General features: G+C 60.9%; 104 protein-coding genes and 1 tRNA gene (1 of these 105 running past the window's edge). 79 read left to right on the forward strand and 26 right to left on the reverse strand.

From position 1 onward, the window contains the following. Nucleotides 1-157: 157 nt before the first annotated feature. Nucleotides 158-1,081 carry a tRNA (adenosine(37)-N6)-dimethylallyltransferase MiaA gene (miaA, locus tag JFN90_RS14435; protein WP_215906810.1) on the reverse strand — a complete coding sequence of 308 codons (924 nt, stop codon included), beginning with the start codon at nt 1,079-1,081 and terminating at the stop codon, nt 158-160. Further along, the gene (locus tag JFN90_RS14440; protein ID WP_328755749.1) at nt 1,078-2,472 is read right to left on the reverse strand and encodes a S41 family peptidase; all 1,395 of its coding nucleotides are present in this window, start codon (nt 2,470-2,472) and stop codon (nt 1,078-1,080) included. The genes miaA and JFN90_RS14440 overlap by 4 nt, the downstream gene beginning before the upstream one ends. Nucleotides 2,473-2,669: 197 nt before the next feature. On the opposite strand from JFN90_RS14440, the gene JFN90_RS14445 reads away from it, so the two are divergent. Both JFN90_RS14445 and JFN90_RS14450 read left to right on the forward strand, forming a co-directional pair. Next, a complete protein-coding gene (locus JFN90_RS14445; RefSeq protein WP_199395830.1) occupies nt 2,670-3,260 on the forward strand; it encodes a DUF502 domain-containing protein in 591 nt (196 codons plus the stop codon). A gap of 10 nt (nt 3,261-3,270) precedes the next feature. Then, entirely contained in the window at nt 3,271-4,233 is a 963-nt protein-coding gene (locus JFN90_RS14450) for a D-2-hydroxyacid dehydrogenase (RefSeq protein ID WP_199395831.1), read from the forward strand. Nucleotides 4,234-4,374: 141 nt separating this feature from the next. Here the strand turns inward: JFN90_RS14450 and pnpS are convergent, their stop codons facing one another. Both pnpS and JFN90_RS14460 read right to left on the reverse strand, forming a co-directional pair. Further along, nucleotides 4,375-6,132, reverse strand: a complete 1,758-nt coding sequence (gene pnpS / locus JFN90_RS14455) for a two-component system histidine kinase PnpS (protein ID WP_199395832.1) — start codon at nt 6,130-6,132, stop codon at nt 4,375-4,377. Beyond that, nucleotides 6,129-6,809 carry a response regulator gene (locus JFN90_RS14460; RefSeq protein ID WP_199395833.1) on the reverse strand — a complete coding sequence of 227 codons (681 nt, stop codon included), beginning with the start codon at nt 6,807-6,809 and terminating at the stop codon, nt 6,129-6,131. The genes pnpS and JFN90_RS14460 overlap by 4 nt, the downstream gene beginning before the upstream one ends. 488 nt (nt 6,810-7,297) lie before the next feature. Here JFN90_RS14460 and JFN90_RS14465 point away from each other — a divergent pair, with 488 nt between their 5' ends. From JFN90_RS14465 to JFN90_RS14475, 3 genes are all read left to right on the forward strand, one after another. Beyond that, entirely contained in the window at nt 7,298-8,947 is a 1,650-nt protein-coding gene (locus JFN90_RS14465; RefSeq protein WP_199395834.1) for an AMP-binding protein, read from the forward strand. 121 nt (nt 8,948-9,068) lie between these two features. Next, nucleotides 9,069-10,259, forward strand: a complete 1,191-nt coding sequence (locus tag JFN90_RS14470) for a M24 family metallopeptidase (RefSeq protein ID WP_199395835.1) — start codon at nt 9,069-9,071, stop codon at nt 10,257-10,259. Between the two features lie 218 nt (nt 10,260-10,477). Then, on the forward strand, nt 10,478-11,803 hold the full coding sequence (locus JFN90_RS14475; protein ID WP_199395836.1) for a citrate (Si)-synthase: 1,326 nt from the start codon (nt 10,478-10,480) through the stop codon (nt 11,801-11,803). Nucleotides 11,804-12,098: 295 nt separating this feature from the next. Here JFN90_RS14475 and amrA read toward each other — a convergent pair whose 3' ends face one another. Then, nucleotides 12,099-12,650 carry an AmmeMemoRadiSam system protein A gene (gene amrA, locus JFN90_RS14480; RefSeq protein WP_199395837.1) on the reverse strand — a complete coding sequence of 184 codons (552 nt, stop codon included), beginning with the start codon at nt 12,648-12,650 and terminating at the stop codon, nt 12,099-12,101. A gap of 483 nt (nt 12,651-13,133) precedes the next feature. Between amrA and JFN90_RS14485 the strand changes: the two genes are divergently transcribed. The 15 genes from JFN90_RS14485 to coaBC all read left to right on the forward strand — a co-directional run bounded on the left by JFN90_RS14485 (nt 13,134) and on the right by coaBC (nt 26,882). Then, nucleotides 13,134-13,334 carry a hypothetical protein gene (locus JFN90_RS14485; RefSeq protein WP_183346630.1) on the forward strand — a complete coding sequence of 67 codons (201 nt, stop codon included), beginning with the start codon at nt 13,134-13,136 and terminating at the stop codon, nt 13,332-13,334. A gap of 145 nt (nt 13,335-13,479) precedes the next feature. Then, nucleotides 13,480-13,893, forward strand: a complete 414-nt coding sequence (gene ndk, locus JFN90_RS14490) for a nucleoside-diphosphate kinase (RefSeq protein WP_199395838.1) — start codon at nt 13,480-13,482, stop codon at nt 13,891-13,893. Nucleotides 13,894-13,957: 64 nt separating this feature from the next. Further along, entirely contained in the window at nt 13,958-14,992 is a 1,035-nt protein-coding gene (gene rlmN / locus JFN90_RS14495) for a 23S rRNA (adenine(2503)-C(2))-methyltransferase RlmN (protein ID WP_199395839.1), read from the forward strand. A 162-nt stretch (nt 14,993-15,154) separates the two neighbouring features. Next, nucleotides 15,155-16,018 (forward strand): S-methyl-5'-thioadenosine phosphorylase, encoded by an 864-nt coding sequence (mtnP, locus tag JFN90_RS14500; protein WP_199395840.1) that lies wholly within the window; start codon nt 15,155-15,157, stop codon nt 16,016-16,018. A 90-nt stretch (nt 16,019-16,108) separates the two neighbouring features. After that, a complete protein-coding gene (locus tag JFN90_RS14505; RefSeq protein ID WP_199395841.1) occupies nt 16,109-17,026 on the forward strand; it encodes a PfkB family carbohydrate kinase in 918 nt (305 codons plus the stop codon). 101 nt (nt 17,027-17,127) lie between these two features. Beyond that, nucleotides 17,128-17,880, forward strand: a complete 753-nt coding sequence (locus tag JFN90_RS14510; RefSeq protein ID WP_199395842.1) for a tetratricopeptide repeat protein — start codon at nt 17,128-17,130, stop codon at nt 17,878-17,880. A 1-nt stretch (nt 17,881) separates the two neighbouring features. Then, on the forward strand, nt 17,882-18,745 hold the full coding sequence (locus JFN90_RS14515; RefSeq protein ID WP_199395843.1) for a helix-turn-helix domain-containing protein: 864 nt from the start codon (nt 17,882-17,884) through the stop codon (nt 18,743-18,745). Nucleotides 18,746-18,988: 243 nt separating this feature from the next. Beyond that, entirely contained in the window at nt 18,989-19,369 is a 381-nt protein-coding gene (locus tag JFN90_RS14520; RefSeq protein ID WP_015719816.1) for a response regulator, read from the forward strand. A 57-nt stretch (nt 19,370-19,426) separates the two neighbouring features. Next, nucleotides 19,427-19,870, forward strand: a complete 444-nt coding sequence (locus tag JFN90_RS14525) for a universal stress protein (protein WP_199395844.1) — start codon at nt 19,427-19,429, stop codon at nt 19,868-19,870. A gap of 88 nt (nt 19,871-19,958) precedes the next feature. Further along, entirely contained in the window at nt 19,959-21,149 is a 1,191-nt protein-coding gene (locus JFN90_RS14530; RefSeq protein ID WP_199395845.1) for a hybrid sensor histidine kinase/response regulator, read from the forward strand. Nucleotides 21,150-21,221: 72 nt separating this feature from the next. Beyond that, nucleotides 21,222-21,629, forward strand: a complete 408-nt coding sequence (locus JFN90_RS14535; protein WP_199395846.1) for a response regulator — start codon at nt 21,222-21,224, stop codon at nt 21,627-21,629. Between the two features lie 10 nt (nt 21,630-21,639). Beyond that, nucleotides 21,640-23,211: an NAD(P)/FAD-dependent oxidoreductase gene (locus JFN90_RS14540; RefSeq protein ID WP_199395847.1), complete on the forward strand. Its 1,572-nt coding sequence runs from the start codon at nt 21,640-21,642 to the stop codon at nt 23,209-23,211. Nucleotides 23,212-23,780: 569 nt separating this feature from the next. Next, complete coding sequence (locus JFN90_RS14545) at nt 23,781-24,953, forward strand: 3'-5' exoribonuclease YhaM family protein (RefSeq protein ID WP_199395848.1); 1,173 nt, start codon at nt 23,781-23,783, stop codon at nt 24,951-24,953. A gap of 69 nt (nt 24,954-25,022) precedes the next feature. Continuing rightward, entirely contained in the window at nt 25,023-25,652 is a 630-nt protein-coding gene (locus JFN90_RS14550) for an MBL fold metallo-hydrolase (RefSeq protein WP_199395849.1), read from the forward strand. Between the two features lie 9 nt (nt 25,653-25,661). After that, complete coding sequence (gene coaBC, locus JFN90_RS14555) at nt 25,662-26,882, forward strand: bifunctional phosphopantothenoylcysteine decarboxylase/phosphopantothenate--cysteine ligase CoaBC (protein WP_199395850.1); 1,221 nt, start codon at nt 25,662-25,664, stop codon at nt 26,880-26,882. 89 nt (nt 26,883-26,971) lie between these two features. On the opposite strand, the gene JFN90_RS14560 is transcribed toward coaBC, so the two are convergent. Continuing rightward, nucleotides 26,972-27,892 (reverse strand): zinc dependent phospholipase C family protein, encoded by a 921-nt coding sequence (locus JFN90_RS14560; RefSeq protein WP_199395851.1) that lies wholly within the window; start codon nt 27,890-27,892, stop codon nt 26,972-26,974. 34 nt (nt 27,893-27,926) lie between these two features. Here JFN90_RS14560 and JFN90_RS14565 point away from each other — a divergent pair, with 34 nt between their 5' ends. After that, complete coding sequence (locus JFN90_RS14565; protein ID WP_199395852.1) at nt 27,927-28,625, forward strand: uracil-DNA glycosylase family protein; 699 nt, start codon at nt 27,927-27,929, stop codon at nt 28,623-28,625. Here the strand turns inward: JFN90_RS14565 and JFN90_RS14570 are convergent. After that, nucleotides 28,622-29,038, reverse strand: coding sequence for a hypothetical protein (locus tag JFN90_RS14570; protein ID WP_199395853.1), 417 nt, complete (start codon nt 29,036-29,038; stop codon nt 28,622-28,624). The genes JFN90_RS14565 and JFN90_RS14570 overlap by 4 nt on opposite strands. Nucleotides 29,039-29,205: 167 nt before the next feature. Between JFN90_RS14570 and JFN90_RS14575 the strand changes: the two genes are divergently transcribed. Then, on the forward strand, nt 29,206-29,526 hold the full coding sequence (locus JFN90_RS14575; protein ID WP_199395854.1) for a BON domain-containing protein: 321 nt from the start codon (nt 29,206-29,208) through the stop codon (nt 29,524-29,526). Nucleotides 29,527-29,570: 44 nt separating this feature from the next. Here JFN90_RS14575 and JFN90_RS14580 read toward each other — a convergent pair whose 3' ends face one another. The 4 genes from JFN90_RS14580 to treZ all read right to left on the reverse strand — a co-directional run bounded on the left by JFN90_RS14580 (nt 29,571) and on the right by treZ (nt 34,916). Next, nucleotides 29,571-29,870, reverse strand: coding sequence for a DUF2795 domain-containing protein (locus JFN90_RS14580; protein WP_199395855.1), 300 nt, complete (start codon nt 29,868-29,870; stop codon nt 29,571-29,573). A gap of 109 nt (nt 29,871-29,979) precedes the next feature. Next, on the reverse strand, nt 29,980-30,996 hold the full coding sequence (locus JFN90_RS14585; RefSeq protein WP_199395856.1) for a cation:proton antiporter domain-containing protein: 1,017 nt from the start codon (nt 30,994-30,996) through the stop codon (nt 29,980-29,982). A gap of 6 nt (nt 30,997-31,002) precedes the next feature. After that, a complete protein-coding gene (locus tag JFN90_RS14590) occupies nt 31,003-33,042 on the reverse strand; it encodes an amylo-alpha-1,6-glucosidase (RefSeq protein WP_199395857.1) in 2,040 nt (679 codons plus the stop codon). Continuing rightward, nucleotides 33,039-34,916 (reverse strand): malto-oligosyltrehalose trehalohydrolase, encoded by a 1,878-nt coding sequence (gene treZ, locus JFN90_RS14595; RefSeq protein WP_199395858.1) that lies wholly within the window; start codon nt 34,914-34,916, stop codon nt 33,039-33,041. The genes JFN90_RS14590 and treZ overlap by 4 nt, the downstream gene beginning before the upstream one ends. Before the next feature lie 334 nt (nt 34,917-35,250). Here treZ and JFN90_RS14600 point away from each other — a divergent pair, with 334 nt between their 5' ends. The 17 genes from JFN90_RS14600 to JFN90_RS14680 all read left to right on the forward strand — a co-directional run bounded on the left by JFN90_RS14600 (nt 35,251) and on the right by JFN90_RS14680 (nt 53,337). Beyond that, nucleotides 35,251-36,372: an NAD-dependent epimerase/dehydratase family protein gene (locus JFN90_RS14600; RefSeq protein ID WP_199395859.1), complete on the forward strand. Its 1,122-nt coding sequence runs from the start codon at nt 35,251-35,253 to the stop codon at nt 36,370-36,372. Beyond that, nucleotides 36,369-38,426, forward strand: coding sequence for an NAD-dependent epimerase/dehydratase family protein (locus tag JFN90_RS14605; protein WP_199395860.1), 2,058 nt, complete (start codon nt 36,369-36,371; stop codon nt 38,424-38,426). The genes JFN90_RS14600 and JFN90_RS14605 overlap by 4 nt, the downstream gene beginning before the upstream one ends. Beyond that, nucleotides 38,426-39,397 (forward strand): MDR/zinc-dependent alcohol dehydrogenase-like family protein, encoded by a 972-nt coding sequence (locus JFN90_RS14610; protein WP_199395861.1) that lies wholly within the window; start codon nt 38,426-38,428, stop codon nt 39,395-39,397. The genes JFN90_RS14605 and JFN90_RS14610 overlap by 1 nt, the downstream gene beginning before the upstream one ends. A gap of 13 nt (nt 39,398-39,410) precedes the next feature. Next, nucleotides 39,411-40,412, forward strand: a complete 1,002-nt coding sequence (locus JFN90_RS14615) for a Gfo/Idh/MocA family protein (protein WP_199395862.1) — start codon at nt 39,411-39,413, stop codon at nt 40,410-40,412. A gap of 214 nt (nt 40,413-40,626) precedes the next feature. Further along, entirely contained in the window at nt 40,627-41,772 is a 1,146-nt protein-coding gene (locus JFN90_RS14620; RefSeq protein WP_199395863.1) for a glycosyltransferase family 4 protein, read from the forward strand. Nucleotides 41,773-41,775: 3 nt separating this feature from the next. After that, on the forward strand, nt 41,776-42,870 hold the full coding sequence (locus JFN90_RS14625; protein WP_199395864.1) for a CgeB family protein: 1,095 nt from the start codon (nt 41,776-41,778) through the stop codon (nt 42,868-42,870). 158 nt (nt 42,871-43,028) lie between these two features. After that, nucleotides 43,029-44,138, forward strand: a complete 1,110-nt coding sequence (locus tag JFN90_RS14630) for a CgeB family protein (protein WP_199395865.1) — start codon at nt 43,029-43,031, stop codon at nt 44,136-44,138. Continuing rightward, nucleotides 44,135-45,190, forward strand: coding sequence for a CgeB family protein (locus JFN90_RS14635; protein WP_199395866.1), 1,056 nt, complete (start codon nt 44,135-44,137; stop codon nt 45,188-45,190). The genes JFN90_RS14630 and JFN90_RS14635 overlap by 4 nt, the downstream gene beginning before the upstream one ends. Before the next feature lie 14 nt (nt 45,191-45,204). Then, nucleotides 45,205-45,984, forward strand: coding sequence for a TIGR04290 family methyltransferase (locus tag JFN90_RS14640; RefSeq protein ID WP_199395867.1), 780 nt, complete (start codon nt 45,205-45,207; stop codon nt 45,982-45,984). Nucleotides 45,985-46,237: 253 nt separating this feature from the next. Then, entirely contained in the window at nt 46,238-47,050 is an 813-nt protein-coding gene (locus JFN90_RS14645; protein WP_199395868.1) for a TOBE domain-containing protein, read from the forward strand. Between the two features lie 109 nt (nt 47,051-47,159). After that, nucleotides 47,160-48,026 (forward strand): substrate-binding domain-containing protein, encoded by an 867-nt coding sequence (locus JFN90_RS14650; protein WP_199395869.1) that lies wholly within the window; start codon nt 47,160-47,162, stop codon nt 48,024-48,026. After that, entirely contained in the window at nt 48,027-48,725 is a 699-nt protein-coding gene (locus JFN90_RS14655; protein ID WP_199395870.1) for an ABC transporter permease, read from the forward strand. Beyond that, nucleotides 48,722-49,822, forward strand: coding sequence for an ABC transporter ATP-binding protein (locus JFN90_RS14660; RefSeq protein ID WP_199395871.1), 1,101 nt, complete (start codon nt 48,722-48,724; stop codon nt 49,820-49,822). Before JFN90_RS14655 ends, JFN90_RS14660 begins: the two co-directional genes overlap by 4 nt. Nucleotides 49,823-49,899: 77 nt before the next feature. Further along, nucleotides 49,900-50,238 carry a DUF2845 domain-containing protein gene (locus JFN90_RS14665; RefSeq protein ID WP_199395872.1) on the forward strand — a complete coding sequence of 113 codons (339 nt, stop codon included), beginning with the start codon at nt 49,900-49,902 and terminating at the stop codon, nt 50,236-50,238. A gap of 190 nt (nt 50,239-50,428) precedes the next feature. Continuing rightward, a complete protein-coding gene (locus tag JFN90_RS14670) occupies nt 50,429-50,992 on the forward strand; it encodes a manganese efflux pump MntP (RefSeq protein ID WP_199395873.1) in 564 nt (187 codons plus the stop codon). A 174-nt stretch (nt 50,993-51,166) separates the two neighbouring features. Further along, a complete protein-coding gene (locus JFN90_RS14675) occupies nt 51,167-52,879 on the forward strand; it encodes a PAS domain-containing hybrid sensor histidine kinase/response regulator (protein ID WP_199395874.1) in 1,713 nt (570 codons plus the stop codon). Nucleotides 52,880-52,896: 17 nt separating this feature from the next. Further along, complete coding sequence (locus tag JFN90_RS14680) at nt 52,897-53,337, forward strand: EamA family transporter (RefSeq protein ID WP_199395875.1); 441 nt, start codon at nt 52,897-52,899, stop codon at nt 53,335-53,337. Between the two features lie 10 nt (nt 53,338-53,347). On the opposite strand, the gene JFN90_RS14685 is transcribed toward JFN90_RS14680, so the two are convergent. Continuing rightward, a complete protein-coding gene (locus tag JFN90_RS14685) occupies nt 53,348-53,623 on the reverse strand; it encodes a DUF2917 domain-containing protein (RefSeq protein WP_199395876.1) in 276 nt (91 codons plus the stop codon). 340 nt (nt 53,624-53,963) lie between these two features. After that, nucleotides 53,964-54,941 (reverse strand): GlxA family transcriptional regulator, encoded by a 978-nt coding sequence (locus JFN90_RS14690; RefSeq protein ID WP_199395877.1) that lies wholly within the window; start codon nt 54,939-54,941, stop codon nt 53,964-53,966. Nucleotides 54,942-55,176: 235 nt separating this feature from the next. On the opposite strand from JFN90_RS14690, the gene JFN90_RS14695 reads away from it, so the two are divergent. Both JFN90_RS14695 and JFN90_RS14700 read left to right on the forward strand, forming a co-directional pair. After that, nucleotides 55,177-55,371, forward strand: coding sequence for a type II toxin-antitoxin system HicA family toxin (locus tag JFN90_RS14695; RefSeq protein WP_236019021.1), 195 nt, complete (start codon nt 55,177-55,179; stop codon nt 55,369-55,371). Continuing rightward, nucleotides 55,368-55,694, forward strand: a complete 327-nt coding sequence (locus JFN90_RS14700) for a type II toxin-antitoxin system HicB family antitoxin (RefSeq protein WP_199395879.1) — start codon at nt 55,368-55,370, stop codon at nt 55,692-55,694. The genes JFN90_RS14695 and JFN90_RS14700 overlap by 4 nt, the downstream gene beginning before the upstream one ends. A 73-nt stretch (nt 55,695-55,767) precedes the next feature. On the opposite strand, the gene JFN90_RS14705 is transcribed toward JFN90_RS14700, so the two are convergent. Continuing rightward, nucleotides 55,768-56,271, reverse strand: coding sequence for a ferritin-like domain-containing protein (locus JFN90_RS14705; protein WP_199395880.1), 504 nt, complete (start codon nt 56,269-56,271; stop codon nt 55,768-55,770). Between the two features lie 226 nt (nt 56,272-56,497). On the opposite strand from JFN90_RS14705, the gene JFN90_RS14710 reads away from it, so the two are divergent. Next, nucleotides 56,498-58,117, forward strand: coding sequence for an NADP-dependent glyceraldehyde-3-phosphate dehydrogenase (locus JFN90_RS14710; protein ID WP_199395881.1), 1,620 nt, complete (start codon nt 56,498-56,500; stop codon nt 58,115-58,117). 7 nt (nt 58,118-58,124) lie between these two features. Here JFN90_RS14710 and JFN90_RS14715 read toward each other — a convergent pair whose 3' ends face one another. Then, entirely contained in the window at nt 58,125-60,737 is a 2,613-nt protein-coding gene (locus tag JFN90_RS14715; protein WP_199395882.1) for a GGDEF/EAL domain-containing response regulator, read from the reverse strand. A 626-nt stretch (nt 60,738-61,363) separates the two neighbouring features. Here JFN90_RS14715 and JFN90_RS14720 point away from each other — a divergent pair. The 3 genes from JFN90_RS14720 to JFN90_RS14730 are packed head-to-tail and all read left to right on the forward strand — an operon-like array spanning nt 61,364 to nt 63,695. Continuing rightward, on the forward strand, nt 61,364-62,128 hold the full coding sequence (locus tag JFN90_RS14720; RefSeq protein WP_199395883.1) for a methionine ABC transporter ATP-binding protein: 765 nt from the start codon (nt 61,364-61,366) through the stop codon (nt 62,126-62,128). 16 nt (nt 62,129-62,144) lie between these two features. Beyond that, nucleotides 62,145-62,813: a methionine ABC transporter permease gene (locus JFN90_RS14725; RefSeq protein WP_199395884.1), complete on the forward strand. Its 669-nt coding sequence runs from the start codon at nt 62,145-62,147 to the stop codon at nt 62,811-62,813. Nucleotides 62,814-62,843: 30 nt separating this feature from the next. Further along, a complete protein-coding gene (locus tag JFN90_RS14730) occupies nt 62,844-63,695 on the forward strand; it encodes a MetQ/NlpA family ABC transporter substrate-binding protein (protein ID WP_199395885.1) in 852 nt (283 codons plus the stop codon). A gap of 211 nt (nt 63,696-63,906) precedes the next feature. On the opposite strand, the gene JFN90_RS14735 is transcribed toward JFN90_RS14730, so the two are convergent. Both JFN90_RS14735 and JFN90_RS14740 read right to left on the reverse strand, forming a co-directional pair. Next, nucleotides 63,907-63,983: transfer RNA gene (locus tag JFN90_RS14735), tRNA-Arg, on the reverse strand. 80 nt (nt 63,984-64,063) lie between these two features. Further along, the gene (locus JFN90_RS14740) at nt 64,064-64,762 is read right to left on the reverse strand and encodes a DUF1573 domain-containing protein (protein ID WP_199395886.1); all 699 of its coding nucleotides are present in this window, start codon (nt 64,760-64,762) and stop codon (nt 64,064-64,066) included. A gap of 156 nt (nt 64,763-64,918) precedes the next feature. Between JFN90_RS14740 and JFN90_RS14745 the strand changes: the two genes are divergently transcribed. Then, complete coding sequence (locus tag JFN90_RS14745; RefSeq protein ID WP_199395887.1) at nt 64,919-66,979, forward strand: DUF3426 domain-containing protein; 2,061 nt, start codon at nt 64,919-64,921, stop codon at nt 66,977-66,979. Nucleotides 66,980-67,186: 207 nt separating this feature from the next. Here the strand turns inward: JFN90_RS14745 and JFN90_RS14750 are convergent, their stop codons facing one another. Together JFN90_RS14750 and mutS are read right to left on the reverse strand one after the other, a co-directional pair. Beyond that, nucleotides 67,187-68,452: an N-acetylmuramoyl-L-alanine amidase gene (locus JFN90_RS14750; protein WP_199395888.1), complete on the reverse strand. Its 1,266-nt coding sequence runs from the start codon at nt 68,450-68,452 to the stop codon at nt 67,187-67,189. Between the two features lie 24 nt (nt 68,453-68,476). Then, nucleotides 68,477-71,086 carry a DNA mismatch repair protein MutS gene (mutS, locus tag JFN90_RS14755; protein WP_199395889.1) on the reverse strand — a complete coding sequence of 870 codons (2,610 nt, stop codon included), beginning with the start codon at nt 71,084-71,086 and terminating at the stop codon, nt 68,477-68,479. Between the two features lie 316 nt (nt 71,087-71,402). Between mutS and JFN90_RS14760 the strand changes: the two genes are divergently transcribed. From JFN90_RS14760 to JFN90_RS14770, 3 genes are read left to right on the forward strand one after another with little or no spacing between them, the layout of a single operon-like run. Further along, the gene (locus JFN90_RS14760; protein ID WP_199395890.1) at nt 71,403-72,689 is read left to right on the forward strand and encodes a nucleotide sugar dehydrogenase; all 1,287 of its coding nucleotides are present in this window, start codon (nt 71,403-71,405) and stop codon (nt 72,687-72,689) included. Nucleotides 72,690-72,705: 16 nt separating this feature from the next. Beyond that, nucleotides 72,706-74,043 carry a putative sensor domain DACNV-containing protein gene (locus JFN90_RS14765; RefSeq protein WP_199395891.1) on the forward strand — a complete coding sequence of 446 codons (1,338 nt, stop codon included), beginning with the start codon at nt 72,706-72,708 and terminating at the stop codon, nt 74,041-74,043. Between the two features lie 20 nt (nt 74,044-74,063). Then, on the forward strand, nt 74,064-75,233 hold the full coding sequence (locus JFN90_RS14770) for a glycosyltransferase family 4 protein (protein ID WP_199395892.1): 1,170 nt from the start codon (nt 74,064-74,066) through the stop codon (nt 75,231-75,233). Nucleotides 75,234-75,306: 73 nt separating this feature from the next. On the opposite strand, the gene dinB is transcribed toward JFN90_RS14770, so the two are convergent. The 3 genes from dinB to lexA are packed head-to-tail and all read right to left on the reverse strand — an operon-like array spanning nt 75,307 to nt 77,395. After that, nucleotides 75,307-76,536, reverse strand: coding sequence for a DNA polymerase IV (gene dinB, locus JFN90_RS14775; protein ID WP_199395893.1), 1,230 nt, complete (start codon nt 76,534-76,536; stop codon nt 75,307-75,309). Between the two features lie 3 nt (nt 76,537-76,539). Next, nucleotides 76,540-76,785: a hypothetical protein gene (locus JFN90_RS14780; RefSeq protein WP_199395894.1), complete on the reverse strand. Its 246-nt coding sequence runs from the start codon at nt 76,783-76,785 to the stop codon at nt 76,540-76,542. Nucleotides 76,786-76,789: 4 nt separating this feature from the next. Beyond that, nucleotides 76,790-77,395: a transcriptional repressor LexA gene (gene lexA, locus JFN90_RS14785; protein WP_199395895.1), complete on the reverse strand. Its 606-nt coding sequence runs from the start codon at nt 77,393-77,395 to the stop codon at nt 76,790-76,792. A gap of 167 nt (nt 77,396-77,562) precedes the next feature. On the opposite strand from lexA, the gene JFN90_RS14790 reads away from it, so the two are divergent. After that, nucleotides 77,563-78,933, forward strand: coding sequence for a porin (locus JFN90_RS14790; RefSeq protein ID WP_199395896.1), 1,371 nt, complete (start codon nt 77,563-77,565; stop codon nt 78,931-78,933). 48 nt (nt 78,934-78,981) lie between these two features. Here JFN90_RS14790 and JFN90_RS14795 read toward each other — a convergent pair whose 3' ends face one another. Continuing rightward, nucleotides 78,982-79,845, reverse strand: a complete 864-nt coding sequence (locus JFN90_RS14795) for a ChaN family lipoprotein (protein WP_236019017.1) — start codon at nt 79,843-79,845, stop codon at nt 78,982-78,984. Nucleotides 79,846-79,977: 132 nt separating this feature from the next. On the opposite strand from JFN90_RS14795, the gene JFN90_RS14800 reads away from it, so the two are divergent. From JFN90_RS14800 to JFN90_RS22640, 4 genes are all read left to right on the forward strand, one after another. Continuing rightward, the gene (locus tag JFN90_RS14800; RefSeq protein WP_199395897.1) at nt 79,978-82,026 is read left to right on the forward strand and encodes a M1 family metallopeptidase; all 2,049 of its coding nucleotides are present in this window, start codon (nt 79,978-79,980) and stop codon (nt 82,024-82,026) included. A 265-nt stretch (nt 82,027-82,291) separates the two neighbouring features. Continuing rightward, the gene (locus tag JFN90_RS14805) at nt 82,292-83,110 is read left to right on the forward strand and encodes a flagellin N-terminal helical domain-containing protein (RefSeq protein WP_199395898.1); all 819 of its coding nucleotides are present in this window, start codon (nt 82,292-82,294) and stop codon (nt 83,108-83,110) included. A gap of 56 nt (nt 83,111-83,166) precedes the next feature. Continuing rightward, the gene (locus JFN90_RS14810) at nt 83,167-83,418 is read left to right on the forward strand and encodes a hypothetical protein (protein WP_199395899.1); all 252 of its coding nucleotides are present in this window, start codon (nt 83,167-83,169) and stop codon (nt 83,416-83,418) included. 130 nt (nt 83,419-83,548) lie between these two features. Beyond that, the gene (locus JFN90_RS22640; protein WP_407931930.1) at nt 83,549-83,755 is read left to right on the forward strand and encodes a GSU3473 family protein; all 207 of its coding nucleotides are present in this window, start codon (nt 83,549-83,551) and stop codon (nt 83,753-83,755) included. 414 nt (nt 83,756-84,169) lie between these two features. On the opposite strand, the gene JFN90_RS14815 is transcribed toward JFN90_RS22640, so the two are convergent. Next, nucleotides 84,170-84,859 carry a choice-of-anchor N protein gene (locus tag JFN90_RS14815; RefSeq protein ID WP_199395900.1) on the reverse strand — a complete coding sequence of 230 codons (690 nt, stop codon included), beginning with the start codon at nt 84,857-84,859 and terminating at the stop codon, nt 84,170-84,172. Nucleotides 84,860-85,011: 152 nt separating this feature from the next. Further along, complete coding sequence (locus JFN90_RS14820; protein ID WP_199395901.1) at nt 85,012-85,728, reverse strand: CAAX prenyl protease-related protein; 717 nt, start codon at nt 85,726-85,728, stop codon at nt 85,012-85,014. 285 nt (nt 85,729-86,013) lie between these two features. On the opposite strand from JFN90_RS14820, the gene JFN90_RS14825 reads away from it, so the two are divergent. The 4 genes from JFN90_RS14825 to JFN90_RS14840 all read left to right on the forward strand — a co-directional run bounded on the left by JFN90_RS14825 (nt 86,014) and on the right by JFN90_RS14840 (nt 90,007). After that, nucleotides 86,014-87,096, forward strand: coding sequence for a GNAT family N-acetyltransferase (locus JFN90_RS14825; RefSeq protein ID WP_199395902.1), 1,083 nt, complete (start codon nt 86,014-86,016; stop codon nt 87,094-87,096). Nucleotides 87,097-87,125: 29 nt separating this feature from the next. Beyond that, entirely contained in the window at nt 87,126-87,647 is a 522-nt protein-coding gene (locus JFN90_RS14830) for a hypothetical protein (RefSeq protein WP_199395903.1), read from the forward strand. Between the two features lie 11 nt (nt 87,648-87,658). Further along, entirely contained in the window at nt 87,659-88,816 is a 1,158-nt protein-coding gene (locus JFN90_RS14835) for a GNAT family N-acetyltransferase (protein ID WP_199395904.1), read from the forward strand. 96 nt (nt 88,817-88,912) lie between these two features. After that, on the forward strand, nt 88,913-90,007 hold the full coding sequence (locus tag JFN90_RS14840) for a polysaccharide deacetylase family protein (RefSeq protein ID WP_199395905.1): 1,095 nt from the start codon (nt 88,913-88,915) through the stop codon (nt 90,005-90,007). Nucleotides 90,008-90,120: 113 nt separating this feature from the next. On the opposite strand, the gene JFN90_RS14845 is transcribed toward JFN90_RS14840, so the two are convergent. After that, the gene (locus JFN90_RS14845; protein ID WP_236019018.1) at nt 90,121-90,882 is read right to left on the reverse strand and encodes a DUF4114 domain-containing protein; all 762 of its coding nucleotides are present in this window, start codon (nt 90,880-90,882) and stop codon (nt 90,121-90,123) included. Between the two features lie 465 nt (nt 90,883-91,347). Here JFN90_RS14845 and prsT point away from each other — a divergent pair, with 465 nt between their 5' ends. The 21 genes from prsT to JFN90_RS14950 all read left to right on the forward strand — a co-directional run. Then, nucleotides 91,348-93,990, forward strand: a complete 2,643-nt coding sequence (gene prsT / locus JFN90_RS14850) for an XrtA/PEP-CTERM system TPR-repeat protein PrsT (RefSeq protein WP_199395906.1) — start codon at nt 91,348-91,350, stop codon at nt 93,988-93,990. 71 nt (nt 93,991-94,061) lie between these two features. Then, nucleotides 94,062-95,432 (forward strand): TIGR03013 family XrtA/PEP-CTERM system glycosyltransferase, encoded by a 1,371-nt coding sequence (locus JFN90_RS14855; RefSeq protein ID WP_328755735.1) that lies wholly within the window; start codon nt 94,062-94,064, stop codon nt 95,430-95,432. A gap of 45 nt (nt 95,433-95,477) precedes the next feature. Next, complete coding sequence (locus tag JFN90_RS14860) at nt 95,478-96,281, forward strand: polysaccharide biosynthesis/export family protein (protein ID WP_199395908.1); 804 nt, start codon at nt 95,478-95,480, stop codon at nt 96,279-96,281. A gap of 20 nt (nt 96,282-96,301) precedes the next feature. After that, nucleotides 96,302-97,792 (forward strand): XrtA system polysaccharide chain length determinant, encoded by a 1,491-nt coding sequence (locus JFN90_RS14865; RefSeq protein ID WP_328755737.1) that lies wholly within the window; start codon nt 96,302-96,304, stop codon nt 97,790-97,792. Between the two features lie 39 nt (nt 97,793-97,831). Next, on the forward strand, nt 97,832-98,704 hold the full coding sequence (locus JFN90_RS14870) for an XrtA-associated tyrosine autokinase (RefSeq protein ID WP_199395909.1): 873 nt from the start codon (nt 97,832-97,834) through the stop codon (nt 98,702-98,704). Nucleotides 98,705-98,728: 24 nt separating this feature from the next. Further along, a complete protein-coding gene (locus JFN90_RS14875; RefSeq protein ID WP_199395910.1) occupies nt 98,729-99,886 on the forward strand; it encodes an XrtA/PEP-CTERM system-associated ATPase in 1,158 nt (385 codons plus the stop codon). After that, a complete protein-coding gene (locus tag JFN90_RS14880; RefSeq protein ID WP_199395911.1) occupies nt 99,883-101,130 on the forward strand; it encodes a TIGR03016 family PEP-CTERM system-associated outer membrane protein in 1,248 nt (415 codons plus the stop codon). Before JFN90_RS14875 ends, JFN90_RS14880 begins: the two co-directional genes overlap by 4 nt. A 2-nt stretch (nt 101,131-101,132) precedes the next feature. Beyond that, complete coding sequence (locus JFN90_RS14885; protein ID WP_199395995.1) at nt 101,133-102,020, forward strand: XrtA system polysaccharide deacetylase; 888 nt, start codon at nt 101,133-101,135, stop codon at nt 102,018-102,020. Continuing rightward, nucleotides 102,017-103,051: a FemAB family XrtA/PEP-CTERM system-associated protein gene (locus tag JFN90_RS14890; RefSeq protein ID WP_199395912.1), complete on the forward strand. Its 1,035-nt coding sequence runs from the start codon at nt 102,017-102,019 to the stop codon at nt 103,049-103,051. Before JFN90_RS14885 ends, JFN90_RS14890 begins: the two co-directional genes overlap by 4 nt. Before the next feature lie 16 nt (nt 103,052-103,067). Beyond that, nucleotides 103,068-104,261 (forward strand): DegT/DnrJ/EryC1/StrS family aminotransferase, encoded by a 1,194-nt coding sequence (locus JFN90_RS14895; RefSeq protein WP_199395913.1) that lies wholly within the window; start codon nt 103,068-103,070, stop codon nt 104,259-104,261. Nucleotides 104,262-104,303: 42 nt separating this feature from the next. Then, entirely contained in the window at nt 104,304-105,395 is a 1,092-nt protein-coding gene (locus tag JFN90_RS14900; protein ID WP_199395914.1) for an acyltransferase family protein, read from the forward strand. A gap of 27 nt (nt 105,396-105,422) precedes the next feature. After that, a complete protein-coding gene (gene xrtA, locus JFN90_RS14905) occupies nt 105,423-106,253 on the forward strand; it encodes an exosortase A (protein ID WP_199395915.1) in 831 nt (276 codons plus the stop codon). Next, nucleotides 106,253-106,900 (forward strand): exosortase C-terminal domain/associated protein EpsI, encoded by a 648-nt coding sequence (locus tag JFN90_RS14910; protein WP_199395916.1) that lies wholly within the window; start codon nt 106,253-106,255, stop codon nt 106,898-106,900. The genes xrtA and JFN90_RS14910 overlap by 1 nt, the downstream gene beginning before the upstream one ends. 25 nt (nt 106,901-106,925) lie before the next feature. Further along, the gene (locus JFN90_RS14915; RefSeq protein ID WP_199395917.1) at nt 106,926-108,746 is read left to right on the forward strand and encodes an ABC transporter ATP-binding protein; all 1,821 of its coding nucleotides are present in this window, start codon (nt 106,926-106,928) and stop codon (nt 108,744-108,746) included. Nucleotides 108,747-108,774: 28 nt separating this feature from the next. Further along, nucleotides 108,775-109,377, forward strand: coding sequence for an arsenate reductase/protein-tyrosine-phosphatase family protein (locus JFN90_RS14920; protein WP_199395918.1), 603 nt, complete (start codon nt 108,775-108,777; stop codon nt 109,375-109,377). Beyond that, on the forward strand, nt 109,370-110,659 hold the full coding sequence (locus tag JFN90_RS14925) for an O-antigen ligase family protein (RefSeq protein WP_199395919.1): 1,290 nt from the start codon (nt 109,370-109,372) through the stop codon (nt 110,657-110,659). Before JFN90_RS14920 ends, JFN90_RS14925 begins: the two co-directional genes overlap by 8 nt. A gap of 86 nt (nt 110,660-110,745) precedes the next feature. Further along, a complete protein-coding gene (locus tag JFN90_RS14930; protein WP_199395920.1) occupies nt 110,746-111,816 on the forward strand; it encodes a glycosyltransferase family 4 protein in 1,071 nt (356 codons plus the stop codon). Next, nucleotides 111,797-112,831, forward strand: coding sequence for a polysaccharide deacetylase family protein (locus JFN90_RS14935; protein ID WP_199395921.1), 1,035 nt, complete (start codon nt 111,797-111,799; stop codon nt 112,829-112,831). Before JFN90_RS14930 ends, JFN90_RS14935 begins: the two co-directional genes overlap by 20 nt. Continuing rightward, nucleotides 112,832-114,022 (forward strand): carboxylate--amine ligase, encoded by a 1,191-nt coding sequence (locus tag JFN90_RS14940; RefSeq protein ID WP_199395922.1) that lies wholly within the window; start codon nt 112,832-112,834, stop codon nt 114,020-114,022. A gap of 4 nt (nt 114,023-114,026) precedes the next feature. Continuing rightward, entirely contained in the window at nt 114,027-115,142 is a 1,116-nt protein-coding gene (locus JFN90_RS14945) for a glycosyltransferase (RefSeq protein WP_199395923.1), read from the forward strand. A gap of 12 nt (nt 115,143-115,154) precedes the next feature. Beyond that, nucleotides 115,155-115,343: the 5' portion of a phenylacetate--CoA ligase family protein gene (locus JFN90_RS14950; RefSeq protein WP_199395924.1), read on the forward strand. It continues 1,197 nt past the right edge of the window; 189 of the gene's 1,386 nt are visible here — the first part of the coding sequence; its start codon is at nt 115,155-115,157; its stop codon lies off the right edge, out of view.

Below are 115,343 nucleotides of genomic sequence, written 5' to 3' on the forward strand. Positions count from 1 at the left end.
ATTTAACAGGGATACAAGGGATAAAAGGGATAAACCCTAAATCAAAAGATCTTGGGTTGAACCAAACGTGTTGTCAGATGTGTCTGACTTTGCGCCTTTGCGTCTTTGCGTGAGCAAAGCTTTTAAGCCTTTATCCCTTTCATCCCTTTTATCCCTGTTACAGTAGGTTTTGCATCAGTTCCAGCGACTCCGAAAGCGGGTCTCCCGCCCCCTCGACCCAGTGGATCACCGTGCCGTGGCTTTGCATCCGCTTGAACCAGTTTTCCTGTTTCTTGGCGAAGTCGTGGATGGCGGCGTTGAGCTTCTGGAACATGTCGTTTTTGGACAGCTCCCCCTTGAGGTAGCGCGCCACATAGCGGTACTCCAGGCCGTAAAACTCGAACTTGTCCCAGCCGGTGCCGGCATCATGCAGCCGCTGCACCTCCTCGATCATCCCCGCTTCCAGGCGCTCCTTCAATCTCTTGGTGATCCTCTCCCTGAGCTGTGCACGCTCCCACCGGATCCCGATGGTGAAGGGGGTGATCTCCGGCCAGGGCTCATCGTCCCCACCCTGGTATTCGGCGATCTCTATGGCGCGCTCCAGGCGGCTTCGCTCGGTGAGGTCGGTGCTGTTGTGCAGTCTGGGATTGGCGCGGGCAAGCCGCTCGGCAAGTTCCGTCATCGATAACGGTGCGAGCTCCCGCCTGAGCGCGGGATGCTCGGGGACCTCGACCAGCCGGTAGCCGCGCAGGACGCAGTCTAGGTACATGCCGCTGCCGCCGACCAGCACTGCCAGCCGGCCACGCCCGGAGATGTCAGAGAAGGAATCGAGGAAAAGACGCTGGAACTGGAACAGGTTGAACTCGTGGCCGGGAGGTGCCACGTCGATCAGGTGGTAGGGGATCTCCTGGTACTCGTGCAGGTCCTTGCCGGTGCCGATGTCCATGCCGCGGTAGACCTGGCGCGAGTCGGCCGAGATGATCTCGCCGTGGAACCGCCTGGCAAGTTCCACCCCGAGCCGGGTCTTGCCGGAAGCGGTCGCCCCGAGTATCACCAACAGATTCGGGGTGCCGGGCGCAGCGCTGCCGCCCACCCGGCTCAATGCGGCAGGCCCTTTTGCAGGACGTTGACGCCCTTGAGCAGCTCCAAGGCGCGGGCGAGCTGGTTATCCTTTTGCAAAAGTTCCTGTTCGCTCAGCTCCTTGCCGGGCGCTTTGACCGGGGGCAGCACGGGGTGACCCCCCGGCACTGCGGGGGCTGTTTTGGGCGCGGGTGCCGGTGCGGGAGCGGGCTTCTTGCCGGCCTCCGGGACCTCCTGCATGTGCCCGTCGAGATCCTGCTCGCGGAGGTCAGGCTCCTGCTCCTTCTTCACTGCTGCCGGGGCCTTGGCGAACTCGACCGAGATATCGGGTGTAATCCCCTTGGCCTGGATGGAGCGGCCGCTTGGCGTGTAGTAACGGGCGGTGGTCAGTTTGAGGCCGTCGCCGTTGTCCAGCGTCATGATGGACTGAACGCTCCCCTTGCCGAAGCTCTGGGTGCCCATGATCACGGCGCGCTTGTGGTCCTGCAGTGCACCGGCGACGATCTCGGAGGCGGAGGCGGAACCGCCGTTGATCAGCACCACCATGGGGTATTTCGGCTCCTTCTGCCCGATGGTCGCGGTCAGGGTGTGCACGGAAGCCGCATCGCGCCCCTTGGTGGTGACGATGTCGCCGTTACTCAGTCCTTCACCGATGAACCGGTCGGCGACGCGGTAAGCCTGGTCGACCAGCCCGCCCGGGTTGTAGCGCAGGTCCAGCACCAGGCCGGACAGGGGCGCGCCGTTGTCGGCGGCGAGGGTTCTCAGGGCCTTCTCGAAGTCCTCCCCGGTGCGCTCCTGGAATTCGGCGATGCGGATATAGCCGTACCCCTGCTCCAGGAGCCTCGCCTTCAGGCTCTTGGTCTTTATGATGGCGCGGGTCAGCTGGAAGCTGAGCGGCTTGGCCGCCCCCTCTCGTACGATGGCGAGGGTCACCTTCGTGCCGGGCGTGCCGCGCATGCGGCTTACGCACTCGGCGATGGGCAGGTCCTTGGTCGGTTTGCCGTCGATCTGCAGGATGTGGTCGCCCGCCAGGATGCCGGCCCGGAAGGCGGGGGTGTCCTCGATGGGGGCGTTCACCATCAGCTTGCCGTTACGCATGTCCAGTTCGATGCCCACGCCGCCGAAGGCGCCTGCCATGTGCACCTTCATCTCCGAGTATTCGGTGACGGGGAGGTAGGTGCTGTGCGGGTCGAGCGCGGCCAGCATGCCGTTGATGGCGCCGGTCATGAGCTTCTTGTCGTCGACCTTGTCGACGTAGCTCGTCTTGACGATGTCGACCACTTCTTTGAACATCGAGACGTATTCCGCCTCGCTCCTGCGTGCCCGTTCTTCCTTGTCCATAAGCGGCAACATAAAGAAGATTCCGGCCAGCAGGAGGGCGACGGCTGATATGGCTAATGCTTTTTTCAAGATCGGTGCCTTTGACGTGTCTTTAGGGGATCGGGAACAACGTGTTAATGTAGTTTTTGCGCGTGTAGTTGTCAACTGCAAGTTAAACCCCGTACGCCGCTGTCGGCGGGCGCCGCGCCTTGGTTGCCGGCACCCAAAACCGTTGACACTGCACCGCTTTTGTTGCATAAACCAAGCGGAACCATCCAACTGGAGGCGTAATGGAAAGATTGGTCAAGCATTTTAAGGGGAAGTTCATCACCGGCTTGTTCGTGGTGGTACCCCTGGGCATCACGATATTCATCCTGAAATTCCTCTTCAACTTCGCCGACGGCATCCTCGGCAGCTACCTCGACTCCCTCTTGGCGGCGCTCATCAACGACCATTCTTATATACCGGGCCTCGGCATGCTCACCGGCGTCATCGTCATCTACGTCTCGGGAATTTTGGCGACCAACGTGATGGGCACCAGGATACTCAGGTGGTGGGACGAGCTGTTGTCGCGCATCCCGCTGGTGAAGTCGATCTACAACTCGAGCAAGCAGCTGACCCAGGTTTTCAAGGAGGGGAAGGCTTCCTACCGCAGGGCGGTTTTCGTCGAGTGGCCGCGTACTGGCGTGCGCGCCGTGGGGTTCGTCACCGCGGAGGTGGAGCGCGACGGCGAGAAACTGGTGGTGGTGTACGTTCCCACCATGCCCAATCCCACCTCCGGGTTCGCACTCTTCTTCAAGGAGCACGAGGTATACGACTGCGGCCTCTCCGTGGAGGATGCGGTGAAGTTCGTGGTTTCCGGCGGCGCGGTGGTGCACTAGGGAGGTTCTCGTGAAGATCGTGGTGCTGGACGGCTACACACTGAACCCGGGCGACAACCCATGGGACGAGGTGGCCTTTTTCGGGGAGCTGGCGGTGTACGACCGCACCCCGAATGAACTGGTGCTGGAGCGCTGCCGCGGCGCGCAGATCCTTCTCACCAACAAGACCAGGCTCGGCGGTGAGATCATAGCGCAGCTTCCCGAACTCAGGCTGATCGGTGTATTGGCGACCGGCTACAACGTGGTCGATCTGGAAGGGGCGGCGCGGCTCGGTATCCCCGTGGTGAACGTCCCGGAATACGGCAGCGACTCGGTGGCCCAGCATACCATCGCCCTGCTCCTGGAGCTGACCAACGGAGTGGCGCGCTACCACGAAGCCGTGCAGAGGGGGGAATGGTCGCATTCGCCCGATTTCACCCTGGTGGCGCAGCCTTTGACCGAACTGCACGGCAGGTCCATCGGGATCGTGGGACTCGGGAGCATCGGTGCGCGGGTCGCCGCCGTGGCGCAGGCGCTGGGGATGGAGATCCTCGCCTACAACCCGCGCCACCGGGTGGCGCCAGAAGGGCTGGCAGTGCGCTGGCTGGAGCTCGACGAACTGTTCGCCCAGGCGGACGTGGTGAGCCTGCACTGCCCGCTCACCACCCAAAACGAGGAGATGGTGAACGCGACCCGGCTCGCCCTGATGCAACCCCATGCCCTCCTCATCAACACCGCCCGGGGCGGGCTGGTCAGCGAGCCGGACCTGGCGGATGCGCTAAACCGCGGCGTGATAGCCGGCGCTGCCGTGGACGTCGCGGCCCGCGAGCCGATCCCCGCGGACAGTCCCTTGCTGTCGGCAAGAAACTGCATCGTCACCCCGCACGTCGCCTGGGCCACCCTGGCGGCCCGGCGCCGGCTCATGGCCATCACCGCCGGCAACATCGCCGCCTTCCTGGCGGGGACGCCGCGCAACGTGGTGAACGTGGTCTAGGCGGCAATGGGCAACGCTCCCGCTGCCAAGCGTTGGTGTGGCGGATGCGCCGACCACCCGGCGCTGGACGGACGCAAAAAAGCCGGGGGAGGGGGGCTCCGCCCGGCTTTTTTGTTGTTTCTGCAGAAAAAGTTCCGCTCGCTAGGCCTCGGCCGCGGGAAGGGTGAAGGAGAATACGGAGCCTTTCCCGAGGGTGCTTTCGACGAAGACGCCGCCCCCGTGCGCCTGGACGATGTGCTTCACGATGGAGAGCCCCAAACCGGTGCCTCCCCGCTCGCGGCTGCGCGCCTCGTCGACCCGGTAGAACCGCTCGAACAGACGGCCAAGATCCTTCTCGGGGATGCCGATCCCCTCGTCCCGCACGGAAACCCGCACCATCTCCCCCTGGCGAGTCGCATCTACCCTGATCTTCGCGCCGGTGCCGCTGTACTTGATGGCGTTGTCCAGGAGGTTTATCAGCACCTGGTCCAGGCGGCCCCGGTCCGCCAGAACGCTCTCCGCAACGTCGGTCCCGACCCACTCCATGGCGATACCCTTGGCCTCGGCGCGCTCGGAGACCAGGAGAAAGGCCTGCCGGACCGCGTCCTCGATCAGCACGCTCTGCGGCTGCATGGCGAGTTCGCCCGACTCCAATTCGGAAAGGGCAAGCAGGTCGCGCACCAAGGTGGTGAGCCGCTCGGCGTGGTTCTGGATGATGCCCAGAAAGCGGTCCCTGCGTGCCGGATCATCGGCCAAATCGCCGGAAAGAAGGGTCTCGGCGTACCCCTTGATCACGGTGATCGGCGTCCTCAGCTCGTGGGAGACGTTGGCCACGAAATCGCGGCGGATGCGGTCCGCCTTCTTCAGGGCGCTGATGTCGTGGAATACCGCCACCACGCCGTGCAGCTTTTCCCCATCCTGCAGGGGAACCCAGTGCACCAGGGCAGCCCTGCCGTCGGGAAGTGTCAGTTCCTGGTGCTCCTCATCCCTGCTGGAGAGCACCTGCCGACAGAAGGCGTGCAGGTCCGGGTGCCGGGTGATCTCCAGCAGTTGCTTGCCGACAACCTGGTCCGTGGCGCCGAACATGCTGCAGAATGCGGGGTTCACCAAGGTGACCACGGCGGCCGCGTCGGTGACCATCACCCCCTCTCCCATGCCACCGAGGATGGCGTCCAGGCGGTTCTTCTCGGTGGAGATGCGCTCCATCTGCTGTTCGATCCGGTCCGCCATGTCGTTCATCACCTGCGCCAGCTCTCCCATCTCGTCGGAGCTGCGCACGGTGATCCTGGTGCCGAACTCGCCGTTCCCGATGCGGGAGGCGCCGGCGCTGAGGGTCCTCAGGTGGCGCGAGTTGACGTTGGTGAGGATGTACGAGAGCACGATCGACGCCGCTACCGCCACCGCCAGCGCTGCCGCCAAAGTCCGCTGTAGCTGCAACTTGGCCTGCTCGAGGCCGGAGAGCGGCAGGGCCAGCCTGATCACTGCCCCTTTCCCGAATGAGGAGGCGACGTACATCATGTCGGTATGCAGCGTCGCCGAGTATCGAACGGCGCTGCCGGTCCCGTTGCGCAGCGCCTGGCGCACCTCGGGGCGGTCGCCATGGTTTTCCAGCCTCCCCAGTTGCAAGGGGGGGACCTCCGAATCGGCCATGACCTCGCCGTCTCCTGCGATCACGCTCACCCTGGCCCTGATGGCCTGGGACAGCGAGCCGGTGAGATCGGGCGCGTCCCGGCGCAGGTCGCGGATCTCCTTGGAGGCCATCAGGGAGGCGACGCGCGCTTCATCCTCGAGGTGGCGCCTGGTACCTGAGGTGATGCTGTCCTCGAGGTTGAGGGCGAGGTAGGAGTAGAGGCCGGCACCGAGGAGGAGCACCAGGATGAGGTAGGAGGCCATCAGCTTGGAGCGGAAGGTGCTGGTCATGGCTTCTCCAATTTGTAGCCGAAGCCGCGCACGGTCTTGATCAGGTCACCGGCGGGGCCCAGCTTGGTGCGCAGCCTGGTCAGGTGGGTATCGACGGTGCGGGTGTCGCCCAGGTAGTTGTATCCCCAGACGTTTTGCAGCAGAAGCTCCCTGCTTTGCACCCGGTCGGTACGCTCGGCCAGGTTCATCAACAGCTTGTACTCCGTCGAGGTGAGGGTGACCTCCTGGCCGCTGACGCTGACAAGGTGACGCTCGGTGTCGATAATCAGCTCGCCGATGATCAGGGTTGCCCCCTTATGCCCCTGCTCGCTGGTTCTTCTCAGCACGGCCCGCACCCGCAGCATCAGTTCCCGCGTCGAGAACGGTTTCACCACGTAGTCGTCCGCGCCCACCTCGAAACCGACCACCCGGTCGATCTCCTCCCCTTTCGCGGTCAGCATGATGATGGGAATGGACGCGGTGTGCTCCCCGCTTTTTAGGACCCGGCACAGTTCCGTCCCCATCATCCCCGGAAGCATCAGGTCCAGCAGGATAAGATCGGGCTGGGCGTTTCGGGCCTCCTGCAACCCCGCGTTACCGTCATTGGCGATGAGGGCGCGAAAACCTTCCTTCTTCAGGTGAAAGGCTATCAGTTCGGCGAGGTCGGTTTCATCCTCGACTATCAGCACCGTTTGCATCGATTCTCCCTCCCGGTGGGGATGCAGTTAAACTTCCCCACGTGTAATGGTGCGGAATGTATACATAAAAGCCGCAGCTCCACACCTGCTGTGGAAAGCATTGTGGATAAAGTGTGGAACCGGGGCAAAAGCGCTTTCACATTGCGGGGATCAGCGTTTTGCCTAAGTTTTAGGCAGTGCACGGACCTGATGTTGGTGGTGCAACATGAATGATTCCAGTAGCTTGCTGTAAGTGTCGGAACGGCTGAGCGAATATCTGTCAAGCCTTTTTTTAAGGAGAAGGTCGCCGATTCCGACTCCCGACCCGCCCGACTATATATATGTGCATCGCAAAGGCAATACAAGAGCTTTCAGCACGGTTCGCTCGGCAACCAACGGCACCATAAACCTTGTTGACATGCCGCAGACGCTGTGATAGATCGAAAGCTCTTTATTTTAATGACTTAATGGGCGTAACAAAAGTTTCGTGCAAAGAAACAGGGGGACTCATGTCACAACAGATCGAACTCACGGTCGGGGCATTGCTTGACGATATAGCGGCGAGGTTCCCGGATAACGACGCGCTGGTCTACGTGGAGCGCGGCCTGCGTTACAGCTATCGCGAGTTCAACGAGAGGTGCCGCCTGGTGGCCAAAGGCCTTTTGCGCATGGGGGTCAAGAAGGGCGACCACCTCGCCATCTGGGCCTACAACGTGCCCGAGTGGGTGACGCTGCAGTTTGCCACGGCCAAGATCGGCGCGGTGCTGGTAACCGTCAATACGAGCTACAAATCGGCCGAACTGGAGTACCTGCTGAAGCAGTCCGACGCCAGCGTGCTGTTCCTGGTACAGGGCTTCAAGGACACCAACTATATAGAGACCCTCGGCACCGTCGTGCCCGAGCTTGCCGGCAGCACGCCGGGGCAGCTCACCAGCGCTACGCTCCCCTGTCTGAAGCACGTGGTCTTCATAGGAGACGGTGCCCCCGACGGGATGATCAACTTCGAGCAGATTGTCGAGCTCGGGAAAGAGGTTTCCGACGCCGAGCTGGCCGCGGTGGAGGCGACCCTCTCCATCCACGACGTGATCAACATGCAGTACACCTCCGGCACCACCGGGTTCCCCAAAGGGGTGATGCTGACCCACCACAACGTGGTCAATAACGGCTTCAACATCGGCGAGTGCATGCGCTTCACCGAGAAGGACCGCCTCTGCATCCCGGTTCCCTTCTTCCACTGCTTCGGCTGCGTGCTGGGCGTCATGGCCTGCGTCACCCACGGCACCACCATGGTCCCGGTGGAGATCTTCGATCCGCTCAAGGTGCTGCAGGCCATTGAGCAGGAGCGCTGCACCGCGGTGCACGGCGTGCCGACCATGTTCATCGCGGAACTGGAGCACCCCCGTTTCGCCGAGTTCGATCTCACTTCGCTTCGGACCGGCATCATGGCCGGCTCCAACTGCCCCATCGAGGTGATGCGCCGCGTCATCCGCGACATGCATGCCAGCGAAATCACCATCGCCTACGGCCAGACCGAGTCCTCTCCGGTGATCACCCAGACCCGCACCGACGACCCCATCGAGCTGAAGGTCGCCACCGTGGGACGCGTGCTCCCCAACGTCGAGTTGAAGATCGTCGACATCGAGACCGGTGCCGAACTCCCCCCGGGGAAGCAGGGGGAACTCTGCACCCGCGGCTACCTGGTGATGAAGGGGTACTACCAGATGCCGGACGAAACCGCCAAAGCGATTGACGCCGACGGCTGGCTCCACACCGGCGACCTGGCCGTCATGGACGAGAACGGCTACTGCAAGATCACCGGCCGGATCAAGAACATGATCATCCGCGGCGGTGAGAACATCTATCCGCGCGAGATCGAGGAGTTCCTCTACACCCACCCGAAGATCTCCGACATCCAGGTCTACGGGGTTCCCGACCGCAAGTACGGTGAGCAGGTGATGGCGGCTGTGGTCCTGAAGCAGGGGAGCGAGATGACCGAGGAGGAAGTGAAGGAGTTCTGCCGCGGCAGGATCGCCAACTACAAGATCCCCAAGTACGTCCGTTTTGTCGATTCCTACCCGATGACCGCCAGCGGGAAAATCCAGAAGTTCAAACTGCGCGAGATGGCGATCCGCGAACTGCAGCTGGAAGAAAATGTCTGATTTGCTGTGCAGCTTTTCTAATAACCCCTTGATCTGATTGATCCGTTGACGCGGTTTCGATTGTGAGTTATCTTTCCTTCTCCTCCTCATGAGCCTGCCTCATGGGGAGAGAGGAGGGGATATGCGGCTTACGCCGAAGAACGAACTGGAACACCGCTACCGGAAACTGCAGGTGGAGATGGCGGCCGCTGGCATGGACGCGGTCCTCATGGTCCAAAACGCCGACCTTTTCTATTTCACCGGAACCGTGCAGACCGGTGTGCTCTACGTCCCCGCCTCCGGGCGTCCGCTGTACCTCGTGCGCCGCGACTTCATGCGAGCGCGCATGGAGAGCGGCCTGGCCGACGTGGTCCCGCTCCCCTCCCTGAACGCACTGACCGGGCTGATCGCCGAACACGGCCACCCGCTGCCGCAACGGCTCGGGCTCGAACTCGACGTCCTGCCGGTCAACCTCTACCAGAAGTACCTTGCTCTCTTTCCCAACGCACAGGCGCTGGACGCCTCCCCCGCCATCAGGCGGGTGCGCATGATCAAGACCCACTACGAGATCCACATTCTCCAGGATGCCGGCACCCAGGCCGACAAGGTTTACCGTCGCGCCACCGAGGTGATCCGCGAGGGGATGAGCGAGGTGGACCTTGCCGCCGAGCTGGAGCACCTGTCCCGCCAGGAAGGGCACCAGGGCTACGTCCGGATGCGCGCCTTCAACGGCGAGCTCTCCGGCGTCCAGGTCCTTTCCGGCGCGGACGGCGCCGCTCCCGCCTGCACCAACACCGCCCTGGGCGGCATGGGGCTTACCCCCGCCTTCGGTCACGGCGCCAGCTACAACAGGATCAGGCGCGACGAACCGATCATTGTGGACCTCGCCAGTTGCTATGACGGCTACCTGGCGGACCAGACCCGCGTCTTCGCCATCGGCTCAGTCTCCGAGCGCATCCGGCGCGGCTATGACGACATGCTGCGCGTAGAGGAACTGATGGTGGAGCGCGCCGTAGAGGGCGCCACCTGGGGGGGGATCTACGACGCCTGCCTGGAAATGGCGCGGCGGATGGGGTACGCGGAGCACTTCATGGGGACTCCCGGCAGCCAGATCTCTTTCATAGGACACGGCCTCGGCATTGAAATAGACGAATTCCCCTTCATAGCGGAAGGGTTTGGCGACGAGACTCTGCAAGTGGGCATGGCCTTCGCGTTCGAGCCGAAACTCGTGTTTCCCGGGGAGGGGGCCGTCGGCATCGAAAATTCATTTTATCTCTCCGAACAAGGACTTAAGCGTCTCACCTTCTCAAGCCAGGATCTGGTACTGCTTTAGCGTGAATTAAAATGTATGCAAAATACTAGAACACAATTTTTTTGTGTTGAAATTGGATCTGCGCAATGGTATACATTTGAAAAATCTTTGTATACAGTATACCTACCTCACGCAACCGGCCGAGTGACATCATCGACCGGCACGGTGTCAGCGGGCGATTCGAATTTGTTAATTCCAACGTATGTACCTCAACCCCAACAGCAAAGGAGATCTGGCACATGACGCAATTAAAAGAGAAGTTGTTTGAGAAGATCCAGGCCCACCGTCCCCGCATCACCCGACTGACCAAGGAGTTCGGCTCCGTGGTTATCGACAAGGTGGACATCGGTCAGTGCATCGGCGGCGCCCGCGACATCAGGTCGCTCGTCACCGACATCTCCTATCTTGATCCGCAGGAAGGCATCCGTTTCCGCGGCAAGACCATTCCCGAGACCTTTGAGGCGCTGCCGAAAGCTGCCGGCTCCGAGTACCCGACCGTCGAGTCCTTCTGGTACTTCCTTTTGACCGGCGAGGTCCCGACTCTGGATCAGGTCGCCGCTGTCGAGGCTGAGTTCAAGACCCGCCAGGTCGTTCCGGAGTACGTTTACACCGCCGTGCGCGCTCTCCCGAGGGACAGCCACCCGATGGTCATGCTCTCCGTGGGCATCATGGCCATGCAGAAAGACTCCAAGTTCGCTGCCTTCTACTCCGGCGGCAAGTTCAACAAGATGGATGCTTGGGAGTACGTGTACGAGGATGCCAGCGACATCGTCGCCCGTATCCCGGTTCTCGCGGCTTTCATCTACAACCTGAAGTACCGCGGTGACAAGCAGATCGCCATCGATCCGAAGCTCGACATGGGTGCCAACTTCGCTCACATGATCGGCCAGAGCGAGCAGTACAAGGACGTGGCAAGGATGTACTTCATCCTGCACTCCGACCACGAGTCCGGCAACGTTTCGGCCCACACCACCCACCTGGTGCACTCGGCCCTCTCCGACCCGTACTACGCGTACGCCGCAGGCCTGAACGGCCTCGCCGGCCCGCTGCACGGCCTTGCCAACCAGGAAGTTCTCGGCTGGATCATGGAGTTCCAGAAGAAGCTCAACGGCGCTGAGCCGACCAAAGAGAACGTCACCAAGGCTCTCTGGGATACCCTCAACGCAGGCCAGGTTGTTCCGGGCTACGGCCACGCCGTTCTCAGGAAGACCGACCCGCGCTACACCGCACAGCGCGAGTTCTGCCTCAAGACCCCGGGCCTCAAGGACGATCAGCTGTTCAAGCTGGTCGCCATGATCTTCGAGACCGCCCCGGGCGTCCTCACCGAGCACGGCAAGACCAAGAACCCCTGGCCGAACGTCGACGCACAGTCCGGCGTCATCCAGTGGTACTACGGCCTCAAAGAGTGGGACTTCTACACCGTTCTCTTCGGTGTGGGCCGCGCTCTGGGCTGCATGGCCAACATCACTTGGGACCGTGGTCTGGGTTACGCCATCGAGCGTCCGAAGTCCGTCACCACCGACATGCTCGAGAAGTGGGCTGCCGAGGGCGGCAGGAAGATGTAATTCGGCTTTCGCCGGGCAACCGTAATATGAGAAGAGGGGACACTCCGGTGTCCCCTTTTTTTTAACTGCTTTACCGCTTAAAGCAGTTACGCAAAGAACGCGAAGCAGGCGCGAAGGTCGCCAGGAAGGCTTTTAGTAATCACAAGGCCTTCTTCGTGTTCTTCGCGGATTCTCTGCGTTCTTTGCGCTACTGCTTTGACACGTGGCTCGTAAGGAAAGATGATCAGGTGCAGGGAGGGGGGGAAGGGGAAGGCAAGCCGCCCGGGGGATGGGCGGCTCATGACTCTGCTTACTGTTACCGCTGTTCGCCGAATACCTCGGCGCTGAAGACGTAAAGATCCGCCCCCTCCTTCCAGTCGTCCTTTTTGAGGCCGGCCTTCAGGGCGGTCTGGTTCAGGAAGGTCTCCCGGTCCCAGTTGTGTTCCACGGCAACCTGCGGCAGCAGGACCCCGCGGGAGAAGTTCTTCTCCAGGTATAGGCCGTGTTTGCCGACTTCCACCTCTTCGGGGGAGGAGATCTTGCTCAAGGGAGACAGTACGGAGATCTCCAGCTCGAAGTCGACGAGATCCGCCTCCTTCATGGGGTAGAAACGCGGGTCGCGCGTGGCGGCGGAGGCGGCCATTTCCTGCACCAGTTGGTAGAGCGGCTTGTCGGAGTTGAAATTGCCGATGCACCCCCGCAGGGTCCCCTGTTTCTTTATGGTGACGAAGCACCCTTGCAGTGCGGACAGCTTGTCTTCGGTCACTTGCTGCATCTTCAACTTCCCGGTCTGTACCGTGGCGTTGATTGCCTCCCGGGCCAGGTCCAAAAGAAGTTTCTTGTCTGCGGAATTGAGCGTATCGTTCACGGGTTCCCCCTCGGTGGCGTTGCTCCGTGGTCGCCGGAGATTAATGGGCCCAAAATAATATATTTGGGCACCGTTTACAAGAAAGAAGCGCAGTGCACCGGCCAATTTTCTTCCGTTTTTCACCGCTTCCCGGGAAGGGGAGCCGAGGGTTGCCTGCCCCGGCGAGCAAACGAGGAGGGCGTGAGACGGGGCGGATCCGGTGGTGGCGCGCGTTGCGCGGGTTTCTGACGCAGAAACGGGAGTTTGCGCGGCGGGTGGCTCCTGCATCGCCGGCGTCAGCCCGAGACATTTTCTTTTCCGCATGTTTGGCGGGATCATACAACCGTTCCGGAACGAGCGTTAATATTTTTTTGCGATTTGCAGCTTTAAAAATTGTTGACTTTTCCAGGAATGCTAGTATATTCGCCCTTTGTTGTCGCACAAAAAAACCATGCGCCTTGCGCAGTAATGGTAAATCTAAAAAGAAAAGAGGTGATATCGTCAATGAAAAAACTGATCTCCTTGGCACTTTGCCTGGCTCTGGCCCTGTCCTTTGCTGCTGGCTGCAAGAAGAAAGAAGAGGCTCCGGCTGCTCCGGCTGCTGAGCAGGCTGCTCCGGCCGCTCCGGCTCAGGCTCCGATGTCCTCCGCTAAAGCTCCGGAAGCTGCTCCCGCTGCTCCGGCCGCTCCGGCTGAAAAGAAGTAATCTGAAACAGGGTCTCCCTGTTTCACGAAGCCCACAGTCACCTGTGGGCTTTTTTTGTCTCTCTATCCGGCCATTTGCCTTGACAACGGGCGGGCCGGAATGCTAATTAAAAGGGTCGTCAACTACAATGAGTTCGGAGGAAACAATGGAAAGAACATTTGCCATCATAAAGCCTGATGCAGTCGAGAGAAACGTCACCGGCAAGGTGCTCGCCATGATCGAGGCGGCTGGCTTCAAGGTCGTCGGCATGAAGAAGATCCTGCTCTCCAGGGCACAGGTGGAAGGCTTCTACTACGTGCACAAAGAGCGTCCGTTCTTCGGCGACCTCTGCACCTTCATGTCCCGCGGTCCGGTCATCGCGCTGGTACTGGAGAAAGAAAACGCCATCGCCGACTGGCGCGGCCTGATGGGCGCTACCAACCCGGCCAACGCCGACGCGGGCACCATCCGCAAGGAGCTGGGCGTGAGCATCGAGGAGAACACCGTACACGGCTCGGATTCCCCGGAGTCCGCTTCCTACGAGATCCCCTATTTCTTCAATCAGCTGGAACTGGTTTAATCCGAGCAGGTTCAGGCAGATCAAGAGCCCTTCGCGAGAAGGGCTTTTTTAGTATCCGGAAAGTATGGAAAAAACAGACATAAAGAATTTGACCCTCTCCGGCCTCGAGGCCTATATCTCCGGCCTCGGCAAGGAGCGTTTCCGCGCCAAGCAGATCTTCAAGTGGCTCTACCAGATGGACGCCATGGACTTCGACGAGATGACCAACGTCTCCAAGGAGTTCCGGTCCGTGCTCAAGGAGCGGGCCGAGATCAGCAACCTGATCCCCGAGGCGGTCGAGGCCTCCGGTGACGGCACCAGGAAGTACCTGTTCCGGTTGAGTGACGGCGCCGCCGTGGAGAGCGTGCTGATCCCCGACGAGGGGAGAAACACGCTCTGCATCTCCAGCCAGGTCGGCTGCGCCATGAAGTGCGCCTTCTGCCTGACCGGCACCTTCGGCCTGTCACGCAACCTGACCACGGCGGAGATCGTGAACCAGGTCTGCGCGGTGAAGCGTGAGCACCCGGTGAACAACATCGTCTTCATGGGGATGGGGGAGCCCTTGGCAAACCTCGCCGCCGTGATCCCGGCGGTGAACATCCTCACCGACCCGGACGGCTTCCAGTTCTCCACCCGCAAGGTCACCGTCTCCACTTCGGGGCTCGTGCCCGAGATGGCGGAACTTGGGCGCGGCTGCACCGTCAACCTGGCGGTCTCCCTGAACGCCACCACCGACGAGGTGAGGAACCAGATCATGCCGGTGAACCGCGCCTACCCCCTGAAGGAGCTTCTGGCCGCCTGCAAGGCCTTCCCGCTTCCTTCGCGGCGCTGGATTACTATCGAGTACGTCATGATCCGCGATCTGAACGATACCCTGGACGACGCCAAGCGCCTGGTGCGCCTGATCAGCAACATCCCGTCCAAGGTGAACCTGATCCCGTTCAACGAACACGACGGTTGCGGCTTCAAGAGCCCGACCCAGGAGACCATCGACCGTTTCCACAAGTATCTTTTGGACAAGAACGTCACCGTGATCACCCGCTCCAGTCGCGGAGGGGACATCTCGGCCGCCTGCGGGCAGTTGAAGGGGAAGCTGGACCAGGCGCAGCAGCAAGATTAGACCCCTCTCCCTCCGGGAGAGGGTGCCCGAAGGGCAGGTGAGGGATGTGTTGCGTCGTTTCCCCTCACCCTGACCCTCTCCCGGAGGGAGAGGGGATGTGGACGTGCGTTGCGGCAGGTGGGTGATCCGTAAATTTATATTTCAATGACGCTGGAGGGAGCTATGGCTAACGAGGTAATCGGTGTAATCGGCGGCAGCGGCCTGTACGAGATGGAAGGGATGACCGGGGTGACCCAGGTGACCGTCGATACCCCCTTCGGCCGCCCCAGCGACGAGTACGTGATCGGGACGCTGGACGGCGTGCAGATGGTCTTCTTGCCGCGCCACGGCAAGGGGCACCGCTTCACCCCGAGCGAGGTGAACTACCGCGCCAACATCTACGGCATGAAGAAGCTCGGCGTCACCAGAATCATCTCGGTTTCGGCGGTGGGAAGCCTCAGGGAGGAGATCGTCCCGGGGCACATCGTGGTGCCGGACCAGTTCATCGACCGCACCCGCGGCTTCAGGAAAGACACCTTCTTCGGCAACGGCATCGTAGGCCACGTCCAGTTCGCCGACCCCGTCTGCGGTGAGCTCTCCGAGATCCTGTACCGCTCGGCGGGCGAGGTGGGCGCCACCGTGCACAAGGGTGGCTGCTACATCTGCATGGAGGGGCCGGCCTTCTCCACCCGCGCCGAGAGCCATATGTACCGCTCCTTCGGCGCCTCCATCATCGGCATGACCAACCTCACCGAGGCGAAGCTGGCCCGCGAGGCGGAGATCTGCTACGGGGTCATCGCCCTCTCCACCGACTACGACTGCTGGCACGAGTCCCACGACGACGTCTCGGTCGAGGCGATCATCGAAATCATCAAGAACAACGTCGCCACCGCCAAGAAGATCATCCGCAAGGCCGTGGCCCAGGTCGCCGCCGGCCGCGGCTGTGCCTGCGGCGAGGCGCTGAAGTATGCAGTTATCTCCGACACCTCGGTGATCCCGGTGGAGACCCGCGAGAACCTCGACCTGATCCTTGGGAAATACCTGTAAGCGGCGAGGGCCGTTTCCTGCCGCGGCCTGAGGCTCGGCAGTATCTCTGAAAACAACAGCAATACGATCCCGCACCACACCGGAGGCTTTATGAGCATACTCGTCGTTGGATCCGTCGCGCTTGATTCTGTTGAAACCCCCTTCGGGCAAAGGGAGCGAGTTCTTGGCGGCTCGGCTACCTACTTCTCCACCTCGGCAAGCTTCTTTACCGACGTCAATCTCGTCGCCGTCGTTGGGGAGGACTTCCCCGAGGAGCACACCCGTTTCCTCGCTTCCCGAAACATCGACCTTACCGGGCTCTCCCGTGTCCCTGGCGAGACCTTCCACTGGAAAGGGCGCTACGGCTACGACCTGAACGAGGCACAGACCCTGGAGACCCACCTGAACGTCTTCGAGACCTTCAAACCGGTGATCCCGGAGGCTTACGCCGACGCGCAGTACCTGATCCTCGCCAATATCGACCCCGAACTGCAGATGGAGGTGTTGAACCAGGTGAAGAACCCGCGCGTGGTTGCCTGCGACACCATGAATTTCTGGATCTCCTCCAAGATCGAGGCGCTCAAGAAGGTGATCAGCCGGGTCGACTTCCTGATCATCAACGAGGGCGAGGCGCGCCAGCTCTCCGGCGAGGTCAACCTGGTCAAGGCCGCCCGCGCCATCATCGCCCTCGGCGTAAAGAACCTGATCGTCAAGCGCGGCGAGTACGGCGTGCTCATGTTCAACGGCCACTCCGTGTTCGCGGCCCCCGCCTATCCCCTCGAGGAAGTCTTCGACCCGACCGGCGCCGGGGACACCTTTGCCGGCGGCTTCATGGGGTATCTTGCCAACACCGGCAACCTCTCGGACGAGGGGGTGCGCCAGGCGATCGTCTTCGGCTCCGTGATGGCTTCCTTCAACGTCGAGGCCTTCAGCCTGGACCGACTGAAGACCTTGACCTACCCGGAGATCGAAGCCCGCTACCGCAGCTTCAAGAACATGACTCATTTTCAGGGCGTAGGTGAGCTGTAACCCGCGCCGGCAAGGCGTCTGGTAAGAGCGTCTTCATTGACAATGATGATCATATCTGTTAATTTTTGCAGGTGCATTTCCGCCAGTACCCCGTGAGGTTTATGATCCGCTCCAGAGCCTTGATGCCGGTTGCCATCCTCCTGCTTGCTTCGGGATGCGCCCTGAACCAGGCCGAGAAGAACCAGTCCATCTATCACTACCAGATGGGACAGTCCTTCTTTGCCGAGAATAACTTCACCGGTGCCCTCCAGGAGCTCACGGAGGCCGAGAAGCTCACGCCCAAAGACCCCGAACTGCTCAACCTGTTGGGGCTCACCTATTTCCGCAAGGGTCGCTATGAACTGGCGGAAGCCAAGTATCTGAAGGCGCTCCACCTACGGGAGAACTACTCCGAGGCACGCAACAACCTCGGGGTGAACTACCTGGAGATGAAGCGCTGGGACGACGCCATCGCCCAGTTCAAAATCGTGCAGGAGGACCTCTTCTACTCCGGTCAGGACAACGCCGCCAGCAACCTCGGGCTTGCCTACCTCGGCAAAGGGGACTACCCGCAGGCTCTGGCCGTGCTGCGCGGTCTGGTCGGTAAAAACGGCAACGACCCGCGCAGCAGGGTGAGTCTCGGCCGGGTCTACTTCGCCATGGACCGCACCGAGTTGGCCGTGGAGGAGTACCAAAAGGCCCTCCGCCTGAACCATTCCTACGCCAGCGCCCACTATCACCTGGGGCTGGCGCTGATGAAGCTGAAGGACGCCGAAGCCGCCAAGAGCGCCTTCCAGGAAGTGGTCCGGATCGCGCCTGATTCCGAGATGGGGCAGCTCTCCAGGGAGTACCTGGACCTGCTCAAGGTGAGGTAACGTGGCTGAGCCAGAGGTTGAAAACGGCGCGGAAGTACCGGTCGGGGAATACCTGCGCGGGGTTCGTGAGGGGAAGGGGCTCCAGCTCGAGGAGGCGTCGCGGGTCACCAAGATCAGCAAGAACTACCTTGCCGCCATCGAGCAGGGGGAGTTCCAAAAGCTTCCTAACGCGGCCTACATCAAGGGGTTTTTGAGGCTGTACGCAGGCTATCTCTCCCTCTCCGGGGACGAGGTGGTGGCGCGCTACGAGAGGGGGCTTGCCCCGCAGCCGGCAGCTCATCCCGAAGCGAGCGCCCCGCATGCAGCGCACGCTCCGCGGTCGCAGGGGATGGCGCCGCAGACCGGGATCGATACCCTGGAACGGGCCAAGATCCGCACCCCCGGTCGCTGGATCGTCCCGGCGCTGCTTTTAGTTGCCGTGGTGGTGGCGGCGCTCTTCTTCACCGAGGGCGAACAGCCCAGGGTGCAGGCGCCCGCAAGCGCCCCGGCCGCTCCTCCGGCACCGGCGCCGGTCGCCCAACCCGTGCAAAAACCGTTGAGCAGTGCGCACAATGCGGCTGCCCCCGTGCCGCCCGGACCCGAGACCCCTGCAGCGGCGCCTGCCGGAAAGCAAAGCGGCATCGTGCTGAAACTGCGCTTCAACCGCGACAGCTGGCTCAGCATCACCATCGACGACAGCATCACCCAGCGTTACGACCTGAAAGCGGGCGACCTCATCGAGTGGAAGGGGCAGCGCTCGTTCGCCCTGGACCTGGGTGACGGCGGTGCGGTCGAGGCCGAGTTCAATGGGCGCCCGTTGAAGGCACTGGGCGAGTCGGGCAAGCCTGCGCACGTGGAACTCAAGAGTGACCAGCCTGCGCCGTGACGGCGCGCGACCTTCTCCGCCTCCTTACCAAAGGGTGCTTAACCAGCTTAATGGGAAGGGCTCTCTCGCGCACACCGCCTAAAGCAAATCAAGTACAATCCCCCGCATCGTTGGAAGCTTTAATTTACGAGGAGTTAGCCCGCGGGTAGATAATAGCGCGCGGAGCGCGCAACCACGCTTGACACATCTACCCGCAGTGTTAGAATCAATCCTGCGGTTTTTAATAAGAATCTGGAGCCGATCTTGCCAAAGCAGCCGAAGCGAATACTAGTAGTAGACGACGAGGAGAATGCGCGCATCGGCCTCTCCCGGTTGCTGGCCAAGGAAGGGTTCCTGGTAGACAGTGTGGCAAACGGATTCGAGGCGCTCAACTACCTGCGTGAGCAGGAGGTGAACCTGATCGTTACCGACATCAACATGCCGGAGATGAACGGGATCACCTTTTTGAAGGAGTTGAACCGCAGCTATCCCGCGAGCAACGTGATCATGATCACCGCCTACGGCGGCGTGGAATCCTACATCGAGGCGATGAACCTGGGCGCTTTCGAGTACATCAACAAGCCGGTGAAGATCGATGAATTGAAGTCGATCCTGAAAAAGATCTTCAAGGAAACAAGTCACTGACCCAAGGGCGGCGGGTTTGATGCCCGTCGCGTCAAATTCGCAGCAGCGGGGGAACAGATGCCAACTTTCGATAAGATTCTCTTCGCCACCGATTTCTCCGAAAACTCCGACCACGCCTTCGAGTACGCACTGACCCTTGCCAAGCAGTTCAACAGCCGGTTGACCATCATCCACGTCATCAACGAGCCGGTGGACCTGCGCGGCTTCTACGTCCCGCACGTTTCCTTCGAGAATCTGGAGAAGGAGATCGAGGAGGGGGCGCAGAAGATGATGGCGACCTTCGTGGCCAGCAACATCTCCGGTTTCAACAACTACGAGACCGCGATCGTGACCGGCGTGCCCTGGGAGGAGATCCTGAAGCGGGCCGATACCGACCGCTCTTCCTGCATCGTGCTGGGGACCCAGGGGAGAAGCGGCATCGACCACCTGCTGTTCGGCTCAACCGCTGAACGCGTGGTGCGAAAGGCCCACTGTCCGGTGGTCACCGTCAGGCTCCCCTGACGGCAGCGGCATACATCCATGCGGGGCAGCGTTCGCTGCCCCTTTTTTTTGACGAATGTGATCTCGATTGGAAGGAGCAGGCCCCGATATGACCAATACGGAGAAAGAGCCGCGCGGCCGCGTGCTCATCGTCGATGACGAGAAGGTCATCCTCGATCTCACCGGCATCATCCTCAAAAACCGCGGCTATCAAGTCTTTACCGCCCTGAGCGCGCAGGAGGGGTTGGCGACCATAGAGGTCGAGCGCCCCGAGTTGGTCCTTTTGGACTACATGATGCCCAACATGGACGGCCTCACCGCGCTCAAGGAGATCAAGAGGCTCTACCCCGACACCTACGTGATCATGTTCACCGGCAAGGGGAGCGAGGAGATCGCCGTCGAGCTGATGAAGGCCGGCGCTTCCGACTATATCCTCAAGCCCTTCAACAACCAGGACCTCGTCGAGAGGATCGAGAGCGTCCTGAAGCTGCGCGGCATCGAGCTGCAGAACAAGGCTCTCTTGAGCGAACGCGAGCGACTTCTGGCCGAGATCGCGGACTGGAACCGCGAGCTGGAGGCCCGGGTGCAGGAAAAGAGCGAGGCCCTGTCGCGCGCCCAGGCCGAGGTGGTCCAGTCGGAGAAGCTCGCTTCCCTTGGCTACCTCTCCGCCGGCATGGCGCACGAGATCCGCAACCCGCTCAACTCCATCGCGCTCTTCGTGCAGCTCATCAAGGGGGGGCTGGACGAACCGGAGCGTCAGGAGTACGTGGACAAGATCCTTAAGGAAGTGGACCGGATCGACAACATCCTGGGCAAGCTCCTGGACGCCTCCAAGCGCCCCAAGTTCGAGATCAGCGAGGTTCGGGTGGACCGCATCCTGGAGCACACCCTGGAGGCCTTCACGCCGCAGTTGCGCCAGAAGCGGATCAAGGTGGTGCGCGACTTCAGAAACATTCCCCCCGCCATCAAGGCGGACCCGATGGAGATCGAGCAGATCTTCACCAACCTGTTCCTGAACTCGATTCACGTCATGCCCGAGGACGGCACCCTCACCGTGGAACTGGACCAGGACCAGGATTACATCAAGCTCAGGGTCTCCGATACCGGCCCCGGCATCCCGCCCGAGAACCTCCCCAACATCTTCGATCCCTTCTTCACCACCAACAGCCGGGGCACCGGTCTTGGGCTTTCGGTGGTGCTGCGCATCGTCAAGACCTACCGGGGCAAGATCGAAGTGGAGAAAAGCGACCCCACCGGAACCACCTTCGCGGTGCGTCTGCCGCTCAACGCGCCGAGATAAGGGGCGGTTTACACTTTTCTTTTCGGCCGCATTTTTGTATGATGTCGCATTCCATCATGCCTTGAGGTCGAAATGACAGCAGAGAACAGGGGCAAAATACTCCTGGTAGACGACGATAAGTTCTTCCTGAAGGTGATGTCCGATGCCTTCACGGGCGCGGGCTTCTCCGTAGTGACCGCAGAGGACGGTGTTCTTGGGGTCGAGGCCTACGCCGCCGAGACTTTCGACGCCGTCATCCTCGACCTGGTCATGCCCCGGATGGGAGGGGTGAGCGCTTCGCTGGAGATCGCGCGCCTGGCCAAGGAGGCGGACCCGATCATCATCATGTTGACCTCCATGTTCCAGGGCGCCCCGCACGAGCACCCCATCCCCGAGATGGGCGCCAAGGTGCACATCCCGAAATCCACCTCTCCGTTGGACATCGTCATCATCGTCGAACAGCTCCTGGAAAGAAAAGGGCGCGGCACCGGCGCCGCCTGACGGACACCCCATGCCATTTTTGCTACGTAACCTCACCCTGAGCCCCGGGGTGGAGGAGAGCGCGCTACGCCCGCTGGCCGCGGCCAAGCTGGGCGTGCGCGAATCCGATATCACGGCGCTCACCCTGGTCAGAAAGGGAGTGGACGCCAGGAAAAAAGGCGCCATCAAGCTGGTGTACACGGTACAGGTGACGCTCAGGGACGAGTCGCGGGTGCGTCCTGACGGCGACGTCGCGCGGGTCGAGACCGGCGCGCCCCTGCGTTTCCCGAAGCTCGCCTCCCCGGAGCGGATCGTCATCGTCGGCATGGGCCCGGCCGGGCTCTTCGCGGCGCTGCGGCTTGCCGAATACGGTATTACGGCGCGGGTCCTGGAGCGCGGCCGCGACGTGGACCGCCGCGCCACGGACGTGTCGCGTTTCTGGCGCCTGGGGGAGCTTTGCGAGCAGAGTAACGTGCAGTTCGGCGAGGGGGGGGCAGGGACCTTCTCCGACGGCAAGCTGACCACGAGGGTGAAGGACCCCAACTGCGGCTGGGTGCTGGAGCGCCTGGTCGAATTCGGCGCCCCCCCCGAGATCCTCTACGCCGCCAAGCCCCACATCGGCACCGACCGGCTGCGCGCCGTGGTGCGCGGCATCCGGGAGCGCCTGATCGAAACCGGCTTCCGGGTCGGCTTCGAGAGCCGTCTCACCGGCATCGGCATCGGCCAGGGGTGCGTGCAGAGCGTGGTGGTGAACGACGCCGACGAGGAGCCCTGCGACTCATTGGTGCTCGCGCCCGGACACAGCGCGCGCGACACCTATGCCCTTTTGTACCAACTGGGAGTCACCCTGGAGCAGAAGCCTTTCGCGGTGGGGCTCCGGGTGGAGCATCCGCAGGCCCTGATCAACGAGATCCAGTATGGCCGCAACGCCCATGCCGCGCTGCCCCCGGCCGAGTACGCCCAGACCTACAACAACGAAACGACCGGGCGCTCCGCCTATTCCTTCTGCATGTGCCCGGGCGGGGTGGTCGTGGCGGCCGCCTCGGAGGCGGGCGGGGTGGTGGTGAACGGCATGAGCGGTTACCGCCGCAACGGTCCCTACGCCAACAGCGCCCTGGTGGCCACGGTGGGCCCGGCTGACTTTGCCGGCAATTCCCCGCTGTCCGGGGTTGAATTCCAGCGCGAACTGGAGCGGCGTGCCTTCGCAGCCGGTGGGGGAACCTATCATGCACCCGCACAGAGCCTGCTCGACTTCCTGGGGCGGGGCGGCGGGAGGATCCTCTCCAGCTATCGTCCCGGCGTCACCGAATACGACCTCGCCTCCTTGCTCCCGGCACCGGTGGCCGTGACTTTGCGTGAGGGGATCGAGCACTTCGACCGCAAGATGCGCGGCTTCATCAGCGCCGAGGCGACCCTCACCGCGGTCGAGACCCGGACCTCCGCGCCCCTGCGCATCGTGCGCGGGGCGGATCTGCAGTCCCTGAGCCACCGCGGCCTCTACCCGACCGGGGAGGGGGCGGGGTATGCCGGGGGCATCATGAGCGCTGCCCTCGATGGCATCCGGGTGGCCGACGCCATCGCCGCCAGGATTGCCGCAAGCTAAAAGCGGTATCGCAAAGAACGCGGAGTATCCGCAAAGAACGGAAAGAAAGACTTTGGGTTTAACAACAAGAAGTTTTCTTCGTGTACATCGCGCCTACTTGGCGTGCTTTGCGTGACTGCTTTTAGAAGCAGTATCGCAAAGAACGCTGGGTATCCGCAAAGAACGGAAAGAAAGACTTCGGGTTTAACAACAAAAAGCTTTCTTCGCGTACCTCGCGCCTACTTGGCGTGCTTTGCGTGACTGCTTTTAGAAGCAGTCACGCAAAGAACGCGGGGTATCCGCAAAGAACGGAAAGAAAGACTTTGGGTTTAACAACAAAAGCTTTCTTCGTGTACATCGCGCCTACTTGGCGTGCTTTGCGTCACTGCTTTTAGAAGCGGTATCGCAAAGAACGCGGAGTATCCGCAAAGAACACAAAGAAAGACTTTGGGTTTAACAACAAAAAGCTTTCTTCGTGTACATCGCGCCTACTTTGCGTACTTTGCGTAACTGCTTCTAAAGCCATGCCGCAAAGATGCAATGGAACCGGCTGCCCCAACACGGGGCCTTTCATTACAAGGAGCCTTACTTTGAAAAAAACCGTTGCCGAAATCAAGGACCGCGACATCGTGGAAGCGGTCTTCCTGGTCAAGGATAAGATCATCGCCATGGCCAAGAACGGCAAGCCGTACCTCACCCTGAAGCTGATGGACAAGACGGGGGAGGTGGACGCCAAGGTCTGGGACAACGCGGACCAGGTTGGCTCCCTTTTCGACCGTAACGACTTCCTCGCGGTCAAGGGAAAGGCAAGCGTCTACCTGGGCAAGATGCAGCTGATCGTCTCGGAGCTGAAGCGGGTCCCTGAGGAATCGGTGCAGTTGGCCGACTTCCTGCCCGAGACCGACAGCGACATCAAGGCCATGGTCGCCGAGCTGCACGCCCTGGTGGCGAGCCTCGCCGATCCGGACCTGGCGCGCCTTTTGCGCTCCTTCTTCGAGGACGAGGAGCTCCTGGCCCAGTACCGCACCGCCCCTGCCGCCAAGGGGATGCACCACGTCTACCTGGGTGGGCTCCTGGAGCACTCGCTTGCCGTCGCCAAGCTGGTTGACGCCATGGTGCCGCTCTACCAGGGGCTGAACCGCGACCTCCTCGTTACCGGCGCGCTGCTGCACGACATCGGCAAGGTGCGCGAGATGACCTACCTGCGCTGCTTCGACTACTCCGACGAGGGCAAACTCCTCGGCCACATCACCATCGGCGTTGAGATGCTGCAGGAGCGCATCGCGCGGCTCCCCGGTTTCCCGGTCGAGCTCGCCATGCTCCTGAAACACATGATCCTGTCGCACCACGGCCAGTACGAGTACGGTTCCCCCAAGCGCCCGAAGACGCTGGAGGCGACCATCCTGAACTACCTGGACGACCTCGACTCCAAGATCAACGGCATCAGGACCCACATCCGCAAGGAGCCGGACAACCCCTCGCGCTGGACCGCGTACCACCGCCTCTACGACCGCTACTTCTTCAAGGAGAAGCCGCTCGCCGCGGAGATGGGAGGGGAGCTGCCCGGGGAACCGATCCCGACCCCGAGCCAGGCGGAGTGCCTGGAGCCTTCGGAGTTGATGCCGGAAACGGTGTCGGCCCCGGCGCCGCCGGCGAGCGAGCCCGCAAGCCCTGCACCGGACAAGCCGCGCCAGGACCCGCGGGGAGGCGACCAGGGGCGCAAGTCTTTCAGCAACAACCCTTTTGCCGTCCTGAAGAAGTGACGGCAGTCCGCATCTATCGGTGAGTTCCCGACGGCACAGGCCGGGCGCTGCCAGCACGGAGGAATTGTCATGTTATTTGAGACTATAGTGGTGGGGCCTTTGGGGGTGAACTGCTTCATCCTCGGGGATAAACAGAGTAACGAAGGGATGATCGTCGATCCCGGCGCCGACTGCGAGATGATCCTCGCCGCGGTGAACCATTTCGGCATCGAGATCAAGTACATCGTCAACACCCATGGCCACTTCGACCATATCGGCTGCAACCGCACCCTGAAGGAGAAGACCGGGGCGCAGCTGTTGGCCCACAAGGAAGACGTCCCGTTCCTGGTCAACGCCGCGCGCTCCGCCCAGAAGTACGGGCTTACCGTGGAGAACTCCCCGGAGCCGGATGCTTTCTTGACCGACGGTATGAAGCTGGAACTGGGGCGACGGGTGATCGAGGTGCTGCACACCCCGGGGCACACCCAAGGCGGATGCTGTCTCTACCTCGCCAACGAGAAGCTCGTGATTACCGGGGACACCCTGTTCGCCGACTCGGTGGGGCGCACCGACCTCCCCGGCGGCAGCCACCAGCAGCTGATCGACTCCATCAAGGCGAAGCTCATGCCGCTCCCCGACGACACCGTCGTCTGGCCCGGCCACGGCCCCTCCAGCACCATCGGGCAGGAGCGGAACTTCAACCCGTACCTCAACGAGTAGGGGGAGCACATGCTCAAAGGCAAGGAGATCGTTCTCGGGGTAACCGGCGGCATCGCCGTCTACAAGGCGGTGGAGCTGCTGCGCCTGCTGGTGAAGGCGGGCGCCAACGTGCACGTGGTGATGACCCAGTCCGCCACCGAATTCGTATCGCCGCTCACCTTCCAGACCCTGTCCCGCAACCCGGTGCACCTGGAGCTCTTCAACCTCATTTCCGAGGAGAAGATCGGGCACATCGCCCTTGCCGACCGCGCCGACCTCTACATCATCGCCCCGGCCACCGCCAACTGCATCGGCAAGCTGGCCAACGGCATCGCGGACGACCTCCTCACCACCACGGTCATGGCGACCAGGGCGCCGGTCCTGATCGCCCCCGCCATGAACGTCAACATGTACCGCAACAGCATCTACCGCGAGAATGAGGCGCGCCTGAAGCGGCACGGTTACCTCTTCGTCGCCCCCGCCTGCGGCATGCTCGCCTGCGGCTACGAGGGGGAGGGGAAGCTGCAGGCGCCCGAGGTGATCCTCGAGGAGGCCGTGGCGGCCCTGACCCCGAAGCGCCTCGCGGGAGAGAGGATTCTCGTCACCGCCGGACCGACGCTCGAGGAGATCGATCCCGTGCGTTACATCAGCAACCATTCCTCCGGGAAGATGGGGTACGCCATCGCGCGCCAGGCGCGGCTGAGGGGGGCGGAGGTGACCCTTGTGACCGGGCCGAGCTGCCTCACCCCGCCGGTCGGTGTGGAGGTGATCCGGGTCCGGAGCGCCCAGGAGATGCGGGACGCGGTGCAAGGGTGCCTCCCCCGGATCGACGTCGTCATCAAGGCGGCCGCCGTAGCGGATTATCGGCCCAAGACGCGCGCCGGCGAAAAGGTCAAGAAGAGCCAGGAGAGCCTCACCATCGAACTGGAGAAGAACCCGGACATCCTGGCTGAGCTCGGCGCCAACAAGGGGGAGCGGATCCTGGTCGGTTTCGCCGCCGAGACGCAGGACCTGGTCCGTAACGCCGGGGCGAAGCTCAAGGGGAAGAACCTGGATCTGGTGGTAGCCAACGACGTCTCCCAGGAAGGGGCCGGCTTCAACGTGGACACCAACATCGCCAAGTTCTTGTTCAGCGACGGCCGCGTCGAGGAACTCCCCATGATGGGCAAAGAGGAACTGGCGGGGGTGATCCTGGAAACGGTGGAAGGGTTGCGGGGAAAGCGGGGCGCGGGCGACAAGAAAAAGTCGTAGAACGGAGCGACACGCTGTAGGGGCGAATAATCATTCGCCCAGCTGCGCCGGAAGCATCCGCTCTGTTGGTAAATACGTCGGCGACGGAACTACTTTGACAGGATCTGCAGCAGCAGTTCTGGCTCGCAGATGGCTTCCTTCAGTTTCAGCTTCAATTCGTCGAGCTCGGCGTAAGCCTGCGGCTTGGTGATCTTCCCGGTGCGGTACAGAAGCCTCAGGTTCTTACGCACCGCCTCCGCCGCCGCCAGCGCTCGCTCCCCGGTGGGGTCGGCGTGGAAGAAGCGCGAGGAGTCGTCGTTGTTCAGGAAGTCGAACACCGCTTCCTGGGCCAGATGCATGTACTCCTCCCGGTCGTTTTCCTCGAGGGCGTAGCGCGAGGTGTCGGACAGGGTCTGCAGGATGCTCTGCCACTTCTCCAGGCGGCTCACCAGCAGGATGGAGTTGAAGATCTTCTTGTTGGTGCCGAAGGAGAAGATGGTGTCCGAGACAACCTTGCGCAGCAACTGGTCGTTGCTGGAGAAGTGTTCCAGCGAAACCTTCCTGGCGGTCTCCCAGATTTCCTTGTCCACGTAGTTCTCGAAGCGCATCTCCCAATAGGCGTGTTTCAGGGTGAGCGAGGAGAAGCTGCGCATCACCTTGTACGGGACGTAGTAGTTGTGGGCGATGCAGTCCGCGGCCAGGTGGGAGAGATACCCGTAGGCGCAGGCCTGCTGGGCGGGGTCGCTCGCCTTGTCCAGGACCCGGTGGCCGACGCTCCAGCGGTGGCAGTGGTGCAGGTAGTGGGTGAACTTCTTGCCCAGGGTGATGTCGGCGGCGATGGTGCCGTAGAGGAAGTCGTAGGGATGTGCCGAGATGATGGCGGCGACGGCCGATTTCAGGGCATCGAGGTTGTTCAGCACGTTCATGCCCAGTTGAAGGTGCACCCCGGCGCCCCAGGCGAGGGCCTGCTCGGGGAGCGCCAAGACAAGCAGGGATGTGACGAGAAGTAAAAGCGGCATGCATTCGAGCATAGTTAATGAAACCGGAAATGTAAAGGGGTTTAGGATGGCGGAGATGGAGGAGCGGGAGCTGTTGTTACGCTCGCTGAAGGGTTACCTGGGGGACCTGGCCGACAGCGGCGTGGACGAACTTGCCTTCGGTGCCGGACCCGTCGCGGCCGCCCCAGTGGTGGCAGTGTCCGCCGGGCCTGCGGCCGTGGCCGCTTCGGCTTCAGCCGCGAATCCCGTAGCGCCTGCCGAGCCGGTGCCGGGTGCCACATCCGCAGCGTCCGAAGTACCCCAAGTATCCACAGCCCCCGACTCTCCCGCGGGCGTTGAGCCGGTGTGCCGTCAGGAGGGGAACCCGCGCGCGCGCCTGCTTTTCCTGATGGCCGGCGCCGGGTACGCTGGAGCGGCCGGGGATCTGCTGGCCAAGATCATCGGCGCGATGAAGTTCAGCACCAACGACGTCTGCCTGCTCAGCTTCGATGCGGGGGGGGACGCCGCGGTTGGGGCGCGCAGCATCGCAGCAAGGATCAACACGGTGGCGCCTGAGGTGGTGGTCGCGCTGGGCGAGGAGGCGACCTCGCTGCTGCTCGGCCCACATGCTTCCCTGGAGCAGGTGCGCGGCCAATGGCAGGATGTCCGGGGGAGGGCGGTGATGCCGACCCTGCACCCCGAACTCCTGCTGGAGGACGAGGGGCTCAAGCGCCACGTCTGGGAGGACATGAAGCTTGTGATGCGCCGGCTGGCAGGGGCATCCTAGTGCGGGGTGGCGCACGACTTCAACCGGCCGCTTTCGAAGAGGGCGATGGGCTGCTGCTCGACGCACATCTTGCCGTCCACCTCGACCCGCGTGGCCAGGACGCAACTCTCCAGCTTCCCCGACTGGTAAAAGCTGATCAAGCCGTACTCATTGCAGACCAAGTTCTCGTAGTAGAAAAAGTTCTTGGTGATGCAGCTTTTCAGCATGCCCAGTTCATAGAATTCCGCGGTCGACAGCATGTTGCAGGTTACACCGCTCAAGATGGTGATGTCTTTCAGGTTGCACGATTTGAGATCGCCGTTGGGATAGTAGATGATGTCTGAACCGGGGTTGCAAATGGTCGCGTCCAGCGCCAGTGCCCGTTCCGTTCCGACAGACAGCAGGAACATCAGAATCAGCAGCATCTGCTTCATAGACCACCTCCAGCGACAGTATTGGTTCCCCGATTCACCCCGCCAAGTATAGAGTTCTTGATAGATAATTCAAACCTGTCGTGCGCCCCTTTTCTTGACTCCTAATGTTGATTAGCTATCCTTAATCGGTTCCAGGGTGGCAAATTTCAGCTAGAAAGGAGATCGTCATGGGAAAAGCGAAACGCATCGTCACGGTCCTTGTCAGCGCCTGCCTGCTCACTTCTTTGGTCGGGTGTACCCACACCCACACCACCAAGCACGAAACTGCGGGCGAGTACGTCGATGACGCTGCCGTCACCACCCGCGTCAAGGCTGCCATCTTCGACGAACTGGCGCTGAAGACCTTCCAGATCAATGTGACCACTTACCAAGGGGTGGTGCAGTTGAGCGGGTTCGTGGACTCGGCTGAGAATGCGAGAAGGGCGGGTGATATTGCCCGCGGTGTGAAGGGTGTCAGGGAAGTAAAGAACGACCTGATCACCAAGTAACGGCACAAAAAAGCCCCCTCCCTTTCGGGAGGGGGCTTTTTTCTTTAGTGATGAGCCCTGCTGTGGGATTTTGCCTGTCCGCTTGTCTGTTGTTTCGCCTTGCCTGACACCTTGCCGGATTTGGATTCGCCGGATTCCTCACTGCCTTTCCCGAAGGACTTCATGACGTCGGCCATGTTGCCGTATTCCCGGTCTTCCATTTTCTGGATTTCGTCGAGAACTACTTTCTCTGCTTTCATGTGCTGAGCATGTTTGAGTAGATCCTGTTTCTCAGCCGGGAAGTCAATGCCTTTGAGATGTTTTGTCACGTTCGCCGGTGAATGACCAGTGCCTCGGGTTGCCATAACTTCCTCCTTTTGCTGATGTACTTTTTCCCGATCACAAGTCGATTGTATTGAATTGGTTTTTTTTAATCAATACAAAAAGCCAGCTCACATTGACGCGGGAACAGTATCAGAACCAGTACTGTGCCAGCACCATCATGACACTGGTGCCGCATATGAACCAGGTGACGTAATCGCCGATGTAGCCGCTGTGGATGTGGCGCAACAGACCTACCGGACCGCGCAGCAGCCACTTGACCTGCTCTCTGTGCCGCCCCCGCAGCGCCCGGGGCCGAGGAATAGTGCGGCGATGGCCAGCGCCGTTACCGTGGTGGCCAGGGGGGCAGCGAGTCCCGGCCTTGTCTGCTGTTCCGGTTGAAGTATTGGCGTTGGCCGCCCTTGCAGTACCAGCGCGTGATAACTCGCACTGTCGACGAAACGATCCGCCGCTTCTTGGGCGACCAGCTGCAACTGCGGCAGCATCCCCGCCAGGAGGCAGCAAAGGAGCAGCATGATCCGAGGTATCGGGCCGTGGGAGTGACCGGTCTCCGATCCCTCTTCCCCGGTGGCGGGTGCCGAACTTGGAGAAGGCCTCGGGATGTCCCAGGCCGAAGAAGATGCCTCCAGCCGCGCGCAGCACGGTGCCCGCCGTCAGTGCGGAACAGAGCGACAACAGGGGCGACAGGTAGAGCGTCGGGAGCACGGCCACCGGGTCGGTGGGGGACATGATGGCACCAAAGAGCAGCGACTGGGCCAGCCCGACCTTGAGCCCCAAGAGGAGCGTGATGGCGTAAAATGCGGCGCCGATCGCCCCGGCCGAGACCAGCACCCCGGCCACGGCGAAGAGGGCGATGCTGAGCTTCACGTTGAGGAGTTCTTCCACCTTGACGAAGAGACCGCCGGTGAAGAGGAGCAGGCTCAGGATCCCCTGCAGGAACAGTACGTCGAAGTCGATGCGGCTCATGATCCGCTGCGCCGGGGTCATTACGTCGATCGCCAATGCGAGCAAAAGCCACAGCAACAGGGACAAGAGCAGGCTCTGCAGCAGGAGCCCCACGGTAGGCTCCAGTTTCAGGAAGCGGTAGTTGATGTAGGCGAAGGTCGCGGTGAGCGTGGTCAAGAGCGCCGTGATCTGGAAGACGCGCATCCGCTGTCACTGGGCCGTCTTGAGCCAGCAGCGCAGCATCTCCGCCACGCTCCAGGCCTGGGCGATGCATCCCCGCGGGTTGTAGGGCTGTTCGGCGTCGAAGATCTCGCTGATGGAGCCGATGCACTGCTGGTTCAGTTGCTGCACCAGGCCGTCCAGGAAGGCGCGCGCGGCGCCGACCTCTTCCGGGTAGAGCTTCAGCCAGGCATCGACGAAGGTGCCGATGAGCCAGGGCCATACCGTCCCCTGGTGATAGGCGGCGTCGCGGGCCCTGAGGTCGCCGTGGTAGGTCGGTTTGTAGTCGGGATGTCCGGGGGCGAGGGTGCGCAGACCAACCGGTGTCAGCAGGCGCTGGCGCACCGTGTCCAGCACATTGGACCAGCGTTCGCGCTCCAGGACCGGGTAGGGGAGCGAGATGGCGAAGAGCTGGTTGGGACGGCAGGCGTTGTCGTCGCCGAGTTCGCCGTCCACGACGTCGTAGAGGTAGCCGCCGTCGGTGTACCAGAAGCGCTGGTTGAAGGAGCGGTAGGTCTGGTCGGCGTAGGCGCCCAACTGGCGCGAGTACTGTTCGTCCCCCATATGCTCGGCCCACTGCTGCATCAGGCGCAAGGCGTTGTACCAGAGCGCGTTTAACTCCACCGCCTTGCCGCGCCGGGGCGTCACCACCCAGTCCCCGACCTTGGCGTCCATCCAGGTGAGCTGGTAGCCTTCGGCGCCCTGTTTCAAGAGGCCGTCGCTCGGGTCGACGCCGATGCCGAAACTGGTGCCGGACAGGTGCCGGTCGATGATCTCGCGCATCTGGGGCATGATCATGTGCAGCGTGGCACGGTCGTTGGTGTATTCCAGGTAGCGGTTCAGGGCGTGGAAGAACCAAAGGCTCGCGTCGGCGGTGTGGTACAACCCCTCGCTGTGCCCCTCGGGAAAGAGGTTGGGGATGAGCCCGTTCTTCACGTAGTGGGCGAAGGTGCGCAGTATCCACCCTGCCTCGGTGTGGCGCCCGGTGGCCAGGGTGAGCCCCTCCAGCGAGATCATGGTGTCGCGCCCCCAGTCGGTGAACCAGTGGTAGCCGGCGATCACTGTGCAGACTTCGTCCCCCATGGCGTGGGCGCGCACGCTTTCCTTGTGCCGCCCGGCAGGGGTAATGATGAACTGGTCGGTGGCGAGGACCAGTTCGGCAGGAAGCCCCTGGCGCGCCCTCGGATCCGCCGCGGCCAGGAGCAACCGGCGCCGCTCCCGTTCCATCTCCAGGGCTGCTGCCGGTGACAGTGCCGCGATGGTCTCCCAGGTCTCGGTCGAGGCGGTAAGCGCCGCGTCCTGGCCGATGCCGAGGTCCACCGCGAAGTAGCCGGCGGTCCAGAGCGTCCCCAGCGAGTCGTAGCCGCGGGAACTCTCGACGTCGTAGAAGATGTCGGTTTTATGTTTCTCCTCCAGGGTGAAGTTCCCCCTGCCGCCGTTGATGACCAGCCGAAGCTGCGGCGAGTTGGCGCCGGAGGAGATCTGGTAGCGGTTCTGCACCGCGGTGAACATGTAGGGATCGTCGGAGGTGATGTCCACCGAGGCGTCGTGGGGCCGGAACTGCAGGTAGGGTTGCAACTTCAGGCGCACCAGCTTGTCCCCGGAGATGAGGCGGTAGATCAGGTGCACCGTGTTCTGGCGATGCACCATGACCAGCTGCTTCTCGATCACGGTCCCGTTGATCTCGTAGCGCCAGACCGGCAGGCCGTCTTCCAGGCGGAACCCGGTCAGGTACTCCATGCCGTGAAAGTCGAGCCCCGCCTCCTTCTGGTCGCCGCCGAAGCGCACCATGCTTCCGTCCGGGAAGCGGATCGCCTCGGTTAGCCGGTTCAGCATCACGATGCGCCCCATGGGCGAAGGGTAGGCGGCGATGAGCAGGCCGTGGTAGCGCCGGGTCAGTGCGCCGCAGACGGTCCCGGAGGCGTATCCCCCGAGGCCGTTGGTCAAAAGCCACTCCTGCTCCAAGAGTTGCCGCGTCTTCACTTCCTCGTCGTGGCGGTCGAAATGAAATTCCCGCGTCACCGTGGTCATGACTGGTTCCCTCCTTCCGGCACCGGAATCAGTACCAGCGTTGCATACCCCTGCAGGCGCCAGAATTTCTCGGTGTCGAGCTTGGGCGTGCCGGAACCGCGGAACTCGATCTTTTCACTGCTCCAGAGTATCTCCCAGGCGCACCCCAGGGGCGGGGCGAGCATCGGCTCCGGGATCGGCACCAGATGCTGTTCGCGCCCCAGGTTCACCAGCACCAGGCGCTGCTCCTCTTGCAGGAAGTAGCGCAGCAAAAAGCCCGTAGTTCCCAGCACCGCCCCCTCGATATGACAGGTGTAGCCGCGACTGAACACCGGATCCTCACGTCGCAGCCGGATCAAGTCGCGGTAGAGCGCATAGACCTTGCCGTGGCGCTCCCGCTCCCTCAGGTCCAGGCGCGACTGCTGGAAGGTCTCCAGTTCGTACGGCTTGTCGATGGTTTCGATCACCTCGGGGGAGTCGACGTTGGTGAACTGTTTCAGGAACTCGATGCGGCCGGTGTGGACCTGCTGCGAGATTTCGGGATTGAGATCGGCGAAGTAAAGGAAGGGGGCGCTGGCGGCGAACTCCTGCCCCTGGAAGATCATCGGGGTCTGGGGGAGGAGCAACAGCAGTGCCGTCATGGCGCGCAGGCCCGCAGGGTTGGTGAGCCGGTCGATGCGAATACCCCAGGCTGAGTTGCCGATCTGGTCGTGGTTCTGGATGTAATTGATATAGCAACTCGGGCTTTTGCCCAGGGTGGGGGAGCCGCGCCGTTTCCCCTGCCAGAAGTAGAACTGTCCTTGGAACAGGTAGCTCCACTTGGCGCAGGAGATCATCTCCTGGGGAGAACCGAAGTATTCGGAGTAGTAGGCGTCGTGATAGCCGGTGAGGGCGACGTGGGCACTGTGGTGGAAGTCGTCGTTCCAGACCCCGTCCATGCCGAAGCCCCCTTCCTCCCTGGGGCGCAGGCAACGGAAGTCCTGTTCCTCGTTTTCCGCCACCAGCAGCAGCCGGCGCTTGCCGGCGTGCTCCCGGACCCGGCTGGTGATGTCCCCCAGGATATGGATCTCGGAATTGTCGATGATGGCGTGGGTGGCGTCGAAGCGCAGTCCGTCGATGTGAAATTCGTCGATCCAGTAGGCGGCGTTGGCCATGAAGAATTCGCGCACCGGGCCGCACTGCCTGCCGTCGAAGTTCATCACCTTACCCCAGTCGCTTTCATGCTCGCCGTAGTAAAAGTCGGAGTAGCGGGCCAAGTAGTTCCCCTCGGGGCCGAAGTGGTTGTAGACCACGTCCAGCAAGACGCCCAGCCCGAGGCTGTGGGCGCGGTCCACGAAGCCGCGCATGTCGTCAGGCTTGCCGTAAAGGCGGGTGGGGGCAAAGTGGTTCACCCCGTCGTACCCCCAACCGAACCGGCCGGGGAAGTCCGCCACTGGCATCACCTCGACCAGGGTGATGCCGAGGTCCTTAAGTGCCGGGAGTTGCTCTTCAGCCGCGCGCCACGTCCCCTCCATGGTGAAGGTGCCCAGGTGCAGCTCGTAGATGACGTGCCCCTCGCGCTCCACCCCGGTCCACTCCTGATCGCTCCAGGAGAAACTGTTTGGGTCGATCACCTGGGAGGGGCCGTGCGGCCCCTCGGGCTGGAAGCGGGAGGCGGGGTCGGGGAAACAGTCGCCGCCGTCGAGGCAGTAACGGTAACGCGAGCCGACAGCTGCGTCGCGGCAGGTGCCGGAAAAGTAGCCACCTTCCTCCGGGGCGAGGACAGTCGACTGCGGCGCCGGAGTCCCCTCGAGCACCACCTCCACCTCCATGTGCCCGGGCGCCCAGACCCTGAAATGCACCCCTTCCGGCATCACTTCCGCACCGATCGGCATCCTTCTCTGTACCGAAGCCATCACCCCTCCCGAGCCGTCCACTGTTCGGAAAAATTAACACGCTTTAAAATAACACACTCCGCGAATTTTAAAACCGAAGCGGGGCCGGGCCTTCTTCATGTGCCTTCCTTTCCTTTGCGGGAAGGGAGCGAATGACGCAACTGTTTGCGACGGGAGGGGAGGCAACCACCGCCATGTCCGCCATCTTATTGGGGGAAAGAGCTGTTTTTTGCGTGAACTGGTTTGACAGAAAATCCGTCACTGCTAGTATTGAGTTTTGTTAATTTGAACTGATTAATTTTGTATTAATTAGATGACCGCTACCGCAGATATCTCACCCCTTAGGGAGGATCCTATGTCAGGGAGCGTTCTTATCACCGGGGGGGCCGGTTTCATCGGTTCCCATCTGGCGGACGAGCTGCTGCGTCACGGCTACCGGGTGCGCGTGCTGGACAGCCTGGTGCCGCAGGTTCACGGTCCCGATGCCGGCCGGCCGGCGTACCTCGACCCCGAGGTCGAACTGATCAAGGGAGACATGCGGGATCCGGCGGCGGTGCAAAAGGCGCTGGCCGGCACCGAGGCGATATTCCATTTCGCCGCCATGGTCGGGGTAGGGCAGAGCATGTACGAGATCGAGCGCTACACCTCGGTGAACAACTGCGGCACCGCTGTGCTGCTCGAGGCGATGGCACAGGCTAAGGGTGAGCGCAAGCTCATCGTCGCCTCCAGCATGAGCATCTACGGTGAAGGGCGTTACCGGGACGGCAGCGGGGCGTATTACGACAACGTGAGAAGGGAGGTCGGGCAGCTGCAGCGGGGGAGTTGGGAGCCGCTGCTTAAGGAAAGCGAACCTCTTATTCCGGTCCCCACCCCGGAAGAGAAAGCACCCTCGCTCGCCTCGGTGTACGCCCTTTCTAAATATGACCAGGAGCGCATGGCGCTTATCGTCGGCGGGTGCTACGGCATCCCGGTGATCGCGCTGCGCTTTTTCAACGTCTACGGCACCAGGCAGGCGCTGTCCAACCCCTACACCGGCGTCTTGGCCATCTTCGCCTCCAGGCTCATGAACGGCAACCCGCCGCGCATCTTCGAGGACGGCCGGCAGCAGCGCGATTTCGTCAGCGTACACGACGTGGTCGCCGCCTGCCGCCTGGCGCTGGAGGTGGACCAGCAAAAGCAGCAGCTCTTCAACATAGGCAGCGGCGCCAAGATCTCGGTGCTGCAGGTGCTTGAGCGTTTTTGCCAGGTGCTCAACATCGACTCCATCGAGCCGGAGATTACCGGCAGCTACCGCGCCGGCGACATCCGCCACTGCTTCGCCGACATCACCAGCGCCAAAGAGGTGCTGGGGTACGCCCCCCGGGTCAGCTTCGAAGAGGGGCTCCGGGAGCTGGCGGGATGGCTGGAAGGGGAAGTGGCGATAGACAGGGTCGCCCAGGCGCACGCCGAGCTGGCCCAGCGGGGATTGACCCTATGAGCCGGCCGGTTGTGGAGTCGCTGCCGGAGAAGTTCGGCATGGTCGAGTGGTTCCGTCCCGGGGAGCGGGAGCGGGTGGAGCGGGTGCTGGCGGACATGAAGAAGCTCGGGGCGAAGCGTCTGCGCACCGGCATCTCTTGGGCCGACTGGTACACCAGCGAGGGGAAAGAATGGTACGAGTGGCTGGTGCCGCGCCTTTGCAGTGAGGTGGAGCTCCTGCCCTGCGTGCTCTACACCCCTCCCTCCATCGGCGTCGAGGCCAAGACCTCCTCTCCTCCCAGAAGGCCCCGTGACTACGCCGACTTCATCGATCTCTTCATCACTGCCTTCGGGGAACATTTCGAGTACGTGGAACTCTGGAACGAGCCCAACAATTTAAGCGAATGGGACTGGACCCTCGATCCCCACTGGACCGGCTTCGGCGAGATGATCGGGGCGGCGGCGCACTGGGCCAAAAAGCGCGGCAAGAAGACGGTTCTGGGCGGGATGAGCCCCATTGACGGGCACTGGCTCTGCCGCATGTTCGACTTAGGCGTCATGGAGTACATCGACGTGGTGGGGATCCACGGCTTCCCGGATATCTTCGACTACACCTGGAAGGGGTGGGGGAGAAACATCGCCATGGTGCGGGAGATCCTGGACCAGCACGACTCCCCCTGCGAGATCTGGGTCACCGAGGCCGGCTTCTCCACTTGGCAGCACGACGAGTTCAAGCAGGCCCGGGTCTTCCTGGAATTCCTGGAGGCCCCGGCGCAGCGGCTGTACTGGTACGGCGCCGACGATCTGGACCCGGGTCTGGCCGCGGTGGACCGTTTCCATCTGGACGAGCGCGAATACTATTTCGGCTTCCGCAAGGCGGACGGTACACCGAAGCTGCTCTACCGCCTGCTCGAGGAGGGGAAAGTGACGGCGCTGAAAAAGGTGGGGCAAGTGGCGACGGCGGCACCGGCTCGGGCCGGCTCGACTGCGGAAAAGGCGATCCTCGTCACCGGCGGGGCCGGCTTCATCGGCACCAACCTGGTGCACCACCTGACCCGCGAGGGGCAACGGGTCATCGTCTATGACAACCTGTCGCGGCCCGGCGTGGAGGAGAACCTCCTCTGGCTCAAGGAAACCTGCGGCGACCGGCTCGAGGTGAGGATCGCCGACACGAGGAACCACCTGGCTCTGCACGACGCCATCACCCAGTGCTCCCACGTGTATCATTTCGCCGCCCAGGTCGCAGTCACCACCAGCATCGACAATCCCGCCGCGGACTTCGCCATCAACGGGCAGGGCACCTTCGCCCTTCTGGAGGCGATCCGCACCGCCAAGGAGCGTCCCTCCCTGTTGTTCACCTCGACCAACAAGGTCTACGGCGGCATCGAGGGGTGCCGCATCCGGAAAAACGGCGCGCGTTACGAGCCGCTGGACCCGGAACTTCAGCGCTATGGCTTCGGCGAGGGGACGCCGCTTGATTTCCTGAGCCCTTACGGTTGCTCCAAGGGGTGCGCCGACCAATACGTGCTCGACTACGCCCGCAGCTTCGGCATCAACGCCGCCGTGTTCCGGATGAGCTGCATTTACGGCCCGCACCAGTACGGCACCGAGGACCAGGGGTGGGTGGCCCACTTCGCCATCCGGACCCTGAAAGGGGAGCCCATCACCCTCTACGGCGACGGTTACCAGGTGCGCGACCTCCTCTTCGTCGAGGACCTGGTGGACGCCATGTGCCGCGCCGGTGCGATGATGCCGCAGATCTCCGGCCAGGCCTTCAACATCGGCGGCGGCACCGACCGCGCCGCGAGCCTTCTGGAACTTTTGGAGCTGTTGCGCGATCTGCACGGCTCCCTACCCCAGATCAGCTTCGACGACTGGCGCACCGGGGACCAGCGCTACTACGTCTCCGACACCAGGAAATTCGCAACGGCAACCGGTTGGACCCCGCGCCATTCCGTGCGGGAGGGGGTGGAGCGGCTCTATAGCTGGCTTTGCCAGTCGATGAGCGTCCCGCAGCGCCCCGTGGAGGACACCAAGACAAAAAGCTACCCGGCATCGGGTGTGGAGGCCATGTGATGAGCGAGATGATGCAGGCGGCGGTGATCACCGGCCCGGGCGAGGCCGCCGTGCAACTGGTGCCCCGGCCGGAACCGCAGGCGGGAGAGGTGCTGGTGGCGCTGGAGGGATGCGGTGTCTGCGCCTCGAACCTGCCCTTATGGCAGGGGCGCACCTGGTTCAATTACCCGGCGCTTCCCGGTGCCCCCGGGCACGAGGGGTGGGGGCGGGTGCGGGCGCTGGGAGAAGGGGTGCAGGGCGTGCATGTGGGGGATCGGGTCACCTTCCTTTCCTACAACGCTTACGCCCAGTACGACATGGTGCGGTCGGACGCCCTGGTGAAGATCCCGGCCTCTCTGGACGGGCAGCCTTTCCCGGGAGAGCCGGTCGGCTGCGCCATGAACGTGTTCCGCCGCTCCGCCATCGAACCGGGGCAGACCGTCGCCCTGATCGGGGCGGGGTTTTTGGGCGCCATCTTCACCGCGCTCGCCACGGCGCGCGGCGCGCGCGTGATCGCCATCTCGCGGCGCGGCTTCGCCCTGGAACTCGCCAAGCGCTGCGGCGCCGAGGAGACCGTGGTCCTGGACGACCACCAGCGGGTCATGGATTGGGTGCGGCAGTTGGCCGGGGAGCGCGGCTGCGACCGGGTCGTGGAGGCAACCGGGCACCAGTGGCCGCTGGATCTGGCCGGGGAACTGGTGCGGGAAGGGGGTAAGATCGTCATCGCAGGGTATCACCAGGACGGTCTGCGCCAGGTCAACCTCCAACTCTGGAACTGGAAGGGGATCGACGTCATCAACGCGCACGAGCGCGACCCGCGGGTCTACCTCGAGGGGATCCGTGCCGGCATTGCCGCCGTGGAGTCGAGGATGTTCCCGCTTAAGGAGCTGATCACCCACAGTTTCACCCTGGCAGAACTGGGACGCGCCTACCAGGCGCTGGAAGGGCGTCCCGACGGATTCCTAAAAGGGATGATCCGCATTGAGCATTAAGAAAGGGGAAGGGATGAAGAAGAAACAGGCATTACCCAGGCTCGGGTTCCTCGGGACCGGCTGGATCGGCCGGCACCGGATGGAGGCGATCGTCAAGAGCGGGGAGGCCGAGGTGGCCGCTATCGCGGACCTCTGCCCTGAGAGCGCCCGGGAGGCGGGGACGCTCGCGCCCGGGGCGCTGGTCGTGGAGTCCCTGGAGGAACTGCTCGAACTGGATTTGGACGGAGTGGTGATCGCGACCCCGAGCGCGGGGCACTGCTACCACGCGCTGCGCGCCCTGGACCGCGGCCTGGCCGTGTTCTGCCAGAAGCCCTTGGGGAGAAACGCGGAAGAGGCGCAGCTCGTGGTGGCCGCGGCGCGGGCGGTGAACCGGCTTTTGGGCGTTGATTTCTCCTACCGCTACACCGACGCCATCCAGAAGATGCATCAACTGGTGAGTTCGGGCGAGCTGGGCCAGGTTTACGCGGCCGATCTCGTCTTTCACAACGCCTACGGCCCCGACAAGGACTGGTTCTACGACCCGGAACTCTCCGGGGGGGGCTGCCTCATGGACCTCGGCAGCCACCTGGTGGATCTCGCCCTCTGGTTCTTCGGCTACCCCGAAGTGCGCAGCGTCTCCAGTTCCATCTTCTCCGGCGGTGAGCGGCTCAAGGTCGGCTCCAGGAAAGTCGAAGACTACGCGGTGGTTTCCATGGTGCTGGAGGATGGGCACGCGGTGCGGGTGGCCTGCTCCTGGAACGTCTCTGCGGGACGGGACGCCGTCATCGAGTCGAGCTTCTACGGGACCCACGGCGGCGTGAGCTTCAAGAACGTGCAAGGCTCCTTCTACGACTTCGTGGCCGAGCGCTTCCGCGGTACCTCCACAGAGACCATCGCCGCGCCCCCGGACGAGTGGGGGGGGCGGTGCGCCGTGGCTTGGGCGCGTCAATTGAGATTAGGAGGCAACGGCTTCGATCCTCAGGCGGAGCAACTGGTCCGGGTGGCCGAGGTGCTCGACGCCGCCTATGGAAGATGATTCAAGGTAAACCGGTAAGCAGATACAGCGATAATTAGATAAGACGATAAGCCGCGCCGGGCGGCGCTTCAGGAACCCCTCGGGCCGGTAAGGACGAGGGGGCGGAGGTGTCGCTCGGCCGAAGCGTCCTCTCCGTCTCATGAGGTGGCGGGGTCTTAGTGGTTAATATTTCAGTTGTTTTTACCATCACCCTGTAGTCCGGGATTTTTTATTCATGAATAATTTGATTCCCAGCATAGGAGCAGACAACCAAGCGCTTCCGAGCGCGCCCGGACTGATCCTCATGGCCGCCGATCCCATCGGGGGGGTCTGGAACTACGTCCTGGAATTGAGCCGCGGCCTGGCCCCCCATGGGGTAAACGTCGCGCTTGCCACCATGGGACGCCCACTTTCCCCGGGGCAGCGCCGGGAGGTGGCCGACGAGGGGAATGTCACGCTGTTCGAGAGCAAGTACCGCCTCGAGTGGATGGACAACCCCTGGGGCGATGTGGAAAAAAGCGGGGAGTGGCTGCTGTCCCTGGAGGCGGAGCTCAAGCCCGACTTGGTGCACCTGAACGGCTACGCCCACGCCGCGCTCCCCTGGCGCAGCCCGTGCCTCGTGGTCGCCCACTCCTGCGTCCTTTCCTGGTGGGAGGCGGTGCGCGGGGAGCAAGTGCCGCAGCGGCTCGACGACTACCGGACCCGGGTCTCCCGTGGGCTGGCCGCGGCGGACCTGGTGGCCGCACCTTCCTCGGCGATGCTCGATTGCATCAGGAGGCTTTACCTGCCGCTCCCCGACGCCCAGGTGGTCTACAACGCCCGCGGTCGCACCAGGTTCCGCCCCGGCAGGAAGGAGGACTTCATCCTTTCCGTGGGGCGGGTCTGGGATGAGGCGAAGAACATCGGGGCCCTGGTGCGTAACGCGTACGATCTTCCTTGGCCGGTGTACGTGGCGGGGGAGATCAACCAACCAGGCGGTGGAGCGGCCAACGTCGACGGCGTGAATCGGTTGGGATTCCTGGCGCCGGAATCGCTGGCCCCCTGGTATGCCGCCGCCGCCATCTACGTCCTCCCGGCGCGCTACGAACCCTTCGGCCTCACCGTCCTCGAGGCGGCCCAATCCGGCTGCGCGCTGGTGCTCGGCGACATCCCCAGCCTGCGCGAACTCTGGGACGGGGCGGCGCTGTTCGTCGATCCGGATTCCGCGATGGACCTGCAAAAGCAGCTGCGCGCTCTCTGCGCCGACCGCAACCGCCAGGCGAGCCTCAGGGAAAAGGCGCTGGAGCGAAGCCGCAGCTTCACCGCCGGCAGGATGACCGACGGCTACCTGGCGCTGTACCACCGGCTGCGTCGAGGGAAATCAATGACGGAGGAAGTCTGAGCCATGCGCATCGTGATGTTTTACCAATCACTCCTTTCCGACTGGAACCACGGCAACGCCCATTTCCTGCGGGGCATCGTCACCGAACTGGGGCAGCTCGGACACGAGGTGACGGTCTACGAGCCGGAAAACGGCTGGAGCTACAGCAACATGCTGCGCGACAGCGGCGAGGCGGTGCTGCACGGTTTCCAGCGGGCCTACCCCGGGCTTGCTGGCGCCACCTACCGGCTCGAGGAACTGGACCTCGACCGCATCCTTGCCGGCGCTGACTTGGTTGTCGTGCACGAGTGGAGCGACCACGAGCTTGTCCGGCGCCTGGGGGAGCACCGTAAAGGCGGCGGCAGGTACCGCCTGCTGTTCCACGACACCCACCATCGGAGCGTCACCGACGAGCCCGCCATGGCCGCCTACGACCTCTCCGGCTTCGACGGAGTGCTGGCCTACGGCGCGCGGATCCGGGATATCTACCTTGACCGGGGGTGGGCGAAGCGGGTCTGGCTATGGCACGAGGCGGCGGACGTGCGGGTATTCCGGCCCCTGCAGTCGCCGGACAAGGTGGGCGACGTGGTCTGGATCGGCAACTGGGGCGACGACGAACGCAGCCAGGAGATCCGGGAGTTCTTCATCGAGCCGGTGCGGAGGCTGCACCTGAAAGGGGTGGTCTACGGCGTGCGCTACCCGAAACAGGCGCTGCAACTTCTGGCCGAGGCGGGAATCGGCTACGGCGGCTGGCTTCCCAACTTCGAGGTGCCGCGCGTGTTCAGCCGGTTCCGGCTCACGGTCCACATTCCGCGCCGTCCCTATGTGGAGGCCCTCCCCGGCATTCCAACCATCCGCCCCTTCGAGGCGCTCGCCTGCGGCATCCCGCTGGTCTCCGCCCCCTGGGTCGACAGCGACCGGCTTTTCACCGGCGGAGTAGACCTCCTCTACGCCAGGGACGGCCGGGAGATGGAGCGGCAGATGCGGAGCCTGCTGCAGGATCCGGACTTGGCAAGGAGCCTGTCCGAGCATGGCCGGGAGACCATCCTGGCCCGGCACACCTGCCGGCACCGCGTGGAAGAACTGCTGTCCATCTGCCGCGAACTGGGCATCGCGTGAATCCAAAAAGCGGTTACGCAAAGGGCACAAAGAATCCGCTGAGGACGGAAAGAATGCTTGGGATACAATAAAAGCTTTTCTTCGCGTACTTTGCGCCTGCTTCGTGTGCTTTGCGTAACAGCTTTGCTTTTAACTTCTTCTACATGAAAGGAACCACCATGGCCGCCCCTCTAAACATCTCCTTCTTCGCCTCGAGCCTGGTCTCCGCCTACTGGAACGGCGCTGCCACCTACTACCGCGGCATGGTACGGGCGCTTTCCCGCCTCGGACACCGCATCACCTTCTACGAACCCGACGCCTACGAGCGGCAGGCGCACCGGGACATCGAGGACCCGGACTGGGCCACCGTGGTGGTTTACCCCGCCACCGAGCAGGGGGTGTTGCGCTCCCTGGAAGCGGCCAAGGGCTCCGACCTCGTCATCAAGGCAAGCGGGGTCGGGGTTTTCGACGAACTGCTGGAGCGCGAGGTGCTGCGCCTGAAACGGTCGGGGACCCAGGTGATCTTCTGGGATGTGGACGCACCGGCCACCTTGGAGCGGATCGGTAGTGACACCCAGGACCCGTTCCGCGCCCTGATCCCGCAGTACGACCTGGTGCTCACCTATGGCGGCGGCGACCCTATCGTGCGCGCCTACCGCGGCTTCGGCGCCCGCTGCTGCATCCCCATCTACAACGCGCTCGACCCCGACACCCATTACCCGGTCCCTCCCGATCCGCGGCTCAGGGCTGATCTTTCCTTCCTGGGCAACCGCCTGCCGGACCGCGAGCGCCGGGTCGAAGATTTCTTCCTGTCCGTGGCCGGCAAGCTGCCTAATCGGAGCTTCCTGCTGGCTGGCAGCGGCTGGGAGGGCAAGGAGCGCTCCGGCAACGTGCGCTACCTGGGGCACCTGGGCACCTGCGATCACAACGCGTTCAACTGCAGTGCCATGGCCGTTCTCAACGTGAGCCGCGACGGCATGGCGCGTAACGGCTTTTCCCCCGCCACCCGCGTCTTCGAGGCGGCCGGTGCCGGCGCCTGCATGATCACCGACCACTGGGAGGGGATCGAGCATTTCTTCGAGCCGGAGCGGGAGATCTGTGTGGCCCGAAACTGCGACCAGGTGGCGGAGATCCTGGAGCGGCTCACCCCGTCGATCGCGGCGGCCATGGGGACCCGGGCGTTGGCGCGGGTGCGGGCGCACCACACCTATGCGCACCGGGCCAGGCAGTTCCAGGAGATCTTCACCGCCAGGCCGTTACGCGGGGCGTACATCGGAGGGGCACCATGAAAATCGTCGTCTTCGGCCTGTCCATCACCTCGTCCTGGGGCAACGGCCACGCTACCACCTACCGCGGCCTCTTGCGGGAGATGGACCGGCGCGGTCACGAGATCCTGTTCCTGGAGCGGGACGCGCAGTGGTACGAAAACCATCGCGACCTCCCCGAACCACCTTTTTGCAACACCCAGATCTACAAGTCGCTGGACGAACTCTTCGCCGAGTACGGCCCCGAGATCTGCGACGCCGACTGCGTTATCGTCGGCTCCTATGTCTACCAAGGGATCGAGGTGGGCAAGTGGGTCAGTAAGCACGTCAAGGGAATCAAGGCTTTCTACGACATCGACACCCCGGTGACCCTGGCCTCCCTGGACCGGGGGGAGTGCCAGTACCTGAGCGAGGATCTCATCCCCTGCTACGACCTCTATCTCTCCTTCACCGGCGGCCCGACCCTGGACCACATCGAGCGCCACTACGGCTCGCGGGCGGCGCGTCCCCTGTACTGCTCGGTAGATCCCCAGGTGCACTACCCGATGCAGATCACCCCGCGCTGGGACCTGGGCTACCTGGGCACCTACAGCCGGGACCGTCAGCCGGGCCTGGATCAACTCCTCTGCCAGCCCGCGGCCTCCTGGGAAAAGGGACGCTTCGTGGTCGCCGGGGCGCAGTACCCATCGGACCTCAAGTGGTCCAAGAACACGCACCGCATCGAGCATCTGCCGCCGGAGTGCCACAGCGAGTTCTACAGCTCGCAGCGCTTCACCCTGAACCTGACCAGGAAGCAGATGCAGATCGCCGGCTACTCCCCGAGCGTGCGCCTGTTCGAGGCGGCGGCCTGCGCCGTTCCCATCGTCAGCGATCACTGGGCGGGACTGGAGCAGTTCTTCGTGCCGGGCAAGGAGATCCTGCTCGCCTCGGGGAGCCAGGAGATGCTACGCATCCTGCAGCGTTTCCCGGATGACGAGCGCCGCGCCATCGGAGAGCGCGCCCGCGCCCGGGTCTTGGAGTCCCACTCGGCCGCCTGCCGCGCCGAGGAGCTGGAGGATTATCTGACCGCGCTGTGAAAGAGAGGAAAGGGATGACCCACGCCAAACCTAGAACGCTGGAAGACGACATCAAGGAACTCTCCCCCTGGTTCCACAACCTGCACCTCCCGGACGGGACCGAGACGGCGCCGGACCATTTCCTGGGAGACTTCCCAAGTTTCAAGTGGCGCGAGATCTCGGGCAGCATCCCCGAGGACCTGACCGGGTGGAGCGCCCTCGACATCGGCTGCAACGCGGGTTTTTACTCCTTCGAACTGGCGCGCCGCGGCGCCCGCGTGCTCGGCATAGACTGCGACACCCATTACCTCGACCAGGCCAACTGGGCCGCTGTGCAGTACGGGCTGCAGGATCTGGTGGAGTTTCGCCAGATGCAGGTCTACGACCTGGCGCGGGTGAAGGGAAAGTTCGACCTGGTGCTGTTCATGGGGGTGTTCTACCACCTGCGCTATCCGCTGTTGGCGCTCGACATCGTGGCGCAGAAGACGGCGGGGATGATGCTGTTCCAGACCATCACCATGCCCGGCCGAAAGGTCGCGGGGCAGCACGACTTCTGGATCAACGAACGGGACGCCCTGCACGACGAGGGGTGGCCCAAGATGGCCTTCATCGAGGAGCGCTTCGCGGGGGACCCGACCAACTGGTGGATCGCCAACCACGCCGGGGTGGAGGCGATGCTCCGCTCGGCGGGGTTGAAGATCGCCGGTCACCCGGGAGACGAGATCTACCTCTGCCACCCGGACCCAGAGGATCCTTCCTGCATGACCACCTGGAACCGCGCCGAATATCTCTCCGCCACCGACGCCGGTGAATGAGCCGGCGTCACCCCTGGATCAGTTGTTCCCTTATGCCAACAGCCGGTTTCCCCGCTGAAACAAGGTATACACAACCAATGTTCACTTTTTGTGTCTACGCTATAATGTTTATGATATAACGTGTAGCCCACAATGAGAGGAACAGGACAAGTGCCTCTTTACTCTCAAAGATATGATCGTATACTCAGTGAATACTGGCAGATGCCTGTGCAAGAAAACACGTCACAGTCTCTGCTCCTACACGAGGTGTGCATTGAGTCGTAGCGCAAAACGCGGCATAGAGCTCGAAGGGGCTCTCTGGTTTCACAAGGATGAGCAGAAGTTCCTGGGGCTGGACCGGATCGCGCTGCTACAGAAGATCGACGAACTCGGTTCCATCACCAAGGCGGCCAAGGCCGTCGGCATCAGCTACAAAAACGCCTGGGACCTGGTCAACATGATCAACAACCTCGCGGAAAAACCGCTGGTGGAGCGGGTGACCGGCGGCAGGGGAGGAGGAGGGACGACCCTCACCGCCTACGGCAAGGAAGTGGTCAAGCAGTACGGCGTGCTCCAGGAGGAGCATCGCAGATTTCTGGAGAACCTGGAGGGACGGTTGGGCGACAGCGCCAGCCTGTACCGGCTTTTGAGGAGGATATCCATGAAGGTAAGTGCTCGTAACGTTTTGTCCGGAACCATCACCAAGATAACCAAGGGTGCGGTGAACGCCGAGGTGACCATGGTGCTCACCGGCGGCGCGCCGCTGATAGCCGTGATCACCAACGGCGCCGTCGATAACCTTGCCCTCAAGGAAGGAAGTTCGGCCTACGCCATCATCAAGGCAAGCTCGGTCATGGTCGGCACCGATCTGCACGACGCCAAGATCAGCGCCCGCAACGTCATGTGCGGCACCGTGGCCAAGATCGTGGAAGGTCCGGTTTCCACCGAGGTCGACGTCGAGGTCGGCGGCGGCAACACCATCAGCGCCGTCATCACCCACGAAAGCGGGACCAACCTCGGCCTCAAGGTCGGCGCCCACGCCTGCACCCTGTTCAAGGCCTCCAGCGTCATCCTCGGGGTAAGCTGAAGCGAAGGGGGGCGGCCCGCCGTTCCCCTTTTTACGGCCACCCGCTGTAGCTGATACACCATAACGGTTGTTCCAATATCAGGAAAACATCAAAAGAAGGAGTTTGACCATGACCCGAATTTTCAGAATGTTGCCGCTGTTTGTTGCCCTGTTCCTGTTCAGTGCAGTAGCCTCGGTCTCCACCAGTTGGGCCGCCGAACAGAAGAACCTGATCCTCGCCACCACCACCTCCACCCAGGACTCCGGCCTTCTGGACGTGCTGATCCCGATCTTCGAAAAGCAGACCGGCTACTTCGTGAAGACCATCTCGGTCGGCTCCGGCCAGGCCATGAAGATGGGTGAGAAGGGTGAGGCCGACGTGCTGCTGGTGCACTCGCCGGACGCCGAGAAGAAGTTCATGGCTGACGGCTTCGGCGTCAACCGCAAACTGGTCATGCACAACGACTTCATCGTGCTGGGACCGGCCAACGACACGGCCAAGATCCGCGGCACCAAGACCGCCGCCGATGCGCTGAAGGCGATCGCCAAGGCCAACGCGCTCTGGCTCTCCCGCGGGGACAACTCCGGCACCCACGCGAAGGAGAAGGGGCTCTTCAAGGCCGCCGGCATCAACCCCGAAGGTCAGAAGTGGTTCCAGCAGACCGGCCTGGGCATGGGCGAGACCCTGAACGTCGCCGCCGAGAAGAAGGGGTACCTCTTGGCTGACCGCGGCACCTACCTGGCGCTCAACAAGAAGGCGCACCTGGGCCTCGAGATCATGGTCCAGGGAGAGCCGAAGCTCCTCAACATCTACCACGTCATCGAGGTGAACCCGGCCAAGTGGCCCAAGGTGAACAACGCCGGTGCCAAGGCCTTCGCCGACTTCATGGTCTCCAAGAAGACCCAGGAGATCATCTCCACCTTCGGTAAGAAGGAGTTCGGCTCCCCGCTCTTCTTCCCGGATGCCGGCAAGAAGCCGGAGTCCCTGGGGCTGTAAATGGACGTGATTCTCGAAGGTTTCAGCAAGGCGTTCCAGCTCCTCGCGTCGCTTGATCGCGAGGTGCTGGGCATCGCCTTGCTGTCGCTCAAGGTCTCCGGGCTCGCCACGCTCTTCTCGCTGGTAATTGGCCTGTCGGTGGGGACGCTGGTGGCGCTCACCAGCTTCCCCGGCAAGAAGATCCTGGTGAGCGTAGTCAATACGGGGATGGGGCTGCCGCCGGTGGTGGTGGGCCTCTTCGTGTCCATCATGCTCTGGAGAAACGGCCCGCTGGGGTACCTGGAGCTCCTCTACACGCCGACCGCCATCGTTATCGCCCAGACCGTGATCGCGACCCCCATCGTCATGGGGGTCACCATCGGCGCCATGCAGAACCTCCCGGCCAACTTGAGGCTGCAGATCCTCGCCCTGGGCGCCACCCGGGTGCAGATGGTCTGGATGCTGATCAAGGAGGCGCGGCTGCCGCTCATGGCCGGCGTCATGGCCGGTTTCGGCGGGGTGATCTCCGAGGTGGGCGCCTCCATCATGGTCGGCGGCAACGTGAGGGGCTACACGCGCGTGCTCACGACGGCCACCGTGATGGAGACCGGGCGGGGCAACTTCGACATGGCCATTGCCCTGTCGGTGATACTTCTGCTATTCTGCTTCGCCGTCAACTACATCCTCACCTACATCCAGCAGCGGGAAAGGCCCAGATGACGCAGCAACAACACCTGCTCGACCTGAAAGAGCTGAGGGTTGATCGAGGCGGCGTGACCGTACTCGACATACCCTCTTTTTCTTTATGCCAAAACGAGTTCATCTCGCTGATCGGCCCCAACGGCGCCGGCAAGTCGACCCTGCTATTGTCGCTTTTGGGGCTCATGAAGCATGAGACTGGCACGGTTACCTACCGGGGCGCGGCTGTCGCATCCCCCGCCCAGTGGCTCGACCTGCGCCGCCGCACCGCCATGGTGCTGCAGGACCCGCTTCTTTTCGACAGCACCGTCTTCGACAATGTGGCGAGCGGGCTAAAGCTCAGGGGGGTGGGGCGCACCGAGATCAAGAGCCGGGTCGCCACCTACCTGGAGCGCTTCAACCTTGCCCACATGGCGCAGCGCTCGGCGCGCAAGCTCTCAGGCGGCGAGGCCCGGCGCGTGAGCCTCGCGCGCGCCTTCGCGGTGGATCCTGAGGTGATCTTTTTCGACGAACCGTTTGCAAACCTCGACCCGCCCACCCGGCAGGCGCTCACCGAGGACATGGACCGCATCATCCGGGACCGCGGCATCGCCGCCATCCTGGTCACCCACGACCAGTCCGAGGCGCTCAGGATGTCGCAGCGCATCGTGGTGATGAACGCCGGCCGGATCGTGCAGCAGGGGACCCCGGCCGCGGTGATGAACCACCCGGTGAACGAGTTCGTCGCCAACTTCGTGGGGATGGAGACTATCCTCGAGGGGGAGGTTGCCAACAACCGCCACCAGCAACTCACCGTGCGCGTTGCCGGAGGGGAAATCGACACGGTGGGGGACGACGCGCCCGGGACGCAGGTGTACTGCTGCATCCGCCCCGAGAACGTCACCGTCACCGTCGGGCATCCCGAGAACAAAAGTAGCGCCAGGAACCACTTCGAAGGGCGCATCGTCGAGATCGCCGCCATGGGGCCATTCCTCAAGCTGCGGCTCGACTGTGGTTTCCCGCTCACCGCCTACGTCACCCGCGAGTCCTTCACCGAACTTGCCCTGTATGAAGGCAAGGAGATCCACGCCTCCTTCAAGGCCACCTCCGTCCACCTTCTCCCTAGGCGCGCCGTGTAAATAGCGCTTTGCAAAACATCGCTTGTGCCTTATATTCCTATCTGTTTTGCCAACAGGAGAACAAAGGAGGATGGAGCATGAAAAAAGCTGTTAACCTGATCGGCGCCCTCTCGGCCGTCGTGATGCTGTCCGCCCCCGCTTATGCCGACAGCGACACCATGAGGTGCAAAGGTGGCATCGTATCGGTCGGCGACTCCGCGGGAGAGGTCCTCGCCAAGTGCGGCCAACCCGCCACGACCAGTCAGAGTTCCAAGAAAGTGGTGCAGAAGGATCAGCCGTACGGGGCGACCAGGAGCATCACCAACATCATCGTTGACAACTGGATCTTCAACTTCGGCCCCAGCGAGTTCCAGTACCAGTTGGAGCTGCAGGACGGCCGCGTCTCCCGCATCCAGAGCCTCGATTACGGCTACTAAGGTTCCTGACTAGCGACCTGGGAATATGTTGCCCCACAAAGCGTTGCACGTGACCTAACGTGCCCCCCTTTGCGAAGGGGGGACAGGGGGGACAGGGGGGATTTGCCTCTCCCTACCCGGAAGCAATTGGTGACTTCCACCGGCGTTCCAGTCGCTCACCCCTCAATGATTAAGCAGAGTTGGAGTTTTAATGGATTGGATCAGCATTTTGGGCATCGCCCTGGCCTTGGCCATGGATGCCTTCGCCGTCGCCCTGGCTACCGGCGCGGTATTGAACCCGGTGACCGGGCGGCACCTGTTCCGCCTCGGTTTTCATTTCGGCCTGTTCCAGGCTCTCATGCCCATAGCGGGGTGGCTCCTCGGCCTCACAGTCCAGAAATGGATCACCGCTTACGACCATTGGATCGCCTTCGGCCTCTTGGCCTACGTCGGCGGGAGAATGATCGTCGAGGCGTTCGAGGAAGACGACGACACCTCCCAGTCCGACCCGACCAAGGGACTTACTATGGTCATGCTCTCGGTGGCCACCAGCATCGACGCTTTCGCGGTCGGGCTGTCGCTGGCCATGCTCGGGGTGAGCGTGTGGATACCTTCGGTGGTTATTGGCCTCGTCGCCGGCGTGCTGACCGTCATCGGGATGCTCCTGGGGCGTCGGCTCGGGGACAACTGGGGCAAGCGCGTCGAGGTCTGCGGCGGTGTGGTGCTCTGTCTGATCGGTCTCAAGATCCTGCTGGAGCATACGCTCTTGAAGTGAGTCCATTCGGAAAGCTATCCCTTCCGGCACTCTTCTCTCTCAAAAAATGTTCATGTCTTATTACGCATTATGATATAAAACTTGTACTGTCATAAAAGCTCTGTATATGTTTCCCAAACATAGTAGCCGCTCGTCTGATCCCGATGTAAAAGCCTGTCTGTAACAGAGGGTCGAGTGACAAACAGTTTAAACCCCACCGAAGAGCTCTGTCGCTTCATCATCGACACGATCCCCCAAATCGTCTGGACCGCCACGCCCGATGGCGCCCAGGACTTCGCCAACCTACGCTGGTACGAGTTCAATGGCCTGATCCCCGGCGAGCCCGACCCGGAGCCGTGGCGCAGCATCATCCATCCCGATGACGTTGAAATCACCGCCCAGAAATGGAAACACTCCCTGGCGACGGGCGAGCCCTACAGCTGCCTGCACCGCAACCGGCGCTTCGACGGGCAGTACCGCTGGGTCCTGTCTCGCGCCGTGGCGCAGAAGGACGCAGAAGGGCGTACCGTGCGCTGGATCGGCAGCGGTACCGACATCACGGAGCAGAAGGTCGCCGAGGCCGAGCTGATCAAGTACCGGGACCACCTGGAGGACCTGGTCCGGGAGCGGACCGAGGAACTGGTGGCGGCCAAGGAGCGGGCCGAGGTGGCGACGCGCGCCGTCCTGGAGGCGAACGACCTGCTGGAAATGCGGGTCGAGGCCCGCACGGCGGAACTGAGAAAGACGGAGAAGGAACTGCGCCAGGCGCAGAAAATGGAGGCGATCGGCACGCTCGCCGCCGGTATCGCCCACGACTTCAACAACATCCTCACTTCCATCCTGGGCTTCACCGACATGGTGCTGCACAAGGTCCCCGAGGGGGGCGTGGGGCGGTCCGAAATGCAGCAGGTTTTCATTTCGGCACAGCGGGCGGCGGACCTGGTGCGGCAGATCCTCAGTTTCAGCAGGCATTCCGAGCAGGAAAGAAAGCCGGTGCACTTGGCTGGCGTCATCGAAGAAGCCTTCCGCCTGCTGCGCTCCTCCCTGCCCACCTCGATTGCCATGGTCCAGGAGATCGACGTTCCCTCCGACGCGGACAAGGTGCTTGCCGATCCTACCCAGTTGCACCAGGTGCTGATGAACCTCGGCACCAACGCGGCCCACGCCATGCTTCCCGAAGGGGGAACCCTGACCGTCTCCCTGCGTACCGTTCCAGCCGCGTCCCCCCAACTCGCTCCTTATCCCTTCCTCGATCGCGTGGATCACCTGCAACTGTGCGTGCGCGACACCGGCCGCGGCATGGAAAGCCGCATATTGGAGCGGATCTTCGATCCCTATTTCACCACCAAGCCGGCGGGTGAGGGGACCGGCCTCGGCCTGGCCGTGGTGCAGGGGATCGTGAAGAACCACGGCGGCGTCATCGCGGTGCACAGCGAACCTGGAGCGGGGACCTGTTTCGAGGTGTTACTGCCGGCGGTGTCCCTGGAGATCCAGCGCGAAGAGGAACTTCCGGAGCAGCTGCTGCTGGGAAGCGAGCGGATCCTGTTCGTGGACGACGAGGAGTCCCTCACCGTGCTGGGGCAGGGGATCCTGGAGAACCTGGGCTACAGCGTGGTTACATCCAGCAACAGCGTGCGCGCCCTGGATCTTTTTCGCGTCGATCCCTCCCGTTTCGACCTGGTGATCACCGACCTCACCATGCCCGGGTTGTCGGGGAAGGCGTTGGCCAAGGAGATCACGACCTTGCGCCCCGACATCCCCATCATCCTCTGCACCGGGTTCAAAGAGACCGTCGACGAAAGGGATGCCGAGTACGGAATTCGTGCCTGCCTGATGAAGCCGTACACGTCGAGGACCCTGGGGCGGACCATCCGTCAGGTGCTGGATCACCAACTCGCAGCCCAGTAGTTACAAGGAGGTCAGGCATGTGGAACTACGTAACCCAGGCCCTCACCGCGCTGGTGAGCTTCGCTTTCATGGTGCTGTTCATGACCGCCGCGGTCAAACGGGGCGTTTCCGTGCAGTTCTCCATGCTGGTGCTCTCGCTGGTGCTTACTGTGAGCTTTGCCGCCTGGTCGGCGGGGGAGTGGGGGATGTGGCCGGTGTGGAAATCCGCCGTGCCGCTGCTCGTAGCGGCCGGCGCCTGCAGCGTGCTTGGCAACTGGGCCATGTTCCTCGCCACCTCGTCGAGCGCCAACGCGGGGTACGCGCTGGCCATCATCGGCTGCCAGTCCGCCCTGGTGCTGCTGCTCTCCTGGTGGTTCCTGGGGGGAGAGATGCACTGGCTGCGGCTGGTCGGCATCGCCACCTGCATCCTGGGCGTCGTGATCATCAGTTGGCCGGTCGCCCCGGCGGTCAAGGGGTAATTGGGGCGGTTCAGGCGATGCGGGGGGAGGTCTGGGGCCAGGCCGTGGTGATGTGCAGCCCGGTGCGGCGTTCGTGGCAGATGACGGTCAGGGTGGCAGAAGTGATCGCTTCGATGATTAGCATCTCGCCGTGCAGTACCGCCAGGCGGGTCCCCTCCTGCAGGCAGTAGTCGCGGGTGTCCGAAGAACGGGTGAGCCAGATCGTCCCGGCGATCAGCGACAGCGATTCGATGGCGTCATCCGTTTTCAGGGCGACGATTTCTCCTTGGGCCAACAGGTAGCGCACAAAAACCTCCTCTCAGGCTTCTCTCTTCTCTCAAAACATTCAACAGGGCATTCCGGCGTCACCCCAACAGCTGTTCACGAAGCGTAGCGGAAGTGCAAGAGCAAATCCCCCCTGTCCCCCCTTTCGCAAAGGGGGGAACCTCAGGTCACGTGTACCTCTCGTGGTCACATACCTCGGAATTCTCAGATGAACTTCTCAAAAACGGGCCTCCTCTCAGACTTCACGTCCACCAACCCACGATCACTCCAACTGCTGTTCACGAAGCGCAGCACGTTACCTCGCGTCCTCCCCTTTGCGAAGGGGAGACAGAGGGGATTTGCAGTTGGAAGTGGAGCCTCTCTTAAAACCGGGTCCGGTAGGCGAGGGGGGTGACGCCGATGTCCCGGATGAAGGTGCGCCGCATCTGCTCGGCGCTGGTAAAGCCGCTGTCGCGGGCGACCCGTTCCAGTGGCAGGGTAGTTTCCTCCAAAAAGGCTACCGAGCGCTCCAGCCGGAGTTGGTCCAGGTACCTGGCCGGCGTCTTTCCTGTCTCGCGCAGGAACACCCGGGCGAAGTTGCGCGGGCTCATCGCGGCCCGCTGCGCCAGGTCCTCCACCGTCGCCTTGCTGCACGGGTTCTCCCTGAGCCAGGCCAGCAGCGGCGCGAGCTGTCCCCCCTCGACCATCTGGGCCCGTAGCTGGGTGCTGAACTGGGCTTGGCCGCCGGGACGCTTCAAGAACATCACCAGGCGCCGCGCCACCGCAAGTGCCGTCTTCCTCCCGAAATCCTCCTCCACCAGGGCGAGCGCCAGGTCCATCCCCGCGGTAACCCCCGCCGACGTCGCCACCGACCCGTCGCGCGTGTAGATGGCGTCGTTCTCCACCAGCACCTCCGGGTAGTCGCACCGCAGCCGCTCCAGGTCCATCCAGTGGGTGGTCGCCCGCTTCCCGTTTAACAGTCCCGCCTCGGCCAGAATCAGCGATCCCGTGCAGACCGAGACCAGGCGCCGCGCCCGCGGCCCCTCCGTTGCCAGCCAGGAGAGGAAGCTCTGGTCCCGCATGGCCTGTCCCAGCGCGTCGTCGGGGCTTCCCGGGACCAGGATGGTGTCCGCCTTTACGGGCAGGTCCTGCCAGGCGTGGTCCGCCACGATGCGCACTCCCGGGCAGGTGGTGAAAGGGCCTGCCTTTTCGGCCAGGATCACGACCCGGTAACCCGGGCGCTGCGGCTCGGATTCGCCCAGGCAGCGGTTCAGCATGTTGAAGACCTCGATGGGCCCGGTTACGTCCAGCAGCTCGGCGCCTTCGTAGCCTGCTACCGCGATGGTGATGGGCGCGTCCATGGTACCTCCCGTTTCAGTCGTTGCTAGCCTGCCGGAATCATTGCACAACACCCGCTCACGTTCAAGGACAACGAACCTGCAGATCCTGCCATTTTGGCAGATTCAATCCTGCCAAGACCGAAGAGTGATATCGGAATGTGATTGCAAGTTGTTCCTCGCCCAGGTACCTTACGCCATGAACAAAAGCCACCGCCAGACTCTAGAAGCCATCTTCACACATCCTGTACCTACCGGTATGGAATGGCGACGGATTGAGGCATTGTTCATAGCATTGGGCGCACAAACCATAGAGGGCAGTGGTTCCCGCGTGCGCTTCTTTCTCAACGGTGTCGTTGCCACTTTTCACCGGCCTCACCCCGCGAAGGAGGCGAAGGCGTACCCGGTGAGAGACGCGAGAACTTTTCTGGAAAATGCAGGAGTAAAGCCATGAGCACTATGACTTACAAGGGATATGCAGCGAGGATCGAGTACAGCGATGAAGATGCCTGCTTTATTGGCCGGATCGCCGGTATCAAGGATGTGATCGGTTTTCATGCGGAATCGGTCAAGGCGCTGCGCACCGCCTTCGAGGAGGCCGTTGATGACTATCTTGCCACCTGCGAAAAACTGGCGCGCGCGCCCCAAAAGCCTTACTCCGGCAAGGTCATGCTGCGGCTTCCTCCCGAGGTGCATGCTCGCGCCGCAATGATGGCGGAGGCGCACGGCATGAGCCTCAACCAGTGGGCCGCCGAAGTCTTGTCCAAAGTCTCCTGAAACCGATCCCCTGCTGTAAAAACAAAGCCCCGTCCGGACGGACGGGGCTTTGTTGATCTATAGGCAATTTCGACTATCCCTTCATCGCTCCCACCAGCAGCTCGTAATCCTCAAGGAGCGCCTGCAGGTCCTCCTCGTGTTCGACCTCCTGCTGCAGGATGGTGAGCACCATGTTATAGGTGACCGGGTCCTTCTCGCGGGTCAGATCCAAAAGCCTCTTGTACACCCCGATGGCGCACTGCTCGCCCTTGATGTTCTGCTCCAGGATGGTCTTCACGAAGGGATCGTCCGGCGCGTCGTAGCCGCAGTTGCTGAGCTTGTACCACTCCTCGGGCTTGGTGACCGGGGTGCCGCCCAGCTGGATGATGCGCAGCGCCACCAGGTCGGCATGGGCCAACTCCTCGGTGGCATGTACCAAAAGTTCCGCACCCACCGCGTCTTTCATCGGTCCCTTCACCAGCTTCGCTCCCAACCAATACTGGTAGTAGGCGAACCACTCGTCGCAGAAGGCGCGGTTTAGCAGTGTCAGGAGTTCCTCGACGTCCATGCCGACTATTTCACGTCCCTTAGATCCCATCTCTATGTCTCCTTTGGCAATCGTAGTGTCATTGGGAATAACGCAGACTCAAAGGAGTATACTGGCGCTTCGCGTTTGCGCAATCAGTGTCCCAGTGTTCGGAAAGGGTGATCAAACTGTTGACCCTGCTTCTGTGTTGGCGTATAGCTCATGAGTGACGCTCGGCGTCGACCAGAGACCGGACCTCCGCTGTCCGGCAACCACGTCTGTCAGCAAGGAAGGCAAAGTGAAGAAGAAGATCGCAGGACTGTCCCCGCTGCCGCAGGAAATCCCCGCTCTCTATCGTATAGATAACCCGATCCGCCAGGACTATTACCTGGTCGGCGGCGAACTGCGCCGCTGGGACGGCCCCATGCAGGAGGTGCTCTCGCCGGTGCAGGTGCTTCACGGGAGCGAGCCGAAGGCGCAGCGGATAGGGGAGGCGCCCGCCCTCTCCGTGGAGGCGTCCCTTGAGGCGCTGGACGTCTCTGTAGAGGCCTACGACAACGGTCGGGGTGCCTGGCCCACCATGTCGGTCGGCGAGCGCATCAAGTGCGTGAACTGCTTCAGCAGCGCCGTTCGGGCAGAGCGCGCCGAGGTGGTCAAACTCCTCATGTGGGAGATAGGCAAGTCGCTCAAGGAGGCCGAGGCCGAATTCGACCGTGCGCTCGACTACCTGAAGGACACCGTGGAGGCGCTCAAGGAACTGGACCGGGTCTCCTCCCGTTTCGTGATCCAGCAGGGGATCATCGGCCAGATCCGCCGCGCGCCCCTGGGTGTCGTGCTCTGCATGGGACCCTACAACTTCCCACTGTACGAAACCTTCACCACGCTGATCCCGGCACTGGTCATGGGCAACACCATCATCCTCAAGCCGCCGCGCTTCGGCATCCTCCTGTTCGCGCCTCTTTTGGAGGCCTTCCGCGACTGCTTCCCGGCCGGCGTGGTCAACACGGTCTACGGTGACGGCGAGGTAGTGCTTCCCCCCCTGATGGCCACCGGCCGCATCGACGTCTTGGGCTTCATCGGCACCAGCCGCGTGGCGGACGCCCTGCGTGCGAGCCATCCCCGTCCGCACCGGCTGCGCTGCGTGCTCGGGCTGGACGCCAAGAACCCCGCCATCATTCTCCCCGATGCAGACCTCGACCTTGCGGTGGAGGAGTGCGTCTCCGGCGCCCTCGGCTTCAACGGCCAGCGCTGCACCGCTCTCAAGATCATCTTCGTGCACCGCGACATCGCCGAGCCGTTTCTGGACGGGATGGCGCGGGGGATCGCGGGGCTCAAGTGCGGGGTTCCCTGGCAGGAAGGGGTGGCCATCACCGCGCTCCCCGAGCCGGAGAAGCCGGAGTACCTGGAGGGGCTCCGGCGCGACGCCGAGTCCTTTGGCGCCCGCGTGGTGAATCCCGGCGGCGGGACTAAGAGCGGCTCCTTCTTCTACCCGGCGCTTCTCTACCCGGTCACCGACCAGATGCGGCTCTACCACGAGGAGCAGTTCGGCCCAGTGGTCCCGGTGGTGGTCTACGACGACCTGAAAGAAACGATCGACTACGTGGTGCGCTCCAACTACGGCCAGCAGGCGAGCATCTTCGGCAGGAACGAGGAGCAGTTGTCGCAGTTGATCGACGCCCTGGTGAACCAGGTCTGCCGCATCAACATCAACAGCAAGTGCCAGAGAAGCCCGGACAGTTTCCCCTTCAACGGCCGCAAGAACTCCGCCGAGGGGACCCAGTCCGTCGCCGACGCCCTGCGTGTCTTCTCGATCCGGATCGTGGTGGCGGCGCGGGAGACCGACGCCAACCGCGACATCATCACCGGCATCGTGAAGGAAAGAAAGTCTCACTTCCTCTCCACCGACTATATCCTCTGATCATTGGTCAGTTTCTCGGCAAGAGGGCTGGGGCTGGGGAGTTTTTCAGGTAGGGAACGAGTTCTTCCGGCGGCAGGGGGCGGCTGAAGTAATACCCCTGCACGATGTCGCAGTTCTGCTCTTGCAGGAAGCGGCACTGGGCCTCGGTTTCCACCCCTTCGGCCACCACTTCCTTGCCCAGCGTGTGGGCGAGCGCGATGGTGGCCGCCGCGATTTCGGCGTCGTCGGTGTCGGTGTCGATGTCCTTCACGAAGGAGCGGTCGATTTTCAGGCGGTGCACCGGAAAGAGCTTTAGGTAACTGAGCGAAGAGTAGCCGGTGCCGAAGTCGTCGATGGCCAGTTCCACCCCCATCTCCCGGAATCCCTGCAGGTGCAGGATCGCCTCGGCGGGGTTGTCCATCGCGGAACTCTCGGTAATCTCCAGTTCCAAAAGGTTCGAAGCAATCCCGGTCTCCCGCAGTATCTCCAGCAGCAGGGCAGGGAGGTTGTTCTGCCTGAACTGCCGCGGCGAGAGGTTGACCGATACCCTGAGCGGCGGCAGACCGGCGGCGAGCCAGGAGGCGAGCTGGCGACAGGCACTTTTCAGCGCCAGCTCACCTATGGCGACGATCATCCCCGTTTCCTCCGCCAACGGAATGAAGCGGTCCGGAGCGACCAGCCCGTGGACCGGGTGCTGCCAGCGCAAAAGCGCCTCCACGCCCACCACCCGACCGCTGCTCATCTCGATTTGCGGCTGGTAATGCAGCAGGAATTCCCCCCGCTCGATCGCCACCCTCAGGTCCCCCTCCAGCACCAGCCTTGCCTGCACCGTCTGGTTCATCTCCTGGGTGAAGAACTGGTAGTTGTTGCGCCCGCCGGCTTTGGCGTGGTACATGGCGAGGTCGGCGTTTTTCATAAGCTCCTGAACCGTTTCGCCGTCCTCGGGGAATATGCTGACGCCGATACTCGGCGTAACGCTCAATTCGTGTCCCTCGACGTAGTAGCTCTGGGACAGGGCATGCTGGATCTTGCCGATGGTGTGTGCCGCTGAGACGTTGGAGCGGATCAGGGGGAGCCCCACCACGAACTCGTCGCCGCCCAACCGGGCCACGATGTCCGCGCTGCGGATCGTTTCCAGGAGGCGCCCCGCTACCTGGAAGAGCAGTTGGTCGCCCACGTGGTGCCCCAAGGAATCGTTGATGTTCTTGAAACGGTCGAGATCGATGAAGATCAGTGCCAGCCTGCTGCCGCACCGTTTGGCGAGTTCCAGGGAGTGGCCCAACCGGGCCATGAGGCTGAAGCGGTTGGGGAGCTTGGTGACCGGGTCGTAGTGCGCGAGATACTCGATTTTCTGGGTATGCTGTTCCCTTTCCTGCAGGCGACGTGACGTCTCTTCGAGGAGGGCCCGTTCCACCTCCAGCCTGTGGTCGTCCCGTACCATGTTGCCCAGGGCGAAGGATATGTCGGCGCCCATCTGGCGCAGGAGTTCCACCTGGGGGCGGTCGAAGTAGTTCCTTTTGTCCGCGTACAGGGTGAGAGCCCCGATGACCCGTCCCTCCTGCTGCAGGGCGATGCTTGCCGAGGCGCGGATACCGTATTCCCTGCCGCGCTCGTGCCAAGTGGCGGTGTTGTCGGCGTTGAGAAAGTCGTTACAGATGTAGAAACTCCCGTTCTTGATGGCGCTGGCGGTCGGGCCGCTGCCGGTTGGTTCCCGGTCCAGGGTGATGGTGACGCCGTTGAGGTAGGCAGTGGTTCCGCGCGCCGCCGCCACCTGCACCACCGTCCCCGTTTGGTCGAGGAGCCCCACCCAGGCCAGCTTGAAGCAGCCGTGGTCAACGGCGATGCGGCAGAAGTCGTGGAACAGCGATTGCCGGTCCTTGATGTGCACCACCGCCTTGCTGGTCTCGGAGAGCACCGAGTGCAGCCGGTTCAGCCGCCGCACGCACTCCTCGGCGCTTTCCCGCTCGGCTATCTCCTGTCTCAGTTCGCTGATGGTGTTGCGCAGTTCCGCCGTCCGCTTTGCCACCCGCGATTCCAGTTCTTCGTTCAGCCTTCTCAGGGCGTCCTGGGTCTTCGATATTTCCTGGTTTTTGTCTACTGCGAGTTCGTAGGTCGCCAGCAGAAGATCGATGATCTGTGGTTTGGAAGCGGCGATCGCGTAGCGGTTGCCGTAGTAGTTGCAGCTGACGGTGCCGTCGTTCTGGGCGATGCAGCCTCCCTGGTCCCGCCGCAGGGCGGCGGCCACCCGCGACAGCAGGATGCCGTTGTGATAAGGCTTCGAGATGAAGTAGTTGGCCCCGGCTTCCAGGCTGCGCAGCACGTGGGTGGGGTCGTTGAGGTGAGTGAGCAGGATGATCGGGAGCTGGCTCGCTTCCTTCAGGTCCCTGATCCGGCGGCAGAGCTCGAAGCCGTCCATCCCGGGCATGACGACGTCGCTGATGACCAGGTCCGGTTCCGTTACGCCAATTCCGGCCAGCGCCTCGCCTGCGTCCCGGCATACCAGCACGCGGTACCCCTCCGCCCGGAGCAGGTGTTCCAGTCGCTTCACCTGGGTGGGGCTGTCGTCCACCAACAAAATGGTGCACCCCTGCGCCGTGCGTTGCCGTTCCGAATTCCGCGCTTGTACACTGGCGGTAGCCATCCTTTCCCCCATGCACGGTCCCCGCAGATTCATCCCGCTTCGACCACTACACTGCACTCCTTCATCCCTTATCGGGAGGAAGTCATCATGATTAAAACTTATTATTGATACCGTCTTATTTTTGGGTGGCAAGGTGTAAATTTGGCACTTCCAATTTTCTTAGCAGCCAGCCGCTGCGGCCGGACGTACCATGGTATCCGTTTTATTACAGTGGATCGGCGCTTCGCCGATGCAACCTTTTTGTCGCGTGAAGTGGTGTTCGAAAACTGGCGATAACGCTTGCCGAGGAGGGGGTACAGCGTCGTCCGAAGCCGTTGGACGAGGGCGCCATGAAGCGCTGGGCCGGCAGTTGGGGAGACATCATGGCCGAGGTGGGAGACCGGGGCGGTACACGGAGGCTTAGGCATCTGAGCAGGAATGGGTGACAGTAATTCTACATCAATGCGCTGTGTGTTAACTGGTCTCAATTGCATTGCTTACTTGACTTTTATGGTCAATTTTGATAAACCCCGTATCACCTACAATTGATTAAAGTAGAAAGCGCTAGACGCCGACCAGAAAGCTGGAGGCATAAGAAGTTTCCTTTGCCTTCTTTTTGCATCAGCGTCGAATTCCCCGGGGGGCGAGTGATTACCATCAACGGCCTGAACAAGCAGTACCATACGCCGCGCGGAACGTTCACCGCGTTGCGCGACGTCAACCTGCACATCGAGAAGGGGGACATCTTCGGTATTATCGGGCTGAGCGGGGCGGGGAAGTCCACCCTGATCCGTTGCCTGAACCGGCTCGAGGAGCCTGACAGCGGCAGCATCGTCATCGACGGCCGGGAGATCACCCGGCTGGTGACGCACGAGTTGCGCGAGGCGCGCAAGAAGATCGGAATGATCTTCCAGCACTTCAACCTGCTCGATTCGCGGACGGTGCAGGGGAACGTCGCTTTTCCCCTGGAGTTGGCCGGGTACTCGCACAAGGCGATTGCACAGCGGGTCGAGGAGATCCTGGACCTGGTCGGGCTTTCGGACAAGGCAGGCAGCTACCCCGCGCAGCTGTCCGGTGGGCAGAAACAGCGGGTCGGTATCGCGCGTGCCCTTGCCAACCACCCGGAGGTGCTCCTGAGTGACGAGGCCACCTCCGCGCTTGATCCGCAAACGACCAGCTCGATCCTGGAACTGCTGGCCGACATCAACCGCAAGCTTGGGCTGACCATCGTCCTGATCACCCACGAAATGAGCGTGATCAAGCAGATCTGCAGCAAGGTGGCAGTCCTGGACCGGGGCGAGATCGTCGAGTGTGGATCGATGCAGCAGGTCTTTTCCGCGCCATCCAGCGCGACCATGAAACTGTTTTTGGAGCACAGCGCGCTGCTGCAGGGCTACGGAGCAGGTATTTAAACGGGAGGAGATGACGATGCATGAAGACCTGATACCGATGCTCCTCACGGGCTTCGGAGAAACGCTGTACATGGTAGTGCTGTCCACCGTCGCCGCCATCGTGTTGGGACTCCCGCTCGGGGTGCTGGTCGTGATCACGTCGACCGGCCATGTCCTCGAGTCGCCGCGGCTGAATCGCATTCTGGGCGCCGTGATCAACATCACCCGCTCCTTTCCCTTTATCATCATGATCGTGTTGCTGTTGCCGCTGTCGCGCTTTCTGGTGGGGACTACGCTGGGAGCCACGGCCGCCAGCGTTCCGCTCTCGATCGCCGCGGCACCGTTTCTGGCACGCATCATCGAGAATAGTCTGAAAGAGGTCGACCGCGGCAAGGTGGAGGCGGCCCTTGCCATGGGGGCGACGCCGCTGCAGATCGTGCGCAAGGTGCTGATTCCCGAGGCGTTGTCGTCGCTGGTGCTCGGCGTTACCCTCGCGGTTATTACCATTACCGGGTTCACGGCGACCGCCGGGGCGATCGGGGCAGGGGGGCTGGGGAGCCTCGCCATCCGTTACGGCTACATGCGCTACCGCGAGGACGTCATGTTCGCGACCGTCCTCATTCTCGTCATTTTCGTCCAGGGGGTGCAGTGGGGTGGCGACCGACTGGCGCGACGGATCAATAGAAACCAACATAGGCTCGGCTAAGGGCCTGATTACCAACGGAGGGACACAAAGATGAAAAGCAGATTTACCGGCAGGTTGAGCGTCGCCCTGGTCGCACTGGCACTGGTTGCAGCGGCCGCGGCGGGTTGCAAGAAAAAGGAAGGTGATGCCGGTAAGGGCGCCGAGAACACGGCCCCGGTGGCTGGGAAGACCTTGAAGGTCGGCGCGGCTGTGGTGCCGCACGCCGACATCCTCAAGTTCGTGGTGCCGAAACTGAAGGAGCAGGGAGTGAATCTTGAGGTGGTGACCTTCGACGACGAGGTGCAGCTCAACCCGGCCCTCTCCGAGAAACAGATCGATGCCAACTACTTCCAGCACGTTCCCTACCTCGAGGCCGTGGTGAAGGAGAAGAACTACCAGTTCAACGTGGCCGGCAGCATCCACGTGGAGCCGATCGGCCTCTACTCTAAGAAGATCAAGTCTGTGGCCGAACTGAAAAACGGCGCCCAGATCGCTGTCCCGAACAATCCCTCCAACGAGTACCGTGCCCTGGCGCTCCTGGAGAAGCAGGGGCTCATCAAGCTCAAACCAGGCATCTCCAACTTCCAGGCGACGCCGCAGGACATCGTGGAGAACCCGAAGAAGATCAAGTTCGTCGAGGTCGAGGCGGCCCAGCTCACCAGGACCCTCCCGGATGTGGACGGCGCGGTGATCAACACGAACTTCATACTGGACGCCAAGATCGATCCGCAGAGCGCCATCGCGCGCGAGGACGCCAAGTCTCATTATGCCAACATCGTCGTTGTGCGGAAGGGCGAGGAGAATCGGGACGACATCAAGAAACTGTTGGCGGCGCTGCAGTCCCCCGAACTCAAGCAGTTTCTCAAGGAAAAGTACGGTGCAGCGATCATCCCCGCGTTCTAGGCCCGGCAGAGCGCGCCGCGACCCCGGCGGGCCGTGAGAAAACTACTGCATCTGGAAGCCAAGATTAGCGATTCCCAGACCGAGGCTTCTACCTTGGCCTTTTTCCTCGCTGTACTCGGCTGCGCAGTACGAGCAGGGGCTGAAAACGAAAAATGCTCCGAACTTCTCTGCAACATCTGCAAGAGGTTCGGAGCATTTTTGTCGTAAAACTTGGTGGGCGAGACGGGATTCGAACCCGTGACCCCTGGCTTCGGAGGCCAGTACTCTATCCAGCTGAGCTACCCGCCCGGGAAAGAACTCATTACTACACTATTTTGAGAATCAACTCAAGATTAAACTTTAAAAAAAGCGGCTTCTGATCCCGACTCTCACTTCGCGATGGAACCATACACAGGTACGGTGATCTCCTTCCTCTGGGGGTGACTGGTCGTGATATGCAGGTACCCGCTCAGTATTTTTGCATCCGGCTTGGCCTGCACCGAGATCTCGATTGTGCCGCTCTCTCCCGGCTTTAATTCCGCTTTCCTGATGGTGGGCCTGATCTGCAAAGAGGAGGATGTGGCGCTCACGTTCAGCAGCTTTACGGTCACGTTACTGTTGTTGGTGACGCTTACCTTGGCCTGGGTAGCGGTGCTGCTGCTCACGGCGCCGAGGCTCACCTGCCGCGGCGTTACCTGCAACTGATCGAGCACGGTCCCCTCGATGGTGAAGGTGTAGACCGGGGTCTTGCCGGCGTTGCTATTCAGCGTCACGGTCTTTTGTACCTTGCCGGAGAACGAGCCGGAGTCGAATGTTACTTCTATCTCGGCGCTCTTGCCGGGGGGGATGATCGAGGTGGATGGCTTGGCGGCGGTGCAGCCACAAGAAGCCTCAAGCTTCTTGATCTGAAGCGGGGCATCGCCGTTATTCCTGATGGTGAAGGTATGCTGGACCTTCTTTCCCTGGGCAACGGTGCCGAAGTTGAAAGTACCCCGGTCTACGGAGAGTTCCGGTGCCGCCAGGGCTATGGCGGCGCTGCACAGGGTGACGAGCAGGAGCAGAATGCATACAGGCGGAAGGTGTCTCATGGTGTTCCTCTTGAATTATCGCTGGGATGCGGCGCACCGACTATTTATACCACAAAGGTGTCAGGGCGACCAGAATGATTGACACTATAATTGGCTTCTGTTATAGGAAACCGTTGAGAAAATTAATGGAATATCCAAAACAATCCGGAGGGGTCGATGATTCTTCAATGCGACCAGTGCAATACGAAGTTCAGGCTGGACGATTCCAAGCTTAAGCCGGGCGGTGTCAAGGTCCGTTGCTCCAAGTGCCGGCACGTCTTTGTGGCCGGTGCCGAGCAGAAAGCGGAAGAGTCGGACTTCGACGCCCTTTTGTCCGGACTCGGGGCTCAGGCCCCGGCGCAGGCCGAACAGGAACCGACTGCCGCTCAGGCCGACCAAGAGACGCCGTCTCCCAAATTCGGTGTTGATGCTTCCCAGCCGCAGCAGAACGATCTCGCGGAGTTCGGTTTCGAACCCGAACCTGAGCCGGCCCCCGCATCCAAACCGGGTGTTGCAGCCGCTGGTGCTGCGGCTGCCGGCGCAGACGATATCGATTTCGGTGACATCAACATTGAGACCGGCATGCCGGCCGGGCACGAGACTCCTGCCCCTGCCGATACCGGGTTCGGCGAGATCGAGTTCAATGAAGAACCCGTGAATCCCGCCCCGAATGCTCCGACAGCGGCGGCGCCAGATCTTGATTTCGGCGAACTCTCCTTTGATGATTCACCGGCGCCAACTGCGGAGCCCGCTCCGGCAGCCGCAGATTCTGCCCTGGATTTCGGTGATCTCTCCTTCGATGAACCTGCCGCGGCGGGTAAGCAGGAGGAGGCCGCTACCCCGATACCTGATGCGATGGCGTTCGGCGAACTTACTTTCGAAGAAACTGCGCCTGCGGCTAAGGAGGAGGCAACTGCCGCCGCCCAGTCCGCCGAGGACGCGTTCGACTTCGGCGAGTTCTCTTTCGAGGAGACCTCTGCCCCGGCCGAGGAATCTCCCTCGGAAGCGCCTGCCGCTGCGGCGGACTTTGGTGAATTCTCTTTTGACGAGACACCTTCGGCTGCCAAAGAGCAAACCGCACCTGCCGAGGAAACGCCGGAGTACGGGGACTTCTCCTTCGACGAGCCGGCAGCCGCTCCCAAGGAAGAACCTGCGCCAGCGGCTGGCGCCGATTCCTTCGATTTCGGGGATTTTTCCTTCGAAGAACCGGCGCCTCCCGCCCAGGAAGAGCCTGCCGGACCGGAAGCTGGATCCTTCTCCTTCGAAGACGACGCGGTGTCCGAGGCCGCCGGCGAGGGAGCCGCGGAAACGGCCGCTTTCGGTCAGGGCGATGAGCAAGGAGAGGGGCCTGCGCCGGCCCGGGATGAGGAGTTCAGTTTCGGCGACTTCTCCTTCGCCGACGCGCCCAAGGCCCAGCCCGAGGCCGAGCCAAAGGATGAGGCAGAAGGGGCTGTTCCGGCAGCGGTCGCCGCCGCGGGACTGGCAGGTGCTGTTGCTGCAGTCGACGCTGTCCGCGACGAGGAGGAGGTAGCCATGCCCGGCGCCACCGCCGAGCCCAAACCGGCCGCCAAGTCTTCCCTCGACTTCAGCTTCGGCGACAAGTCCTTCGCCGCTGCCGTCCCGGAGGAAGGGTTCGAAGAGGAACTTCCGCCGCTGTCGATATCTTCCCGGCGCAAGGGGCGTTCCGTCCTTACCATCGCCATTGTCGCCATCTGTGTGGTCGTGGTGCTGGCGCTGAGCGGCGCCGGGTTGTACCTGCTGCAACGCGGTCCCGAGGCGATGAAGAAGCTGGACCAGTACGGCATAGGTTTCGTCGCCAAATGGTTCGGCATGGAGGCCCCGGAGGAGGGGCGCATCACCATCAAGAACGCCCTCGCTTCCTTCCACCAGAACAAGGAGGCGGGCGAACTGTTCGTGGTGAACGGCGAGGCTGTCAATTCCTACCGCAAATCGCGCGCCTCGATCCAGGTCAAGGTGAGCATCTTCGACAAGGCAGGCAAGGTGCTGCTGCAAAAGACCGCCTACTGCGGCAACCGCCTCTCGGCGGAGCAGTTGAGCACGCTTCCCTTCACCAAGATCGAGTCCATCATGAACAACCAGTTCGGCGACTCGCTCTCCAACCTTGGCGTCAAGCCGGACCAGTCCATCGGTTTCGTGGTGGCTATCGCCAACGTGCCCAAGGAAGCTGCCGACTTCGGCGTCGAGGTGGTCGGCTCCACGGTGGCCGCCGGGCAGTAAACAGAAAGACCATCAACCAGCGACAATAAAAAAGGCCGGCATTTGCCGGCCTTTTTGCGTTTCATTAAATTCCCCGTGTTCCGCTTTCGCAAGGTTGATGCGGGATTTCCAGGGCGGCTATCCGTTGTCACGAAGCGCAGCACCAGAACGAGCGTCCTCCCCTTTGCGAAGGGAAGACAGAGGGGATTTGCTGTTGGGGGCGGTTGCTCAGGCCTTGTTGAGGCTGGTGATGTAACCCTTGATCCCGGCGAGGATGCCGTCCGCAGTCAGCGCCTGGTAGTGCGGATCCTTGAGCTTCTGCTCGTCACGTTCGTTGCTTAAAAACGCGGTCTCCACCAGGATGCTCGGCATGGTGGCGCCGACCAGGACGTAGAAGGGGCCCTGCTTGACGCCGAGGTTCTTGACCGTGGGGTAGCCGGTTTGCGCCTTCTTGTAGAGCGCCTTTTGCACCTCGTCGGCCAGGTGCGCGGAATCGTTCAGCTTGTAGTTCGCCATCAGGTCGAAAAGGATGGCCTGCAGCGTACTCACTTTCTCCAGCGAAGTCCCGTTTTCCTTGGCCGCGAGTTGGGCCACCTTCTCGGTCTTGGCGAGGTTCAGGTAATAGGTCTCGATGCCGTTGGCGTTGTGGTTCAGCGAGGCGTTGGCGTGGATGGAGACGAAGAGGTCGGCGCCCACCTTGTTGGCGATGGCGGTCCGCTCCTGCAGTTCGATGAACACGTCGGTGGAACGGGTCATGACGACGTCGATCCCGAGCTCCTCCCGTATCTTCTGGGCCAGATCCAGGCCGATCTGCAGCACGATGTCCTTCTCCCGGGTCCCCGACGGGCTTACCGCCCCCGGGTCGTGTCCGCCATGCCCCGGATCGATCACGATCCTGCGGATCCGTCCCGGCTTGAACTTCGCCTGCTTTCCTTTCTCCACCGTCTTGGGCTTCTCCGGCGGGTTCACCTTCTCCACGCTCTTCGGCTCGGCGGGGGCACTCTCAATCACCTCTTTGGAGGCGGAGATCTCCTGCCTGCGATCCCCCTTCACGTCCACGATGATCCGGTAAGGCTCGGAGAAGGTGAAGACCTTGTATTCCTTGATGCTGTCCAGGTCGAGCACCACGCGCACTGTCGAGGCGGCGAACTGAGCGATGCGGACGCTTTTCAACAGGCCGTCGCCGATGGTGAGGTCCTTGACGCCGGGGTTGAGGTGGGTCCCCTGCAGGTCGAGGTAGAGCCGGTTGGGGAGCTTGTGGTGCTCGAAGCGCACCTCCTGGTCCAGGGTGATGGAGACCCTGGTGTAGTCCGGGGTGGACCAGTGCTTCAACTCGGTGACCGGCACCAGCGGGGCGCCGGGGGCGGCCTGAGCCGAGCCGTTCCAAAGCGGGGCGAGCAGTAAGGAGCCCTGGGCCGCCACGGCCCGGCAGGCGAGCCAGCGGCAGTAGGGGGCGGCAAGTCCCAGGTATTTGACGAATTCCCTACGCTTCATGCGCCTTGACCTCTCTTTGTGCCATTACAGCATCCTCTTCAGTTCGTCCACCAAGTTGAGCGCCTCGAGCGGTGTCAACAGCGCCACTTCCACGTCCTTCAGCCTCTCCCTGATCTGGTCGTCACCCCCGCCGAAGAGCGAGAGCTGGGGTGAGGGGGGCGGGTTTTTCTTGCCCCGCGCCAGTCGCGGTACGCCCCCTTCGCCGTACTCCCCTTTTTCCAGGTTGGTGAGGATCTCCTTGGCGCGGTCGATGACCGCCTGCGGCAGCCCGGCCAGGCGCGCCACCTGGATGCCGTAGGAGTGCGAGGCGCCGCCGGGGACGATCTTCCTCAGGAAGATGATGCGCTCGTTCCACTCGCGGACCGCGATGTTGAAGTTCTTGATGCCGGGACGGGTCACGGCGAGCTCGGTGAGCTCGTGGTAGTGCGTGGCGAAGAGCGTCTTGGCCGCGTGCGCCTTGTTGTCGTGCAGGAACTCCGCGACGGCCCAGGCGATGGAGACCCCGTCAAAGGTGGAGGTGCCGCGACCGATCTCGTCCAGGATCACCAAACTCTTGGCCGTGGCACCCCTCAGGATCGCCGCACTCTCCATCATCTCCACCATGAAGGTGGAGTGGCCGCGGGCCAGGTTGTCCGAGGCGCCGACGCGGGTGAAGATGCGGTCCACCAGCGGGATGCGCGCCTTCTCGGCCGGCACGAAGCTCCCCATCTGCGCCATCAGGGTGATCAGGGCCACCTGGCGCATGAAGGTCGACTTACCCGCCATGTTGGGGCCGGTGATGATGATGAGCTGGTTCTCGCCGTTGTCGAGCAGCGTATCGTTGGGGACGAAGCGCTCCGACGAGTGCATGTCCTCGATGACCGGGTGCCTCCCCTCGGTGATGGAGAGCTCGCTCCCCTCGTGCACCTCGGGACGGCAGTAACCCTTGTCGTGGGCGAGCTCCGCGAGCGAGGCGAGGACGTCCAGGCAGGCCAGGCGGTCGGCGCTCCTGGCGATGCGCTCGCCCTGCGCCGCGGCGGCCTCGCGCACCTGCTGGAACAGGTTGAACTCGAGGTCCTTGATGCGGTCCTCGGCACCGAGCACCTTCTCCTCGTATTCCTTCAGCTCCGGGGTGATGTAGCGCTCGGCGTTGGCGAGGGTCTGCCGCCTGATGTAGTCCTCGGGGATGGCGGAGACGTTGGCCTTGGTGACCTCGATGTAGTAGCCGAACACCTTGTTGTAGCGGATCTTCAGCGAGGAGATCCCGGTGCGCGCCTTCTCCTGGGCCTCCAGACGGGCGATGAACCCCTTTCCCTCACGGCTGATGGCGCGCAGATCGTCCAGTTCCGCGTTGTAGCCGTCGGCGATGATGCCGCCGTCGCGCAGCACGAAGGGGGGATCATCGACGATGGCGCGGGTGATCAGGTCGCAGATCTCGGAGAGCGGGTCGATGCCGGCGTCGAGTTCCTTCAAAAGTAGCGCCGCGCAGGCCGCCACCTGCTCCTTGATGGCGGGGAGCCGGGACAGCGACGCCTTGAGCGCGGCCAGGTCCTTCGCCGACGCCGAGGCGAGGCTGATGCGCCCATTCAGGCGCTCCAGGTCGTAGACCCCGGAGAGGAGCGTCTTCAGCTCGGCCCGCACCCCTGGGAACTCAATCAGCTCCTGCAACGCGTCCTGACGCCCGCGGATCTTCCCCTGGTCCATGAGCGGGTAGTTGATCCACTGCTTGAGCTTACGCCCCCCCATGGCGGTGACGGTCCGGTCCATGAGCCCAAGGAGTGACCCCTTCCTCTTGCCGTCGGAGATGGTCTGGGTCAGCTCCAGGTTGCGCCGGGTCGACTCGTCCAGGAGCAGGTGCTGGTTTTGGTTGTAGGGGGTGATACCGGTGACGTGCGGGGCGTTTCCCTTCTGGGTGTCCACCAGGTAGTGCAGCACGGCACCAGCGGCGAGGAGCGCGACCGGCAGGGTGTGGCACCCGAGGGTCTCGGCCGTCGCCCCTTTGAACTGGTTGCCGATCAGGCGGCTACAGTAGTCCGCGTCGTAGACCCACTCCTCGAAGTAGGTGACGCTGCGGTCGGAGGCCGCCGGCACCATTTCCTTGGCCCTTTGCGGCTCCCGGAAAGAGGAGGGGAGGATGATCTCGCGCGGCGCGATGCAGGCCACCTCGGCCAGCGCCGCCTGCAGCCCGGAGAGCTCGGTGACCCGGAATTCGCCGGTGGAGAGGTCCAGGTAGGAGAGGCCGTAGCAGTCGCCGTCGCAGCAAAGGGCAAGCAGGTAGTTGTTTTCCTTGGGAGAAAGCGAGGCGTCCTCGACCACGAGGCCTGGGGTGATCACCTTGACCACCTCGCGCTTCACGATTCCCTTGGCGAGCTTCGGGTCCTCCGCTTGCTCGCAGATGGCGACCTTTTCACCCGCCTCGACCAGCTTGGCGATGTAAGGGGCACAGGAGTGGTAGGGGACTCCGCACAAGGGGACTTCCGATCCGTCGGCGTTTTTATTGCGCGAGGTGAGGGTGATACCGAGAATGCGGGAGGCCTTCACCGCATCGTCCAGGAACATCTCGTAGAAGTCGCCGCATCGAAAGAAGAGGATGGCGTCGGGGTGTTCTGCCTTAATCTCGAGGAACTGCCGCATCATGGGCGTCATTTCAGACATTTGGAAACCTTTTCGGGGGAAAGAAACGCCGGCATCTTAACAAAATAGCGTGTCCATGTAAAGCTTCCCCGCCCGGCCTCAGTGAGGAATCGGCCGGCGGGGGAGACGGGAGGATGCTTGGCGGGCCCCGCAGCGGAAAAAACCTTTTTTTACACCCGCTCTCTGGAGCTTTGCGACAAATACCTTAAAATTGCCTAATGTTTTTTTCGTGGACCCCGCCACGCAGCCTCTAGTGGCGCTGCAGGGGGAGGGGCGTACGTGACGCAGGCGAGAGCGGACCGGCACCACCAGGGATGCCGGCAAAGGGAGGTGCAGCATGGGGCATGGACGAAAGATCTCGGTGGTGGGGCTTGGCTACGTCGGGTTGCCGGTGGCGGTGGCGTTCGGCAAGGTGCGCAGCACCATCGGCTTTGACATCAGCACGAGAAGGATCGACGAGTTGCGCGCGGGGTGCGACCGGACCGGCGAGGTGGGCACCGAGGAGCTGGTCAGCGCGAACATCTGCTACACCAACAGGATCGAGGACCTGCGCGAGGCGGACTTTCACGTGGTGGCCGTTCCGACGCCGGTCGACCCGGCCAACCAGCCGGATCTCACCCTGTTGTGCTGCGCGTCGGAGACCGTGGGCAAGGCCCTCAAGAAGGGGGACATCGTGGTGTACGAATCCACGGTCTACCCCGGCGTCACCGAAGAGATCTGCCTCCCGATCCTGGAACGGGTCTCGGGGATGAAGAGCCCGGCCGATTTTACGGTGGGGTATAGCCCGGAACGTATCAACCCCGGCGACAAGGAGCACACCTTTACCAGCATCCTCAAGGTGGTGTCGGGACAGGACACGCGCACCTTGGACGTGATCGCGTCGGTGTACTCCGAGGTGGTGGTCCCGGGGGTGCACCGCGCCCCCTCGATCAAGGTCGCTGAGGCCGCCAAGGTGATCGAAAACACCCAGCGCGACTTGAACATCGCCCTTATGAACGAGCTGGCCCTGATTTTCGACCGGCTCGGCATCGACACCAGCGAGGTACTCGCCGCGGCGGGGAGCAAGTGGAACTTCCTCAATTTCAAGCCGGGGCTGGTAGGGGGACACTGTATCGGCGTCGACCCCTACTACCTCACCTACCAGGCAGAGAAGATCGGCTACATCCCGCAGGTGATCCTGGCGGGCCGGCGCATCAACGACGGTATGGGTAAGTTCGTTGCCCAGCGCGCGGTGAAGGAGATCATCCGGGCGGGGCACCACGTGCTCGGCTCCTACGTCACGGTGCTCGGGCTCACCTTCAAGGAGAACTGCCCGGACCTGAGGAACTCCAAGGTGGTGGACATCCTGAACGAGCTGGGGGACTACGGCCTCAAGGTCCAGGTCTGCGACCCCATGGCCGACACCCAGGAGGCGAGGAGCGCCTATGGCGTGACCCTCAAGGACCCGGACCGCCTGCAGCCTGCGGTCGCCGTGGTGGTCGCGGTGGCCCACGACGCCTACCGGCAGTGGAGCCCGGCCAAGTTCGCGAGCCTCATGGTCGAGAACCCGGTCCTCATCGACGTCAAAGGTATCTACGACACCCACCAGATGGCGGCGGCCGGGATCCGGGTCTGGTGCCTGTGAAGGCGTGGGGGAGGGGATGAGAGACGGACACAGCTACCCCAGGGAACTGGTTGCCTTCATCTACGCCAGGTGGCGCGACGAGGCCTTTCTGGACCGGGTCTGCCCTAAGGCGGAGCAGGGGAGCCTGCAGCTTCCTGAGCGCGGGGTGCTGGAGCAGGTCATCTCCACCTGTTACCAGGCGAGCCTCCTGCGCGAGGAGGAGCGTCCGGTCATGTTCCGGCTCATCATCCGCGATTCCTACCTTTTCGCGGCCCAAGAGGGCCCTCCTACCGGGATGCACCGCCTCATCTTCTCCAGGACGCGCCCCTTCAACGAGTACGAACTGCACCGCCTGGCCCCGGCCGCCGACTTCTACCGGACCCTGATCGGCATCTTTATCGATCCGGCGCTTGGGGCGCAGATCTGGGGGCTGCTCCACTCCGGGACCCGCTGGATGCATGCCGTGTACGGCGGCAGGAAGACCTCCCCTCCCATGCCGCCCAGCCTGGTGGTCTACGTCACCGGGCCGGGGCAGATCTCGGTCTGTCTCGGGGACGAGATCATCGCCTCCCTAAACGGGGGGCAGATCAACTGTCCGTCTCTGGACGTGTTCAACTCCGGCTGGATGACCAAGAGCCTCGCCCCGTTGAACGACGAGACCTTCGCACTGCACCGCAAGGCACGGGAGCGGGCGGAGCGACCCTGGGCCAGCCTCGACCCCGAGTTCGGCTCAAAGATCGGCCAGCAGGCGATCCGTCGCATCATCAGCGTGATCAGGAACTCCAACCACGGCGGGTTGCTGGTCTACCTGCCTGCCGAGATGGCCGACGAGATCATGGAACAGAACCCGTACCTGACCCTGAAATACCAGTTCCTGGAATTCGATTCGCGGCAGCGCTTTCTCTCGCTCACGTTGCGCATCATGAATACATTGGCCGAGATCAACGGGGGAGCTGCCGACGAGGGGAGGATGGTGGGGTGGCTCGAGTACGTCAACAGCAAGAATGAGAACATCGCCCTCCTCGACGAGGCGATCTTCGACGTCGCCCACTTCATCGCGGCGTTGTCCGCCGTGGACGGCGCGGTGGTCATCACTAAGCGGCAGGAATTGCTCGGCTTCGGGGGGGTAATCTCCGGGGATTTGGACAGCGTGGGGATGGTGGCGCACGCCTTGGACACCGAGGGGGGGCAGTGCGAGTCGGTGCTGAGCGAGGGGGTGGGGACCAGGCACCGGGCGGCATACCGCCTCTGCCAGCGGCTGCACCAGGCCATAGCCATCGTGATCTCGCAGGACGAAACGGTCCAGATCGTGCGCTGGCATAACGGTTCGGTCACCTACTGGGACCAAGTCCCGACAGGCGTGCCGGGGTTTTAGGGAGAAACGGAGAGCCAGTCATGGGAAACGACATCAACGTGGTGTTCATGGGTAAATTCGGGTACCCCTCCGGCATGGCATCGACCAAACGGATCCAGCATTTTCTGGACTACCTGAACGTCTTGTCGACGACAACGAGGGTACTGCAGCTTCGGTCGACCGATGAGGGCGCGGACGAGGAGCAAGCCGGGAGCTACCTGGGGACCGAGTACCGGCGCATCGGCGCCGACCTGAAGCTGGACCGGTCCCTGGTTCCGGCGCTGTACCGGTACCTGAAGGAGGGGGTGGATTCACTGAAGCGGTGGCGGATACCGGGGGGGAGGAACGTCCTCTACAGTTACGGCGGGGTTACCCTGGAAAATGTCCTCTTCATCCTGGCGGCGAAGCGTCTGGGGTACCTGGTCATCTTCGACATCGTGGAGGACAACACCTTCATTGAGGACAAGCTAAGCCTCCCGGGGAAGATCAGGTGGCTGGCGGGGGAAGTCCTGGACCGGTTCTTCTTGGGGCTTGCCGACGGGGTTGTGGTGATTTCTAACTATTTAAGGGGACTCTACGGCAAGAAGCTGGCGGCGTCGGTCCCCTTGTGCCTGATCCCGATCTCGGCCCGGTGCGCGGTGGAAAACCGCCCCGGGCGGGAGCCGGGGCCGATGCGGATCGTTTACGCGGGGTCCTTTGCCAAAAAGGATGGCATCGACCAGCTGCTGGACGCTTTCGAGACGGTGCAGCAAAAGAAGGGGAACTGCACCCTGATGCTGTGCGGCACCGGGGCCAGCGTCAAGTTGTACCAGCCGCGCATCGCCGCGAACCCCGCCATACAGTACATCGGCTACCTGGATGACAGCGCCTTTTACCGGTTCCTGCTGGGGGCGGACGTCCTGTGTGTCACCCGAACCGGCTCGACCTACGCCAACGCCGGGTTCCCCTTCAAGCTCGGTGAGTACCTTGCCACCGGCAACCCCGTCATCGTCTCGGACGTCGGAGACGTGCGTCGCTACCTGAGTCACATGGAGGACGCCATCATCGTCGAGCCGGGCAACGTCTCCGCCATTGCCGGCGCCCTCGAATACTGCCTCGATCACCCTGAAACAGTTGCCAAAATCGGACTAAGCGGGGCGGACAAGTGCAAGCGCTACTTCAACCCGGCGGCTAACGGCAGCCTCTTGTTACAACTGATCCGGAAGCTGTGATGCCGCTTCCGAATAGACCGGCGTAGACCGGTGCGGCATCGCTCCCCTTAGCTCCTTGTCTGCCGTGACGCCTTCAGTCAGCGTCGACGTTGCGCACCCCCTCCGGCTTCCAGGCCGGCGAGATCACCTTGGCGCCGCACTCCTTGCCGAGCAGGGTGCCGAAAGTAACGGAAAAATCCCCAAACCTGTTGTTGACGTGATCCATGGCGCTCGTCACGAGCGCCTTTTTTCGTTCGCTCTCGAACAGGGGCAGCTGTTCCGCCTGGTGGCTCAGGTTGGTGAGACGCACACCCAATAGGCGCACCGGCTGGGCCAGCTCCAGTTGATCCAGGATCTGCACCGCGTCCCGGTAGATTTCATCGCTGTTGTTGGTGGGGGCGGAACGGCTCATCTGACGGGAGAAGGTGGTGAAGTCCGGGTAGCGGACGGTGAGGGTCACCGTCTTGCCGGTGACGCGGTATTTCCTGGCGCGCCTTCCCACCATCTCCGAGAGTTGCAGCAGTACCGCCAGTATCTCCGAGCGCAGGCTACGGTCCGTGTCCAGCGTGGTGCTGTGACCGACGCTCTTGACCTCCTCGGCCTCCTCCTCGGGGACCACCGGGGTGTCGTCCACACCGAGCCCCATGTAGTGCAGCCGCTCTCCGGTGACACCGAACTTCTTCTTGAGGACCTCGACCGGGAATCTCGCCAGCTCACCGCAGGTCCTGATGCCAAAAGCCGCCAGTTGCTGGTGGGTTTTCGCCCCAATGCCGCAGAGATGCTGGATCGGCAGCCGCTCCAGGACTCGGGCCACCTGGTCCGGCGCGATCACGGTCAGCCCGTCCGGCTTCTGCATGTCCGAGGCGAGCTTGGCCAGGAGCTTGTTAGGCGCGATGCCGACCGAGCAGGTGAGGCCGAAGCGTTCCCTGATGCGCTCCTTGATCATTCGGGAGATCTCTTCGGCCGAGCCGAACAGGCTCAAGCTCCCGGTCACGTCGAGGAAGGCCTCGTCGATGGAGAAGACCTCCACGAGCGGCGTGTACTCACGCATGATGCCGATGATCTGCTTCGAGGTGTAGCTGTACTTCTTGTTGTTCCCCACCACGAAGATCAGCTCCGGGCACTTCTGGCGCGCCTCCCAGCTGTTCATCCCGGTCCTGACCCCGAAGGCCCGCGCTTCGTAGGAGCAGGTGGTGATGATGGTGCGCTTGGCCGCGCCGATCACCGCCACCGGTTTTCCCTGCAGGGCGGGGTTTGACTGCTGCTCGACCGAAGCGAAGAAGGCGTTCATGTCGATGTGCAGGATGATCCTGTTCTCTGCCAAGTCCTACTGCTCCTCGACCCCCACGAGGGTCCAGTTCTGGTCGGAGGTGTCGTACATCAGTTCGTAGAGGTTGCTGTCGTCGCAGACCGCGAAGTGCAAGCGGGTGGCGCCCCCCATGGAGTCCTTCCAGCAGTATGCCAGGCGGGTGATGCAGCACTTTTGCCGGCGCCACTCGAACCAGACCGGCCGGATCCCGGCGCCAGGGGCGAAGATGGCCGCTACCCTGACACTGTCGCACAGGCGCTGCATGAAATTACTCCATCTGCCGATAGATGCCAACAACTTTCCCCACGATGGAGACCTCGCCGTCGCCTTCCTGGACGATGATGGGAGCGTAGTTGGGGTTCTCCGGCTGCAGGCGGATCCGGTTCGCCTCGTGGTAAAAGCGCTTCAGGGTCGCCTCGCCGGCCACCATGGCCACCACGATGTCCCCGTTGTTCGCGTCGGGTTGCGGGCGCACCAGGGCGAGGTCACCCTCCTTGATGTGGGCGTGGATCATGGAGTCCCCCTTGACGCGCAGGAAGAAGGTCCCCCCCTTGTCCAATTGCGAGCGGTCGATGGTGAAATGTCCCTCGACGTCCTCGATGGCCGGGTGTAGCGCCCCGGCCCGCACCGTTCCCACGATGGGAAGGCTCGCCCCCTGCCCCTGCCGGCTCAATGTGATCCCCCGCGTGCTCCCCTCCTGGCGGCGCAGATATCCCTTCTTCTCCAGCGCCTCCAGGTGCTTCAACACCCCCAAGGTGCCGCTCACCCCGAGCTTGGCGCCGATCTCGCGCAGGGTGGGGGGGTACCCATAGGTCTCTATGTGCCGGGAAACGATGTCCAGCACTTCCTGTTGCCGTGGCGTCAACTGCTCCATCCGTATCACCTCCTGGTTACCTTGTGGCAACCATACTAAATGGTAACCAACCCCTGTCAACAGCAAAGTGGGCTGGGGTGGCTTCCTTGAGTATTGGTTTTTTCCAATTATAGTGAATCGTTGTTCCTGGTGGTGCAGCGCCAGTCCAAGCGAAAACGGAGGCAGCCATGGCAAATAAGGCAACGCAGACAAAGGGCGCAAGGTGGTGTGGGCAGGGGGAACAAGCCGGAAGCTTTGGGGGAGGATGCCGACGGCCCGGTACGTGGGGCGCCTACGGGGGCGGATGCCGACCGGGCATCCGGCTCGCGCTCGTCGCGCTAGTCGCCTGGCTGCTCCTGCACCCGTACTCGCCGTGCCTGGCCGCGGAGGAGCCGGTCTACCACACCCCGCTGGCCGGCGAGGCGAAGCGGGTGACCTTCATGGGGCAGCAGGTGGACATCCCGGCGGTGGACCGCACCAACATGACCTCCATCACCGTGGGCGCGTCGCTTCTGGCACCGGCCCAGGGGCAGAGTCCGGTCATCCCGGTGGCCGCCCTCTACCACCGGCGCATCACCGAGCACAGCGCCGCCCGGGCCATGGTGGCGGTGTTCGTCAACGAGCTCGACTACCTGCGCGACCTGGGCGGCTGGGACCTGGTGGCACAGTTCGACAGCGACACCCTTCCGGTCGCGGGGAGGGAACTTCGTGACGGCGAGGAGATCCGGGGTACCGCGCTTTACCACGGGGTGCTGCTCGGCTCGCTTGGCGTCGGCTGGCGCCGGCCGGTCCACCCCTTCCAGGTAGATAATGACTTCAGGGTGCAACTAGTGGCGCGGGGGGGGTACTTCTACGCCCACCCCGAGAAAGACACCGCCCCCGGCCTCTGGGTCCCTCCCAACACCCCGCTGTACGGGGCGCGCTTGCGCTGCCGCTACGACGGGTTGCGCCGCAACCTTTTGGAGCTGCCGCACCAGGGTGTGGCGGCCGGCTTCGACATTGACTACCTGCACCGGGACCGGTGGCAGGGGGAGGGAGGGGCAGGGGACCCGGGCAACCGCGACTACACCCAGGTGGAGGGGCATCTGGTCGCCGCGGCGGGGGTGCCGGGGCTCTCCGAGCGCAACCGGCTCCTGTTCAGTCTCTACGGCGGGGTGACCGCCGCGGGGAAGGGGGATCGCTTTAACGCCTTCCGTCTGGACGGCGCGCCTTTCCCGAGCGAGCAGTACGACCTCGCCTGGCCCCACTATTCCGGCGTGATCTACGACCGGGTGCTCGCGCGCGGCTACGCCACCGCCAGTGCCGGCTACCGCCGCGAACTCGCCTTCTTTCTCTACCTGAGCACAATCGGCTCCTACATCTGGGCGGACCGCTCCAGCGCGGTGGGCAATAACCGGGTCGACTTCGACGAGATGCACGGGGCAGCCGCCACCGTCGCCATCGACAGCGCCTTCGTCTGGGATTCGTCGCTTTACCTCGCCTGGAGCTGGGAGTCGGGGGTGATGCGCAACGGGCGGTCGGGCAACGGCGTCACGCTGATCTGGAACAAACTTTTCTAAGGGAAGACTTGCAATCGGAGGGGAATGATCTTAAGGTGGCGCTTCCCCTCAAGGGGAGGGGAAGCTGACCAGATAGTCTATGACCTCGGGCGAGGCCTTGCCGCCGCTGAACTCAGCTATCTCGGGCATGACGACCAGGGTGGAGAGCTTGGCGCCGCTACGTGAGAGCTGCTCCGGGATCGCGTTTTTCACCCCGTGCCAGATGCCGGTCAGGGCGACGATCTTGGTCTTCGGGGCCTTCTTCCGGTACAGGCTGATGTTGGTCGCCATTCCCGAATTGCGCAGGGTCTGCGCCTCGCAGAAGTAGTCGAAGACCCGTCCCCTGGCTGAGCGCTTGAAGATTTCGCCGAACGACTGCTTCAGGAATTCGGTGTGCGGGTTGTTGACGTCGCAGGTGGTGCCTTCGGGGAGCTTTCTGCGCTCCTCAGCGGTGAGCGTCGCGTAACCCTGGCGTGACACCTTGATCACCAGTTCCTTGGGGACGTTCAGTGCGATCATCGGTATCTTGTTGTCCCGGGCGAACAGGAAGATGTCGCGGTAAAGGCGCCAGTCGTAAGACCAGTTCCTGGCGAACACCGGCTGGAAATCCGCCTCGGACATGGTGCCTGCCAGAAAGGCGTCCAGCTCCTTCTGATTGTCCGACTGCATCACCTCAACGCCGACAGCCAAGGGAAGCTTGCGGGCTTTGAGCTGGCGGATCACTTCCAGCTGCAGGTCGTGATGAGCCGTTTGGTCATGCACCTCGCCGATCATGACCAGGTCGGCGGCCTCGGCCTTGGCGCAAAGCTGCTGCAGGGAAACCGGCTGGCGGTCGCTGACGCGGGTGATGGCCTGGCCGGCGACTGCGCTAAAAGGAAGGGTCAAGGTGCAGAGGGCGACGAAGAACAAGGCGATGGTTTTGGGCATGGTCATCTGAGGTCCTGGGTCTGGCTGGTTTGGAAACTGCAGCCTACACCAACGCCACTAAGATCACAACTTTAATTGCTTCTTGCCGGCGGTGCCAGAGTCACCCGGCGCGAGGCGTCCTGCTTTAAGGAGGTGCGCATGCGGGTGGTTTACATGTTGTCGTCGCTGCTTTTTATGCTGTTTTTGGCGGGCTTTCCCTGCCTCGCCTCGGCGACCGGGGAGGGAGCCGTGGTGAGCCAGGAGATAGCGGTGAGCCTCGATCCTGCGCGGCACGCTCTTTCCGGTGAAAGCCGCATTGTCTTCGCCCCCGGAAGCCGCAGGGTCCGTCTCAGGCTCGCCCGCCAGGCTCGCGTCGAGTCGGTACGCTGCACTGGTCGCGACCTTCCCTTCACATTCCGCTCCGGTGCGGTTGACCTGGAACTCCCCGAGGGGAAAGACAGCGTGGCGATCTCCTACCGGGCCAACTTCGACGACCAGGTCTCCCGACACCCCGCGGCGGGGGAGGACCCAAGCTACGGCGTCAACGCCACCATCGGCAGCGAGGGGACCTTCCTGGGGGGGGGCGCCTACTGGTACCCGGTGCCGGACCAGGTCCCCGCCAGCCGCAAGGTCGCCATCACGGCGCCGGCAGGAATCGAAGCCATCACCTTCGGCGCCCGGCTGGCCAGGGAAACCTCCGGCGACGCCACCCGATCGGTGTGGCAGGAGAACAACCCGGTCGGGGCTCTGTCGCTATGCGCCGGCCCGTACCTGGTCGAGGAGCGCAAGGCGGCGGGCATCACCCTCTACAGCTACTTCTACCGTGACAATGCGGAACTGGCGCCGCGCTACCTCGACGCTGCGGCGAAATACCTCACCCTGTACCAGGAGCTCTTCGGCCCCTATCCCTTCGAGAAATTCGCCGTGGTGGAGAACTTCTTTCCCACCGGCTACGGTTTTCCCTCCTTCACTCTGCTCGGCGGTTCCGTGATCAGGCTCCCCTTCATCGTCGACACCAGCCTCCCCCACGAGATCGCCCATTCCTGGTGGGGCAACGGGATCGATGTCAACCTCTCCGAAGGAAACTGGTGCGAGGGGCTGGTCACCTACCTGGCCGATTACCTCTTGAAGGAGCGCCGCTCGCAGGCCGAGGGGGCGGAATACCGCAGGCAACTCCTCATCGACTACGCCTCCCTGGTCACCCCTGACAACGATTTTCCGCTTACCGCCTTCGTAAGCCGCAATGACCCCGCCTCCCGGGCCATCGGCTACGGTAAGTCCGCCATGGTGTTCCACATGATCCGGTCCCGGATCGGGGACGCCGCCTTTTTCGGCGCGCTACGGGAGCTGGCGCGGCAGCGGATGTACCGCTCCGCCTCCTGGAGCGATCTTTTGCGCGGTTTCGAACAGAGGTCGGGCCGGGACCTCGCGCAGATCAGGCCGCTCATCGAGGGGAAGGGGGGGCCGCGGCTGGCGCTGAGCGACACGCAGAGCCGACGCTCCGGAGCCGGATGGAAGGTGAACGGGACGGTCAGGCAATCGCCGCCGTACTTCGCACAGGGGGTTCCGTTGCGCCTGGAGAGTTCGTCGGGGGCGGTTACCAGGCTCTTGCCGGTCCCGGCGCAGGATGCCACTTCCTTCGACCTCACGGCGCCGGGTGAGCCGCAGCGCCTCCTGCTCGATCCCGACGCCGAGATCTTCCGTATCCTCTCTCCCGGCGAGATCCCGGCTACGGTGAACAGCGTCAAGGGGTCGGGCAACCTGATCGGGGTCATCACCCGGAGCTGCCGGGCCGAACGCGATAGTTTCCGCAGCTTTCTCTCCTCTCTCTCTCAGGCGAAGGCGGCAGTGGTCGACGAGGCGGATTTGAAACCGGCGCAGCTGGCAGGGCACGACCTTCTCTTTTGCGGACTCCCCCGCGATCGCTCGCTCTTGCCGACCGGCGCTGCAGCGGTCCTCCCCGCAGGCGAGGGGGGGGAGGGTGACATGCTCCGTTTCGCGGTGCTGCAGCGCAGCGCCCCGGCCAAGGGGGTGGTCGCGATCTTCGAGCCGGGATCGCAGGCGGCAGCCGCCGTCTATGGTCCCAAAGTGACCCACTACGGCAAATACGGCTACCTTCTCTTCTCAGGCGGTGCCAACCGCCGCAAGGCGACCGCTCCTCCCTCCGACGGCGAGGTCATGGTCCGCTTTGCGCATCCCACTCCCTAGAACAGTTTCCGGCGCCTCCCCTGACCTGGGGGCGCCGGATTCCCCACCTTTCGTTCCGTGCCCTCCCCGCATCGCCTTGTATTAAAATTGATTTTTTTGAATTAAAAATTACTTAAGTTATGCTTGCCCGCGTCGATAAGCAGTCTATCGTGCGCGCGGAGGGGGCGCCGGACTGGCCACTCTGCGACCTTTTTCCGTGCGAGCAGCGCCAACGGTTGGAAAACCACCGGCAGAACGCCGGGTCGCCCAGAAAAGGAGTTACGCCATGACAGTAAGTGATATCTCTTTGACCGCCGGCATGAGGACCAACCTTCTGTACCTGCAGAACACAAGCCAGCTGCTGAACCGGACCCAGCAGAGGCTTTCCTCCGGGAAGAAGGTGAACAGCGCCCTAGACAACCCCACCAACTACTTCGCCGCCCAGAACGCCAACCAGCGCGCGAGCGACCTCTCTGACCGCAAGGACGGCATGTCCGAGGCGGTGCAGACGGTTAACGCGACCAATGCGGGGATCACCGCCATCACCGGTCTCATCAACGCCGCCAAAGGCGTGGCGCAGTCCGCCCTCTCCACCAGCGACACCACCGTCCAGTCGAAGCTGGCGAACCAGTACAACACCATCCGCAGTCAGATCGATAACCTCTCTTCCGACTCCGGCTACCGCGGCCTCAACCTGTTGAGCTCGATCAACACCCTCACCGTCAACTTCAACGAGGACGCCAGCTCGACCCTGGACGTGGTCGGCTTCGTGGCCAGTTCCAGCGGCCTTAGCCTCACCGCGGCCAGCGGCAGCTGGCAGACCGTTTCTGATATCACCACGGACACCGCCAAGATGGACACCGCCATCTCGACCCTCAGGGTCAACACACAGGCGCTGGCCGCCAACCTGAACATCATCACCACCCGCCAGAGCTTCACCGACGAGATGATCAATACCCTGCAGACCGGCGCCGACAACCTGACCCTCGCCGACATGAACGAGGAAGGCGCCAACATGCTCATGCTGCAGACCCGCCAGTCGCTGGGCACCACCTCGCTCAGCCTCTCGTCGGCGGCCGCCCAGTCCATCCTCAAGCTGTTCTAGAACCTGCCGGCGGGATGGCCCAGGCCATCCCGCCCTCTGCATAACAAGGAGCGGCTATGGACTACTCTGATTCAAGTCAGCCCGGTCAGGCGTTATTGCAGCCGCAGGAAAATGCCTGTTGCAACAGCGCGGCAGGTTCCGCGTTCCACACACCGGACCTGCCACCATCCGCGGACCAAGGCTCCTCGGTTCACGATCTCAGGGAGGAAGCAGCCAACATGCTGCGCCTGGCACGTGCCCATGAAGGGGGTGGCACCCCCTTGAGCATCTCTTCGAGGCAGGCCCGGGTGGTTTTGGGACAGTTCTAGCCGCCACCCGGATAACCAGCCGCCAGACCAGTTTATTGATAAGGGAGGTGTGAATATTGCACACGTTTTTTCATCATGAGTCCCTGAGAAAAACGGTCAGTAACAGACGCTGCGGCGCGAGGGGGCGGGTATGCTGGTTCAAGTGCATTGGACAAACAAAAGGTACGATTACGTGAAGGACTATATGCTGAATAGTCTGATCGAGGCCGGCGTCGTCTCAAGGTTTTTGCGCTCTTCCGGTTGGGTGACGGTCGGCGTAGATCCGGTCCGGTCGTCTCGAAGCAAAAAGCCCTACCAGGGGCCTGAGCGAAGGCAGATGGGAAAAGCCGCCGCTTAAAAGTGGAATTGTCGGACTCCTTTACACATGCCATGCACCATGTCGGATTCCTTGACAAAAGCAACCGAACAAAGGGGAGCAGCCCACTTTGTTCGGTGAATTCGGACTTTCTGTTTCCCATATGCGGTTTCGACGGCGTCTTCAGTAGAGGGCGCCTTTTTTTATGCGGTCATCTGTCTTTTTCCCAAACTCGGGGGGAAGATATCTTCTCGCAGGACATCCTCCAGAGGACGCCTTTTCTTATGCGCGCTTGATTTACGCTGAGTACCGACACGGTTCCTGGTTCTGGCAGCGCCGCAGGGGGCTTCGTTGGGTAGTCCGGGATTCTCCCGTCACCGGTGCTGAATGACGCAAAAGGCGGTGTCACCAAGTGACACCGCCTCATTGTTTCCGGCCGAATATTTCTATTCGATACTAGACGTTTCTGCGGCGTTTGCCATAGATGGCAAGGCCAAGGAACCCGGTGCCAAGCAGCAGCAAGGTTGCCGGTTCCGGTACCACCGGCGGACCGCTCTGAGCGTCGTGAGAGAAAGGTGCAAATTCAGTTACCTGAGTGCCGTCGACGTTGTAGAGATCGAAGTGGAGAAGGTAGCCGCTGTCCAACCCGGTAACGTCAACCGCGAAGCTTTTCCAGTACTGGGTAACCCCGTTTGCCGTACTTCCATCCTGCGTGTTTATCGCAGGGTTCAGGAAGTCGGAGCCTGAAAACTGGAAATCTTTTTCGATGAAGTAAGTCGGGAAAATGCCATGTCCCGGCAGGTCATCTTGCTTGAGGTACGCGAGCGGGGGAGTGCCGTAGCTCATGTCCGCCGTTACGTCGTAGCTGGTCCCGGCGAAGCTGAAGCTGCCCAGGCTTGCTGAGGTGTCAACCTTACTGCCGTTGGCGGTAAGGAGCGCTACCGAGATCCAGTAGGTGTCGGAGATCGGATTGCCAGCGTCCGGAACAAGGTATGCCTTCAGGTCGAAGGTCGGGCTGCTGGCAATGGTCGTTTCGGTGATGGGGTCATAGTAGCCGCCGTCTATGCCGAGTTGAAGAGTTGGGACTGCATAGGCGTTGATGGCCATTGTTAGAAGCAGTGCAGTAGCTAGAAGAAACTTTCTCATGGCTTGTTACCTCCTTTTGGGACCTATGAGTACTGTTGCTGAGGTGTGGTGCAAGCCGGGTGCCAATCCGCAAGTCGTTGATTTTGTAGCCTCGGGGGGAGCACTCGATCCCGAGTGTAAATTATGCCGACATGCATCTCCCCGCAGGCCCTCTACCAGTAATGCCAGTTTCCGGTGTGGAGCACGTACAGGCTGAGGGCGAGATTGGTGACCGCATGGGCAAGTACGCACTGCATGAGGCTGTGTGTCCGGTACAGCACGATGCTGTATGCCGCGCCGGCAATGACCCCTGCCGCGAACTGGTGGTGTTCTAGACCAAAGAGAAGTGAAGCCGCGAGAAAGGACCCCCAGGTGAACCGCCCAAGCGGCACTCTTTCGAAGGCCGGGTCGATGATGTAGCGCAGCAGGAAGGAGCGCCAGAACAGTTCCTCCATGACCGGGACGACGATGAAGGCCCCAGTCACCCGTGTCGCAACCATCACTGCGCGGACCGCCCCCTCCGGAAAGAGGGCCGGGTCGAAGCCGGCCGGCCTGGGTATAAGAGGCAAAGTCACGGGGATGTTGATCCACAGCACAAAGATCGCCATACCTGTCGCAATTGAGGCTGATGAAGTCTCGAGGCGCATCAGATCCTTTAGCTGCAACTCGCCGTAGTGACTACGCCACAGATACAAAAGCAGCGCGACGGACAGGACCTTGACGGGGTACAGGGCATGCAGCGCAAGTTGCGGGCTGGCAAGCAACTGGTGCCCGGCCAGAAGGCGCACCACTTCATCAAGGCCGATGAAGACCATGAAGATGGCGAAGGGGAGGACGCGGTACAAGGTGCCGCGGTCCAAGCGCGTGATTTTGGCAGTAAGCTCGATCATAATGACAGTAATTTAAGCATACCGCCGGTGCCCTGTCCATCTGCGCAGTTGGCGGCCTAGGTTGATACTAAACGGTTCTCGCGGGGTATGTGTCAGGGAGCAAAATTGAAGGGCCACTGCCTCTGTGGAATCTTTCACATAGAGCATCCGGGACAGTTGCTGTATTTTTTCGACGCTGTAGACTAAGTCATCATGGCCATTTCTGCTGTCACATACAGAAGTGAATCTTCTTCAAAAGCGCGGCACTGACTTCGAGAGGAAGCTGTCTTCGCGCCGCGGGGGGAAATGAGCAAACCGTCCATCACCGTCATCGATTCCCCCCCCGAGTTGCTCTCCCTCGCGCCTTCCTGGAGCGAACTGCTGAGCGCCTCGGTTTCCGACAGCGTGTTTCTCACCTGGGAGTGGATTTCCTCCTGGGTCGAGAGTTGCCTTGGAGCGAACCGCAGGCTTTTCGTGCTTGCCTTTCAGGACAAGGGGCACTTGGTCGGGTGCGCCCCGTTCTACATAGAGACCGGCCACGGCATGCTCCCGTTGCGCACTGTCCGCTTCCTGGGAGGGCCGGAGGGGGGAAGCGACTACCTGGACGTCGTTTGCCGCAAGGGATGCGAGCGTGAGATCGCCGACCGGTTGTACGACTTTCTCATGGGTGAGGGGCGGCAGGCATGGGATCTGCTGCACCTGCAGGATATCCCCGCCGAATCGGTTTTCCTGCTTCGCTTTTTGAACAGGCTCGATGAGGAGGGAAAACATGCAGAACTCGGCTGCAAAGCCTTCTGTCCGGTAACCTCCCTCAAGGGACTGCGGGACGGTTGGCCTGCTGCGGCAAGCGACGGCTGCAGGAAGAAGTTCGTCAGGGAACTGGCCGTGCTGGAGCGGGAAGGGGGCGTGGAACACACCGTGCAGATGGTCGGTCCCTCCTGCTCCGAGCTTGAGAGCTTCTTCAGCTTCTATGAGAGGGTAAGCGGCAGGTCCGGGGAGAGGCTGCGCCCCATCCTGCAGGGGTTCCGTAACCGGCGCGCGGGAAACCCGCTTCGGGTAGACACCCTTGCGGTGGACGGCAGGGAGATCGCGGCGCTGCTCCATTTCGACTACAAAAACGAACTTTTTTTATACCTGGTGGCGGTGGACAAGGGCTTCAACCCCAGGATCAGCGCAGGGCATCTGCTGTTGGGGAAGTGCATCCTGAGCGCCCTGGAGCAGGGGTACGGCAGCTACGACTTTCTCAAGGGGGATGAGGCGTACAAGTTCCACTGGGCCGCCGGGGGCAGGCGTACGCTGCAGCTGAGGCTGTGGCGCAAGTCGCCAGCCGGCGTGGCCGCGGCAATGTGGGGAATGGCCCGCCAGGCGGGGAAGCTGCTGCTTAGGTAGGGCGTGCAGGTACGGTGATGGAGGATGCCATGGAAGGGCTAAGGACGTGTCAACTTCAGGTGGTCTATCAGTCAGGTCATCCCCTAACCCTCTTCGACAGGGCGAGGACCTTTGCGCTGCGCATCAACAGCGCCATCAAGCGTCGCCTGGTCAGCCGCTTCAGCGGCATACAAGAGATCAGTGCCGGGGGTGCGTCGGTGATAAACCGTACCGCCAATCTCCTCTCATCGGCTCATGGAGGGTGCTTCCAGCCGGGGGAACTGGTCGAGGTGTTGACGGCTGAGGAGATCCTGCGCACGCTGGACGGCAACAACTGCTGCGGGAAGTTGCAGTTTATGCCGGGCATGTGGCGTTTCGCGGGAAAGCGGTTCACCGTGCTGAAACCGGTGAAGACCATGTTCGACGAGCGTGCCTGGAAGATGGTGCGGGTAAAGGACACCCTCGTACTGAGGGATGTCATCTGCGACGGCGCCGAGCTCTACGACAAGGAGGGGTGTGACCGCTGCTGCTACTACTTTTGGAAGACCGACTGGCTGCGCAAGGTCCACTAGCGGGGTGCGGGATGGCCAATACACCATTGACAGTCGAGCTCTCCGACCAGTGGGAGGCAACCGTCTACCGGCAGTGGTCCTTCTCCGCCGAACTCGTTACCCGCTGGAACGGCCTGGCGTCGGCCTATGGAGATGCGGGGGTCTTCCTGACCCATGGCGCCTTCACCTGCTGGTGGGATTCCTTTGGAGGCGCTGCGGAGCCCCTGGTCACGGTAATCCGCCACGCGGGGGAGGTCAGGGGGATCTTCCCGTGCCAGTTGGCGCCGGGTAAAAGCTCTCGCCGGGAACTGGGCATCCGGTCCCTTACCAACAGCGAGAGCCACTGCTTCGACTTTCTGGTGGAGGAACAGGGGCGCCGGGAGACCCTTTCCCGATTTCTCAGCACCGCCCAGAGGCTCTTCCCGGGGAAGGGCATCACCATCGACAAGATGCCGGAGGGTGGCCCGAACACGCAGCTCTTTCTGGAAGTTCTGGCGGCGAGAAGGGGATGCTTTTACGACAGCTTCACCCCCTGCGCCCCCTGGCTGCAGGTCCCCTCCTGCGCAAGCGAGCTTTCAGGGCGGCTTTCCGGGAGGCTGCAAAAAACGCTGCGGCAAAGCCGCAAGAGAGCGCAGAGGGAAGGGCACCTCTCCCTGCAGGTGGTTACCGGGAGCGACTGCCTCGACGCGGTCCTTTCCGAGGTATTCGACGCCGAGTACCGAAGCTGGAAGGGGAGGGCAGGCACTGCCGTAAAGTGCAGGGAAGACGCCGACTCCTTCTATCGCGCCCTCGCCCGCCAGGCGATGCAAGAGCAGGCGCTGCTTCTGTTCCTGCTGAGGCTTGACGACCGGGTGACGGCGGCCTGCTTCTGCCTCGCGCGGGGGAAAACCCTTTTCGTGCTGAAGACCGGCTACGACGAAGGGTACCGCCACCTGACCCCGGGGATCCTGCTTCTTGAGGAGGTGCTCAGCTATTGTCGGGACCAGGGGGGCTTCGCCCTCTGCGATCTGCGCGGGGTCTGCGAGCCCTGGAAGATGGAGTGGACCGACAAGACCGGTTCCAGCGGCGTGATCAGAGTCTTTCCGGCTTCTGTGGCCGGGACGCTTGAGTACCTCACCAGCTACGGCTGGAAACTGTACCTGAAAAGATTCCGCGTGGTGCGCTACTGTCTGGAACGCTTCAGGCAGTAGCGGTCCGCGTTGATAACCCTGCAGGTGACACATACCACCACTTTTTCCTGATTGTTGCCTCAATTGCTGCGGCACCCCGTCTGGGAGGTGAAGGTCATGTTTCTGGTCGTTACCATCGATACCGAAGAGGATAACTGGGGGCAGTACACCGACAGGAGCTATTCCTTAAAAAACCTGCTAAAGCTCCATGAGCTCCAGACGTTGTTCGACCGTTACGGGGTTCGGCCGACTTACCTGATCAACTACCCGGTCGCTACCGACCCGCTTGCCATCGAACTGTTCTCCCACTTCCTTGCCAAGGACAGCTGCGAGATCGGCATGCACTGCCATCCCTGGAACACCCCCCCCTATGAGGAGTCGCTCTGCTCCTTCAACAGCATGCTGTGCAACCTTCCGGAGGAGCTGCAGTACCGCAAGCTGAAGACACTCAGAGACGCCATCCGGGATAATTTCGGGGTCACCCCTGTCTCGTTCCGCGCCGGCCGGTGGGCCTTCGGCAGTTCCACGGCCCGGTCGATCCAAAAGCTCGGCCTGAAGATAGACACCTCGGTCACCTCCTATACCGACTGGGGGGGCAACGGGGTGGACTACTCCGCTGTGCCTCCGCGTCCTTACCGCTTTTCCTCGGAAAACATCCTGGCATCGGACGACAGTGGTGAACTCCTGCAGTACCCTGCCTCGGTGGGGTTTCTGCAGCCCCACTTCGACATCTGTAGCCGTGCCCATGAACTGCTGAGGAAAAATCCCCTAAAGCAGATGAGGCTTTGCGGTTTGCTGGACCGGCTCCGGCTCCTGAACAAAGTGGCACTCTCCCCCGAGACCGCGTCCGGCAAGTCGATGGTCAATTTGGCCAAGCGCTTCGAGCGCCTGGGCATAAACTACCTGAACCTCTTCTTTCATTCTAATTCCCTCGTCAAGGGACTTTCCCCCTTCAACAGAAGCGACGCCGACACCCGCAGGTTCTTCGAGAGCCTTGAGCAGTTCCTTCATTACGCCCGGGAAAGGGGAATGGAGCGCTCGGTGCTCAAGGAGGTTCGCCTGGGGGATTTCTGCCCCTGTGGCAGGGAACTGCAGAGCCCCGATCGCTGTTGCGGCGCCTCCCGCCTCCCGCCGCAGGTGAGCCGCGCGGGTGTCTTCGATGCTGAGGCCCGGCGGGCGCGAGCCGCGGGTTTCTTACAGCCCAGGGCGTAGCCGGCAGAGGGGGGCGCCCCCAGGGGACTGGGGGCGGGGAGTCTTACAGTGGTCGCAAGGACAGGACAGCCACCGCCGAACCGGCGTTACCTGTCGTGACCGGCGGGAAATGCTCAGGCGCTTTTTCTGCGCTTGGCGCAGACTGCCAGGGAAAAAAAGCCTGCCCCGAGAAGGACCAGGGTTCCGGGCTCGGGAACGGGCGCCACCGACTCCACCATCAGGACCAGGTCGTTGTAGTCGCTGTCGCCACCGCCAAAGGTGTCCTCGAAGCCAAGCACGTACTCGTTTTGCAGCCAGGGAGTGTAGGTGGAACTGCCGGGGAGCCTCACCTGTCCCCCCTGGCTGGCATAGGCGACCATGTGGTCAAAACCGTCAACGTTGTTCGAGGTGTCGCTGTAGAAGGTCTCGCTGCCGTTGTCCAAGTAGAAGCCGAAGGTCCCCGAGCCGAAGCTGTAGTTTGCGAAGCTCTGCTCGGTGTAGTTGGCGACGGTGAGCCTTAAGTTCTCATCGAAGCTAAAGCCCACTTTGGTTCCCTCGCCGGCGTAGCCGTTGAAAAGCGGGGCCTTGTTACCTTTGTTGCTCGCGTCGTATATGCCGAAGCTGTTGATGGAGCTGTTGCCGGCGATCTCCAGGATCATGGTTGCCGATGAACTCCCGGTTCCCCCGGTGGTCCAGAGGGCGTCACCCGGATCCCGGAAGAAATCCTCGAAGGCGTTAACGCGGCTCGTGCCTCCTTCGGTGATGCCGTCGAGTATCTGCTGCATGTTCCACTCCGAACCGTTTCCGCCGCCTGATTGGGCGACGGTTGTCGCCATCGCATTGGCCGTGGACAGAAACAGCGCGGTTCCTGTCAGTATGACTGCTACTCGTTTCATTTAACTCCCCCTTTTCAAAAAAATTAAACAGCGCTAATTTTTAGCAACGACCGTGCCACCCAGCAGCCGGCGGGATATGCTCCCGTTTTGTCGCACTTTCCCGTGTCGCCGCCTTGGGGGGGGCTGTCCCGGGTGTAATGAATCCCGACAGATGCGCCCCTCCCCTTCCAAAATCAGGGCCGTTGATGTGTAAATATTTAATAGAATTAATTTGCAAAAACAAATGACAATGTGTTACTTTTGGGTCCGCTGCTACTCAGCAGTCTTTGAATGTCCTGAATGTGGAAGCCATGAACTGCCCATCATGTCGTCAGTTACAAGACATTCACCGCTTTACTGCCTGTCATTTAATTTTCTTGTACTGTCTTGATATTGCCGCATTCGGTGTTAAATTTTCCGACAATAGCGTTAATGTTCTAGGCCTCACTGTGCGGTACCGCTTTGCTGACGGGGGGAGGTTTTACTGTGAGAATACTGCCCTTACTCTTGATAGTGCTCCTGGCCTGCACGGCCTGCGGCAGCAAGACCAAGGAAAATCTCTATGACGAGGGGATGAAGCAGATTGAAGCCGCAAACCCCTCTGCCGCTGTGGTCTATTTCAAGAACGCCCTGGAGAAGGATGCCAACTTCTTCGAGGCGCGTTTTCAGTTGGCCAAGGCGTACGCTGCGATGGGCAAGGCGGAGCAGGCCGAGAAGGAGTTCAACAAGGTTCTCGCCCAGAACCCCTCCCGGGACGACGTGCTTTTGGAACTGGCGAAGATCAGCAACGCCGGCGGCAAGTGGGATCGTGCCCGCGAACTGGCAGGGCAGTACCTTTCCCGGCACCCGGACAGCCCCGAGGGGCTAGAGGTGACCGGGGTATCCTATGCCCTTAACAAGAAACACGGCGAGGCACTCTCCTACCTGACCCGATCCCTGCAGGCGGACCCAAAACGCGGTTCGGTGAAGTTGGAGCTTGCGGCGCTCCATATCTCCATGGGAAACGTCGAGCAGGCCAGAGGAGTTTTAGGCGAGTTGCTCAACGCCGATCCCCGCAACTTCAAGGCGCACTACATGCTGGCGTCATTGGAACTTGCGGCCGGGGCGAGGGACCGGGCCGTGGCGATCTACAAGAAGATCCTGCAACTGGACCAGAATCAGGTAGCGGCGCGCTTCAAGCTCGCCAGCCTGATGCTGGAGAAAAAGGATCCGGACCAGGCGGAGGCCGCAGCCGACCAACTGATCAAGGAACATCCCAAGAGGGGTGAGGGCTACCTTCTAAAAGGGATGGTCGCCTACTACAGGAAAAACTACGCGGAGGCCATAACCCAGCTGCAGCAGTCGATCAAACTGGGACCGACTCTCGAGGGGTACCACTTCCTCGGCATGAGTTATTGCGGTAAGGGGGAGCTGGAAACGGCCCTGAGCCAGTTCCGGATCATACTGGACCGGGTTCCCGACTCGCGCCGGGAGCGGCTCATGACCGCCCAGATACTGCTAGCCCAAAAACGGGTCGACGACGCGGTAAGCGAGGTCAAGAAGGTCATCGCCGTAAACGACGAGGATGCCACGGCCCACTACATCCTGGGGAACGCCTACCTCGTGCAGGGGCAGTTCGACGAGGGTATGCGGGAACTCGACCGCGCCACGAGGCTCGACCCGAAACTGGTCAACGCCCACCTGAAGAAGGGTGCGTTCTATTTCAGCAGGGGGAGAGAAGCCGAAGGGGAGGGTGAGCTGGTCACCGCGGTGAAGGCAGCGCCGGACGTGCTGAAAAGCAGGCTGCTGCTCGCCTCCCGCTACAAGAGGCAGGGGAAAAACGAGAAGGCTGTCGCGCTGCTAAAGGCCGGCCTTAACGGCTCCAGGGGGGATGCACCTCTTTACAACGCGCTGGCCGCGCTCAAGTTTCTATCCGGAGACGAGGCCGCGGCGCTTGGCAGCCTGGAGGCGGCCAAGCGGGCCGATCCTCTATTCGCAGCAAGCTACCAAAAGCTCGCCGCCTACTACGCGGCCCGCGCCGATTACCCCAGGGCGCTGGCCGAACTGGCCGCCCTGCACGCGAAGGTCCCGGCAGACGTCGCTGCCCTTTTGGGGCTCGCCTCTCTAAGCGAGATCGCCGGCCGCGAATCTGATGCCCTTAGCTATTACGAGAAGGCGCGGCAGACGGGGGCCATGAACGGCTACCTGGCCCTGGCCGCCTACCACCAGAAGAAGAAGGCTCCGCAAAAGGCGCTCGATGTGCTGGACGAGGCGGTGAAAAACGACCCGCGCAATCCCGTGCCGCTTGAGGCGAAGGGGCGCCTCCTGGTGGCGCAGAAGAATTACAAGCAGGCGCTCAAGGCCTATGACGAGCTCACATCCCTGAACCCTGACCGGGGGGCTTTGCTCAAAGTCGGGTGCTACCTCGCCATGAAACAGGGTGACAAGGCTGTGGAGCAGGCCAAGCGGCTGATCACGAGCCGCCCCTCCTCGGTGCAGGGGTACCTTCTCCTGGCCAACGTCTACCAGGGGGCGGGGGACACGGCCTCCGCCATCGCCCAGGCGAACCAGGCCATCCGCATCGATGGCAAAAGCGCCGAGGCGCGCGTACTTCTGGGAGAGCTGTACCGTGCCAAAAAAGACAACGCACAGGCCATGGCCGCCTTCCAGGGCGCGCTCAAGGCGCAGCCGGACTCCCTGGCCGCCAGGTTCGCGCTGGCTACCCATTTGGAGGGGACCGGGAAGAAGCAGGAGGCCGCCTCGATGTACCGCGGCATTCTCGCCCTCAACGGCAGCTACGTCCCGGCTCTCAACAACCTTGCCTACCTGAGCGCCGACGGCTACGGGAAAAAGGAGGACGCCCTGAGGCTCGCCATCAGCGCCTACCGGCTGGAGCCGGGGAACCCGAGCATCACCGACACGGTCGGCTACGCGCTTTACAAAAACGGGCGTAATCAGGACGCGGTCAAGCTCCTGGAACGGGCGGCGACCCTTCTTCCCGGCAACCCCACCGTCCGCTACCATCTCGGGCTTGCCTACCACCAGGCGGGGGACAAGGTTCGTTCACAAAAGGCCCTGCAGGATTGCCTGGCGCTGGGGGAGTCCCCCGACAGCGGAGCGGCAAGGACGCTGCTTGCTCAGCTGAAATAGGCGCCGGCCGCGGGGAAAGCCGCTCGCTTCGCGCTAAACGGAAAACACCGACATTCATTATGGATCTGCGAGTGCCAGTTTATATTTTTACCGACGCCGTGCTGGCCCTGGTCTCCCTGGTCCTGGCAGCCGGGGTCCGTTTCGGCGGTTTTTCCCCGCGCAAGGGGTGGGATCTGGACCACTGGGCGAAGGCGGCAGCCATCTTCGTGGCGGTGAGCATCTTCTCGTCGTACCTGATGGAGGTCTACACCCTGCCAAGGGACAGCCGCAAGCGTGACATACTGGCCACCTGCGTGCAGGGGGGGTGCGCCGCCTTCTTCTTCCTGTCCGTGGTGTACTACCTCGCCCCGGATCTCATGCTGGGGCGGGGGGTCCTCTTTTTCGCGCTCGGCTTTTTCATCGTGTTCCAGTTTTCCTGGTATGCGCTCTCCGGCATCGGCGCCCGCAGGGTCCCCTTCTCACGGCGCGTCCTCATCCTTGGGACTGGTGACGTCGCCTGCCAGCTTGGCGGGCTTGTTACTTCGCAACGGGGGGCCTTCACCTTGGCCGGTTACCTCGACTGCGGGCAGGGGCACCTTCCGACCGAGACCGTGCACCAGCAGGAGCTTTTCGGTTCCCAGATCGTGCCGTGGCACGGGGACCTGCTGCAGACCGCGCGCGAGCACAAGGCCTGCGCCATCGTGGTGGCGCTGGCCGAGAGAAGGGGGGTGCTGCCGCTGCAGGAGATGATGCGCTGCAAGCTGAACGGGCTGGAGGTGCTGGATGCCCCCACGTTCTACGAGATGGTGCAGGGGAAGCTCCTTCTGGAGGAGATGACCCCCTCCTGGATCATATTTTCCAGAGGGTTTCACAGGACCGCGTTCGCCAAGGTGTACAAGCGCATCCTCGACGTCATCCTCTCCCTGGTTGGCCTTCTGGTGGTGGCCCCTTTTTTTCCGCTCATCGCCCTGGCCATCAAGCTGGATTCCCCGGGGCCGCTCTTTTTCAAGCAGCAGCGGGTGGGGATGGGTGAGAAGCCGTTCATCCTCTACAAGTTCCGGTCCATGTGCCAGGACGCCGAGCGTGGTGGGGCAGTCTGGGCCGCCAAGAACGACGCGCGCATAACCCGGGTCGGGGCGATCCTCAGGAACTCCAGGATCGACGAGTTACCCCAGCTCTACAACGTCCTCAAGGGGGATATGAGTCTGATCGGCCCAAGACCCGAGCGTCCCGAGTTCGTGGAGGACCTGAAGAGGGACATCTACTACTACTCGAAACGGCACACCATAAAGCCGGGGCTTACCGGCTGGGCCCAGGTGCGCTACCCATACGGCGCCACGGTGCAGGACGCCATAGAGAAACTGCGTTACGACCTTTACTACATCAAGAACCTCTCCTTTTTTCTGGACCTGCAGATCCTCTTCGAGACGGTGAAGGTGGTCCTGTTCGGAAGGGGGAGGTAGCGGAGACCTCGGGGCGGCACGGCTGCCCTGCCGATGGAGGAAGCCATGAAACTGCGAGTACTGCTTTTGTCCGTGCTTTTGTTCTGCGCCCCCCTTTGGGCGCACGGCGCCGACTACGTGATCGGGGAGGGGGACAGCCTCGACATCTCGGTGTGGGGTGTGAAGGAACTGAACTTCCCGGTCAAGGTGCGCCCCGACGGCAAGATCACGGTCCCCGGGCTTGGGGAGGTGGTGGCCAGCGGTTCCACCCCGAGCCAGCTCCAGGTGCACCTGGGCGTGAGGCTGAAGGAGCTGGTCAAGAACCCCATCGTCACAGTGACGGTCCGTGAGATCACCAACTCGAAGGTCTACATCTTCGGCTCCGGTGTGAAGGCCGCGGTCGTCGACCTCTCCCGGCGCACCACGCTCCTGCAGCTTCTGTGCATGCTTCCGGAGGTGAAGACGGCGGACCTGGCCAACGCCTACCTGTTGCGGACGGGTGGGAGGGTGAAGACGGACCTGCACCGCCTCTTCATAAAAGGGGACATGAGTCAGGACCTCGTGCTCGAGTCCAACGACTCCATCTTCATCCCGCTTCTCGTGGACCGCAGCGTCTACGTTCTGGGCGCGGTGAACCTCCCCAAGGCGATTGAGTACCGTGAGGGGATGAAGGTGATGGAGGCGATCCTTGAGGCTGGTGGGTTCAGCAAGTTCGCCGACCAAAACGACGTGGTGGTGCGCAGGAAGGACGGGGACAAGGCGCAGGCGCTCGAGGTGAAGGCGAAGAAGCTGTTCAAGGAGGGGGACCTGTCCCAGAACATCGAACTGAAGGCCGGTGACTACGTTCTGGTCAAAGAAGCCTTCTTCTAGAAGACGCGAGGGGGTGCGCCGTGCAGGAATCGGAATACAAGAAATACATGCAGCTCATCGCGAGACGCCGCGAGTTCTTCGTCGTCGTAGCCTTGCTGATCATGACCGCCATCTTCCTGGTGAGCTACCTCTTGCCCAGGAAGTACGAGTCCTCCAGCACCGTCTTCATCGAGAAGAACGTGATCAGCGAGCTGGTGAAGGGGCTCACGGTGACCCCCTCCATGGACGACACCATCAACGTCCTCACCTATGCCATCACCAGCCGGACCCTTCTGACCAAGGTCGTGGAGAGCCTCGACATGAACCTCGGCAAGGAGGGGGACGAGGAGCTCATCAAGGAGCTGCAGAAGAACCTCACGGTAAAGGTGAAGGAGAAGAACAACCTCTTCACCATCTCCTTCGTGCACACCGATCCACGCATCGCGCGCGACCTGGTGAACACCCTGGTCAGGGTCTACATCGAGCAGAGCACCTCTTCCAAGCGCGGGGAGTCCTACGGCGCCACCAAATTCCTCTCCGAACAGATCCAGACCTTCAACCAGAAGCTGCAATCGGCGGAGGCCGAGGTGAATGCCTACAAGCGCTCCAGGGGGGGGGTGATCTCCATCGACGAGGGGAAACTTTTCGAGGAGATCAACGTCGCGCAGCAAAAGCTCTACGACCTGGAATTGAGGCGCAGACAGCTCGAAGGGATGCGCCAGGTCACCAGAAGGAGCAACGATCCCCTCCAGGTCAAGTTGGCCTCCCTGCAAAAGCGCCTGGACGACCTGAGTGTGCAGTACACCGACAGCTACCCGGACGTGCTCACGGTCAAAGGGGACATCGAGACGGTCAAGGCGCAGCTGAAGGAGCGCAAGGGAGGCGAGAGCCTGCCGCTGGACCCCCAGGAACTCGCCAAGATCGACTCGGAGATAGCGGCACTGAAGGTAGCCGAGGCCGGACTTCGGCGCCACGTCGACACCAACCGCCAGCTTCTGCGGAGCATTCCGGAGGCGAAGGCTGGGCTCGCCAAGCTTGAGGTGGAGCGGGAGAACCAGAAGAAGATCTACGACGAACTCTACTCGAGGCACGGCCAGTCCGAGGTCTCCAAGCAGATGGAGGTGCAGGACAAGTCCACCACCTTCCGTATCGTAGACCCCGCCGTGCTCCCGACCAGCCCGACCAGCCCCAACCGCCTGATGATCATGCTTGTGGGGATTGCCGGCGCGGTGGCGGGAAGTCTCTTCCTGCTGGTGCTGCTTGACCGGGTGGACAGCTCGGCCAAGGACGTCGACTTCGTGAAGTCCCTGGGGGCGCCGGTGCTCGCAGTAGTGCCGCTGATGCAGATCCCCGAGGAGGTGGTGAGAAGGCACCGCCGGTCCCTGCGCATCTTCGCGGTCTCCTCGTGTTATTTCTTGCTGCTTTTGGTCTTTCCCGCCATGGAGATCATGAAGCTTCCCTACATGGACCAGGTCCTGGACCGGATTACCTCCCCTGGCATCACCCAAGGGGTGAAGGGGCTTATGCGCTGACACCGTTCACGTTTTTGATTTTTCATCATCGAGGGGCCTATGAGCAGAATTGAGATGGCAATGGAAAAAGCGGCGCGCCTTAGGGAGAACGGGGGGCAACCCCCCGAGCAGGAGCAGGCTAAGGCACGCACCGACTCGTCGCCTGCAGCCGCGGCGCCTCTGCCGCGCGAGGCGGAGAGCGCTCCCCCCGTCGTTCCGGCGAGCCAGGCGCTCTCCCCCAAAGATCCCTTCCTGGCCACTATCCATGATCCGCACAGCCAGGCGGCGGAGGAGTACCGGAAGCTTAAGTCGATGCTGGTCAAACTGACCGACGGCGAGAACTTCAAGAACACCATCATGGTTACGAGTTCCGTCCCGCGGGAAGGGAAGAGCCTCACCGCGCTGAACCTGGCGGTGACTCTCGCCCAGGGCCTGGACCACACGGTGCTTCTGGTCGACGCCGACCTGCGCCGCCCCTCCCTGCACGAGTATCTGGGGATAGCGCAGGGGACCGGCCTGTCCGACATCCTCAAGGGGGAGGCGGAGATCAGTCAGACTATCGTTCAGACCGGCATAGGGAAGCTGGCCGTGATCCGGGGGGGGAGCCAGGTGGATAATCCGGTCGAGCTCTTCTCCTCGCAGAAGATGAGAGGGGTGGTGGACGAGTTGAAGATGCGCTACCCGGACCGCTACATCATCTTCGACACCCCGCCGGTACTCCCCTTCGCCGAGAGCCGTGCCCTGGCGAACGTGGTCGACGGGGTCCTTTTCGTGGTCAAGGAGCGGCTCGCCTCGCAAACCGAGATCAGGGAAGCCTATGACCACCTCAAGGGGAGCGGTCTTCTGGGGGTGGTGTATAACGCCGCCGAGGCCCCGGCGGGAGACGAGAGGTACTCCTACTACAAGCATTACCAGAAGACGCCCGTGTCCTAGTCGTGACGCCGCACCGGAGCAGATATGTACGAAGAATTCTTCAGCTTCACCAGAAAGCCGTTCGAGTTGGTGCCGGACCCGGATTTCATCTATCTTTCCCGCTCGCACCGCAAGGCGATCACCTACCTCGACTACGGCATCCGGGAGCGGGCGGGCTTTCTCCTTCTGACCGGCGACGTGGGGAGCGGCAAGACCACCCTGATCCGGGACCTGATCGGCAAGAAATACGAGCGGGTGGTGCTGGCCAAGGTGTTCAACACCCGGGTCACCATCGAGCAGCTCTTGGCCATGATCAACGACGACTACGGGCTGGAGAGCGCCGGGAAGGACAAGGTGGCCCTGATCCGGGACCTGAACGACTTCCTCCTGGAGCAGTACGCCGCGGGGAACCACCCGATCCTGATCATCGACGAGGCGCAGAACCTCGAGGCTGACCTCCTGGAGGAGGTGCGCCTTTTGTCCAACCTGGAGAGCTCCCACAACAAGCTTCTGCAGATCATCCTGGTGGGGCAGCCAGAACTGCGCGACACCATGGCGAGCCCGGGCCTTATGCAGCTGCGCCAGAGGATCAGCGTCAGTTGTCACCTGCACGCCCTGTCGCGCGACGAGAGCCTCGCCTATATCCTGCACCGCATGAAGGTGGCGGGAAACCCGGAGGCTGTGCTCTTTACCGACGAGGCGATCGACCTTATCTACCAGTTCAGCCACGGCATACCGCGTCTGGTCAACATCATCTGCGATTTCCTGATGCTGGCCGCTTTCGCCGACGAGACCCGGACCGTCACCGCCGAGATGACCCGGGAGGTGGCGCACGACCTCGATTTCGAAAGGACCTACTGGGGGGGCGCCACCGGTTTGGAAGACCCGGAGGGGGAGTCGCCGCCCGGGAAGGGGAAAGAGGTGCTGGGGCGCATCGAGCAGCGCTTGGAAGGGATCGAGGAGGAGTTGGGGGGGGGGCTGGCGCAGGCGCTCAGGAGCGTGGAGGAGGGCATGCAGCAGATGAAAGGGGAGTTCGCCGCCCGGATCGGCAGGAACGACCAGCAGGTCGCGGAACTCCGGGAGAAGCTGGAGACGGTGTCGTATACCATAGAGAGTCTGGCGCTCTCTTCGGCCACCCGTCCCGCCGCTGCGGGCTTCGCCCAGCGGCTTATGAACGGCGTAGGCATGGGGGTGAAGAAATGAACGCGCGCCTTTACAGGACACCCCTTGGAGTCGCGGCGCTCATCCTTTCCTGCCAGGCACCCCTTCCGGCCCTGGGAGCGGATTACCGCCTGATCCCGTCCCTCGTCGTTGGCGAGGAGTACAACGATAACCTCTTCCAAAGCGCCAGCAACGCGAAGACCGACTTTGTCACCCGGGTGCAGCCGTCGCTGGCGTTGAACGCCACGGGAGGCGGGTTCTCGACCGACCTCTCCTACGGCATCGATTACCGCTACTTCGCAAAAGGCAGTCGCAAGGACCAGTTCGATCACCGCGCCGCCATGAAGGGGAGCTTCGGTTCCCCCGAGGATTTCCTGCATCTCGACCTTGCCGATACCTACAGCCGCGTATCCAGCAACGTGGCGCGGGACGTGGTGAACGAGAGCCTGGTGGTGAACCAGACCCTTCAGAACAACGCGCTGATCTCGCCCTACCTCACTTGGCATCTCCCTGGCGGCTCCAAGCTAAAGACCGGCTACCGCTACCGTGACGTCCGCTACTGGGAGGGTGACGGCATCGACAAGATCGAGCACGACGGCTACGCCGAGTGGAGCCGGGAAATAAAGGCCGGCATGGTGCTGAGTGCAGCCTACAGCTACGCACGGGTGAACTCCGAGCTGGCCGCGCTGGACCGCCACGAGGTGTACGCGGGGCTCAGATACGACTACGGGACCGGCAACTTCCTCTACGGCAACCTGGGCTACGACTGGCAGTACTTCGACAACGGCAAAAGTAGCAGTGACCCCTTCTGGGACCTGGGCGCAGGACGCGACTTCGGTGTTCTCACCGCCGTGATAGGCACGAAGGTGCAGTACACCGAAGACCCGCAGACCATTGCGACCCGTAACGTGAGCCATTACGCCACCCTGAGCCGAAACTTCCCGCGCGGTTTCGCGAGTTTCAACGCCTCATACTCGAAGTACGACAAGCAGGACCTCCTGGTGCGCGACGTCCAGAAAAAGGTGCTCCTCGGGCTTTCCGGCCGCTATGAGCTGCTCCAGTATCTGGCCCTGACCCTGAACCTTTCCGGGGACCGCCTGGATCGCACCATCGGGACCGAATACCCGTATCACCTGACCGGCGGTCTCGCCGTGGACTACTCGCTCAGTCAGCATCTGGTGCTAGGGGCGAACTACAGCTACATAAGCTACCGAAACGACCTGGGGAGCACCAAAGGCGCCGTCGAGGTGAACCGGGCCATCGTGGAGATGAGGCTTTCGTTGTGACCTTGCTGAACGCACTCACCGTGGACGTGGAGGACTATTTTCAAGTCTCCGCCTTCGCGCGCTACGTCGACCGTGACCAGTGGGACCGGTACCCGCTGCGGGTGGAGGAGAACACGGCCCGGGTGCTGGAGCTCTTCGAATCCTTCGGTGTCAGGGCCACCTTCTTCATCCTAGGGTGGGTGGCTAGGCGCTGCCCCGCGCTGGTTAGGGAGATCCGGGACCGCGGGCACGAAATCTCCTGCCACGGCTTTGGCCACCAGCTGGTGTACGACATCGGGGCGGAACGGTTCAGGGAGGACGTGCGGAGCGCCAAGGCACTCCTGGAGGACATTTCGGGATGCCCGGTTCGCGGGTACCGGGCACCGAGCTACTCCATCACGGCGAAGTCGCTCTGGGCGTTGGACGTCCTGATCGAGGAAGGGTTCGAGTACGACTCCAGCGTCTTCCCGGTATATCACGACATCTACGGCTTGCCGGGCGCGCCGCGCTTTCCGCACCTGATCCGGCGCGAGGCAGGGGTGCTCGCGGAATTCCCCCTGACCACCTATCCGCTGCAGTTTGGGGGTCGGCAGTTTCTGCTCCCCGTGGCAGGGGGGGGGTACCTCAGGTTGTTCCCGGCCTGGTTTCTGAAGCGTTGCATCGCCTCGATCAACCGCCGGGAAGGGGAGCCGGCGGTACTGTACTTCCACCCCTGGGAGATCGACCCGTCACAACCGCGCATCCGCGCGGGGCTCAGGTCGCGCTTTAGGCATTATCTGAACCTGGAGAAGACGGAGGGGAAGCTGCGCTGCCTCCTGTCGGAGATACCCTTTGGCACCATGAGCGAGGTCATGGGGCGCCGCGGCGGGCTTGGCGGTCTGGTCCAGGCGCCGGCGGGTGTTTACCCGTGAGCCGGATCTCGGTTGAGCTCTACCAAGGTGATGGCCGCGAGTGGGACGGCTTCGTCGCCTCCCAGCCGGCCGCCACCAGCTACCACCGCTACCTCTGGAAGGAGGTGGTGGAGAAGAGCTTCGGGCACCGGGGGTATTACCTGCTGGCCCGCTGCGGCGGAGCCCCGGCAGGCGTGCTCCCCCTGGTGCACATGAAAAGCAGGCTCTTTGGCAATTTCCTGGTCTCGGTACCCTTTTTCAACTACGGCGGGGTGCTCTGCAGCGATCTCGCCGTGGTCCCGGCCCTGCTGGAAGAGGGAAGGCGGCTCATGCGGAAAACCGGCGCTGCACACCTTGAGCTGCGACACCTGGGCGAGTCGCTGCCGGGCCTTCCCACCCGCAGTCACAAGGTCACCATGATCCTGAGACTCGCCGCCGACGCCGAGAGCCAATGGCGACGATTCCCCCCAAAGCTGCGCAACCAGGTGCGGAAGGCCCAAAAAAGCGGGCTTGAGGTGGCGACCGGGGGGGAGGATCTCCTGGATGGATTCTACGAGGTGTTCTGCCGCAACATGCGTGACCTCGGGACGCCCGTTTACGGCAGGAAGTTTTTTGAGAACCTGCTGGATGCGCCGCAGGCACATGCCCGGGTTGTCTCGGTGACCCTCGGGGGGCGCGCCGTAGCCTCCGGCATCATGACCCGTTTCAGGGAAAGCGTGGAGGTCCCCTGGGCCTCCTCCAACCGGGACTACCGGGAGTGCTGCCCCAACAACCTGCTTTACTGGGAGGCGATCCGTCTGGCCATCGGGGAGGGGGCGGTCTCCTTCGACTTCGGACGTTCCACGCCGGGCGAGGGGACCTACAACTTCAAGAAGCAGTGGGGGGCGGAGCCGGTCCCCTTGTACTGGCAGTACCTGCTGCGGGAAGGTGCTTCGCTCCCCGAGCTGAACCCGGCGAACCCCAAGTTCCGCCTGGCAGTGCGGGGGTGGCAGAGGCTCCCTGTAGCACTCACCAGGCTTTTGGGGCCGCGGATCGTCAGGAACATACCGTAAAGGGGCGGTTGGCTCCATGCGCATAGGCAGAACACTACCACCGGCGGCTGCGCCGTTATCGTTAAAGGAGATCCTCTCCGGGCTGGCAGCACTCCTTCCCGGCGCTGCGGCCCGGGAGAGGTTTGAGGCGGAGCTGAGGGAATACTACCGGGTGCCGCACGTCTTTCTCCTTTCATCGGGGAAGGCGGCGCTCGCGGTGATCCTTCTGGCGCTGAAGGAACTCAACCCGGACCGGGACGAGGTGCTGGTCCCGGCCTATACCTGCTACTCGGTGCCGGCCGCTGTCATCCGGGCCGGGCTCAAAGTGCGCCCCTGCGACATAGATCCGCAGACGCTGGATTACGACTGGAGCAGGGTCGGGGAGGCGATGGCGGGGGGGCGCCTTCTGGGCGCCGTCTCCACCCACCTCTTCGGACTACCGGCCGACGTCGAACGGCTGAAGCGAATGGCGGCAGGGCATGGCGTGACCGTCATCGAGGACGCCGCCCAGGCCATGGGGGGGGAGGTCGGCGGCAGAAAGATCGGCACTCTGGGGGATGTCGCCCTGTTCAGCCTGGGACGGGGCAAGGCGCTTTCCACCGTCTCCGGCGGGATCATCCTGACCGGCAGCGACGAGTTGGGGGAGGCCATCGCGGGCGTGGTAGGGGTTCTGCCAGTGGAGGGATGCCACGAGAACTTGAAGAACATCAGCTATGCACTGGCCTTGCTTGTGCTGGTTAGACCTAATTTTTTCTGGCTACCGAAAGCTATTGCCATTTTGAAGCTGGGTGAAACCATCTTCGATGCCTCTTTCGAACTCAAGCGACTCGGAGACTTTCAAGCAGGCCTCTCTAATGGTTGGCAGGAAAAGATAGCTGCGCTACGTGAAACACGTTTAAAGAGTGTCATGGCAATGATAACTGCTGGGGTCTGTGGGCCGGTTATTTCAAATCATTGTGCCCCCAACATAATCAAATTTCCGATTCTTGTTAATGATGTTGATGCTCGAGGTCGATTGTTGTTGCAAAGCGAGTTGCTGGGCCTTGGGATATCGGCTGTTTACCCTGGTACAGTTCCAAAAATTCCTGAACTTAAAGACAGATACGATGAAACAGAATTTCCTCACGCAGAATATGTAGCAAAAAGGATCGTGACCTTGCCGGTTAATCCTTACGTCACATCATCAGATATAAAACGGATATACGAACTTTATAGACAGTATTCCGATTAATCATTTGTTGATTGAAGAGCTACTAGTGTTGTGAGGCAAAAAATGGAACATTCAGTTTCTATCGTGTCTCCAAGTAACAGGTTTTTAATGCTTGACGCCTTGCGCGGTATAGCTGCTTTAGCGGTGGTTTTTCAGCATCTGTATGCGAATCTCAGTATTAATGTTAAAGAATGGTTTCCAATCTCGGCGCATCTGGTCATTACTCATGGTTACTTGGGGGTCCCAGTTTTTTTCGTGATCAGTGGATTTGTGATTACTCATAGCGTCGACTGTCAAAAAATAAGCCCTGCCTATACCGGAAGGTTTGCGTTACGGCGGGCAGTTCGCTTAGACCCTCCCTATTGGTTTACGATAGCCGTTTCATTGTTGCTACTCAATTTAAAGGCATGTTCCGTTGGGCTTTCAAGTAACGAAGTTTGGCCTGATAAAAATAGTATCTTCGCACATTTGTTTTATGCACAAGACCTCTTGCATTACAAACCTTTGTCAGCTGTGTACTGGACATTGTGTTTGGAAATTCAACTGTATTTAGCGTACATATTGTTGAGTGGTGTTGCGTTGTGGCTTGCCAGGATCTTTAAGACGTCAAATAACTACATATATATTATAATTCATGTTATTGTTGGAGTATATTCTGCTGCAGCGTACTCGCAAATAGTACCTGCTGGTATACATGGACTGTTTATACAGTATTATCATTTTTTTTTATTGGGTGTTCTTACCTATATGGTATTTGTTGATCAAAAATTTTCGATGTTGTTATTTGGTTTTATTGGCTATGAAGCGCTGATATTGTTTGTATCTGACATAAATGCAAACGTTGTTGCTGGCTGTATGACGGCAATACTCTGCTATTCCGCGATTAAATTGCGGAAGCTACAAACGGGTCTCGACTTCAGACCATTTCAATATCTAGGTTCTATCTCATACAGTCTATACATAATTCATGCTGATATTGGTTGGAAAATTATTTCGGTAGGAAAGCGCTTTTTGCCTTATAAAATCAATTTAGCTGGATTCTTATTGCTTTTTGCTGTCGGTCTTGCCGTGTCGATTTGTGCTGCTCACCTCCTTTGGAAATTTATCGAGAAGCCATCGAACCAATTGTCTAAAAAGCTTAAAAGCGTCACCTAAATGGTCCATACTAAGCGAGAACCTGCCATGGCTTTAGGAAATACGGACAAATACAAATTGTCGCTGCTGCTCGTGCTGTGGTTCTTGGTCTTCTATCCCATACTGCCAGAGATGGTGCGGGAGTGGGCCGGCCATTCCGACAACAACCATGGGTTCCTGGTCCCCTTGATAACGTTGTACCTCATCTGGCAGAAAAAGGACGAACTCATCTCCATGCAGATCGACAGTTCGAAGTGGGGGGCGGTGGTCCTCGTGGCGGGGTTGGTCATCTTTCTCTTGAGTTTTGCGGGAGGGGGGGGCTTTCCGGCGCGGGTCGCCATGGTGCTTTCACTTTTCGGGCTCCTTTGGTTCTGCCTTGGGCCCGCATGGATGAGGCTACTCGCCTTCCCGGTGCTGTTTCTTCTTTTCATGATCCCGGTGCCGGTCTCCGTGATCGGCATGGTCTCCATGCCGCTGCAGCTCTTGGCGACAAAGCTTTCCGCCCAGATCATCCAGCACCTTTCCATCCCGGTGTACCGCGAAGGGAACATGCTCTACTTCGTGGGGACCCAGTTGGAGGTTGCCGAGGCCTGCAGCGGTGTGCGCTCCATCATGTCGCTCGCCATGCTGGGGACCATTTTCGCCTACATGTCCCACACCGGGTGGGGGCGGCGCATCGTCCTCGTGCTTGCCGCCATTCCGATCGCCATGGCCGCCAACATCATGAGGGTCACCGGTACCGGTGTCCTAGCCAATTTCTTCGGCGACCGCGTGGCGCGCGGGTTTCTGCACGAATTTTCCGGGCTGGTGGTTTTCGCCTTCGGCTTGGCCGTTCTCGGGCTTTTGTACACCCTTTTGAACACGAAGAAGGTGGCCTGATGCGAAACGCTAGCTTCATAACCGCACTGGTTCTGCTTCTCATGACAGGCGTAGCCAGCACCCTCATGGCGTACCGTCCCATTCCGGTGGTGGTCGCCACCAACCTGGAAAAACTGCCGATGGAGATCGACGGTTACCGTGCCGTCGAAGACACCTTTCCCGAGTCCGTATACAAGGAGTTGAATGCCGACAAGCACGTCTACCGCCACTACCGCTCCGCCGACGGCAGCGTCATCGATCTCTACATCGGCTACTACGGGACCGCCAAGGGGGGCAGGACCGGCCATAACCCCTATGCCTGCCTTCCCGGTGCCGGAATCACGATACTTGAGGCGAAGAACGCCTTTCTTTCGGTGAAACCAGGCGCGGCGCCGGTTAAGGTCAACTACATTTTGGCGCGTAACGAGTATAACATCATGATGCTGCACTGGTACCAGACCGCCGGCGACAAGGTGGTCTCCTCGGGGTTGCGTCAGAATTTGGAGCGGTTTCTTGGCAGGGTGATAGACAATCGCAGTGACGGTGCCTTTGTTCGTGTAAGTGCCTTGGTTTCTGAGAAGTCCTTGCCGTCCGAGAAACAACGGGTGGAACATTTTGCAGCAAAAGTTATTAACCTCTTGCCTCACCACTGGCCTCTTGAACAGTGACTGAATGTTGCAGGGAAAGGCCCCGATGTTTTCAACTTACTATAAAATATTGTCCTTGTTGACAAAGCATGAAAGGGTATTGCTGTGTTGGTTGGTAATGTCAATGATTGCTGTTTCATTGATTGATGTAGCTGGTGTCGCATCTATAATGCCATTCATGGCAGTTGTTGGCAATCCGGATGTTATAAATACAAACAATAGTCTTTTGAAGTTGTATAAAATCACCAATGCTAAAACAACCAATGACTTTTTGTTAATTTTGGGTGGTCTTGTTTTCGTGGTAATAATATTCAGTAATGCAGTTAAAACACTTGTACTTAAATACCAATTGTTATTTATCCATTTCAGGCTTTATTCTATTTCAAGAAGACTCTTGTACTCATACCTTATGCAGCCTTATACGTTTTACATGAACCAGAATGATGCAATTCTTTGCAAAAATATACTCCAAGAAGTTTCGTTATTCTGTCATCACGTACTGATGCCATTGACCCAAATACTATCCAGAATATTTGTGGTTTTTTTTATCGTGGCGTTTCTTGTATTCATAGATCCAGTTTTGGCTGTTATAATAACCACAACTCTTGGTGGCTCCTATCTGGCTATTTACTTTTTGTTTCAAAGTAGACTCGCAAAACTTGGGGACGAAAGATTCGCTGCGAATGTCATAAGATCTAAGGTGGTTACAGAGGTTTTCGGCGCGATAAAAGAACTGAAGGTGTTGAATCGTGAGCGGGCATTTTTTGACGTCTTTTCTGCCAATGCCTACAAAATCGAAAACAACATGGCGACCAGCAACCTCATCTCGAACCTGCCCAGTTACATCATGGAATGTCTGACGTTTGGCGGAATTTTAATAATTGTGCTCTACTTCCTTCTAGTAAAACAAAGCCTCGGTAATACCCTTCCCGTCATCGCTCTCTATGCCTTTTCCGGCTATCGGTTAATGCCTGCCCTGCAAGGCATATTTTCAGCCGTCACACTTCTGCGTTTCAACGTGGCGGTGGTGAATTCACTCCAAGAGAGCCTCTCCGGTGTTGCGGATGTACCCAATGAATGGAAAACATCTGAGGTTATTGCTCTGCCTTTCGAGAGAAAGATACAGCTGTCCTCCGTCTTTTTCGCCTATCCCTCCGCTGAGTTCCCTGTGATCCAGAATCTGTCGCTCACCATTGAAAAGAATCAGAGCATCGGGTTGATGGGGCCGACAGGGGCCGGGAAATCGACTTTAGTCGACCTCATTCTGGGGTTGTTGTCGCCAGAGAAGGGCTCTTTTACTGTGGATGGCACACCAGTTACCCCGGGAAACAAACTTATGTGGCAAAGAAACATAGGTTTCGTGCCCCAATCGGTGTTCCTGTCCGATGATTCTCTTGCTGCCAACATAGCTTTAGGCGTCACGCGTGAAGACATCGATTACCGGGCCGTCGAAATTGCAGCTAAAATTGCCAACTTGCACGATTTTGTCATTACCGAGCTTCCTGAAGGATATGAGACGGTAATTGGTGAACGGGGTATTCGCTTAAGTGGAGGGCAGCGTCAGAGGATCGGCATTGCTCGTGCGCTGTATCACGATCCTCCGGTTCTTGTCATGGATGAAGCGACAAGTGCCTTGGACGGGATAACTGAGGAGGCTGTCATTCAGGCGATCCGGAACCTTGCCGGGAGAAAAACCATCATAACCATAGCGCACAGACTGACGACCCTGAAAGACTGCGACGTTATATTCGTTATTGACAAAGGGCGCATTGTCGAGTCAGGCACCTACGAGGAACTACGAGGTGGATCTGCGATTTTCAAGGCAATGGCCAAGTCTGACGTGCAAGGTCTTAAAGATGCCCTGTGACTTCTATTGGACTGCTTTGGAGACTACTATGTTCAGGCTACTAAACATGCCAGACCCGCAAGGCGTGCCCAAGATAAAGCGTCTTTTGCGTCGGTCCGCTTTAAGCCTGACCGATTTTGCAAGGTACCCTGTTTATCGAAAGATGCCTCATTTTGAAAAGATTGAGCACATCGTGTTCGTTTGCCAGGGCAACGTCTGCCGGAGCGCGTTTGCAGAATACTATCTCAAGTCCATCCTTTCTGACATGTCTGTGCTAGTAGAGTCCTGCGGACTGGAAGTCACGCGGGAATGCCTTTCTCCTCCTGATGCTGTCCAGGTTGCCACGTCCTTTGGTGTGGACCTGAAGCCGCATCGTTCAAAAGGAATCCTCTCAACGAAAATGGAAACGGCTGACATGGTCATCGCCATGGAATATCAGCAAGTTGTCAGGCTTAGAAAGATGTTCCCCGTCCTCGCCCAAAGGATACTTTTGTTGTCAGCTTTCGCACCTTTGCCATATCGGCTGATCACTAATATCTATGATCCTTTTGGGTTGGGTGAGGCTGAGTTGGCTCGTTGTTTTAGGCAGATGGTAAGGGCGGTGGACAGTCTGAACAGGCAGTTCATAATGAGAGGCAAAGGCTATGAGTAAACTATACTTCATCCGGGTTAAAGATATATGGCAATCACTTTCTGCACAGGATACTTTGTTCTGGTTGGCTAATATTTATTTATTTCTTGAATATGTGCGTCCTCAGACGCTTTATCCATCGATTGCAGTGTTGCCATTCGCAAGAATTACAATCGCTTTGGGTATGTTTTTTCTTTTGCTCGGAAACCTCAATAAGTTCGTAAAAAATCCAGTAAATAAGTTAATGATTATGATGTTGTTGGTAATATTGATTTCTTCAGCTAACGCTCTATCCCCGGGCATTGCTTTTGGCAAGGTGTCAGAATTCATATCATGGCTATTTATTTATTTCATAATAGTCAATGCTATTAATACGGAAGACAGATTTTTGATTTTTATGCTGGCCTTTTTGCTTTACAGCTTCAAGATGTCCCAGTTTTCCTTTCTGAACTGGGTAGCTACTGGGTTCAGTTTCCGCAGGGAGGGGACGGGGGGCGGCCCCGGATGGTTCAACAACTCGGGCGAATTCGGCATACAGATGTGTATATTTTTGCCGCTTGCATCATGCTTTTATTATGCACTGCACCATCACTGGTCAAAGGTAAAAAAGGTGTTCTTTATACTTTTCCCGCTTACCGCTCTCACAGGGGCGATCTCCTGTTCGTCTCGTGGTGCTTTAGTCGGAGTGGCTGGCATTCTATTGTTCATGATGTTCAAGACAAAAAACAAACTTAAAGTACTCTTCCTCGTTATAATCACAGTTTGCCTCGCTTTCGTTTTGCTGCCGGACAAACAGAAAGAGAGGCTTGTCGCCTCAGGCCAGGACAATACTTCTGTCAGTAGGTTGCAATTATGGGAGGTAGGCCTGGATATGGTGCGTCGCCATCCTGTGCTGGGCGTAGGGTACAAAAATTGGGGAGTCGCACAAGCCGAGGTCTATGGAACGCAAAACCAATTGTTGCCGCATAATGTTTTCATAGAGTGCGCGGCCGAACTTGGCCTCTCCGGACTTGTCTGCTTTGTCCTCTTAATCGGATACACCTTTTACAACAATCACCAAAGCAGAGAACTGCTCAAATCCTCTGTGGACGGGAGATTTTTATCCCTCATGGCCGACGGGCTTGACGCAGCTCTAGTGGGATTTCTTGTCAGTGGTTTCTTTGTCACGGTCCTTTACTATCCCTATTTCTGGATCAATTTGTCCATGACTGTGGCGCTGAGAAACATTGCAGGATCTAGGGGGGAAACAACTCAGGTCGTCGCTCACAATGCAGAGTTGTCTCTTCAACAGGTGGGGGCGTGATGAGACCCTCAGGCATCTTGGTCTATTATCACTGTAGGTCAAATACGGGCTATGCAATAGGTCGGCATGAACCGGACTTTTTTACAATGGCGGAGACGTTGACCGGTGACATGAGTCATGTACACGTAGGGTACACAAGCCTTGACGGCGGGTTTCCTGACTACTTACCTTCCTCGTTCAACAACGTAATAAAGTTTGATCCCGACGTTGTTAAGGATTTGGACCAGCTTTCACATTACATTAAACAAAACCGTATAGAAATTGTTTTTGGATTTGACCAACCTGTCAAATCCAAGTCCTATAGAGTGATGAAAAAAGCCGGTGTTAAACTGATAGTTTCCTATTGGGGTGCCCCCATGAGTGATATCAATCATGGGGTGAAACTTTTATTCAAACGTCTTCAAGTCAGGCTTACGCACTACAAACCTGATCATTATATCTTCCAGTCGAAAGCCATGGCTGATTCTGCTGTATTTGGCAGAGGTGTCAGTGCTGAAGACGTGAGTGTTGTCTATAATGCTGTTGATACGAACGTATACAAGCCTGATATTAGTTCGTGGAAATATGCCTACGATCACTTTAAGATCCCCACTAATCGTAAAATTTTTTTTTACTCGGGACATATGGAGGAACGAAAAGGTGTTCATGTAATTGTAAACTGCGCCAAAGAGTTGGTGGACGTAAGAAACCGAAAAGACGCACATTTTCTCATACTGGGAAATGTCGATGGGCAGGAGAAGCGGTTTGAATCCATGTATCTCGGAACCAAGGCGGAAGGTTTCATCACCTTTGGGGGATACCGTAATGATGTGAGTCGCATCCATTCCTCTTGTTACGCGGGTGTTATAGCCTCGACGGGGTGGGATTCCTTCACTATGTCTTCTATGGAAATGGCTTCCTCGGGATTGCCTCTTGTCGTTTCCGATTTACAGGGTTTAAAAGAAACGATCGAACCCGAACGTACCGGTTTTCTCGTCACGCCTGGTGATCATATGGCATTAGCCGATAAAATCGAGGTGTTGCTGAGTGACAAGGAATTGCGCGATCGAATGGGGAGGGCGGCCCGGCAGAGGGTCGTGGAGAACTTTTCCCTAAAAGAGCATATCGCTAAACTTACTGATACGGTGACGAGGCTGTATGCAGAAACCATCCTTTGATTCTGTCAAGTCTTTAGGAAAGTTGATTGTATCAGGTCTTCTTGCGAAGTCCGGCATGCTTTCCCTTCTGGAGCGCATGCTCCTGAAGGAAAGTGCCCTAGTCCTCATGTATCATCGTGTGCTTGCCAGTTCTGCCAACGATGGGGCCGTGCATCCAGGCATGTACGTAGATGTCAGCACGTTCGATAAGCATGTCGGCTATCTCATGGATAATTTCCACGTAGTTTTTCTGGATGAACTGGTCGCCAAACTACTGAGAAATGAAAGCGTCGCCAACTGCTGTGCGATCACCTTTGATGACGGGTGGCTCGACAACTACACGCACGCATTGCCCGTGCTAGAGAAGCATCGGGCTCCCGCCACAATTTTCCTGGCTACCGGTTACATCGGTACCGACTCGAATTTCTGGCCTGAAGAACTTTGGTGCTATCTTAAGCGGTTGTCCGTGAAGAAGGTGGGGATTGACGATGTGCCGCCGTCGCTCGCCGATCCTTTTAATGATTATGGAAAACGCGATGCCGCCTTTGACGACAACTTCTGTGCTGGGTTCATTGAGCATATGAAGTTGGCTTCGGAGCGGATACGAAAGGACACTCTTGCCGCTTTTAGCCAGATACTAGGACCATGTGATGCGGGGAGGTTGATGCTGAACTGGGAAGAGGTTAATGCAATGGGTAAAACTGGACTGGTGAGATTCGGTGCTCACTCTGTCCACCATCAGATCCTCGACTCAATAGATGCAACTCTCGCCGCGGAAGAAATTGCTGGTTCGGGTTCGGCATTACGCGCCAAGTGCTGCAGTGTTTCCAATATCTTCGCCTTTCCCAACGGCAATCACAATGTGCAACTGCAAGATGTTGTTGCAACAAATGGTTATAGCGCGGCGGTGACTACAACCAGGGGGGTTGTGACCTCGGCGACGAACCCGTTTGCCATTCCCAGAGTTGCCATACACCAAGGCGTCACCAGCACCATTTCCAGGCTCAGGTCTAGATTGTTATTTAGGAAATTTTAAATGAACATATTAGTCACTGATGGGGAAAATAGAGCCGCACTTGCGGTGACCAGGTCGCTTGGTAGACTCGGGCACGCCGTTTACGTTTGTGGGAGAAGTAGTGGTAATCTTTCTGCCGCTTCGAAATTCTGCCATAAAGCACTATGCACTCCCAGTCCTCTTTATGGGTTGACCTCGTACTGTAATGAAATATTGGATATTATCACTAACAACAATATAGAAGTTGTTTTCCCAATTACTGAAGAATCAACATATTCTATCAATAATGTGAGAAGTTTGCTAGGTGCAAATGTTATTATCGCTTCTCCAATGAACAGCCAGATAGAAGCAATAAGAAACAAATATGAGCTATATAAGATGGCGGATCGGTTAGGGATCGATATCCCCTCCACCGTTTACGTCACTGACCCCGAGCATATAGATGAAGCAGTAAATAAACTGGCATCTTTCCCGGTTGTAGTTAAACCCGCTTTTTCAAAAACTGTGGACGGAGATACAGTCCTCGCCGCAGGTGTAGCATACGCCAACGATAAAGAACAGTTGATGGAGCTATACGCCACTAACCCTGCGCTTAAATATCCGTCTGTCATCCAGGAAAGGATTCAAGGCGAGGGAAGTGGTTTGTTTACTCTGTTTTCCAGGGACCATCATCTCGCCCTGTTTTCCCATCGCAGGCTGCTTGAAAAGCCCCCAACTGGCGGCGTGAGTGTACTTTGCGAAAGCATACCACTAGATGAAGTCATGGTTGACGCAGCAAGTAGGCTGTTAACCACGGTAGGGTGGACGGGCGTTGCCATGGTTGAATTTAAAAGAGACCGAAGAGACGGCAAGCCCAAACTCATGGAAATCAATGGTAGGTTCTGGGGGTCACTGCAATTGGCCATCGCCTCCGGCGTCAATTTCCCTGCGCTATGTCTGGAGTACTACCTCAATAAAAATAGTCTGAATCATTTAGCCATGTACAAGACTGGCCACAAGTTGAAGTGGTCTTTTGGCTTATTGGATCACTTAATCATCAGGCTTAAAAACAGGGACCTCTTTAATGACCCGACCCTCCCTTCATATGGATATGCACTGCAGGAACTTTTCAACGTATGGGGAAAAAACCGGTCGTCAGATGTCTTTGCCGTTGACGATCTCGGCCCAATCATAGCCGAAGCGAGCGGATACGTGCGTAACCTGTTGAGGTGAAACCTTGATCAACATTCTGCATACGATAGACACGACGGGTCCGGGTGGAGCGGAGGCGGTTTTCCTCGATCTTGTCAGGAGGCTTGATGAAAAGGAATTCTGCAATTTCGTCGCTATACGGGGGCCGGGATGGGTCAACGATGAACTGCTTAAATTAGGGGTGTCACCGATATACATTAACTCCAAGGGTTCTCTGAGTTTCGCCTACCTCTGGCAATTGGTCCGTTGCATTCGGGAATATAGAATAGACGTTGTGCAGTCGCACCTGCTTGGCGCTAATTTATATGCGAGTCTGGCTGGAATGCTGTGCCGTGTTCCAGTAGTTGCCACTTTTCACGGTTATGTAGATGTCCAATCCAACGAGCGTTTTGCACGGGTCAAATCATTTATCATTAACACCGGGGCGTCTTTTTTAGTCTACGTTTCTGAGAACCTGAGAAGCTTCTATGTGGATCAGAGGGGGTTCCGCCGCGATAAGTCCGTAACTATACATAATGGAGTCGACACTTCGAGGTATTGTCCATGCGTTGACAACAGTATCAGGACATCAATTGGTTTAACGGAGGAGGACATTCTTGTCGGTTCCGTTGGCAACATCCGCACTGCTAAAGGGTATGAATACCTGCTAAATGCCGCAAGGCGGGTCGTCGACTGTAACCCTCGATTCCATTTCGCAGTCGCTGGGGGCGGAGGAGGAGGGCTGCGGGACAAGCTGCTTCAGCTTAGAAAGGACTTGATGCTTGAAAATAACTTCTTCTTCTTGGACTACCAGCCGGATGTAGCTACCTTCTTGAATAATCTTGACATCTTCGTGTTACCATCGGTTACAGAAGGCTTTTCCATATCAACTCTTGAAGCAATGGCGTGCGGGGTTCCAGTCATAGCGACTCGGAGCGGGGGGCCTGAAGAAATCATCCAAGATGGTGAAACGGGATTTCTCGTAAAACCTTGTGACGCCCAGACCTTGGCAACTGCAATCGTTGATGTTTACGGCGCCAGTTCGAAGGCCAAAACTTGTGCTGCGAAAGCTTTGGATGTCGCTAAGTCAACGTTTTCCTCTGCCACGATGATGCAAAAGTATCAGCTTCTTTATCGCACGGTTCTTGGTGCGGCTTGCTGAGTGGAGTGGCTTATGTTAGAGACCGTCTATAACAATTCGCCTGTATGGTTACAACAGGTTTTCGTTACAGCGGCTGGGCTGCGTCTTCATTTTCAACGGAAGGGTGGCGGATACGGGCGCTATCTGGCTGAAGCCTTGGCGACCGAGAAACTAACGTCTACCCTTTTAGAGGAACTGCGGATTCAGTTGCTGAGGGACTTG

Source organism: Geomonas propionica, assembly GCF_016458235.1.
Lineage (GTDB): Bacteria > Desulfobacterota > Desulfuromonadia > Geobacterales > Geobacteraceae > Geomonas > Geomonas propionica.

Bases quoted from the DNA above. Each gene is read 5' to 3' on its own strand.
- JFN90_RS14445 (WP_199395830.1), top strand. From the start codon at position 2,670: ATGGAAAGATTGGTCAAGCATTTTAAGGGGAAGTTCATCACCGGCTTG.
- pnpS (WP_199395832.1), bottom strand. From the start codon at position 6,132: ATGACCAGCACCTTCCGCTCCAAGCTGATGGCCTCCTACCTCATCCTG.
- JFN90_RS14460 (WP_199395833.1), bottom strand. From the start codon at position 6,809: ATGCAAACGGTGCTGATAGTCGAGGATGAAACCGACCTCGCCGAACTG.
- JFN90_RS14465 (WP_199395834.1), top strand. From the start codon at position 7,298: ATGTCACAACAGATCGAACTCACGGTCGGGGCATTGCTTGACGATATA.
- JFN90_RS14470 (WP_199395835.1), top strand. From the start codon at position 9,069: ATGCGGCTTACGCCGAAGAACGAACTGGAACACCGCTACCGGAAACTG.
- JFN90_RS14475 (WP_199395836.1), top strand. From the start codon at position 10,478: ATGACGCAATTAAAAGAGAAGTTGTTTGAGAAGATCCAGGCCCACCGT.
- JFN90_RS14485 (WP_183346630.1), top strand. From the start codon at position 13,134: ATGAAAAAACTGATCTCCTTGGCACTTTGCCTGGCTCTGGCCCTGTCC.
- ndk (WP_199395838.1), top strand. From the start codon at position 13,480: ATGGAAAGAACATTTGCCATCATAAAGCCTGATGCAGTCGAGAGAAAC.
- rlmN (WP_199395839.1), top strand. From the start codon at position 13,958: ATGGAAAAAACAGACATAAAGAATTTGACCCTCTCCGGCCTCGAGGCC.
- mtnP (WP_199395840.1), top strand. From the start codon at position 15,155: ATGGCTAACGAGGTAATCGGTGTAATCGGCGGCAGCGGCCTGTACGAG.
- JFN90_RS14505 (WP_199395841.1), top strand. From the start codon at position 16,109: ATGAGCATACTCGTCGTTGGATCCGTCGCGCTTGATTCTGTTGAAACC.
- JFN90_RS14510 (WP_199395842.1), top strand. From the start codon at position 17,128: ATGATCCGCTCCAGAGCCTTGATGCCGGTTGCCATCCTCCTGCTTGCT.
- JFN90_RS14525 (WP_199395844.1), top strand. From the start codon at position 19,427: ATGCCAACTTTCGATAAGATTCTCTTCGCCACCGATTTCTCCGAAAAC.
- JFN90_RS14530 (WP_199395845.1), top strand. From the start codon at position 19,959: ATGACCAATACGGAGAAAGAGCCGCGCGGCCGCGTGCTCATCGTCGAT.
- JFN90_RS14535 (WP_199395846.1), top strand. From the start codon at position 21,222: ATGACAGCAGAGAACAGGGGCAAAATACTCCTGGTAGACGACGATAAG.
- JFN90_RS14540 (WP_199395847.1), top strand. From the start codon at position 21,640: ATGCCATTTTTGCTACGTAACCTCACCCTGAGCCCCGGGGTGGAGGAG.
- JFN90_RS14550 (WP_199395849.1), top strand. From the start codon at position 25,023: ATGTTATTTGAGACTATAGTGGTGGGGCCTTTGGGGGTGAACTGCTTC.
- coaBC (WP_199395850.1), top strand. From the start codon at position 25,662: ATGCTCAAAGGCAAGGAGATCGTTCTCGGGGTAACCGGCGGCATCGCC.
- JFN90_RS14560 (WP_199395851.1), bottom strand. From the start codon at position 27,892: ATGCTCGAATGCATGCCGCTTTTACTTCTCGTCACATCCCTGCTTGTC.
- JFN90_RS14565 (WP_199395852.1), top strand. From the start codon at position 27,927: ATGGCGGAGATGGAGGAGCGGGAGCTGTTGTTACGCTCGCTGAAGGGT.
- JFN90_RS14570 (WP_199395853.1), bottom strand. From the start codon at position 29,038: ATGAAGCAGATGCTGCTGATTCTGATGTTCCTGCTGTCTGTCGGAACG.
- JFN90_RS14575 (WP_199395854.1), top strand. From the start codon at position 29,206: ATGGGAAAAGCGAAACGCATCGTCACGGTCCTTGTCAGCGCCTGCCTG.
- JFN90_RS14580 (WP_199395855.1), bottom strand. From the start codon at position 29,870: ATGGCAACCCGAGGCACTGGTCATTCACCGGCGAACGTGACAAAACAT.
- JFN90_RS14585 (WP_199395856.1), bottom strand. From the start codon at position 30,996: ATGCGCGTCTTCCAGATCACGGCGCTCTTGACCACGCTCACCGCGACC.
- JFN90_RS14590 (WP_199395857.1), bottom strand. From the start codon at position 33,042: ATGACCACGGTGACGCGGGAATTTCATTTCGACCGCCACGACGAGGAA.
- treZ (WP_199395858.1), bottom strand. From the start codon at position 34,916: ATGGCTTCGGTACAGAGAAGGATGCCGATCGGTGCGGAAGTGATGCCG.
- JFN90_RS14600 (WP_199395859.1), top strand. From the start codon at position 35,251: ATGTCAGGGAGCGTTCTTATCACCGGGGGGGCCGGTTTCATCGGTTCC.
- JFN90_RS14605 (WP_199395860.1), top strand. From the start codon at position 36,369: ATGAGCCGGCCGGTTGTGGAGTCGCTGCCGGAGAAGTTCGGCATGGTC.
- JFN90_RS14610 (WP_199395861.1), top strand. From the start codon at position 38,426: ATGAGCGAGATGATGCAGGCGGCGGTGATCACCGGCCCGGGCGAGGCC.
- JFN90_RS14615 (WP_199395862.1), top strand. From the start codon at position 39,411: ATGAAGAAGAAACAGGCATTACCCAGGCTCGGGTTCCTCGGGACCGGC.
- JFN90_RS14620 (WP_199395863.1), top strand. From the start codon at position 40,627: ATGAATAATTTGATTCCCAGCATAGGAGCAGACAACCAAGCGCTTCCG.
- JFN90_RS14625 (WP_199395864.1), top strand. From the start codon at position 41,776: ATGCGCATCGTGATGTTTTACCAATCACTCCTTTCCGACTGGAACCAC.
- JFN90_RS14630 (WP_199395865.1), top strand. From the start codon at position 43,029: ATGGCCGCCCCTCTAAACATCTCCTTCTTCGCCTCGAGCCTGGTCTCC.
- JFN90_RS14635 (WP_199395866.1), top strand. From the start codon at position 44,135: ATGAAAATCGTCGTCTTCGGCCTGTCCATCACCTCGTCCTGGGGCAAC.
- JFN90_RS14640 (WP_199395867.1), top strand. From the start codon at position 45,205: ATGACCCACGCCAAACCTAGAACGCTGGAAGACGACATCAAGGAACTC.
- JFN90_RS14650 (WP_199395869.1), top strand. From the start codon at position 47,160: ATGACCCGAATTTTCAGAATGTTGCCGCTGTTTGTTGCCCTGTTCCTG.
- JFN90_RS14655 (WP_199395870.1), top strand. From the start codon at position 48,027: ATGGACGTGATTCTCGAAGGTTTCAGCAAGGCGTTCCAGCTCCTCGCG.
- JFN90_RS14660 (WP_199395871.1), top strand. From the start codon at position 48,722: ATGACGCAGCAACAACACCTGCTCGACCTGAAAGAGCTGAGGGTTGAT.
- JFN90_RS14665 (WP_199395872.1), top strand. From the start codon at position 49,900: ATGAAAAAAGCTGTTAACCTGATCGGCGCCCTCTCGGCCGTCGTGATG.
- JFN90_RS14670 (WP_199395873.1), top strand. From the start codon at position 50,429: ATGGATTGGATCAGCATTTTGGGCATCGCCCTGGCCTTGGCCATGGAT.
- JFN90_RS14680 (WP_199395875.1), top strand. From the start codon at position 52,897: ATGTGGAACTACGTAACCCAGGCCCTCACCGCGCTGGTGAGCTTCGCT.
- JFN90_RS14690 (WP_199395877.1), bottom strand. From the start codon at position 54,941: ATGGACGCGCCCATCACCATCGCGGTAGCAGGCTACGAAGGCGCCGAG.
- JFN90_RS14695 (WP_236019021.1), top strand. From the start codon at position 55,177: ATGGAATGGCGACGGATTGAGGCATTGTTCATAGCATTGGGCGCACAA.
- JFN90_RS14700 (WP_199395879.1), top strand. From the start codon at position 55,368: ATGAGCACTATGACTTACAAGGGATATGCAGCGAGGATCGAGTACAGC.
- JFN90_RS14705 (WP_199395880.1), bottom strand. From the start codon at position 56,271: ATGGGATCTAAGGGACGTGAAATAGTCGGCATGGACGTCGAGGAACTC.
- JFN90_RS14715 (WP_199395882.1), bottom strand. From the start codon at position 60,737: ATGGCTACCGCCAGTGTACAAGCGCGGAATTCGGAACGGCAACGCACG.
- JFN90_RS14725 (WP_199395884.1), top strand. From the start codon at position 62,145: ATGCATGAAGACCTGATACCGATGCTCCTCACGGGCTTCGGAGAAACG.
- JFN90_RS14730 (WP_199395885.1), top strand. From the start codon at position 62,844: ATGAAAAGCAGATTTACCGGCAGGTTGAGCGTCGCCCTGGTCGCACTG.
- JFN90_RS14740 (WP_199395886.1), bottom strand. From the start codon at position 64,762: ATGAGACACCTTCCGCCTGTATGCATTCTGCTCCTGCTCGTCACCCTG.
- JFN90_RS14745 (WP_199395887.1), top strand. From the start codon at position 64,919: ATGATTCTTCAATGCGACCAGTGCAATACGAAGTTCAGGCTGGACGAT.
- JFN90_RS14750 (WP_199395888.1), bottom strand. From the start codon at position 68,452: ATGAAGCGTAGGGAATTCGTCAAATACCTGGGACTTGCCGCCCCCTAC.
- mutS (WP_199395889.1), bottom strand. From the start codon at position 71,086: ATGTCTGAAATGACGCCCATGATGCGGCAGTTCCTCGAGATTAAGGCA.
- JFN90_RS14760 (WP_199395890.1), top strand. From the start codon at position 71,403: ATGGGGCATGGACGAAAGATCTCGGTGGTGGGGCTTGGCTACGTCGGG.
- JFN90_RS14765 (WP_199395891.1), top strand. From the start codon at position 72,706: ATGAGAGACGGACACAGCTACCCCAGGGAACTGGTTGCCTTCATCTAC.
- JFN90_RS14770 (WP_199395892.1), top strand. From the start codon at position 74,064: ATGGGAAACGACATCAACGTGGTGTTCATGGGTAAATTCGGGTACCCC.
- JFN90_RS14780 (WP_199395894.1), bottom strand. From the start codon at position 76,785: ATGCAGCGCCTGTGCGACAGTGTCAGGGTAGCGGCCATCTTCGCCCCT.
- lexA (WP_199395895.1), bottom strand. From the start codon at position 77,395: ATGGAGCAGTTGACGCCACGGCAACAGGAAGTGCTGGACATCGTTTCC.
- JFN90_RS14790 (WP_199395896.1), top strand. From the start codon at position 77,563: ATGGCAAATAAGGCAACGCAGACAAAGGGCGCAAGGTGGTGTGGGCAG.
- JFN90_RS14795 (WP_236019017.1), bottom strand. From the start codon at position 79,845: ATGACCATGCCCAAAACCATCGCCTTGTTCTTCGTCGCCCTCTGCACC.
- JFN90_RS14800 (WP_199395897.1), top strand. From the start codon at position 79,978: ATGCGGGTGGTTTACATGTTGTCGTCGCTGCTTTTTATGCTGTTTTTG.
- JFN90_RS14805 (WP_199395898.1), top strand. From the start codon at position 82,292: ATGACAGTAAGTGATATCTCTTTGACCGCCGGCATGAGGACCAACCTT.
- JFN90_RS14810 (WP_199395899.1), top strand. From the start codon at position 83,167: ATGGACTACTCTGATTCAAGTCAGCCCGGTCAGGCGTTATTGCAGCCG.
- JFN90_RS22640 (WP_407931930.1), top strand. From the start codon at position 83,549: ATGCTGGTTCAAGTGCATTGGACAAACAAAAGGTACGATTACGTGAAG.
- JFN90_RS14815 (WP_199395900.1), bottom strand. From the start codon at position 84,859: ATGAGAAAGTTTCTTCTAGCTACTGCACTGCTTCTAACAATGGCCATC.
- JFN90_RS14820 (WP_199395901.1), bottom strand. From the start codon at position 85,728: ATGATCGAGCTTACTGCCAAAATCACGCGCTTGGACCGCGGCACCTTG.
- JFN90_RS14825 (WP_199395902.1), top strand. From the start codon at position 86,014: ATGAGCAAACCGTCCATCACCGTCATCGATTCCCCCCCCGAGTTGCTC.
- JFN90_RS14830 (WP_199395903.1), top strand. From the start codon at position 87,126: ATGGAAGGGCTAAGGACGTGTCAACTTCAGGTGGTCTATCAGTCAGGT.
- JFN90_RS14835 (WP_199395904.1), top strand. From the start codon at position 87,659: ATGGCCAATACACCATTGACAGTCGAGCTCTCCGACCAGTGGGAGGCA.
- JFN90_RS14840 (WP_199395905.1), top strand. From the start codon at position 88,913: ATGTTTCTGGTCGTTACCATCGATACCGAAGAGGATAACTGGGGGCAG.
- JFN90_RS14845 (WP_236019018.1), bottom strand. From the start codon at position 90,882: ATGAAACGAGTAGCAGTCATACTGACAGGAACCGCGCTGTTTCTGTCC.
- JFN90_RS14860 (WP_199395908.1), top strand. From the start codon at position 95,478: ATGAAACTGCGAGTACTGCTTTTGTCCGTGCTTTTGTTCTGCGCCCCC.
- JFN90_RS14870 (WP_199395909.1), top strand. From the start codon at position 97,832: ATGAGCAGAATTGAGATGGCAATGGAAAAAGCGGCGCGCCTTAGGGAG.
- JFN90_RS14875 (WP_199395910.1), top strand. From the start codon at position 98,729: ATGTACGAAGAATTCTTCAGCTTCACCAGAAAGCCGTTCGAGTTGGTG.
- JFN90_RS14880 (WP_199395911.1), top strand. From the start codon at position 99,883: ATGAACGCGCGCCTTTACAGGACACCCCTTGGAGTCGCGGCGCTCATC.
- JFN90_RS14895 (WP_199395913.1), top strand. From the start codon at position 103,068: ATGCGCATAGGCAGAACACTACCACCGGCGGCTGCGCCGTTATCGTTA.
- JFN90_RS14900 (WP_199395914.1), top strand. From the start codon at position 104,304: ATGGAACATTCAGTTTCTATCGTGTCTCCAAGTAACAGGTTTTTAATG.
- xrtA (WP_199395915.1), top strand. From the start codon at position 105,423: ATGGCTTTAGGAAATACGGACAAATACAAATTGTCGCTGCTGCTCGTG.
- JFN90_RS14910 (WP_199395916.1), top strand. From the start codon at position 106,253: ATGCGAAACGCTAGCTTCATAACCGCACTGGTTCTGCTTCTCATGACA.
- JFN90_RS14915 (WP_199395917.1), top strand. From the start codon at position 106,926: ATGTTTTCAACTTACTATAAAATATTGTCCTTGTTGACAAAGCATGAA.
- JFN90_RS14920 (WP_199395918.1), top strand. From the start codon at position 108,775: ATGTTCAGGCTACTAAACATGCCAGACCCGCAAGGCGTGCCCAAGATA.
- JFN90_RS14925 (WP_199395919.1), top strand. From the start codon at position 109,370: ATGAGTAAACTATACTTCATCCGGGTTAAAGATATATGGCAATCACTT.
- JFN90_RS14930 (WP_199395920.1), top strand. From the start codon at position 110,746: ATGGCGGAGACGTTGACCGGTGACATGAGTCATGTACACGTAGGGTAC.
- JFN90_RS14935 (WP_199395921.1), top strand. From the start codon at position 111,797: ATGCAGAAACCATCCTTTGATTCTGTCAAGTCTTTAGGAAAGTTGATT.
- JFN90_RS14940 (WP_199395922.1), top strand. From the start codon at position 112,832: ATGAACATATTAGTCACTGATGGGGAAAATAGAGCCGCACTTGCGGTG.